This is a genomic window from Salinicoccus halodurans (assembly GCF_900114445.1).
Lineage (GTDB): Bacteria > Bacillota > Bacilli > Staphylococcales > Salinicoccaceae > Salinicoccus > Salinicoccus halodurans.
In genome coordinates, this window is the sequence record NZ_FOTB01000001.1 from 236,279 (window position 1) to 351,621 (window position 115,343).

General features: G+C 47.0%; 114 protein-coding genes (2 of these 114 running past the window's edge). 95 read left to right on the forward strand and 19 right to left on the reverse strand.

The window, feature by feature from the left end; translation table 11 throughout:
- From BM271_RS01160 to BM271_RS01175, 4 genes are all read left to right on the forward strand, one after another.
- Window positions 1-28, forward strand: partial view of a hypothetical protein gene (locus BM271_RS01160; RefSeq protein WP_046789812.1) — the end only. Its footprint begins 365 nt before the window's first position; the window shows 28 of its 393 coding nt (coding positions 366-393); its start codon lies off the left edge, out of view; its stop codon occupies window positions 26-28.
- Window positions 29-128: 100 nt separating this feature from the next.
- Window positions 129-1,085 (forward strand): calcium/sodium antiporter, encoded by a 957-nt coding sequence (locus BM271_RS01165; protein ID WP_046789813.1) that lies wholly within the window; start codon window positions 129-131, stop codon window positions 1,083-1,085.
- 139 nt (window positions 1,086-1,224) lie between these two features.
- Complete coding sequence (locus BM271_RS01170) at window positions 1,225-1,431, forward strand: hypothetical protein (protein WP_046789814.1); 207 nt, start codon at window positions 1,225-1,227, stop codon at window positions 1,429-1,431.
- A 32-nt stretch (window positions 1,432-1,463) separates the two neighbouring features.
- A complete protein-coding gene (locus tag BM271_RS01175; protein WP_234960363.1) occupies window positions 1,464-1,703 on the forward strand; it encodes a hypothetical protein in 240 nt (79 codons plus the stop codon).
- 142 nt (window positions 1,704-1,845) lie between these two features.
- Here BM271_RS01175 and folD read toward each other — a convergent pair whose 3' ends face one another.
- A complete protein-coding gene (folD, locus tag BM271_RS01180) occupies window positions 1,846-2,697 on the reverse strand; it encodes a bifunctional methylenetetrahydrofolate dehydrogenase/methenyltetrahydrofolate cyclohydrolase FolD (RefSeq protein WP_046789816.1) in 852 nt (283 codons plus the stop codon).
- A gap of 327 nt (window positions 2,698-3,024) precedes the next feature.
- On the opposite strand from folD, the gene purE reads away from it, so the two are divergent.
- The 11 genes from purE (at window position 3,025) to purD (ending at window position 14,208) form a co-directional block, all read left to right on the forward strand.
- Window positions 3,025-3,507, forward strand: a complete 483-nt coding sequence (gene purE / locus BM271_RS01185) for a 5-(carboxyamino)imidazole ribonucleotide mutase (RefSeq protein WP_046789817.1) — start codon at window positions 3,025-3,027, stop codon at window positions 3,505-3,507.
- The gene (gene purK, locus BM271_RS01190; RefSeq protein WP_046789818.1) at window positions 3,494-4,618 is read left to right on the forward strand and encodes a 5-(carboxyamino)imidazole ribonucleotide synthase; all 1,125 of its coding nucleotides are present in this window, start codon (window positions 3,494-3,496) and stop codon (window positions 4,616-4,618) included. Before purE ends, purK begins: the two co-directional genes overlap by 14 nt.
- Window positions 4,615-5,319 (forward strand): phosphoribosylaminoimidazolesuccinocarboxamide synthase, encoded by a 705-nt coding sequence (purC, locus tag BM271_RS01195; protein WP_046789819.1) that lies wholly within the window; start codon window positions 4,615-4,617, stop codon window positions 5,317-5,319. Before purK ends, purC begins: the two co-directional genes overlap by 4 nt.
- Entirely contained in the window at window positions 5,319-5,576 is a 258-nt protein-coding gene (gene purS, locus BM271_RS01200; RefSeq protein ID WP_046789820.1) for a phosphoribosylformylglycinamidine synthase subunit PurS, read from the forward strand. The genes purC and purS overlap by 1 nt, the downstream gene beginning before the upstream one ends.
- Entirely contained in the window at window positions 5,576-6,244 is a 669-nt protein-coding gene (purQ, locus tag BM271_RS01205) for a phosphoribosylformylglycinamidine synthase subunit PurQ (RefSeq protein WP_046789821.1), read from the forward strand. The genes purS and purQ overlap by 1 nt, the downstream gene beginning before the upstream one ends.
- The gene (purL, locus tag BM271_RS01210) at window positions 6,237-8,417 is read left to right on the forward strand and encodes a phosphoribosylformylglycinamidine synthase subunit PurL (RefSeq protein ID WP_046789822.1); all 2,181 of its coding nucleotides are present in this window, start codon (window positions 6,237-6,239) and stop codon (window positions 8,415-8,417) included. Before purQ ends, purL begins: the two co-directional genes overlap by 8 nt.
- Window positions 8,396-9,814, forward strand: coding sequence for an amidophosphoribosyltransferase (purF, locus tag BM271_RS01215; protein ID WP_046789823.1), 1,419 nt, complete (start codon window positions 8,396-8,398; stop codon window positions 9,812-9,814). Before purL ends, purF begins: the two co-directional genes overlap by 22 nt.
- A gap of 1 nt (window position 9,815) precedes the next feature.
- The gene (purM, locus tag BM271_RS01220) at window positions 9,816-10,838 is read left to right on the forward strand and encodes a phosphoribosylformylglycinamidine cyclo-ligase (protein ID WP_046789824.1); all 1,023 of its coding nucleotides are present in this window, start codon (window positions 9,816-9,818) and stop codon (window positions 10,836-10,838) included.
- Window positions 10,828-11,397 carry a phosphoribosylglycinamide formyltransferase gene (gene purN, locus BM271_RS01225; RefSeq protein ID WP_046789825.1) on the forward strand — a complete coding sequence of 190 codons (570 nt, stop codon included), beginning with the start codon at window positions 10,828-10,830 and terminating at the stop codon, window positions 11,395-11,397. The genes purM and purN overlap by 11 nt, the downstream gene beginning before the upstream one ends.
- Window positions 11,397-12,875, forward strand: a complete 1,479-nt coding sequence (gene purH, locus BM271_RS01230; protein WP_046789826.1) for a bifunctional phosphoribosylaminoimidazolecarboxamide formyltransferase/IMP cyclohydrolase — start codon at window positions 11,397-11,399, stop codon at window positions 12,873-12,875. Before purN ends, purH begins: the two co-directional genes overlap by 1 nt.
- Before the next feature lie 79 nt (window positions 12,876-12,954).
- A complete protein-coding gene (purD, locus tag BM271_RS01235) occupies window positions 12,955-14,208 on the forward strand; it encodes a phosphoribosylamine--glycine ligase (protein WP_046789827.1) in 1,254 nt (417 codons plus the stop codon).
- 216 nt (window positions 14,209-14,424) lie between these two features.
- Here purD and BM271_RS01240 read toward each other — a convergent pair whose 3' ends face one another.
- Window positions 14,425-14,607: a hypothetical protein gene (locus BM271_RS01240; protein WP_046789828.1), complete on the reverse strand. Its 183-nt coding sequence runs from the start codon at window positions 14,605-14,607 to the stop codon at window positions 14,425-14,427.
- Window positions 14,608-14,805: 198 nt separating this feature from the next.
- On the opposite strand from BM271_RS01240, the gene auxA reads away from it, so the two are divergent.
- From auxA to BM271_RS01290, 10 genes are all read left to right on the forward strand, one after another.
- Window positions 14,806-16,050 carry a lipoteichoic acid stability factor AuxA gene (gene auxA / locus BM271_RS01245; RefSeq protein ID WP_046789829.1) on the forward strand — a complete coding sequence of 415 codons (1,245 nt, stop codon included), beginning with the start codon at window positions 14,806-14,808 and terminating at the stop codon, window positions 16,048-16,050.
- Window positions 16,028-16,933 (forward strand): formimidoylglutamase, encoded by a 906-nt coding sequence (gene hutG, locus BM271_RS01250; protein ID WP_046789830.1) that lies wholly within the window; start codon window positions 16,028-16,030, stop codon window positions 16,931-16,933. Before auxA ends, hutG begins: the two co-directional genes overlap by 23 nt.
- Window positions 16,930-18,102 carry a class I SAM-dependent rRNA methyltransferase gene (locus BM271_RS01255; RefSeq protein ID WP_046789831.1) on the forward strand — a complete coding sequence of 391 codons (1,173 nt, stop codon included), beginning with the start codon at window positions 16,930-16,932 and terminating at the stop codon, window positions 18,100-18,102. Before hutG ends, BM271_RS01255 begins: the two co-directional genes overlap by 4 nt.
- Before the next feature lie 80 nt (window positions 18,103-18,182).
- Window positions 18,183-18,638 carry a hypothetical protein gene (locus tag BM271_RS01260; protein WP_046789832.1) on the forward strand — a complete coding sequence of 152 codons (456 nt, stop codon included), beginning with the start codon at window positions 18,183-18,185 and terminating at the stop codon, window positions 18,636-18,638.
- Between the two features lie 225 nt (window positions 18,639-18,863).
- Complete coding sequence (locus BM271_RS01265) at window positions 18,864-19,130, forward strand: phosphocarrier protein HPr (protein ID WP_046789833.1); 267 nt, start codon at window positions 18,864-18,866, stop codon at window positions 19,128-19,130.
- Window positions 19,130-20,857 (forward strand): phosphoenolpyruvate--protein phosphotransferase, encoded by a 1,728-nt coding sequence (gene ptsP / locus BM271_RS01270; protein ID WP_046789834.1) that lies wholly within the window; start codon window positions 19,130-19,132, stop codon window positions 20,855-20,857. The genes BM271_RS01265 and ptsP overlap by 1 nt, the downstream gene beginning before the upstream one ends.
- Window positions 20,858-21,085: 228 nt before the next feature.
- Window positions 21,086-22,390, forward strand: coding sequence for an MFS transporter (locus BM271_RS01275; protein WP_046791457.1), 1,305 nt, complete (start codon window positions 21,086-21,088; stop codon window positions 22,388-22,390).
- Window positions 22,391-22,616: 226 nt separating this feature from the next.
- Window positions 22,617-23,969, forward strand: coding sequence for a cytochrome ubiquinol oxidase subunit I (locus BM271_RS01280; protein WP_046789835.1), 1,353 nt, complete (start codon window positions 22,617-22,619; stop codon window positions 23,967-23,969).
- Window positions 23,969-24,994, forward strand: a complete 1,026-nt coding sequence (locus tag BM271_RS01285; protein WP_046789836.1) for a cytochrome d ubiquinol oxidase subunit II — start codon at window positions 23,969-23,971, stop codon at window positions 24,992-24,994. Before BM271_RS01280 ends, BM271_RS01285 begins: the two co-directional genes overlap by 1 nt.
- A 39-nt stretch (window positions 24,995-25,033) precedes the next feature.
- Complete coding sequence (locus tag BM271_RS01290) at window positions 25,034-25,696, forward strand: potassium channel family protein (RefSeq protein WP_046789837.1); 663 nt, start codon at window positions 25,034-25,036, stop codon at window positions 25,694-25,696.
- Window positions 25,697-25,767: 71 nt separating this feature from the next.
- Here the strand turns inward: BM271_RS01290 and rnjA are convergent, their stop codons facing one another.
- Together rnjA and BM271_RS01300 are read right to left on the reverse strand one after the other, a co-directional pair.
- Entirely contained in the window at window positions 25,768-27,462 is a 1,695-nt protein-coding gene (gene rnjA, locus BM271_RS01295) for a ribonuclease J1 (protein ID WP_046789838.1), read from the reverse strand.
- Entirely contained in the window at window positions 27,462-27,677 is a 216-nt protein-coding gene (locus BM271_RS01300) for a DNA-dependent RNA polymerase subunit epsilon (protein ID WP_046789839.1), read from the reverse strand. Before BM271_RS01300 ends, rnjA begins: the two co-directional genes overlap by 1 nt.
- A 261-nt stretch (window positions 27,678-27,938) precedes the next feature.
- Between BM271_RS01300 and BM271_RS01305 the strand changes: the two genes are divergently transcribed.
- A complete protein-coding gene (locus tag BM271_RS01305) occupies window positions 27,939-28,244 on the forward strand; it encodes a hypothetical protein (protein ID WP_234960365.1) in 306 nt (101 codons plus the stop codon).
- A 61-nt stretch (window positions 28,245-28,305) separates the two neighbouring features.
- Here the strand turns inward: BM271_RS01305 and def are convergent, their stop codons facing one another.
- Window positions 28,306-28,857 carry a peptide deformylase gene (def, locus tag BM271_RS01310; protein WP_046789841.1) on the reverse strand — a complete coding sequence of 184 codons (552 nt, stop codon included), beginning with the start codon at window positions 28,855-28,857 and terminating at the stop codon, window positions 28,306-28,308.
- 114 nt (window positions 28,858-28,971) lie between these two features.
- On the opposite strand from def, the gene BM271_RS01315 reads away from it, so the two are divergent.
- From BM271_RS01315 to BM271_RS01345, 7 genes are all read left to right on the forward strand, one after another.
- Window positions 28,972-29,598: a YkyA family protein gene (locus BM271_RS01315; protein ID WP_046789842.1), complete on the forward strand. Its 627-nt coding sequence runs from the start codon at window positions 28,972-28,974 to the stop codon at window positions 29,596-29,598.
- A 169-nt stretch (window positions 29,599-29,767) separates the two neighbouring features.
- Window positions 29,768-30,874, forward strand: a complete 1,107-nt coding sequence (gene pdhA, locus BM271_RS01320; RefSeq protein ID WP_046789843.1) for a pyruvate dehydrogenase (acetyl-transferring) E1 component subunit alpha — start codon at window positions 29,768-29,770, stop codon at window positions 30,872-30,874.
- Window positions 30,875-30,877: 3 nt separating this feature from the next.
- Complete coding sequence (locus BM271_RS01325) at window positions 30,878-31,855, forward strand: alpha-ketoacid dehydrogenase subunit beta (protein ID WP_046789844.1); 978 nt, start codon at window positions 30,878-30,880, stop codon at window positions 31,853-31,855.
- Between the two features lie 24 nt (window positions 31,856-31,879).
- The gene (locus BM271_RS01330) at window positions 31,880-33,193 is read left to right on the forward strand and encodes a dihydrolipoamide acetyltransferase family protein (RefSeq protein ID WP_046789845.1); all 1,314 of its coding nucleotides are present in this window, start codon (window positions 31,880-31,882) and stop codon (window positions 33,191-33,193) included.
- A gap of 6 nt (window positions 33,194-33,199) precedes the next feature.
- Window positions 33,200-34,606, forward strand: coding sequence for a dihydrolipoyl dehydrogenase (lpdA, locus tag BM271_RS01335; protein WP_046789846.1), 1,407 nt, complete (start codon window positions 33,200-33,202; stop codon window positions 34,604-34,606).
- A 69-nt stretch (window positions 34,607-34,675) separates the two neighbouring features.
- The gene (locus BM271_RS01340) at window positions 34,676-34,954 is read left to right on the forward strand and encodes a UPF0223 family protein (RefSeq protein WP_046789847.1); all 279 of its coding nucleotides are present in this window, start codon (window positions 34,676-34,678) and stop codon (window positions 34,952-34,954) included.
- Window positions 34,955-35,101: 147 nt separating this feature from the next.
- On the forward strand, window positions 35,102-36,181 hold the full coding sequence (locus BM271_RS01345; RefSeq protein ID WP_046789848.1) for a DUF4064 domain-containing protein: 1,080 nt from the start codon (window positions 35,102-35,104) through the stop codon (window positions 36,179-36,181).
- 56 nt (window positions 36,182-36,237) lie between these two features.
- Here the strand turns inward: BM271_RS01345 and BM271_RS01350 are convergent, their stop codons facing one another.
- Window positions 36,238-36,873, reverse strand: a complete 636-nt coding sequence (locus tag BM271_RS01350; RefSeq protein WP_046789849.1) for a TetR/AcrR family transcriptional regulator — start codon at window positions 36,871-36,873, stop codon at window positions 36,238-36,240.
- 313 nt (window positions 36,874-37,186) lie between these two features.
- Here BM271_RS01350 and BM271_RS01355 point away from each other — a divergent pair, with 313 nt between their 5' ends.
- The 10 genes from BM271_RS01355 (at window position 37,187) to ilvA (ending at window position 49,662) form a co-directional block, all read left to right on the forward strand.
- Window positions 37,187-38,167, forward strand: coding sequence for a bile acid:sodium symporter family protein (locus BM271_RS01355; RefSeq protein ID WP_046789850.1), 981 nt, complete (start codon window positions 37,187-37,189; stop codon window positions 38,165-38,167).
- Window positions 38,168-38,204: 37 nt separating this feature from the next.
- Window positions 38,205-39,908, forward strand: coding sequence for a dihydroxy-acid dehydratase (ilvD, locus tag BM271_RS01360; protein WP_046789851.1), 1,704 nt, complete (start codon window positions 38,205-38,207; stop codon window positions 39,906-39,908).
- A 628-nt stretch (window positions 39,909-40,536) separates the two neighbouring features.
- Entirely contained in the window at window positions 40,537-42,276 is a 1,740-nt protein-coding gene (gene ilvB / locus BM271_RS01365) for a biosynthetic-type acetolactate synthase large subunit (protein ID WP_046789852.1), read from the forward strand.
- On the forward strand, window positions 42,264-42,785 hold the full coding sequence (gene ilvN, locus BM271_RS01370; RefSeq protein WP_046789853.1) for an acetolactate synthase small subunit: 522 nt from the start codon (window positions 42,264-42,266) through the stop codon (window positions 42,783-42,785). Before ilvB ends, ilvN begins: the two co-directional genes overlap by 13 nt.
- A gap of 70 nt (window positions 42,786-42,855) precedes the next feature.
- Complete coding sequence (gene ilvC, locus BM271_RS01375) at window positions 42,856-43,890, forward strand: ketol-acid reductoisomerase (RefSeq protein WP_046789854.1); 1,035 nt, start codon at window positions 42,856-42,858, stop codon at window positions 43,888-43,890.
- Complete coding sequence (locus BM271_RS01380; RefSeq protein WP_046789855.1) at window positions 43,877-45,424, forward strand: 2-isopropylmalate synthase; 1,548 nt, start codon at window positions 43,877-43,879, stop codon at window positions 45,422-45,424. The genes ilvC and BM271_RS01380 overlap by 14 nt, the downstream gene beginning before the upstream one ends.
- A gap of 24 nt (window positions 45,425-45,448) precedes the next feature.
- The gene (gene leuB / locus BM271_RS01385; protein ID WP_046789856.1) at window positions 45,449-46,555 is read left to right on the forward strand and encodes a 3-isopropylmalate dehydrogenase; all 1,107 of its coding nucleotides are present in this window, start codon (window positions 45,449-45,451) and stop codon (window positions 46,553-46,555) included.
- Window positions 46,556-46,572: 17 nt separating this feature from the next.
- Complete coding sequence (gene leuC, locus BM271_RS01390; RefSeq protein ID WP_046789857.1) at window positions 46,573-47,976, forward strand: 3-isopropylmalate dehydratase large subunit; 1,404 nt, start codon at window positions 46,573-46,575, stop codon at window positions 47,974-47,976.
- An 11-nt stretch (window positions 47,977-47,987) separates the two neighbouring features.
- The gene (gene leuD / locus BM271_RS01395) at window positions 47,988-48,611 is read left to right on the forward strand and encodes a 3-isopropylmalate dehydratase small subunit (RefSeq protein ID WP_046789858.1); all 624 of its coding nucleotides are present in this window, start codon (window positions 47,988-47,990) and stop codon (window positions 48,609-48,611) included.
- Window positions 48,612-48,702: 91 nt separating this feature from the next.
- Window positions 48,703-49,662 carry a threonine ammonia-lyase gene (gene ilvA / locus BM271_RS01400; RefSeq protein ID WP_074924521.1) on the forward strand — a complete coding sequence of 320 codons (960 nt, stop codon included), beginning with the start codon at window positions 48,703-48,705 and terminating at the stop codon, window positions 49,660-49,662.
- A 115-nt stretch (window positions 49,663-49,777) separates the two neighbouring features.
- On the opposite strand, the gene BM271_RS01405 is transcribed toward ilvA, so the two are convergent.
- Window positions 49,778-50,386: a YktB family protein gene (locus BM271_RS01405; RefSeq protein WP_046789860.1), complete on the reverse strand. Its 609-nt coding sequence runs from the start codon at window positions 50,384-50,386 to the stop codon at window positions 49,778-49,780.
- A gap of 77 nt (window positions 50,387-50,463) precedes the next feature.
- Here BM271_RS01405 and BM271_RS01410 point away from each other — a divergent pair, with 77 nt between their 5' ends.
- Window positions 50,464-51,279, forward strand: a complete 816-nt coding sequence (locus BM271_RS01410) for an inositol monophosphatase family protein (protein ID WP_046789861.1) — start codon at window positions 50,464-50,466, stop codon at window positions 51,277-51,279.
- On the opposite strand, the gene BM271_RS01415 is transcribed toward BM271_RS01410, so the two are convergent.
- The 3 genes from BM271_RS01415 to BM271_RS01425 form a co-directional block, all read right to left on the reverse strand.
- Entirely contained in the window at window positions 51,264-51,557 is a 294-nt protein-coding gene (locus BM271_RS01415; RefSeq protein WP_158462225.1) for a hypothetical protein, read from the reverse strand. The genes BM271_RS01410 and BM271_RS01415 overlap by 16 nt on opposite strands.
- 26 nt (window positions 51,558-51,583) lie before the next feature.
- Window positions 51,584-52,147, reverse strand: coding sequence for a hypothetical protein (locus BM271_RS01420; protein ID WP_046789863.1), 564 nt, complete (start codon window positions 52,145-52,147; stop codon window positions 51,584-51,586).
- Between the two features lie 168 nt (window positions 52,148-52,315).
- Complete coding sequence (locus tag BM271_RS01425) at window positions 52,316-52,507, reverse strand: DUF5325 family protein (protein ID WP_046789864.1); 192 nt, start codon at window positions 52,505-52,507, stop codon at window positions 52,316-52,318.
- A gap of 160 nt (window positions 52,508-52,667) precedes the next feature.
- Here BM271_RS01425 and typA point away from each other — a divergent pair, with 160 nt between their 5' ends.
- Both typA and BM271_RS01435 read left to right on the forward strand, forming a co-directional pair.
- Window positions 52,668-54,512 carry a translational GTPase TypA gene (gene typA, locus BM271_RS01430; protein ID WP_046789865.1) on the forward strand — a complete coding sequence of 615 codons (1,845 nt, stop codon included), beginning with the start codon at window positions 52,668-52,670 and terminating at the stop codon, window positions 54,510-54,512.
- A gap of 24 nt (window positions 54,513-54,536) precedes the next feature.
- Window positions 54,537-54,866, forward strand: a complete 330-nt coding sequence (locus BM271_RS01435; protein ID WP_046789866.1) for a YlaH-like family protein — start codon at window positions 54,537-54,539, stop codon at window positions 54,864-54,866.
- A 158-nt stretch (window positions 54,867-55,024) separates the two neighbouring features.
- On the opposite strand, the gene BM271_RS01440 is transcribed toward BM271_RS01435, so the two are convergent.
- Window positions 55,025-55,507 (reverse strand): hypothetical protein, encoded by a 483-nt coding sequence (locus BM271_RS01440; protein ID WP_082103655.1) that lies wholly within the window; start codon window positions 55,505-55,507, stop codon window positions 55,025-55,027.
- A gap of 147 nt (window positions 55,508-55,654) precedes the next feature.
- Between BM271_RS01440 and BM271_RS01445 the strand changes: the two genes are divergently transcribed.
- From BM271_RS01445 to BM271_RS01460, 4 genes are all read left to right on the forward strand, one after another.
- Window positions 55,655-55,942 (forward strand): Fpa/YlaN family protein, encoded by a 288-nt coding sequence (locus tag BM271_RS01445; RefSeq protein WP_017548425.1) that lies wholly within the window; start codon window positions 55,655-55,657, stop codon window positions 55,940-55,942.
- Between the two features lie 42 nt (window positions 55,943-55,984).
- Entirely contained in the window at window positions 55,985-57,178 is a 1,194-nt protein-coding gene (locus BM271_RS01450) for an FtsW/RodA/SpoVE family cell cycle protein (RefSeq protein ID WP_046789867.1), read from the forward strand.
- A gap of 74 nt (window positions 57,179-57,252) precedes the next feature.
- Window positions 57,253-58,065, forward strand: coding sequence for a hypothetical protein (locus tag BM271_RS01455; RefSeq protein WP_046789868.1), 813 nt, complete (start codon window positions 57,253-57,255; stop codon window positions 58,063-58,065).
- Between the two features lie 169 nt (window positions 58,066-58,234).
- Complete coding sequence (locus BM271_RS01460) at window positions 58,235-61,669, forward strand: pyruvate carboxylase (RefSeq protein ID WP_046789869.1); 3,435 nt, start codon at window positions 58,235-58,237, stop codon at window positions 61,667-61,669.
- Between the two features lie 39 nt (window positions 61,670-61,708).
- On the opposite strand, the gene BM271_RS01465 is transcribed toward BM271_RS01460, so the two are convergent.
- Complete coding sequence (locus tag BM271_RS01465; RefSeq protein WP_046789870.1) at window positions 61,709-62,602, reverse strand: COX15/CtaA family protein; 894 nt, start codon at window positions 62,600-62,602, stop codon at window positions 61,709-61,711.
- Window positions 62,603-62,912: 310 nt separating this feature from the next.
- On the opposite strand from BM271_RS01465, the gene cyoE reads away from it, so the two are divergent.
- The 7 genes from cyoE (at window position 62,913) to BM271_RS01500 (ending at window position 69,465) form a co-directional block, all read left to right on the forward strand.
- Window positions 62,913-63,833, forward strand: coding sequence for a heme o synthase (gene cyoE / locus BM271_RS01470; RefSeq protein ID WP_046789871.1), 921 nt, complete (start codon window positions 62,913-62,915; stop codon window positions 63,831-63,833).
- 29 nt (window positions 63,834-63,862) lie between these two features.
- Window positions 63,863-65,008 (forward strand): cytochrome c oxidase subunit II, encoded by a 1,146-nt coding sequence (gene coxB / locus BM271_RS01475; protein ID WP_046789872.1) that lies wholly within the window; start codon window positions 63,863-63,865, stop codon window positions 65,006-65,008.
- Window positions 65,009-65,010: 2 nt separating this feature from the next.
- On the forward strand, window positions 65,011-66,927 hold the full coding sequence (locus tag BM271_RS01480; RefSeq protein WP_046789873.1) for a cytochrome c oxidase subunit I: 1,917 nt from the start codon (window positions 65,011-65,013) through the stop codon (window positions 66,925-66,927).
- Window positions 66,927-67,553, forward strand: a complete 627-nt coding sequence (locus BM271_RS01485; RefSeq protein ID WP_143544883.1) for a cytochrome c oxidase subunit 3 — start codon at window positions 66,927-66,929, stop codon at window positions 67,551-67,553. The genes BM271_RS01480 and BM271_RS01485 overlap by 1 nt, the downstream gene beginning before the upstream one ends.
- 1 nt (window position 67,554) lies before the next feature.
- Window positions 67,555-67,899 (forward strand): cytochrome C oxidase subunit IV family protein, encoded by a 345-nt coding sequence (locus tag BM271_RS01490; protein ID WP_046789875.1) that lies wholly within the window; start codon window positions 67,555-67,557, stop codon window positions 67,897-67,899.
- A gap of 128 nt (window positions 67,900-68,027) precedes the next feature.
- Window positions 68,028-68,981, forward strand: a complete 954-nt coding sequence (ctaG, locus tag BM271_RS01495; protein WP_052749838.1) for a cytochrome c oxidase assembly factor CtaG — start codon at window positions 68,028-68,030, stop codon at window positions 68,979-68,981.
- 25 nt (window positions 68,982-69,006) lie between these two features.
- The gene (locus BM271_RS01500; RefSeq protein ID WP_046789876.1) at window positions 69,007-69,465 is read left to right on the forward strand and encodes a DUF420 domain-containing protein; all 459 of its coding nucleotides are present in this window, start codon (window positions 69,007-69,009) and stop codon (window positions 69,463-69,465) included.
- A 90-nt stretch (window positions 69,466-69,555) separates the two neighbouring features.
- Here BM271_RS01500 and BM271_RS01505 read toward each other — a convergent pair whose 3' ends face one another.
- Complete coding sequence (locus tag BM271_RS01505; RefSeq protein WP_046789877.1) at window positions 69,556-69,912, reverse strand: YugN family protein; 357 nt, start codon at window positions 69,910-69,912, stop codon at window positions 69,556-69,558.
- A gap of 142 nt (window positions 69,913-70,054) precedes the next feature.
- Here BM271_RS01505 and BM271_RS01510 point away from each other — a divergent pair, with 142 nt between their 5' ends.
- The gene (locus BM271_RS01510; protein WP_046789878.1) at window positions 70,055-70,498 is read left to right on the forward strand and encodes a YlbF/YmcA family competence regulator; all 444 of its coding nucleotides are present in this window, start codon (window positions 70,055-70,057) and stop codon (window positions 70,496-70,498) included.
- A 96-nt stretch (window positions 70,499-70,594) separates the two neighbouring features.
- Here BM271_RS01510 and BM271_RS01515 read toward each other — a convergent pair whose 3' ends face one another.
- Window positions 70,595-71,515, reverse strand: coding sequence for a glycerophosphodiester phosphodiesterase family protein (locus tag BM271_RS01515; RefSeq protein WP_046789879.1), 921 nt, complete (start codon window positions 71,513-71,515; stop codon window positions 70,595-70,597).
- Window positions 71,516-71,603: 88 nt separating this feature from the next.
- Between BM271_RS01515 and BM271_RS01520 the strand changes: the two genes are divergently transcribed.
- A complete protein-coding gene (locus BM271_RS01520) occupies window positions 71,604-71,867 on the forward strand; it encodes a DUF2129 domain-containing protein (protein ID WP_046789880.1) in 264 nt (87 codons plus the stop codon).
- Window positions 71,868-71,871: 4 nt separating this feature from the next.
- Here the strand turns inward: BM271_RS01520 and BM271_RS01525 are convergent, their stop codons facing one another.
- Window positions 71,872-72,240: a DUF7147 family protein gene (locus BM271_RS01525; RefSeq protein ID WP_046789881.1), complete on the reverse strand. Its 369-nt coding sequence runs from the start codon at window positions 72,238-72,240 to the stop codon at window positions 71,872-71,874.
- A gap of 61 nt (window positions 72,241-72,301) precedes the next feature.
- Between BM271_RS01525 and rsmD the strand changes: the two genes are divergently transcribed.
- Both rsmD and coaD read left to right on the forward strand, forming a co-directional pair.
- Window positions 72,302-72,838 (forward strand): 16S rRNA (guanine(966)-N(2))-methyltransferase RsmD, encoded by a 537-nt coding sequence (rsmD, locus tag BM271_RS01530; protein ID WP_046791460.1) that lies wholly within the window; start codon window positions 72,302-72,304, stop codon window positions 72,836-72,838.
- A 2-nt stretch (window positions 72,839-72,840) separates the two neighbouring features.
- Entirely contained in the window at window positions 72,841-73,326 is a 486-nt protein-coding gene (gene coaD / locus BM271_RS01535) for a pantetheine-phosphate adenylyltransferase (RefSeq protein ID WP_046789882.1), read from the forward strand.
- Here the strand turns inward: coaD and BM271_RS01540 are convergent.
- Window positions 73,301-74,449 (reverse strand): nucleotidyltransferase, encoded by a 1,149-nt coding sequence (locus tag BM271_RS01540; RefSeq protein ID WP_046789883.1) that lies wholly within the window; start codon window positions 74,447-74,449, stop codon window positions 73,301-73,303. The genes coaD and BM271_RS01540 overlap by 26 nt on opposite strands.
- Before the next feature lie 138 nt (window positions 74,450-74,587).
- Between BM271_RS01540 and BM271_RS01545 the strand changes: the two genes are divergently transcribed.
- Both BM271_RS01545 and rpmF read left to right on the forward strand, forming a co-directional pair.
- Window positions 74,588-75,109: a YceD family protein gene (locus BM271_RS01545; RefSeq protein ID WP_046789884.1), complete on the forward strand. Its 522-nt coding sequence runs from the start codon at window positions 74,588-74,590 to the stop codon at window positions 75,107-75,109.
- Window positions 75,110-75,112: 3 nt separating this feature from the next.
- A complete protein-coding gene (rpmF, locus tag BM271_RS01550; protein WP_031548420.1) occupies window positions 75,113-75,286 on the forward strand; it encodes a 50S ribosomal protein L32 in 174 nt (57 codons plus the stop codon).
- 69 nt (window positions 75,287-75,355) lie between these two features.
- On the opposite strand, the gene BM271_RS01555 is transcribed toward rpmF, so the two are convergent.
- Window positions 75,356-75,823 carry an N-acetyltransferase gene (locus tag BM271_RS01555; RefSeq protein WP_046789885.1) on the reverse strand — a complete coding sequence of 156 codons (468 nt, stop codon included), beginning with the start codon at window positions 75,821-75,823 and terminating at the stop codon, window positions 75,356-75,358.
- Between the two features lie 113 nt (window positions 75,824-75,936).
- Between BM271_RS01555 and bshC the strand changes: the two genes are divergently transcribed.
- From bshC to pyrE, 29 genes are all read left to right on the forward strand, one after another.
- The gene (gene bshC, locus BM271_RS01560; RefSeq protein WP_046789886.1) at window positions 75,937-77,523 is read left to right on the forward strand and encodes a bacillithiol biosynthesis cysteine-adding enzyme BshC; all 1,587 of its coding nucleotides are present in this window, start codon (window positions 75,937-75,939) and stop codon (window positions 77,521-77,523) included.
- Window positions 77,524-77,666: 143 nt separating this feature from the next.
- Window positions 77,667-78,098, forward strand: a complete 432-nt coding sequence (gene mraZ / locus BM271_RS01565; protein ID WP_046789887.1) for a division/cell wall cluster transcriptional repressor MraZ — start codon at window positions 77,667-77,669, stop codon at window positions 78,096-78,098.
- 11 nt (window positions 78,099-78,109) lie between these two features.
- Window positions 78,110-79,039 (forward strand): 16S rRNA (cytosine(1402)-N(4))-methyltransferase RsmH, encoded by a 930-nt coding sequence (rsmH, locus tag BM271_RS01570; RefSeq protein ID WP_046789888.1) that lies wholly within the window; start codon window positions 78,110-78,112, stop codon window positions 79,037-79,039.
- An 11-nt stretch (window positions 79,040-79,050) separates the two neighbouring features.
- Window positions 79,051-79,431 (forward strand): cell division protein FtsL, encoded by a 381-nt coding sequence (gene ftsL, locus BM271_RS01575; RefSeq protein ID WP_046789889.1) that lies wholly within the window; start codon window positions 79,051-79,053, stop codon window positions 79,429-79,431.
- A 106-nt stretch (window positions 79,432-79,537) separates the two neighbouring features.
- A complete protein-coding gene (locus BM271_RS01580; protein ID WP_052749932.1) occupies window positions 79,538-81,568 on the forward strand; it encodes a penicillin-binding transpeptidase domain-containing protein in 2,031 nt (676 codons plus the stop codon).
- An 11-nt stretch (window positions 81,569-81,579) separates the two neighbouring features.
- Window positions 81,580-82,557: a phospho-N-acetylmuramoyl-pentapeptide-transferase gene (gene mraY / locus BM271_RS01585; protein WP_046789891.1), complete on the forward strand. Its 978-nt coding sequence runs from the start codon at window positions 81,580-81,582 to the stop codon at window positions 82,555-82,557.
- Window positions 82,558-83,898: a UDP-N-acetylmuramoyl-L-alanine--D-glutamate ligase gene (murD, locus tag BM271_RS01590; protein ID WP_046789892.1), complete on the forward strand. Its 1,341-nt coding sequence runs from the start codon at window positions 82,558-82,560 to the stop codon at window positions 83,896-83,898. It begins immediately after the preceding gene.
- 16 nt (window positions 83,899-83,914) lie between these two features.
- Entirely contained in the window at window positions 83,915-85,210 is a 1,296-nt protein-coding gene (locus BM271_RS01595; RefSeq protein ID WP_046789893.1) for a cell division protein FtsQ/DivIB, read from the forward strand.
- 113 nt (window positions 85,211-85,323) lie between these two features.
- Window positions 85,324-86,784 (forward strand): cell division protein FtsA, encoded by a 1,461-nt coding sequence (gene ftsA / locus BM271_RS01600; RefSeq protein WP_046789894.1) that lies wholly within the window; start codon window positions 85,324-85,326, stop codon window positions 86,782-86,784.
- A gap of 26 nt (window positions 86,785-86,810) precedes the next feature.
- Window positions 86,811-87,950, forward strand: coding sequence for a cell division protein FtsZ (gene ftsZ, locus BM271_RS01605; RefSeq protein WP_046789895.1), 1,140 nt, complete (start codon window positions 86,811-86,813; stop codon window positions 87,948-87,950).
- Between the two features lie 59 nt (window positions 87,951-88,009).
- On the forward strand, window positions 88,010-88,780 hold the full coding sequence (locus tag BM271_RS01610; protein WP_046789896.1) for a purine nucleoside phosphorylase YfiH/LACC1 family protein: 771 nt from the start codon (window positions 88,010-88,012) through the stop codon (window positions 88,778-88,780).
- Window positions 88,781-88,784: 4 nt separating this feature from the next.
- Window positions 88,785-89,426 (forward strand): YggS family pyridoxal phosphate-dependent enzyme, encoded by a 642-nt coding sequence (locus BM271_RS01615; protein ID WP_046789897.1) that lies wholly within the window; start codon window positions 88,785-88,787, stop codon window positions 89,424-89,426.
- 5 nt (window positions 89,427-89,431) lie between these two features.
- Window positions 89,432-90,037: a cell division protein SepF gene (locus BM271_RS14600; RefSeq protein ID WP_046789898.1), complete on the forward strand. Its 606-nt coding sequence runs from the start codon at window positions 89,432-89,434 to the stop codon at window positions 90,035-90,037.
- Between the two features lie 11 nt (window positions 90,038-90,048).
- A complete protein-coding gene (locus tag BM271_RS01625; protein WP_046789899.1) occupies window positions 90,049-90,354 on the forward strand; it encodes a YggT family protein in 306 nt (101 codons plus the stop codon).
- Between the two features lie 126 nt (window positions 90,355-90,480).
- Window positions 90,481-91,263, forward strand: coding sequence for a YlmH family RNA-binding protein (locus BM271_RS01630; protein ID WP_052749839.1), 783 nt, complete (start codon window positions 90,481-90,483; stop codon window positions 91,261-91,263).
- A 21-nt stretch (window positions 91,264-91,284) separates the two neighbouring features.
- Window positions 91,285-91,803 (forward strand): DivIVA domain-containing protein, encoded by a 519-nt coding sequence (locus tag BM271_RS01635; protein ID WP_046789901.1) that lies wholly within the window; start codon window positions 91,285-91,287, stop codon window positions 91,801-91,803.
- Window positions 91,804-92,071: 268 nt separating this feature from the next.
- Window positions 92,072-94,810, forward strand: coding sequence for an isoleucine--tRNA ligase (ileS, locus tag BM271_RS01640; protein WP_046789902.1), 2,739 nt, complete (start codon window positions 92,072-92,074; stop codon window positions 94,808-94,810).
- A gap of 9 nt (window positions 94,811-94,819) precedes the next feature.
- Window positions 94,820-95,308 (forward strand): signal peptidase II, encoded by a 489-nt coding sequence (gene lspA / locus BM271_RS01645; RefSeq protein WP_046789903.1) that lies wholly within the window; start codon window positions 94,820-94,822, stop codon window positions 95,306-95,308.
- Window positions 95,295-96,200 carry an RluA family pseudouridine synthase gene (locus BM271_RS01650; RefSeq protein WP_046789904.1) on the forward strand — a complete coding sequence of 302 codons (906 nt, stop codon included), beginning with the start codon at window positions 95,295-95,297 and terminating at the stop codon, window positions 96,198-96,200. The genes lspA and BM271_RS01650 overlap by 14 nt, the downstream gene beginning before the upstream one ends.
- A gap of 216 nt (window positions 96,201-96,416) precedes the next feature.
- The gene (gene pyrR, locus BM271_RS01655; protein WP_046789905.1) at window positions 96,417-96,944 is read left to right on the forward strand and encodes a bifunctional pyr operon transcriptional regulator/uracil phosphoribosyltransferase PyrR; all 528 of its coding nucleotides are present in this window, start codon (window positions 96,417-96,419) and stop codon (window positions 96,942-96,944) included.
- A gap of 15 nt (window positions 96,945-96,959) precedes the next feature.
- Window positions 96,960-98,279: a uracil-xanthine permease family protein gene (locus BM271_RS01660; RefSeq protein ID WP_046789906.1), complete on the forward strand. Its 1,320-nt coding sequence runs from the start codon at window positions 96,960-96,962 to the stop codon at window positions 98,277-98,279.
- Window positions 98,272-99,153 (forward strand): aspartate carbamoyltransferase catalytic subunit, encoded by an 882-nt coding sequence (locus BM271_RS01665; protein WP_046789907.1) that lies wholly within the window; start codon window positions 98,272-98,274, stop codon window positions 99,151-99,153. Before BM271_RS01660 ends, BM271_RS01665 begins: the two co-directional genes overlap by 8 nt.
- Complete coding sequence (locus BM271_RS01670) at window positions 99,153-100,427, forward strand: dihydroorotase (protein WP_046789908.1); 1,275 nt, start codon at window positions 99,153-99,155, stop codon at window positions 100,425-100,427. Before BM271_RS01665 ends, BM271_RS01670 begins: the two co-directional genes overlap by 1 nt.
- Entirely contained in the window at window positions 100,427-101,518 is a 1,092-nt protein-coding gene (gene carA, locus BM271_RS01675) for a glutamine-hydrolyzing carbamoyl-phosphate synthase small subunit (protein WP_046789909.1), read from the forward strand. Before BM271_RS01670 ends, carA begins: the two co-directional genes overlap by 1 nt.
- Window positions 101,511-104,687, forward strand: a complete 3,177-nt coding sequence (gene carB, locus BM271_RS01680) for a carbamoyl-phosphate synthase large subunit (RefSeq protein ID WP_046789910.1) — start codon at window positions 101,511-101,513, stop codon at window positions 104,685-104,687. The genes carA and carB overlap by 8 nt, the downstream gene beginning before the upstream one ends.
- A gap of 8 nt (window positions 104,688-104,695) precedes the next feature.
- A complete protein-coding gene (locus tag BM271_RS01685; RefSeq protein WP_046789911.1) occupies window positions 104,696-105,445 on the forward strand; it encodes a dihydroorotate dehydrogenase electron transfer subunit in 750 nt (249 codons plus the stop codon).
- A 53-nt stretch (window positions 105,446-105,498) separates the two neighbouring features.
- Window positions 105,499-106,377, forward strand: coding sequence for a dihydroorotate dehydrogenase (locus tag BM271_RS01690; protein WP_046791461.1), 879 nt, complete (start codon window positions 105,499-105,501; stop codon window positions 106,375-106,377).
- Window positions 106,377-107,081 (forward strand): orotidine-5'-phosphate decarboxylase, encoded by a 705-nt coding sequence (pyrF, locus tag BM271_RS01695; protein WP_046789912.1) that lies wholly within the window; start codon window positions 106,377-106,379, stop codon window positions 107,079-107,081. Before BM271_RS01690 ends, pyrF begins: the two co-directional genes overlap by 1 nt.
- On the forward strand, window positions 107,078-107,686 hold the full coding sequence (pyrE, locus tag BM271_RS01700; RefSeq protein WP_046789913.1) for an orotate phosphoribosyltransferase: 609 nt from the start codon (window positions 107,078-107,080) through the stop codon (window positions 107,684-107,686). Before pyrF ends, pyrE begins: the two co-directional genes overlap by 4 nt.
- Window positions 107,687-107,750: 64 nt before the next feature.
- On the opposite strand, the gene BM271_RS01705 is transcribed toward pyrE, so the two are convergent.
- Both BM271_RS01705 and pulA read right to left on the reverse strand, forming a co-directional pair.
- Window positions 107,751-109,394 carry a phospho-sugar mutase gene (locus BM271_RS01705; protein WP_046789914.1) on the reverse strand — a complete coding sequence of 548 codons (1,644 nt, stop codon included), beginning with the start codon at window positions 109,392-109,394 and terminating at the stop codon, window positions 107,751-107,753.
- Window positions 109,387-111,483: a type I pullulanase gene (pulA, locus tag BM271_RS01710; protein ID WP_052749840.1), complete on the reverse strand. Its 2,097-nt coding sequence runs from the start codon at window positions 111,481-111,483 to the stop codon at window positions 109,387-109,389. The genes BM271_RS01705 and pulA overlap by 8 nt, the downstream gene beginning before the upstream one ends.
- 166 nt (window positions 111,484-111,649) lie before the next feature.
- Between pulA and glgB the strand changes: the two genes are divergently transcribed.
- The 3 genes in view from glgB to glgD are tightly spaced (each overlapping or abutting the next) and all read left to right on the forward strand, a layout consistent with a single transcriptional unit that may run on beyond the window.
- Entirely contained in the window at window positions 111,650-113,593 is a 1,944-nt protein-coding gene (gene glgB, locus BM271_RS01715; protein ID WP_052749841.1) for a 1,4-alpha-glucan branching protein GlgB, read from the forward strand.
- Window positions 113,583-114,740: a glucose-1-phosphate adenylyltransferase gene (locus BM271_RS01720; RefSeq protein ID WP_046789916.1), complete on the forward strand. Its 1,158-nt coding sequence runs from the start codon at window positions 113,583-113,585 to the stop codon at window positions 114,738-114,740. The genes glgB and BM271_RS01720 overlap by 11 nt, the downstream gene beginning before the upstream one ends.
- A protein-coding gene (gene glgD, locus BM271_RS01725) for a glucose-1-phosphate adenylyltransferase subunit GlgD (protein ID WP_046789917.1) crosses the window boundary here: on the forward strand, window positions 114,733-115,343 show its 5' portion. It continues 496 nt past the right edge of the window; the window shows 611 of its 1,107 coding nt (coding positions 1-611); its start codon is at window positions 114,733-114,735; the stop codon falls past the right edge of the window. The genes BM271_RS01720 and glgD overlap by 8 nt, the downstream gene beginning before the upstream one ends.

Below are 115,343 nucleotides of genomic sequence, written 5' to 3' on the forward strand. Positions count from 1 at the left end.
GACGTTCTTTGTGAAAAAAGAAAATTAGGAATCTGACCCACTTTTTATATGAAAAGTGGGTTTTTTTGGTATTCTATGGGAATAGAGTAGGTAGCATCTGCAGTTTTTAAAAGGAGTGTGTCGATATTTTGTCTTATATTATTTTAATCATCGGATTTGTCCTGCTCATTAAAGGGGCGGATTATTTTGTGGAAGGTGCTTCTAATATCGCGGTCAAGCTGAGTGTCTCCCCACTGCTTGTCGGTCTCACGATTGTCGCTTTTGGTACAAGTTCCCCGGAGGCGACAGTCAGTATCCTTGCTGCGCTCGAGGACAATGCCGGTCTCGTACTTGGTAATATCATCGGCAGCAACATTTTTAACATTACAGTTGTACTTGGTGTGACAGCAATGATTGCCCCACTCACTGTCCAGAGTGAGACTGTCAGAAAAGAAATCCCGTTTTCACTGCTTGCCGGTGTTGTCCTGCTTGTAATGATGGGGGATGTGGCGCTCGAGGGAGCTGCAGAGAACCTCGTTTCGCGCGGGGATGGCCTGGTGATCCTGCTATTCTTCGCTGTATTCTTATATTATGTGTTTGACATGGCGCTGAAGAATCGTTCGGACGCAGCTGATGGCGTGGAGACGGATGTAGGATCCTCCTGGATGAGGAATATTGTGTTTACGCTCGGCGGGCTGGCGGCGATCATCTTCGGCGGCAGATTGGTAGTGGACAGTGCAACAGAGATCGCGCTTGCGCTTGGTATGAGTGAAACGCTTGTTGGGCTGACGATTGTGGCCATCGGAACATCATTGCCGGAATTGATCACTTCTGTCACTGCTGCGATTAAAAAGCAGGGGGATATCGCAATCGGAAACGCCGTGGGCAGCAGTATCTTCAATATATTCTTTGTTGCCGGGAGTGCTGCAACTGTTGCCCCGCTTGCACTGGATGCCAAAATATTTACAGATGCATGGGTTATGATTCTGCTGACAATCCTGCTGCTGATTTTTTCGAGGACCCGTTACAGTATCGGTCGGACTGAAGGATTTATCATGGTCGCAGCGTATGTCGTATACCTTGTGTACATCATTATCAGAAACTGACTGTGATTATCGGATTTGTAGATTGATGAGTTAATATATTTTCTTGAATTAAATAAAATATTTGAATGAACAAATAATCAAATCGGCCCTTTTCCCCTATATATAGGAAAAGGGCTTTTTATTTTGAGGAGGGAATCTATTGAGGAAGAAAACTTTGAAGCATCAATGGCTTGAAGTGATGGATGCACGCCGGGGATTGGACAAGCGGGGAGCAGATGAATTACAGCGTTTTGCACGAGGTTTTTCGGGGGAGCTTGAATTGGACAGATTTGTCGATATGCATGGCGGAAACGGGTGGCAGGTGTACCGGGATGTTTGGATAAGTGCGGGGGAGTCACCCAAATAGACACGATGATTGTTACTTCCGCCGGTATATATATGTGTGATGCAAAAAATTATGCGGGTGATTATGTGTATGAGGATGGAAAATGGTTTGCCGGCGGCCGGGAGCTGAAGCTGCGGGAGGTGTGTGATTTCATGGCCGGAGAGGTGGAGAAGAGGTATATAAAAACGATATTCGGCAAGTATTTTGAATTAATGAATTCCGGAAAATATGCAAAATACAAAAATCCAAGGAATATTTTCGAATATGAATTTGCCGGTTATGTTTTCAAGTAAAGAGATTTTAAAGAAAGATGAATGAATGGAAGAGTTAACGTACGTTCAAAGGAGTGTTCGATGTACGATAGGCTCTGAACCCCTCCACATAAAGCGAGAAAAAACCGCACCCTTCGCAAAAAAGGTGCGGCCGCAAATAAAATTATTCTATTCCGTTGTGCCATTTGGCGGCAAGGAGGGTATTGTTCAACACCATCGTGATTGTCAAAGGACCGACGCCGCCCGGGACGGGCGTGATCCAGCCTGCTTTTTCTTTGGCGGCGTCGAAGTCTACATCGCCGACGAGTTTGTCGCCGACCATTGTGTTGCCGACGTCAATCACGACGGCACCGTCTTTGATATGCTCAGCTTTGACGAGTCCCGGAGAACCGACGGCACTGACGATGACGTCAAATTCATGTAATTTCCCGGTCATGTCTTTTGTACGGGAGTGCATCAGTGTGACGGTTGCATTCTGATCAGTAAGAAGTTTCGCCACCGGCTGGCCGACGATGTGTGAACGGCCGATTACGGCAACGTCCTTTCCTTCAAGGGAGCCTGTATGTTTCAGCAGTTCCATGATGCCGAGTGGTGTGCATGGGACAAATGTACGCTGGCCTGTGTACAGGCGGCCGATGTTCACCGGGCTGAAACCGTCGACATCTTTATGAGGTGCGATGGATTCGAGAACTTTTTCTTCACTGACCTGATCAGGAAGCGGCACCTGTACCAGAATCCCACTCACACTATCGTCATTATTCAAACGATCGAGGACGTCCAGAACCTCGTCTTCAGTGACGTCTTCATCAAGATGTACAATATTTGACGTCATGCCGATTTTTTCGGCTGCTTTATTTTTTGAACGTACATAGCTGAGGGAAGCGCCGTCATTGCCGGCTATGACGACTGTCAGGTTCGGAGTGATTCCATTTTCTTTCAGTTTTTCAACTTCTGCTGCAAGTCCGGCGCGGTAATCTTTGGCGATTTCGCGTCCGTTTAACAATTCTGCTGTCATTTTCATTCTCCTATCTAATAGTTTGACTGTCTCTATTATCCATAACTTGCCTGAAAATTTCCACAGTGAATCAAATTATGTCCATAGGCCATACTGACAAATGCCAATGGCAATCAACACATAAAAAGATGTATTACACTTAATTTTGTAAAAATCATACAAAAGACGAACTTACAACACTTTTAAATACATGTAAAGTTCGTAAACACAAACAATGAAATATAATATATTTAAAATGTTCGTTTTTTAAGTTGAATAACCGCCGGGCAATTGTTAAACTAAGCATGAGTTGAAAACAAACACATTTCAAAGTGAGGTTATACTATTATGACTGTTGGAGTAATCATGGGCAGTTCTTCCGACTGGCCTTCGATGGAGCATGCATGCGATATGCTCGATCACTTCGGTGTAGCTTATGAGAAAAAAGTGGTGAGCGCCCATCGTACGCCTGAAATGATGGTGGACTACGCGAAGAACGCCAAGTCGAACGGCATCGACGTAATCATTGCAGGCGCAGGCGGGGCAGCACATCTGCCCGGCATGGTGGCATCTCTTACGAACGTCCCGGTAATCGGCATACCGATCGAGTCCAAAGCCCTGCAGGGTATGGATTCTTTATTATCCATCGCCCAGATGCCGGGCGGCATACCGGTCGCAACGATGGCGATCGGCAAGGCAGGCAGCAAGAATGCCGGCATACTGGCCGTGCGGATGCTGGCAATAAAGGACCCGGAACTCTACGGAAAACTCGGCAGCTATACAAAATCACTCGAAGATAAAGTGGAGGAGATGCAGAATGACCTCAGTTAAACTGGCACCCGGTGCAACAATTGGAATCATCGGCGGCGGACAGCTCGGCAAAATGATGGCGCAGTCCGCACTCAGAATGGGCTATAGGGTGGCAGTCCTTGATCCATCGGAGGATGCACCGGCCAAAGCGACGAGCCATCATTTCATCAATGCAGCATTCGGGGACCTCGAAGCATTGAAATCGTTGTGCGGGATGTCCGACGTCATCACATATGAGTTTGAAAATATCGATGCGGAGATTCTGCACACTCTGGTCGACGACTATTACGTGCCGCAAGGTGCAAAGACCGTGCTTACTCTGCAGAACCGCGAAACGGAAAAACAGGCGATTAAAGATTCCGGAGCAAGGATCGTCCCTTATGAAAAAGTGGAGACGCCTGATGCTATCCGCGCCTTCATGGAAACCCATGGCGCGCCTGTCATCGTCAAAACGGCCACCGGCGGCTATGACGGTAAGGGCCAGTATCTGATCGAATCGGGTGCAGACCTCGATTCTGCCGGAATCCCGTTCGATGAAACGGAATTCGTCGTTGAAAAATACATCACGCTTGAAAGGGAGGTTTCCCTTACGATCGCAAGAAGTGTGAGCGGCCAGGTCATCTATTTTCCGCTTCAGGAGAATCTGCACAAGGACCAGATCCTCTACCGTACGATCGTGCCTTCCCGTGTGGACTATGCGGAACAGGCACAGAAGGAAGCGGAAAGAATCATGAAGGCACTGCATTTTACCGGTGCATTCACCATCGAATTCTTCGTGGCGGAGGACGGTACCCTCTACGTCAATGAGATAGCACCGAGGCCGCACAATTCGGGGCATTACTCGATCGAGGCATGCAACATCAGCCAGTTCGATGCACACGTGCTCTCCATACTGGATCATCCGATGCCTGAGGTATATCTCCATCAGGATGCCGTGATGATGAATCTGCTGGGCGCGGACCTGGACCGTCTGGACGGGGAACTCTTCACACATCCGGAATGGAATGTGCATGTCTACGGCAAAACAGACCGCAAGCCGGCACGCAAGATGGGACATGTAACCGTACTTACCGATGATCTGGAACAGACGATAGACGCGCTTGACCGAGATTTTTTAAAGGAGACGGTGTGATGCTTTTATATGAAGGGAAAGCGAAAAAAGTCTTCAAGACTGAAGATCCTGAAGTGCTCCGCATTGAATATAAAGATGAAGTGACGGCCGGCAACGGCGCGAAACATGATTTCATGGAAGGCAAGGGACGCCTGAACAATCTGATTTCATCGGATATCTTCAAATACTTGAAGAAGAATGGCGTGGCGTCCCATTTCATCGAACGTACCAGCGAGACGGAACAGAAAGTGAAGGCGGTCCATATCATTCCGCTGGAAGTGGCCGTCCGCAACGTGGCGGCGGGGAGCATCGTCGAGAGGCTCGGCTTCAAAAACGGTGAGGAATTCACACCGCCCCTCGTAGAACTTTATTACAAAAAAGATGAACTTAATGATCCGATCCTGACGGACGACCATGTGCTGAGGCTGGACATAGCGACCGAAGACGAGATCAGGGCGCTGAAGGAAGCAGCGCTCAAAGTGAACGCGGCCCTCATAAAAATGATGAACATGATGGGGTTGAAGCTGATCGATTTCAAAATCGAATTCGGCAGGGATAAAAAAGGGAACATCCTGCTCGCGGACGAGATCTCACCGGATACATGCCGCATACGGGACCTTGAGACGGGTGAGAACTTTGATAAAGATGTCTACCGTAACGCGACAGGTTCCCTGATTGATACTTATACAAAATTTTATGAAAAGATGGAGGCAGTTAAATAATGAAAAAGGTAGAACTTATCGTAACTTTACAACCACAGGTGCTCGATACCCAAGGGGAGGCCCTGAACCGTGCGGTGCATGAACTCGGCCATGATGAAATCAGCAATATCCGTGTCGGGAAGGTCCTTTACTTTGATATTGATGAAACTGAGGAAAGCAGGATCGATGAAATCGTCAAATCCCTGTCAGACCGTCTTTTCACAAATACAGTGATTGAAACGTATGAGTATACAATCTTGGATGAGGTGTCGGAATAATGAAGTTTGCAGTGATCCAGTTCCCAGGCTCCAACTGTGACCGCGACTTGCTGAATGCAGCTTTGAAAGTGGGTGCGGAAGCGGAATTTGTCGACTACAGAACGACTTCGCTCGAAGACTTTGACGGCGTGCTCATTCCGGGCGGATTCTCATTCGGCGACTATTTGCGCAGCGGCGCAATGGCGGGAGTTGCACCGGTGACGAAAGCGATCAAAGAAGCAGCGGATGCAGGAAAGCCCGTCCTCGGAATCTGCAACGGCTTCCAGATTCTGACGGAAGTCGGTCTGCTTCCGGGCGCGCTCATCTTCAACGACCAGCATACATTCATTTCGAGAGACGAATCTTTGAAAGTCGTCAACAACGAAACGGCATTTACCCGCGGCTACGGACAGGGCGAAGATGTTGTGTACCCGGTCGCCCATGGTGAAGGCCATTACTACTGTGATGACGAAACATACGACAGGCTTGCAGCGAACAACCAGATTGTACTGACCTACAATGAGAATCCAAACGGCTCAAGAAACGATATCGCCGGCATCGTCAATGAAAAAGGAAATGTGCTCGGCATGATGCCGCATCCTGAACGTGCACTTGAAACGCTGCTCGGCAGTGACGATGGATTGAAATTATTCCGGGAAATGACTAAATGGGAGGCAAATCATGTCTAGATTCATTGAACCAACAGCAGATGACATCAGAAACCAGAAGCTCTATGCAGAAATGGGACTTACGGATGCGGAATACGATAAGGTGATCGATATTCTCGGCCGTCAGCCGAACTATACGGAAATCGGCATCTTTTCTGTAATGTGGAGTGAACACTGTTCCTATAAGCACTCCAAACCATTCCTCAAACAGTTCCCGACTTCCGGTGAACGTGTATTGATGGGGCCCGGTGAAGGTGCGGGCGTTGTGGACATCGGGGATAACCAGGCAGTCGTCTTCAAAGTCGAATCCCATAACCATCCTTCTGCAGTTGAACCGTATCAGGGGGCAGCGACGGGTGTCGGCGGTATCATCCGCGACATCGTTTCCATCGGTGCACGCCCGATCGGCCTGCTCAACTCGCTGCGTTTCGGTGAACTGACTGAAGCGAACAACCGCCGCCTCCTGCGTGGTGTCGTATCCGGCATCGGGGGATATGGAAACTGCATCGGCATTCCGACAGTCTCCGGAGAAGTGGAGTTCGATCCATCATATGACGGCAACCCGCTCGTCAACGCAATGTGCGTCGGCGTGATGGATCAGGGTAAGGTTCAAAAAGGGACAGCCAAAGGCGTCGGCAATAAAGTGATCTATGTCGGCCTGAAGACCGGCCGCGATGGCATCCACGGTGCAACATTCGCATCAGAGGAACTGAGCGATGAGTCCGAGTCGAAACGGCCATCCGTGCAGATCGGTGATCCGTTCACGGGCAAAAAGCTCATGGAAGCGACACTGGCAGCAATCGACCAGCCGGAACTTGTCGGCATCCAGGACATGGGTGCAGCAGGTCTTACATCTTCAAGTTCTGAAATGGCGGCCAAAGGTGAAGCAGGCATGAATCTCTACCTTGACCAGGTACCGGTCAGGGAAGAAGGGATCTCCCCTTATGAAATGATGCTTTCCGAAACACAGGAGCGCATGCTGCTTGTCGTAGAAGACGGTACAGAGCAGAAGTTTTTGGATATGTTCGAAGACTTCGAGCTCGATGCAGCTGTCATCGGTGAGGTTACGGATTCAGACAGGCTGAAACTTTATTATGAAGAAGAGCTCTATGCGGACATTCCGGTCCAGCCGCTCTCCGATGAAGCACCAGTTTATATTCTCGAAGGCAGAAAACCTGAATTGGATGAAAAAGCGTATGACTATTCCAAAAAAGATCTGAATAAAGTATTCGATCAGCTGATCGAACATCCGACACACGGTGCAAAAAACTATATTTATGAGCAGTATGACAATCAGGTCGGTTCGAATACGGTCCGGAAATCGGGCTTCGGTTCCGGTGTGGTCAGAGTCGAAGGGACTGATAAGGCGATTGCGATGGCAATCGACGGCAAGAGCCGCTACGTTTACGCAGACCCGTACAACGGAGGCAAGGAAGTGGTTGCGCAAGTCTTCAGGAGCATCATCTCGACAGGTGCAGTGCCGCTTGCGATGACAGACTGCCTGAACTACGGCAGCCCGGAAAATCCTGAAATCTACAATCAGCTGGAGGAATCGACAAAAGGGATGGCAGAGGCATGCCGTGCACTTGAGACACCTGTCGTTTCCGGCAACGTCAGCCTTTATAACGAAAACAGGACGGCATCAATTCTGCCGACCCCGGTCATCGGCATGGTCGGGCTGATTGAAGATGTGAATTTCATGGAAGGGATATCCATCGAAGCGGGCGACGCAGTATATCTTGTCGGTGAAACGGAAAAATCATTCGCCGGCAGCCAAATTGAAAAACTGCTCGATAATGAAGTTTCGAAAGCAGTGCGCAATATCGACCTTGAGCTCGAGTACAGCCGCGGCATGACTCTGCGCGGCATGCTGGAAGGCGGCGACATCAAAAAAATCTCTCCGGTTGGACGCGGCGGCATCGCTGTGAAACTTGCACAGCTCGCTTCGTTCCATGGTCTCGGCCTTGATGCAGAGATCGAACTCGACGGAGAAGATCTTTTCGCAGAAAATGCTTCAAGATATATTGTCACGGCGAAACCGGGACAGGACATAAAAGATGCAGTGGAAATCGGCAGACTGACTGAAGATGGATTTAGAATCAAAACACGCGATGTGACGATTGAAAGAGATCTTGCAGAAGTTGCAGGCGCGTGGGAAGGGGCAATCCCGAAATGTATGACATCCGTGGATTGAACGAAGAATGTGGAATTTTTGGAGTATGGGATCACGAACGTGCAAGTGAACTGACATATATCGCGCTGCACAGCCTGCAGCACAGAGGACAGGAGGGCGCGGGCATCGTATGTTCGAACAATGAATATCTGTTCGGCGCCCGCGGCATGGGACTTCTGACTGAAGCTTTGACAAAAGATCAGCTGGCTTCCCTCCGAGAGTTTCCCCACGCCATCGGTCATGTCCGTTATGCGACGACCGGCGGCAGCGAACTCTCAAATGTTCAGCCGTTTCTATTCAAAAATCATAGAGGCGACCTCGCCCTTGCACATAACGGCAACCTCGTAAATGCGATGAGCATCCGGGAGGCGCTTGAAGACGACGGGGCAATCTTCCAGACATCTTCCGATACGGAAGTCCTGGCTCATCTTCTCAGGAAAAATAAAAGCACTGACAGAAAAACGCGTATCAAATCGGCACTCAAGCAGCTGAAAGGCGCCTTTGCATTCGTTATCCTGGATGAAGATTCATTGACGATTGCGCTTGATGACCACGGGGTCCGTCCGCTGATGCTCGGTGAAATCGACGGTTCCTACTGCGTGGCGAGTGAAACCTGTGCGTTCACAGCCATCGGGGCGGAGTATATCCGGGACATTGAGCCGGGCGAACTCATCACGCTGAGTGAGGACGGCATCGATTTCGACCGGTATACAGATGTCGAAAAACCGAATATGTGCTCGATGGAATATATTTATTTCGCACGGGCGGATTCCGAATTCCGCCACACTTCGACTTATACGATCCGCAAAGAGCTCGGCAGGGAACTTGCGAAAGAGATGCCGGTGGAGGCAGATATCGTCATCGGTGTGCCGGACTCGAGCCTCGCTGCAGCCAAAGGGTTTTCGGAGGAATCCGGGATCAAGCAGGAACAGGGTCTCCTTAAAAATCGCTATGTCGGCAGGACGTTCATCTCGCCGGGTCAGGAAGCGCGCGAACGTGCCGTACGCATGAAGCTCTCCCCGGTACGGGATGTTGTGGAAGGGAAGCGCATTATCGTCATCGACGATTCCATCGTCCGGGGCACGACGAGCCGCTTCATCGTCAAGGCACTCAGGAAAGCGGGCGCAAAAGAGGTGCACATGGGTGTCTCCTCGCCGCCGCTTAAGAATCCGTGTTTCTACGGCATCGATGTGTCCACACATGCCGAAATCATCGCCAGCCAAAAATCGAATGAGGAGATCCGCAGGGAAATCGATGCGGACTCACTGACCTACCTTTCAGTGGATGCGATGCATGACGTCTATCATTCATACGGTTCAAGAGGCCAGTGTGATGCCTGCTTTACAGGGAACTACCCGATTGAAATCATCGATCAGGTCCTGCCCCAGGAGAAAGACCTGAAGACGAAAGGAGTTTAACATGTCAGAACAATATAAGAAGGCCGGCGTCGATATCGAAGCCGGCTATGAAGCAGTCGATAGAATGGAAACCCACGTAAAACGCACGATGCGTAAAGAAGTCATCGGAGGTCTTGGAGGCTTCGGGGCGGCATTTGATCTGTCGGGTCTCAATATGAAGGCACCGGTCCTCGTTTCAGGGACGGACGGTGTGGGCACAAAGCTGAAACTTGCGATTGACCACAACCGCCATAATACGATCGGCATCGATGCCGTCGCGATGTGTGTGAATGATATTCTGACGACCGGTGCAGAACCCCTTTACTTTCTGGATTATATCGCCGTCAATAAAGTGATTCCGGAAATGGTTGCGGGCATTGTCGACGGTGTGTCGGAAGGCTGTGTCCAGGCCGGCTGTGCACTGATTGGCGGGGAGACCGCCGAGATGGGCGAAATGTACGGCAAGGGTGAATATGACATTGCCGGATTTGCCGTCGGTGCAGTCGAAAAGACCGCATATATCGACGGGTCGGATGTCAAAGCGGGTGACAGGATCATCGGTCTGCCCTCAAGCGGCATCCATTCCAACGGCTACAGCCTGGTAAGGAAACTGCTCCTCGATAATGCGGTTGATGTGAATAAAGATCTCGACGGCCGTCCGATCATCGACCAGCTGCTTGAACCGACACGGATTTATGTGAAAAGTGTCCGGTCACTGATGGAAAAAGTGGATGTCAAAGCGATGAGCCATATTACGGGCGGGGGGTTCATAGAGAATATCCCGCGTACACTCCCTGATCACCTCGGAGCTGATATTGAAGCTGGCGGCATTGAAGTTCCGCGGATCATCTCATGGCTTATGGAACTGGGGAATATTGACCCGCAGGAAGCATATAATGTCTTTAATATGGGTATCGGTTTTATAATCGCTGTCGATGAGGCTGACGTGGAGGCTGCTGTCCGTGCACTCGAGGATGCGGGGGAAGCACCGGAAGTCATCGGTACGGTGACGGAAGAAAGCGGGCTCCGGATCCATGGCCGTTAAAGTGGCGGTACTCGCATCCGGCGGCGGCTCGAATTTTGAGAATCTCGTGGATCATTCAGATGAGATCGGCATCGCTGTCCAAGTACTGATCACCGATCACAGTGATGCCTATGCAGTCAAAAGGGCAGAGAAATTTGGTATTCCCGCGCATGCTTTTGAACGCCGTAAATTTGATTCCAAAATGGCGCACGAGCAAGCGATACTTGAAATTTTATATGAATATGAAGTGGAATATGTACTGCTTGCAGGCTACATGCGGATACTCTCACGTAACTTCATCCATGCATTCGAGCATCACATCATCAACCTGCATCCTTCTCTGCTCCCTTCATTCAAAGGCAGGAACGGCATTGAAGATGCATTCAATTATGGTGTGAAAGTGACAGGCGTGACGATCCACTTTGTGGATGCGGGTATAGATACGGGTGAAATAATTGCCCAGGAGCCGATTATCATTGGTGAAAATGATACACTTGAAATGTTGGAAACGAAAATCCACAGATTGGAATATGAGCTTTATCCAAAAGCGTTAAAAAAAGTGATTGAAGGTGTGGAATGATGAAAAAAGCATTGATCAGTGTTTCTGATAAAAGCAGTCTTGAACCATTCGTCCGCGGACTTGTGCGCAACGACTACGAAATCTATTCGACAGGGGGTACACTTGCGGCCATTGAATCATTCGGCGTGGAAGTTAAAGGTGTCAACGAACTGACAGGTTTTGATGAAATCATGGACGGGCGTGTCAAGACACTGCACCCGGCTGTACATGGCGGGATCCTTGCCGACCGTGACAACCCGGAACATATGGAAGACCTTAAAAAGAACGGCATCGAAACGATCGATCTCGTTGCCGTAAATCTCTATCCTTTTAAGGAGACGGTGAAAAAGGATGGTGTCACAGAAAATGAAGCGGTCGAAAATATCGATATCGGCGGGCCGACTATGCTGCGCGCCGCCGCGAAAAACTTCAAGCATGTGACGACCATCGTGGATCCGGAAGACTATGGTGAAGTGATTCAGAAGATAGAGGAGGATACACTGGACATTACATACCGGCGGGGTCTGATGATCAAAGTGTTCAGTCACACGAATGATTACGACCAGGCGATTGTGAATCATTTCAGCCAGGCGGAAGAAGCATTGCGCTATGGTGAAAATCCGCATCAGTCTGCGCGTCTTGTGCGTACGACTGAAAAGCACAATACAATCCTGAATGCGGATGTCCTCCACGGCAAAGCACTGTCCTACAATAATCTGCGCGATGCGGATGCGGCATTTGCGCTCGCAAAAAAATTCGATATGCCGGCAGCGATAGCGGTCAAGCATATGAATCCGTGCGGAGTGGGGACGGGCGACACGATTGCGGAAGCGTTCAAAAATGCGCATGAAGCGGATTCCCAGTCCATCTTCGGCGGCATCGTTGCCCTGAATAAGACAGTGGATAAAGAGACCGCGGAACAGCTCCATGGAATTTTCCTCGAAGTGATCATCGCACCTGACTTTGATGAAGCGGCACTTGAGGTTCTGACACAGAAGAAGAATCTCCGCCTGCTCGAAGTTGATTTCCATGAGGATGAACACGCTGAAGAGTTTGTCAGCGTCTCCGGCGGCTATCTTGTGCAGTCCCGGGATACCGGGTCGCTCAAAGAAGATGAGATCAAGGTCGTCACAAAAGCCCAGCCGACACGTGACCAGATGAAAGCGATGGCGCTTGCCTGGGAAGTGGCAAAACACGTCAAGAGCAACGCGATCGTTCTTGCGAACGATAAGCAGACTGTGGGCATCGGTGCCGGGCAGATGAACCGAGTCGGGGCACTTAAGATTGCCATCGACCGCGCGCTTGAACTGGGGGACAATGTCGTCATGGCAAGTGACGGTTTCTTCCCGATGCCGGATACGGTGCAGCTGGCACACGAACACGGAATAAAATCCATCATCCAGCCGGGCGGATCAAAACGGGATCAGGAATCCATCGATTACTGTGATGAAAATGATATGGCAATGGTCGTTACAGGAATGCGTCACTTCAAACACTAGAGTAAAAGCAGGAGCAGTATAGAGAGCAGGGCGGACGGCCTGACGGTGCGTCCGCTCTCATACTGAAAGGAGCAGATTTATGAATATAGCGGTGATCGGCGGCGGAGGCCGCGAACACGCTTTAGTAAGAAAATTTGCAGAGTCTGAGAAAGTGGACAGGATCTTTGCGATACCTGGTAACGCGGGGATGTCGGATGTTGCAGAAGTGATTCACGGCGTATCAGAGAAAGATTTTGAGGCCATTGCCGGCGTCTGTCTTGAAAATGAAGTGGAGTGGGTGGTCGTTGGACCGGAAGCCCCTCTTACCGAAGGCATCGTGGATTACCTGGAAGATGAACATGGGATCAAAGTGTTCGGTCCAAGAAAAAAAGAAGCGCAGATGGAATCCTCCAAAGCATTCACTAAAGAGCTGATGGAGAAATATGACATACCGACGGCAAAGTTTGCCAAATTCAATGATTATGATGAAGCATATAAATACATCGAAGAACAGGGCGCTCCGATCGTCCTGAAAAAAGATGGCCTGGCAGCCGGGAAAGGTGTCGTCGTTGCAACGGACATGGATGAAGCCCTGGCCGGTCTCGATGAATTGACGGCTGGGGGAACGGATGATGCCCAGATCGTCATCGAGGAATATCTGGAAGGGGAAGAGTTCTCCCTGATGGTACTGGTCAATGGCGAGTACACCCATTCATTCGAAATGATCGCCCAGGACCATAAACGTGCCTTCGACGGGGACACCGGTCCCAATACAGGCGGCATGGGTGCCTATGCGCCGGTCAGTCATATCGGTGAATCCCACCGTACAGAAGCCATTGAGAAAATCATCAAGCCTGTGGCACGTGGAATGGTGGAGGAAGGCCTCGATTATTTCGGCATTCTTTATCTGGGTGCGATGGTGACCGCCGACGGCGTCAAAGTAATAGAATTCAATGCGAGGTTCGGTGATCCGGAAGCCCAGATTCTGCTGTCGATGATGGATGACGATTTCGCCGACGTAATCGAAAAAGTCCACCGGAAAGAACCGTTCGAACTTAGTTTTAAACCCGGCTGCATGGTCGGTGTGATGCTCGCAAGCACCGGATATCCGAAAGCATATGAAAAAGAAAAATATGTAGAATTCGAAAGTGTCCGCGACAATTGCTACATCAGCGGGCTGGGCCAGGACATGGATGGCCGCTTCGTCACTTCCGGCGGCCGGGTGCTGCTCGTGACCGGACACGGTGAATCTGTGGATCAGGCGGTAAAATCGGTGTACGAAAACGTGGCGCAGGTGAAGTATGAAGACGGCGATCTGTTCTTCAGGAAAGATATCGCCCACCGTGCACTGTAGAGCCTTTTAAATTCAACTTGAAGCCAAAAATACCCCGGATGAAATGCGTCCGGGGTATTGCTTATTAAACAGGTATTCACAGCGACCTTTTTAAACCATTTAAACTGCCTCTTGCCATTCAAACTTCTGCAAATTCAACCTGCCTGTAAATCAACCTGCGTCCTGCAAAAACAAAGGTCTGAATACCTGGTAGTACTTCTGATTTTTAGTGATTGATTACTCGAATGAATCCTGGATTTCCTCTTCGGTTTTGTCCGTGCCCTCTTTGTCACTTTCGATATCCTTGCCTTTGGGCACTTTCCTGTCTTCATTCTTTTCCAGCTCTTCAGCCGGATTTTCCTCTTCGCGCGCCTCTTCAGCGGCGTCTTTCAGCTCATCTTTTTTATCTTTGAAACTCATCTGTATCATCACTCCTAATTGAGATTCGATATCATATAATATTATTTCTTATCTGTGTTATTAGATAGATACCCAGTGCTTTTATAGGATAAACATGAATTATCATCCATCGGAATATTTTTCTGTATACGTGTGTTATGATTCAATGCATTGTGGGGGATAATCCTCTATAATGGGAATGGATTGAGGTGAAACTGAATGAAAAAGCTCAAACAGCAGAGCGAAGTCTATATCAGTATATTATTAGGTATATTCTTTGTTGTGCTTGGTATATTCGTATTATTCAACACGGGGCACATCCGCGGCGAAGCTCCGGATGTGGATGATTCCCAGATTGAGACGGTCTTTGATCTGATCACTGCATTCTTTTTAGAAGGGACGACTGTCCTGAGCATTCTGATCGGCGAGTTTCCGATTATCGCCGGCATTCTGATTGTGCTTTTCGGAGTGCTCATGCTGAAGATTTCACAGATGATCCGGCGGACAACGGAATTTGACACCGGGCTGTCCTTCTTCTTCATAGGCCTGTCCTTCTTCCTGTTCATCATAACGACAGTATTGATGCATCAGGTATACGGCTGGTTCGCACTGCTCTACCTGCTGGCGTTCATAGTGCATATGCTCTATAACATATTCAATGAGTATCTGGATCCCGCGCACAGGAAAGAACATTATATGATCATCCTTTTCGTATACGGAATCGCCTATTTCTTCACACAGAATGCAGTGTATTCCAATATCGAAACAGCGACGACACCGACTGATGTACTGGCGATCAATACATTCTTCACTATAATCTGGGTGCTGTCACTGCTCGCGCTCGGAGTGGGTGTCTTCCTGTCTAAGTCGAAAAACCTGCTGAAGAAACCGAGGAAAGAGGAGAATGCGGCATTATCCCGCAAAAGTAAACACCAGAAACTGGATCCGAACCAGTATTTCGGATTCTCCGGCAGGCTCTATGATTTCCGGAACAGACTGCTTGAAAAGACAAAAAGATTTTTGGAAGTCGAATTTCCATCCTGGCTGAAAGCAAACTACGTCGAACTGCTTCTGGGTACGATCGTTCTGTTTTTCATTCTGATAGAGTTCAACAACCGTCACGGTGTATTTACCGAAGGATATTTCAGGATCTCCCAGATGAAGTATATTTATGAGTGGGTGAACTTGTTCCTGGCGCTCGCCCTTGCGGTCGCCTATCTGTTCTTTACTTTTTTCAACATGACACAGAATAAATTCTATCACCGCCAGATGATCATCATTACACTGCTGTGGCTGAAACTGACGACAAGTCTCTTCATCACATTGTTCAAGGATGTCGAGCTCTCGCTCTTCATCCTGCCATTCAACATATTGCTTGTACTGGTTTCGACACCATTGCTCCTGATCAGCATATTCAAGGAATTCGAAGGAGGTAAAAATAATGAAAAAAATAAAGCAGCATGATTATTCGGGCCGTATCGATGATGAAAATAAAGCAGAACGGTTCCATCAAGTCGTAAAACCATGGTCGGAACATGCCGAATCCGGGAAACCTGTGTTCATCGGATTCTCTTCCGAAGAAGGTGTCCACCGCAACAAAGGCCGGCTGGGTGCCAAAGAAGGGCCGTTCAAAGTCCGTGAAAAGATGGCTTCCCTCCCTTATACAGATACGGTCTATGATTACGGCAGCGTCATCGGCGACCAGGACCTCGAAGGGGGGCAGGCGGCCCTCGGAGAGGAGGTCGGTAAAGTGTTCGACCATGGCCAGTTCCCGCTGATCATCGGCGGCGGTCATGAAACACTGTATGGACACTATCTCGGGGTGCGCAGAAAATATCCGGATCAGAAAATCGCAGTCGTGAATCTGGATGCACACTTCGACATCCGTGACGAAGCACCGTCTTCGGGTACGATGTTCCACCAGATTCTGTCTGAAGATAAGAACATCGACTATTTCGTGTTCGGCATCCAGCCCGCGGGGAATACGAAAACTTTATTCGACACTGCCGACGCTTTCGGTGTGAAGTACGCATTGATGGAAGACGTGAGAAATACCGGCATATTTGAAGAGACGCTTGGAACTCTGGACGAATATGATGTCGTGTTCGCCACACTGTGCATGGACTCCATTCAGCAGGGGACAGCCCCGGGAACAAGTGCACCGTCACCAAACGGATTTACAGCATCAGAGATCCACAGCATGATCGCAAGCCTCGCCAAACTTCCAAATATCGTCAGTTTCGATATAAGTGAAGTAGCACCAAGACTCGATATAGACGACCGGACAAGCGGCCTCGCGGCAAGCCTGTTCCACCGGTTCATGATAGAAAAGGAGACTTTCAGATGAATACAGTCCAGCTGAAGCGCGGCCAGGAAAGAGCATATGCCAATGGGCAGCTCAACATCGAACGGGATGATCTGAGTGACGATACATTTTTAAAAGATGGAGAAATAGTAAGGGTGACCGATCATTTCGGCACACTGATCGGCATCGCCATGATCAGTTTCGAACAGAAGACGATCGGCTGGATCCTTTCAGATAAAGAGGAAGCCATCGACCGTGAATTCGTAGCCGGGAAAATAGCAGCAGCCATAGAGGAACGCACGCCTTTATTCAACCAGGAGGACACAAATGCATTCCGCCTGTTCAACGAAATCGGAGACGGCCTCGGCGGGCTCGCCGTCGATTATTACGACAACCATCTGCTCGTGACATTTTACAGCCGGGGCATATACAAAATCAGAGATCTGATCATCAAGGAATTGATGGTCCAATTAAAACCGGACTCCGTTACAGAGCAGACCCGGTTCAGTGCGGACGGTCGGATGAAGATAGAAAACCGCCGAGTGAGCGGCAATGTGGAATTCCCGATCACGGTGCTGGAGTCGGGGCAGCGTTTTTCGGTCCATCTGGATGATGGTCCGATGACTCGGCTGTTTCTGGATCAGAGGGAAACGCGCAGGGCCCTGATGAAAAATGCGAAAGGTGCTCACACATTCCTGAACCTTTTTGCATACAGCGGTACATTCTCGATTTCTGCGGCGATCGGCGGCATGTCGACGACCAGCGTGGATCTTGCGAACCGGACGAAGGAACTCATCACAGACAACTTCAACAATAATAGTCTGCCGGTCGAAGCCCATAAGATCTATATTATGGAAACATCCGAATTTCTGAAATATGCCGCAAGGAATAATCATGCTTATGATTCGATACTGATCGATCCGCCGAGCTTCTCACGCTATAAGAAAAAGGTGTTCAAGGTGGACCGTGATTACCCGAAACTCATACTGGAAGCGGTCAAAGTGCTGAACCGGGGCGGAACGCTGATCCTGAGCCAGAATCTGGAATCGTTCACTTTGAACCAGTTCAAAAAGCAGATCGGCAATACTCTGGAAAAAGCAGGATATTCATATACTCTCGAAGATGTAAAAGGACTGCCCAAAGACTTTGTGACGGTCAAAGGATATAAAAAAGGGAAGTATCTGAAAGTCGTGAGCGTGACGGTCGACTGAACCCCGCAGGTTTAACATTAATATGGACGCGGGTATATATACACATGTAATAAGAATTTGAAAAAGAAGGAGTTTTGTTCATGAGTGCATACCCGCTGACAACAGAACAGATATCAGAACGTGAAAAAGAGGCGCGCGAATTGGTGAAAAGGAAAGCGAGATTTTCTTCCATTGCCGCTGCGCTGCCGATTCCTTTCCTTGATATCGGCACCGATATGAAACTGATGAATGACATTACAGGTGAAATAGAAGAGGTTTTCGAACTGGATCACAAGCAGGTAAGTGATACATCGGATGATATGAAGAACCGGGCGGCGGTCATGGCTACCAGCATGGGCAGTGAGTTCGTCGGACGCCAGACAACGAAGTTCCTGGTGAAGCGGATCGTCAAAGGTTCGGGCAGAAGAATGTTCAAATTTGTACCTATCATAGGTCAGGCGGTCGGCGCCGTCGTCAGCTATATGATGATGAAAAAGCTTGGGAATGATCATGTCGAAAAGTGTGCTGCCGCGGCGAGACAGCAGACACTGGCTTAAATACGAAGGCACTCTTTAGAGGGGTGTCTTTTATTATTTAATATGATATAAATGGCATGAGTCAAAATGTGTCCCGCCAGGGACACAAATTGTAAAGTTTACACATGCAATGTTAGTGGTATATTGGCAATATCAGAATGAAACGTGGTAGAATGTAGGTAATCATGTTTAACAATCATGAACAACCTAAATTAAATTATAAGTAAGCAAAAGGAGACTGGCATAATGGAACAAAAATCTTATCTAATTACAGACGAAACAGGAATTCACGCTAGACCGGCGACTATATTGGTGCAGACAGCATCTAAATTCGATTCTGACATTCAATTGGAGTACAATGCTAAAAAAGTGAACTTGAAATCCATCATGGGTGTAATGTCACTGGGCGTTGGAAAAGATTCTGAAGTGACTGTATATGCTGAAGGAAAAGACGAAGAAGAAGCGCTGGAAGCAATTACTGAAACTCTTTCTAAAGAAGGACTGACTGAATAATGTCTAAAATTCTCAAAGGGATTGGAGCAAGTGATGGCGTAGCAATCGCTGCGGCATATTCACTTGAGGAACCGGATCTTACGATCGGTCAAACTTCCGTCGAAGAAGGCCAGGAAGACCGGGAAGTGGAAAACTTCAAAGGTGCTTTCAACCAATCCAAAGTTGAAATTACAAAAATAAGGAATCATGCAGAGGAAGCTGTCGGACCGGAGCATGCTGCGATATTTGACGCGCACCTGCTTGTTCTGGACGATCCTGAGTTCCTGGGGCCGATCGAAGACGGCATCCGCAACGATAAAAAAAGTGCAGCGCAGTCACTCGTGGATACGAGAGACCAGTTTGTAGCGATTTTCGAAGGTATGGATAATGAGTACATGAAGGAAAGGGCAGCGGATATCAAAGACGTATCCAAACGCGTCCTTGCACATATCCTCGGCAAAGAACTGCCGGATCCAAGCAATATCGACAAGCCGGTCGTCATCGTGGCTGAAGACCTTACGCCATCCGATACGGCGCAGCTGGATAAGAAATTCGTCAAAGGGTTCGTAACGAACATCGGCGGACGCACATCGCATTCGGCAATCATGTCCCGTTCCCTCGAGATTCCTGCTGTAGTGGGCACAAAGGAAATCACGGAAGTTGTCAAAGTGGGCGATCAGATTATCGTGGACGGCAGCGCAGGCGATGTCATCGTGGAACCATCTGATAAAGAAATCAAGGCCTACGAAGAGAAGGCGGCTAAAGTAGAAGAAGAAAAAGCTGAACTTCAAAAACTTGTCGATGAACCATCCAAATCAATGGACGGAATTGAAGTTGAACTTGCGGCCAATATCGGTACACCGGATGATCTTGAAGGTGTCACTTCCAATGGTGCAGAAGGTATAGGACTGTACCGTACAGAATTCCTGTACATGGGCAGAAATGAGATACCAAGTGAGGAAGAACAGTACGAAGCCTATAAAAAAGTGCTTGAAGGCATGGACGGTAAACCCGTTGTTGTCCGCACACTCGACGTAGGCGGAGACAAAGAACTGCCTTATCTGGATCTGCCTAAGGAAATGAATCCGTTCCTCGGATTCCGTGCAGTACGCATGACACTGGATAATGAAGAATTATTCAGAACACAGCTCAGAGCACTGCTCCGTGCGAGTGCACATGGCAATCTGAAAATCATGTTCCCGATGATTGCGACAATCGATGAGTTCAACCGTGCAAAAGCATTGCTTATTGATGAAAAGGAAAAATTGGTTGAAAAAGGCACAGATGTAAAAGAAGATATCGAAGTTGGAATCATGATCGAGATTCCTTCCGCTGCGATTATTGCAGACCAGTTTGCGAAAGTTGTAGACTTCTTCTCCATCGGTACAAACGACCTGATTCAATATACAATGGCAGCCGACCGCATGAACGAAGCAGTCAGCTACCTGTATCAGCCGTACCACCCGGCACTTCTGCGTCTGATCCAACTCGTGATCAATGCGGCACACAAAGAAGGCAAATGGGCAGGCATGTGCGGGGAAATGGCAGGAGACGAAAAAGCCATTCCGTTACTGCTCGGCCTCGGCCTGGATGAATTCTCCATGAGTGCATCCTCTGTCCTCAAAGCCCGCAAGCAGATTTCCGGTCTGAAGAAAACAGACATGGAAAAACTTGCATTGTCAGCAGTGGATTGTGCAGAAACAGAAGAAGTGCTCGCTCTTGTGGAAGAGTATACAAACAGAGCATAGAGAATATATGATTTATTGAGAGTCTCCCGCACCTTTTGGTACGGGAGATTTTTGATTGAAGTTTATCTGGGTCCGCATTATCTTTTCGGCTGAATTGATGTGAGCCGCTTCTTGCTCCGAAAAAAATCTACAACTCCTGTCGCTGATTTTGATTTAAAGATAAGAAAGGACTAATGCATACGCTCAAACGCCAATCTGATATAATGAAGAAAAAAGTGGGTGGCCGGTGTGAAAGAGCAGTCTCGCAGCCCAATCCAGCTGTATCTTACGCTGCCGATTTTGGCATGGTCGTTGTTTGATTTTGCGAATACGATTTTCAGTGCGAACATAGTGACGTTGTTTTTTCCTCAATACATAACGGAGATGGTGGGGACTGATCCGCGTCTGGAACAGATTGCATCAACAATTATCGCTTATGCGAATGCGGTGTCCGCAATGCTCCTCATCTTATTTTCCCCGCTGTACGGGGTGACGATGGACCGGACGGGCAGGCGTAAAAAATATGTGATGGTGTTTACCCTCATGTGCGTTGCGGCAACGATCATGATGGGAATCTTCGGCGGCACGGACTCCGAAACCTGGCTCGGTCTGCCGAACGGCTTGATCCTGACGATCATTTTATTCGTTTTTGCGAAGTTCTGTTTCAGTTCGGGGAATGTTTTCTATGATGGTATGCTGTCCGGTCTCGGCAACAGAAGGGAGATTCCGCTCATTTCCGGTTTTGGTGTGGCACTCGGTTATCTGGGAACGCTATTCGGCATCTTTTCCGTGATTCTGCTAATCGGCGATGCGCCGACGCATCACACGTTCTGGCTGTCCGGAATTCTTTTCCTGATTTTTGCACTGCCGATCTTCTTTATCAATAAAGACCGGCGTGTGCCTCCGAAACCAAAGCAGCCTTTTATAAAGGGGTACAGGGATATTTACCGTACATTCAAAGAGGCACGGCAGTACCCGTCAATTTTCTTCTTTATGATTGCATACTTTTTCGTCAATGATGCACTGGCGACCGCGATTGCGATGATGCAGCCGTATGCGACGACAGTCGTCGGTTTTGAAGCGGGTGCTTTCCTTGTCATTTTCATGGTCGCGACTGCATTCAGTATCATCGGCGCCATCGTCTTCAGTTTCATCAATCGGACGATCGGTTCTAAAAAGACATTCCTTTCCATTGCCATTCTGCTGGCAGTCGCGATTGTGATTGCAGCGGTACCGCTGCCGATGTGGACATTCTGGATTGCCGCATGCCTCTTCGGCATTGCGATGGGGTCCACCTGGGTGGTCAGCCGCACGATGATCATCGAACTTGCGCCGCCCGGCAGGGAAGGACAATTTTTCGGTCTGTTTGCATTCAGTGCAAAGATGAGTGCAATCATTGGTCCCTTCGTCTATGGCTCGATCACTTTACTGCTTGCGGATTATGGAACCATCGCATCAAGAATCGCGATTACAAGTCTGATCGTCATGATACTGATCGGGATCTTTTTCCATATGAAAGTGAAAGAGGAACCGCCTGAAGCGGTCCGGCAATAAAATGCTGCTCTCTTCTGTGTATGATATGCACCCTCAAAATTGAAATCCAAATTCAATTTTAATGGCACATCACAGTATGGAGACAGGAGTTTTATCATGCAGGATCATCCAAAAATCAATTTGATAATAATTTCACAAAATTGTCATGGAAAATGCATAGTTCTTATTATCATTGGAGCGGCTTACAGTCTATAATTAGGGGTAAGTTATTAAAGAGGTGATCTTGATGGATGACGTTATACTTGGCCGTGTACTGACAGCGACAACGCTTGGATTCCATATCATATTTGCAACTATTGGAGTCGGTATGCCAATCGTCTTCATGGTGCTCGAATTTTTAGGAATCAGGAAGAAAGACACTGATTACCTGACCATGGCACGCCGTATCGCAAAAGGTTATACGGTAACTGTGGCAGTGGGGGTAGTGACCGGTACGATCATTGGTCTGCAGCTCTCGCTCATATGGCCTGATTTCATGAGGCTTGGCGGACAGATTATTGCTCTGCCGCTGTTTATGGAAACATTCGCATTCTTCTTTGAAGCGATTTTCCTGGGGATTTTCCTGTATACATGGGACCGTTTTAAAAACCCGTGGCACCACTGGCTTTTAAATATCCCGATTGTCATCGGGTCGTCTTTATCCGCAGTGTTCATTACGACAGTGAACTCATTCATGAACACACCCGCAGGATTTGATATGGTGGACGGCGAACTGATCAACATCGATCCACTCGCCGCGATGTTCAACCCGTCAACCTGGGTGAGGGTGTTCCACGTTGTGGCGACTGCATATACAACAGCAATATTCCTGATCGCATCTATCGGGGCATTCAAACTGCTCCGTTCCAAATTCAATGAGGACCGGGAGTATCACAAAAAAGGTCTGAAAGTGATGATGGTCGTCGGTCTTATTGCGGCTTCCATGACGGCGCTTGCAGGGGACCTGTCTGCTAAATTCCTTCATGAACATCAGCCGGAAAAACTCGCTGCACTCGAATGGCACTTCGAGACTGAAGATAATGCAGATCTGATACTGTTCGGCATGCTCGATGAGGAGAACCAGGAAGTTAAATATGAACTCAGAATCCCAAGCTTCCTGAGTTTCCTGGCAGGCAGTTCCTTCGATACGGAAGTGACGGGGCTGAACGATATACCGGAAGATGAACATCCGCCTCTGGTGATCCACTACTTCTTTGATATCATGGTATTCTTCGGCTTCTATGCACTCGGGATTTCAATTCTTTACTTCATAGCGAAATTCACGAGACTGGACGAACACCATCCAGCTCTGCTGTATGCCTATGTATTGACCGGGCCGCTCACGATGGCAGCCATCGAGGCAGGGTGGTTCCTTGCAGAAATGGGCCGCCAGCCGTGGATATTGAGAGGTTACATGAGGGTTTCCGAAGCCGTCACCAATGCAGACGGTCTGGGTGTCACACTGGTTGCATTCGTCATCCTCTATGCGCTGCTCGGCTTTACATGCAGCTACGTGCTTCTGAGGATGTTCAAAGGAAAAAGTGCACAGCAGGACCGCTTTGACCTGTATGGTGAGCGTTATAAAGGAGGTCAGCTGTAATGAGCTACGAAATTATAGGTATCACAGTGCTCTGGACGTTCCTCTACGGTTATATCATCATTGCCTCGATCGACTTCGGGGCGGGATTCTTCAACTTCTACAGCAAGGTGACCGGAACAGATAATATCATCAGTCCGATCATCGGGCGCTATCTTAATCCGGTCTGGGAAGTGACGAACGTCTTTTTCGTCTTCTTCTTCGTCGGAATTGTCGGTTTCTATCCGGACACGGCGTACTATTACGGGACAGCGCTCCTGATTCCGGCAAGCATCGCGCTGATCCTGCTCTCCATCCGGGGAAGCTACTACGCATTCAACTCATATAATAAAGAATCTAAAATGTCATGGGCCTTCCTTTACGGTGTGACTGGACTGCTCATTCCGGCGTCACTGTCGGTCGCGCTCGTCATTTCAGAAGGAGGATATATCATCCAGGACGACAGCGGCATCCAGCTGAACCTGGAGGAGCTGCTGTTCAGCACCTATTCCTGGTCGGTCGTTTTCCTGGCTATCATTACGGTGCTTTACGTATCCAGTGCCTTCCTGACTTTCTATGCCAACCGGGCCCGGGCGAAAGAGGCGACAGAGCTGACACGCCGCTGGTTTTTGATTTGGACGCTGCCGATGCTGGTCATTACCCAGTTCGTGTTCCTGGGGCTCCGTGACCACAACTACGAACACTTCACGAATGCGCAGAACGTCTGGTATTTATTCGGGTTGAGTCTCCTCTTCATGGGAATCGCAGTGTATCTGGTCTGGAGGCGCATCAACTACGGGCTGGCGTTCATCATGATCATGATGCAGTACGGTTTTGCATTTTTCGGATACGGCATAAGTAAGATGCCGTACATCCTGTATCCTTATGTCGAGATCAATACGTCTGTTGTCAACGATGCAATGGCGCTGGCTTTGACGGTTGTGTTCGTACTCGGACTGTTCATGCTCATACCAAGCCTCGGGCTGCTGCTCAGGCTGTTCCTGTTCGATAAGGATTATGTGCAGGGTAAAGACAATAGTAAATATTAGGCTGAATTAATTTTCTGATTGATGAAGGGGAAATGAACGATGAATAAAGAATTTGCAGTAATCGGTCTGGGCCGCTTCGGCGGCAGCATTGTCAAAGAACTGAGAGAGATGGAAACTGACGTCCTGGCCATAGACATAGACGAGGAACGTGTGAATGAGTTTGCCGATATTGCGACGCAGTCCGTCATCGGAAACACCACAGACGAAACAGTGCTCAAGAATCTCGGATTGCGCAATTTCGACAATGTCATCGTTGCAATCGGGGATAACATCCAGTCGAGCATCCTGACGACATTGCTGCTGAAGGATCTTGGTGTAAAAAAAGTGACGGTAAAAGCCCAGAGCGATTATCATGCACGAGTGCTTGATAAGATTGGCGCGGACGTCGTGGTACATCCGGAACGGGATATGGGCCGGCGTATTGCCCACCGGCTCGTGTCCTCCTCTGTATTGGATTATCTGGAACTCTCCGATGAACATTCCATCGTCGAAATATATGCCACAGAAAAACTCGCGGAGCAGACGCTCCTGGACCTGGATATCAGGGCGGAGTACGGTGTGAGCGTGATTGCAATCAAGCGGGGATCGGACATCATCGTCAGTCCTGATCCGACGGTCAATATCAAGGAGACCGACGTACTCATCGTCATCGGTACCGATGACGACCTGAACAAGTTTGAAAAATTATTGAATAAAGAATAATTGAGCGGACAGAACGAAAACATCCCCCGGATGCACCAGATGGTGAAGCCCGGGGGATGTTTTTTATCATTTTATTTTTGTGCTGCGCCTGTTTCCTGATCGACTCTCATGATCATTGGAAGGATCATAGGTCTTCTGCGTGTCTTTCTGTAGAGATGATTGCTGAGCTCTTCGATTATGAGCTGCTTCACGTGATACCACTGTGCATCATCTTTAGTATTGAGAAGATTGATCACATCGCCTTTGATTTTCTTTTCAGCGCTGCGGATCAGTCCGTAGGATTCCCTCATATAGACGAAACCACGTGAAATGATATCCGGTCCGCTCAGCAGTTCGCCTGTTTTAAAGTCGATGGAGACAACGACGATTGCGAGTCCTTCTTCAGACAGATCTTTTCTGTCACGAAGCACGATATTACCGATGTCGCCAATGCCGATGCCGTCGACGAATACAGTGCCTGCCTGTACGCGCTGCGAAAGTCGTGCACTGTCGCTTTTAAGTGCAAGGACGTCACCGATTTCCATCAGGAAGATGTTCTCAGGATCCATCCCTGTGTTGACGGCAAGCTCTTTATGAAGATGGAGCATGCGGTATTCGCCGTGGATCGGCATGAAGTACTTCGGTCTTATGAGCCTCAGCATGAGTTTCTGCTCTTCCTGCGAACCGTGTCCTGAAGTATGGATGTTGGAAAGTTTACCGTGAATCACATCCGCCCCGGCTTTATACAATGCGTTGATTGTACGGTTTACGCTGAGCGTATTACCGGGAATCGGTGATGAACTGAAGACGACAGTATCATCCGGTATGATACTGATCTGGCGGTGTGTGCCGTTCGCGATCCTGGAGAGCGCAGCCATCGGCTCGCCCTGGGAACCTGTACACAGTATCATCACTTTATGCTTTTCGACCTTGTTTATCATCTTCGGTTCAATGAATGTTTCCGGCGGTGCTTTGATGTAGCCGAGCTCCGTACCGATGCGGATATTGTTTTCCATGCTGCGGCCGAATATGCAGATCTTGCGATCAAACTTCACGGCTGCATCGATTGCCTGCTGAACACGGTAGATGTTGGATGCGAATGTTGCGAAGATGATCCTTCCGGCACATTTCCTGAAAATATCCTCTACATTCTGTCCGACTGCTTTTTCACTGATTGTGAAATTCGGTACTGTCGCATTTGTAGAGTCGGAGAGAAGGCACAGGACGCCTTCTTCACCAAGCTGAGCCATCTTGGCAATGTTTGCCGGCTCACCGACAGGTGTGAAATCGAATTTGAAATCCCCTGTGTGAACAATATTGCCTTCAGGTGTCTTTACCACGACACCGTAGGCTTCCGGAATGGAATGGGTCGTAAGGTAGAATTCAACAGACATGTGTTTGAATTTCAGCACCGTATCCTCTTCAATAGGGTTGAGTTCCGCGGTCCTCAGGAGATGGTGTTCCTCCAGTTTGTTGCGGATCAGCCCGAGTGCAAGCGGTCCGGAATAGATCGGCACATTGATTTCTTTCAGTAAAAATGGAATCCCGCCGATGTGATCCTCGTGACCGTGTGTAATGATCAGCGCACTGATGCGCTCCTGATTCTCTTTCAGGTATGTGTAGTCCGGGATGACGTAATCGATGCCGAGCTGCTCGTCGTCCGGGAATTTGATCCCGGCGTCAATCACTATGATTTCATCTTTATATTCAATGCAGTAAGTGTTTTTTCCGATTTCCCCGAGTCCCCCGAGGGCGAATACACCTACTTCACCTTTTTCAAGTCCCATCAGACGTTCTCCACGTTGAAATCTGTGTTGTTCTCTTTTTCGTACTCCAGGTGTTCGGGACTCAATTCCTGTACGAATTCGATGTTGTAGCTTTCGTCTTTCAGAGCGCGTCTGACCTGTGTTTCAGACTCTGCTTCAAAATAACGTGTGTGTGTATCCTCACGAATGATTCTTGTATCCAGTGTTTCCTGGAAAAATACTTTAAAAACTGCCATTTGTCATTAACTCCTTCATATATCTGTATAGTATTTTAAAAATGATTGTTGAAATGCTTACAATAAAAAAATGTGTGCTGCTTTAGACAGCACAATAAAGGAAGGGGCTTATTTGTCCCCCTTCATATATTCGTTGTTCAGCAACCCTTTTCTACCGAGAATGCGTCTAAGCTTCTGCTTCAGCTTCTTACGTAAACGTCTAAGCATACAGACCACATCCCTCATTCAGCTTAAGTTTATTTTACATTATAGACGTATGACATGCAAAGACTTTATAATAAGAAGAAAGTGGAGGGATCGAATATGAAAGAAAAGCGGATTATTGAAACAATCCTTTTGGAGCGTGAAAGACAGGATCGGAACATGGTAAGGCTGGAGTTCAATGTACATCCTGATATTGTCGTCATGAATTTTATCTACGAAGAGCCGGCAGGGGATGAGGATGTGCATAAACAGCGCCATAACCATGATCCGGAACTTATGGACGAGGAAACTTTTGAAGCCTTGAAGAAAGAATTGTACGACAGGAATATCCCATTTAAACAAAGGCGCGACGAGTTCATGTAATGAACCCGTCGTTTTTTTGTCAGGAAATGAAAAAAGCCAGCCGAAGCTGGCGGGGGAACGGTCATTCAACCGGACGCGCACCGATTTTAGGTTCCATCGGCATATCTTCATCGATGCGGTCATAGAACATGATACCGTCAAGATGATCAAGTTCGTGCTGCAGGACGACGGCAAGCATGCCTTTCGCCTTGATTTCAACCGGGTTGCCTTCAATGTCGACGGCATTCACTTTAATCCTCTGATAGCGGTGTACCAGCCCGGCGATATCTTCATCGACACTCAGGCATCCTTCGCCTCCCGGAAGGTAGGTTTCTGTCACAGAATGACTTTTCACTTTCGGATTGATCAGCATGAAGTCATGGTCAATATCCCCTTCCCCATCCTCTATATATACCGCGAGCATTCTTTTATCCAGACCGATCTGCGGAGCCGCCAGTCCGACCCCGGGCCTGAGGCCGTATTTTTCAGCCGTCTCCTCGTTTTGGGAGTTCACGAGATATTCCCGCATCTCCTTGAGCTGATCGACTGTTTCTTTGTCTATTTCCTTTATCTCCGCAACTTTCTTCCGCAGCATCGGATCCGGATCGCGGATGATATCTTTTGTCGTGAGCATGATAAAACCCTCCTGTTTCATAAATACATTTATTTATTATACTATAATATACGAGGGATTGTGATATTCTCAAACTATAATATTTATCGAAATATGACTTTTGGAGGTTGGAGTATGAAAAAAATGATTGCGGGTCTGGTACTGGCAATGATGGTGACAGCCGGATGTTCATCTGATGAAGACGAGCTTCTGGATTTTTATAATGCGTTTCAAAAGACCGTTGAAGTGGAAAAGGAGATTGAGACAGTTTCCGAGGAGTTCGATTCCCTGGAGAGTGAGAAAGGTGAACTGCAGGAGTCTCTGGAAAATGCATCAAGGGAAGAGCTTCCTGAGATCAGCGCTCAGCTCGTGGAAAACACCGATGCCCGCATTGAGCAGCTGGATGCAGAAGTTGCAGTGATGGGGGACAGCAGAAGCCGCATGGAAACGTCCAGGCAGTATATAGAAGAAATATCCAATGGGTCCAACAGGGAAAAAGCAGAATCCCTGGTGGAAGCGATGGATGTAAGGTACAAGGCTCACGGGGATATGATCGGCAGTTATAAAGCTGTCCTCGAGAGCGAAAGAGAAATTTTTGAATATCTTGGAGAGGAGGACGTATCCCAGGATGAGGTGGATGAACGGCTGAACAGTCTGAGTGAGGAATACCAGCAGGTCGAAGAGAATGCCGCTGCTTTTGGAGAAGAGACTGAAAAAGTGAATGAAATCAAAAAAGAGATTGAAGATGTGATACAGGGATAGAGAATGGAAGCGCTGTATTATACAACAGATTTTACTGTTATAGTACAGAGAACCCTTTCAAACCAACGTTTCAGAGGATCTGTTATAGTCCCGTTTATTTTACTAATATAACAGCATATGATAAAATATAGTTAATCAATGAAAATTTGAAAGGTATGGTGAACAGTTTATGGCACCGAAGAAAAAATTCGATCCTGTAAAAGTTTTGCAAGAGATCGAAAGTAAGTTTGAAATGTTCCAGATTTTAGATATGGACGGCAAAATTGTCAACGAACAGGAAATGCCGGACTTGTCTGATGAAGATCTTGTTGAAATGATGGAACGGATGGTATGGACGCGTGTACTTGACCAGCGTTCAATTTCCCTGAACCGTCAGGGACGCCTCGGTTTCTATGCACCGACTGCAGGGCAGGAAGCTTCACAATTGGCGAGTCAGTATGCACTGGAAAAAGGAGACTACATCCTTCCGGGCTACCGTGATGTGCCGCAGCTCATATGGCACGGTCTTCCATTGACTCAGGCCTTCCTTTTCTCAAGAGGACACTTCAAAGGAAACCAGTTCCCTGAAGGCGTGAATGCACTCAGCCCGCAGATCATCATCGGCGCACAGTATGTACAGACTGCAGGTGTTGCATTGGGCATCAAGAAACGTGAAAAAGATGCTGTGGCGATCACTTATACAGGTGACGGCGGTACTTCCCAGGGTGACTTCTATGAAGGAATCAACTTTGCAAGTGCCTATGCTGCACCTGCAATCTTCGTAATCCAGAACAACAACTATGCAATCTCCACGCCGCGTGAACTGCAGACCGCTGCAAAAACACTTGCTCAAAAAGCAGTGGCTTCAGGTGTGCCGGGCGTTCTTGTAGACGGCATGGATCCGCTCGCAGTCTACAAAGTGACTAAAGATGCACGTGACCGTGCTGTTGCCGGCGAAGGACCGACTGTAATCGAAACATTGTGCTACCGTTACGGGCCGCACACGATGGCAGGCGACGACCCGACCCGCTACAGAACTTCAGACGAGGATTCTGACTGGGAGAAAAAAGACCCGCTCGTCCGTTTCCGCAAGTTCCTTGAAGAAAAAGGCCTGTGGAGTGAAGAGAAAGAGAACGAAGTGATGGAAAAAGCCAAAGAAGATGTTAAAGCTGCGATCAAAGAAGCGGACGGCACTGAAAAACAGACTGTCACGCAGCTCATGGAAAATATGTATGACGAAATGCCTGCCAATTTGAAAGAGCAGTATGAAGTATACAAAGAAAAGGAGTCGAAATAATCAATGGCACAGATGACAATGATTCAGGCAATCACTGATGCGATGGCCACTGAATTGAAAAATGACGAGAATGTCCTCGTCTTCGGTGAAGACGTCGGTGTAAACGGTGGTGTATTCCGTGCCACTGAAGGCCTTCAAAAAGAATTCGGTGAAGACCGTGTATTCGATACGCCGCTTGCCGAGAGCGGACTGACTTCCCTTGGACTCGGACTTACACTTGAAGATTACCGTCCGGTTGTCGAAATACAGTTCTTCGGCTTCCTTTTCGAAGCGATGGACGGTGTGGCCGGCCAGATTGCCCGTCACAGAGCACGTTCAGGTGCATCAAAAGAGATGCCGATTGTAATCCGTGCGCCATTCGGCGGCGGTGTACACACACCGGAACTGCACGCGGATTCACTCGAAGGTCTGATGGCTCAGACGCCGGGACTTAAAGTGATCATCCCTTCTAACCCGGTGGATGCAAAAGGTCTTCTGATCGAAGCAATCCGTTCCAATGATCCGGTTGTATTCCTGGAGCACATGAAACTCTACCGTTCATTCCGTGAAGATGTACCTGAGGAAGAGTACACAGTGGAAATCGGCAAAGCGAATGTCAAGCAGGAAGGCGACGATATTACGCTGATCGCATACGGGGCGATGGTACAGGAAGCGATGAAAGCAGCAGAGGCTCTTGCAGAAGAGGATATCTCAGCTGAAGTCATCGATCTCAGAACTGTATCACCAATTGATTATGAAACACTCGTTAAATCTGTCGAGAAAACAAACCGTGCGGTTGTCATTCAGGAAGCGCAGCGCCAGGCGGGAGTTGCAGCAAATGTTGCTTCAGAACTGTCCGAACGTGCAATCCTGAGCTTAGAGGCACCTATCATGCGTGTTACGGCACCTGATACTGTCTATCCTTTCACTCAGGCCGAGAGTATCTGGCTTCCAAACAAGGATGACATTATAGAACGTGCAAAACAGGTAATGGATTTTTAATCACCATTAAAGGAGGAAGTAACTATGGCATTTGAATTTAAGCTGCCGGATATCGGAGAAGGTATCCACGAAGGTGAAATCGTCAAATGGTTCATCGCGGAAGGCGAAGAAATCAAAGAAGATGATGTACTCGCAGAAGTACAGAACGACAAGGCTGTCGTAGAAATTCCGTCTCCGGTTGACGGTACAGTGAAGAAACTTCATGTTGAAGAAGGGACTGTGACTACTGTCGGGGAAACGATCGTAACAATCGATGACGGTTCCGAAGACAGCGGTGAGTCAGAATCATCCGAATCCAAGGATAAACCGGATGACTCCAAGAAAGAAGAAAAAACTGAAGAGAAATCTGAATCCAAGGAAGAAACAAAAGAGGATTCTTCCGAAGATAAAGAAACGGCGAAGAAAGAAACTTCAGGAGAGCGTGTTATCGCAATGCCGTCTGTACGCAAATTTGCCCGCGACAATGATGTAGATATCAATGAAGTGTCCGGCAGCGGTAAAAACGGCCGTGTACTGAAAGAAGATATCGAAGCATTCCAGGACGGTGGACAGACTTCTGAATCCACTGAAACTGAAGAGCAGACTTCTGAAGCACCTGCTTCCAAAGAGACAAAACAGGCAGCGCCTGAAGGTCAATATCCGGAAACCCGTGAGAAAATGAGCGGCATGAGAAAAGCGATTGCGAAAGCAATGGTCAATTCCAAACAGACATCCCCTCACGTTACACACCTGGATGAAGTTGAAGTTGAAGCACTTTGGAACCACAGGAAGAAATTCAAAGATGTGGCTGCAGAGCAGGGTGTCAAACTGACATTCCTTCCGTATGTCGTAAAAGCGCTCGTATCTATGCTTAAAAAATTCCCTGAAATGAACTCTTCAATTGATAATGAAACATTTGAAGTAATTCAGAAACATTACTATAATGTAGGTATTGCTGCCGATACAGAGAGAGGTCTTGTTGTACCTGTAGTTAAAGAAGCGGACAAGAAATCAATGTTCGAAATTTCTGATGAAATCAACCAGCTTGCCGGCAAAGCGCGTGATGGCAAGTTGTCTGGTGAGGAAATGAAGGGCGGATCCATGACGATTTCCAATCTTGGGTCAGCTGGCGGACAATGGTTCACACCGGTTATCAACCAGCCGGAAGTCGCTATCCTCGGAATCGGCCGTATTGAGCAGAAACCTATGGTGGTGGATGGTGAGATCGTTGCGAAACCAGTGCTTGCACTTTCTATGAGCTACGACCACAGACAGATTGATGGAATGACAGCACAGAATGCATTGAACCACGTTAAGCGTCTGCTTAACAACCCAGAACTATTACTAATGGAGGGATAAGAGCATATGGTAGTTGGAGATTTTCCTATTGAAACTGATACTATAGTAGTTGGCGCCGGACCGGGCGGATATGTTGCAGCAATCCGTGCTGCACAGCTCGGTCAGAAAGTGACAATCGTTGAGAAGGGCGACCTTGGCGGTGTATGTCTGAACGTTGGATGTATTCCATCCAAAGCAATGATTTCCTCTTCACACCGTTTTCATCAGGCGCAGCACTCAGAAGACATGGGTGTAGTGACTGAGGGCGTCAAACTCGACTTTTCAAAAGTACAATCTTTCAAAGAGAGCGTAGTCAAGAAACTTGTTGGCGGCGTTGAAGGATTGCTTAAAGGCAACAAAGTGGAAATCGTTAAAGGCGAAGCTTATTTCGTCGACTCTAACAAAATGAAAGTCATGGATGAAAAACAATCCCAGACTTATGAATTCAAAAATGCAATTATCGCTACAGGTTCACGTCCGATTGAAATCCCAGGATTCAAATTCGGGAAACGTGTACTGGATTCCACAGGAGCACTTGCTCTTGAAGAAAAACCTGAAAAACTTGTTGTAATCGGCGGGGGCTATATCGGTTCCGAGCTTGGAACTGCTTATGCCAACTTCGGTACAGAAGTCACTATTTTGGAAGGTACCAAAGACATCCTCGGCGGATTCGAAAAACAGATGACGCAGGTAGTCAAAAAGAACCTTAAGAAAAAAGGCGTTACAATCGAAACCGAAGCGATGGCACAATCTGCCGAGGAAACAGACAATGGCGTCAAAGTCACTTATGAAGTCAAAGGCGAAACGAAAGAACTCGAAGCGGACTATGTACTAGTTACAGTCGGCCGCCGTCCTAACACTGACGAACTCGGACTTGAAGAAGTCGGGATCAAGATGAGTGACAAAGGTCTTGTTGAAGTGGACAAGCAATCCAGAACTTCTGTAGATAACATTTTTGCGATTGGTGACATTGTTCCCGGTCTCCCGCTTGCTCACAAAGCAAGCTATGAAGCTAAAGTTGCAGCGGAAGCAATCTCTGGTGAGAAATCAGAAGTGGATTACCTCGGTATCCCTGCTGTATGTTTCACTGAACCGGAACTGGCGACTGTCGGATACAATGAAGCAGATGCAAAAGAAGCCGGATTCGAAGTTAAGACAGGTAAATTCCCGTTCGCAGCAAATGGACGTGCACTCGGTCTTAACGAAACTGAAGGTTTTGTCAAACTTGTTTCCCGTAAAGAAGATGGGCTTCTTCTCGGTGCACAGGTAGCAGGTACAGGAGCTTCAGACATAATTGCTGAACTTGGTCTTGCGGTTGAAACAGGCATGACTGCTGAAGATATCGCTCTGACAATCCATGCACATCCGACACTCGGTGAAATTCCGATGGAAGCGGCAGACGTCGTTCTTGGCAAACCAATCCACACTATGTAATGATCCAAATTATAAATCAGGCGTCCTTAAACAGGGCGCCTTTTTTCATACAGGAGGTGACTCTGATCCATGACTGAAGAATATAATTACCCGATTGATGTCGACTGGACAACAGAAGAAGTCATCGATGTCGTGCAATTTTTTGAAGCAGTTGAAATGGCATTTGATAAAGGGGTGGCATCCGGGGTTCTGAAAGAGAATTACAACAGATTCAAACAAGTCGTCCCTTCCAAAGCTGAAGAGAAAACACTATTCAGAGAGTTTAAGCAAAATAGCGGAATGGAAGCGTATCAGGCTGTAAAACAGCTGAAAGATACAGAAGAAGACGGACAGATGATAAAAGCATGACACAAACAGGCTGTGACTTTCACAGCCTGTTTGTGTCTACATATTATATTGAGGAAAAAATTCCACCATTCGTGATAGGTATGTTTGATTAAAATATGCTGTGTAGGGTAATATTCTATATAAAGACATAAACTTTTGGAGGAGAATATGGCTAAAAAACAATACACACAAACAGTAGAACCGGTCAGCCGGATAGCCGAAAAGATTTTTGGCTGGCTGGCATGGCTGGCATTGCTCGCGGTTACAGGTTTTATTTTATTCTTTGCTCTGGTTATGGTAAATGACCCTGCATTCATCGAGTCGTTCAGACAGCAGATGCAGAATTCATTGTCCCAGATGGATACAGGCGGTGTTTCGACAGAACAGATGACTGATCAGATGCTCAGTATGTTGAACAGTTCATGGATGATTGCACTTTACCTCGCAGTGCCGCTGATTCTGGGAATCTTCGGACTTCTCACGATGAGACGCAGAATACTGGCAGGTTTCCTGCTGCTCATAGCAGGTATTCTGACGGCTCCGATGGTGATTTTCGTCATTACAGGTCTTATCCCGCTCTTCTTCGTCATTGCAGCTATTCTGCTCTTTGTTAGAAAAGACCGTGTCATCACTCATGACGACAGCTACTCTGCCGGAGAAGAGAGAAGACGGGATGACAGACTCGAGGATCTCCGCGGCTCTGAAGATGACAGAGCGGGCAGAAACACTGCTGCCGGTACAGCCGGTGCGGCATACGGAAGACAGAACGATGATATGGACAAAGATGATGTGAAGACTTATGACCGTCCGGCACAATCCCGGAATCGCAGCTACGAGGAAAACGATCTTGAGTCGACCCGTCAGTATCGTGCGATAGATGACGAAACTGAGCGTGATTACAGAGCCCGGAAAGAAGGAAATGCTGATTCCGGCATTGTCACTTACGATGATGAGCGTTTTGAACGCGGGGATGACCGTTATGTTGATAATGACAGCATCAGAGGGGACTCCGACAGGTATGTTGACGGAAATATCGATTCAGCAGAAACAACCGAGCCCGTGACGGAAGAAGAGTACGAAAGACGCGGCGGAACAACCGGTTTTAATGATGAAGTTTCAGAGGATGACGGTGAAACTCTGAATGATACAGATGATAAACGTCGTAATTCAATGAGAAACAATGAATATGATTATGATGCTTCACGTGAGAGAAGGAATAATCTGGACCGTCGCAATAACGATGAATAACCGTGATGACAAAAGCACCCCCGATCCTGATTCAGGATCGGGGGTGCTTTATGGTCCTATTGGGGTTTTAAATAATCAAGATAGATTTCACTTACGGTTTCCAACTGGCATGAAGGAGTTATATCACCGCTTATATTCAAAACTGAGTGGCTCATTGTCAGTTTCTGTGTGTAGATGCCGAAGTTGTTGAGTATCGGCAGTATCTTTTCCCGGGTGCATCTTTCAGGATGAAGCGTGCCATCAAGTTTTCCCTGTTCTATAATCTGCAGGAAATGATCGACGATTTTTCTGCGGGCTTCAAAGTAGGGGAGAAGGTTTTCCACCGGTTCTGTTGTGTTATCTATATAGACCTGGAATGCATCATTGAATTTTGCGGTATTTGCTGATGGACTGATGTGGATGCCTTTCATGTAATCGAAACAATCTTCAATCTTTTCATAGGCCGTCTTATCCGGGTGGTTCAATATATTTTTAAAAGCGTCTGCTTCAGATTCCATTATTGAAATTGCTGCTGCTAAAATCAGTTGTTCTTTTTTCGGAAAGTACCGGAACAGTGTTGCGATCCCAATACCTTCTGCATCAGCGATTTCCTGCATGTGCACAGCATTAAACCCTTTTTCCACAAAAAAGGCTTTTGCCGTTTTGATAATGCTGGAACGCCGGCGTTCTTTATTAGTTTCGCGTAACCCCATTTTGCTGTCTCCTTTATATAATCTATAATCATTATAATATAAAACCCGCAATTTATATATCAAAATCATATACTTTTTCAGACTGGATTAAAAATTTACGGTCTGATCTCCATTTATTTTTCAAACCATATATGTAAGCGATGCCAGTACCTGCCCGACGATTGAAAGAAGGCGGAGATCTAAATGATTATATTTAAAAGATTCAAAAGATTTTAAATAAATACCTAGGATAATTTTGAATTATCTGCTAATATACTCTTTATAGTTTCAAACGAAACTGAATAAGTTGCGGTCCATTTAAGGAGGGTGTGTTATGAATGCTGTAGCCAGGTTCAGCCAGTTTGTGGGGAACACTTTCGCAGTCTGGGTGATTTTATTTGCAGTAATGTCGTTTTTATTCCCCGGAGGGTTTACGTGGATTGGTGCCTATATCAATCTGCTGCTGGGAATAATCATGTTCGGCATGGGTCTCACTCTGAAGCCCGAAGATTTCAAAAGAGTACTGAAAGCACCAAAAATAGTATTTATAGTGGTGGCTGCCCAATATACAATCATGCCGCTCATTGCTCTGGGACTCGTATTCCTGTTCCAGCTGCCGCCTGAAATTGCAGTGGGTGTGATTCTGGTCGGGTGCGCACCGGGAGGAACGTCCTCCAATGTCATGACATTCCTTGCAAAAGGGAATACGGCGCTGTCTGTTACAGCGACAGCGGTTTCCACTGTGCTCGCTCCGATACTGACGCCGGCACTGACACTGCTGCTTGCCAGCGCATGGCTGCCTGTGTCATTCATGGACTTATTTGTATCGATCTTACAGATTGTTCTTGTTCCTGTCATTCTGGGAATTGTAGTGAGATACTTGGCGGGTGACCGTATAGAAAAAGGTATTGCAGTATTGCCGCTTGTATCAGTGATCGGCATAGTTGGAGTTGTTACGGCGGTTGTTTCGGGGAACACTGAGGCAATTGTCCAATCCGGGCTGCTGATATTCCTTGTCGTCATTCTCCATAATATGATTGGCTATACTGTCGGTTTCCTGGCAGCTAAAATGTTTGGCTTAAAACTTGCAGATCAGAAAGCGACTTCAATAGAAGTCGGAATGCAAAACTCGGGGCTTGCTGCAGCGCTGTCTGCAGCACACTTCTCACCATTGTCCGCAGTACCTGCGGCATTGTTCAGTGTCTGGCACAATATTTCCGGTTCACTGATTGCCACATGGATGAGTAAAAAGACCGATGGCAGTGAAATGCCGGAAGTTGATGAAAAGGCAGATGCCGACGGAGTACGTGTATAATAAAAGAATCAAATGATACTGAAAGGTGGTCCACAGTATGTCTACTGAGGGAAAAACAAAAAAAGATCTTCGCATCAAAAGTCATGTTTATACTGAAAGCAATGTAAAAGCACCGAACCGGGCGATGCTCCGGGCGGTCGGATTGACCGATGAAAGCTTTACAAAACCTCAAATCGGGATTGCAAGCACATGGGCTGAAGTTACGCCGTGTAACATGCATCTGAACGATCTTGCACTGGAGGCTAAAAAGGGGGCGCAGGAAGCCGGTGGTGTACCGCTGCAATTTAACACGATCACAGTATCCGATGGTATTTCCATGGGAACCCAGGGTATGCGCTACTCCCTGCCATCCCGTGACCTGATTGCTGATTCAATCGAAACGGTCGTCGGTGCTGAAAACCTTGACGGTCTGGTTGCAATCGGTGCGTGTGACAAAAACATCCCGGGCTGCGCCATTGCGATTGCAAACGCTGAAGTGCCGGCTGTCTTTGCATACGGAGGTACCATCGCACCGGGCAACCTGCGCGGTGCAGATATCGATCTGGTATCTGTTTTCGAAGGTGTGGGTAAACATAACAACGGCGATATCGATGATAAAGAACTGAATGCCATCGAGTGCAGTGCATGTCCGGGTGCGGGTGCATGCGGCGGCATGTATACAGCAAATACTATGGCTTCTGCAATGGAGGCGATGGGTCTGAGCCTGCCGGGCAGTGCATCGAACCCTGCTGAATCCAAAGCGAAAGCAGAAGATATTAAAGCAGCCGGTGAAGCGGTGTACAACCTGCTGGAAAAAGGTATTTATCCGAAAGATATCATGACACGGGATGCATTTGAAAATGCAATCACCGTGGTCATGGCGCTGGGTGGTTCAACAAACGCAATACTTCATATCCTTGCAATCGCACATGCCGCAGAGGTGGATATCACAATCGACGACTTCAACCGCATGCAGGAAAAAGTGCCGCATCTTGCGGACTTGAAACCAAGCGGCCGCTACGTGATGCAGGACCTCTATAAAGCGGGCGGTGTACAAGGCGTCATGAAGATGCTTCACAGAGAAGGATTCATCCATGGGGACTGCATGACAGTAACAGGGAAGACTGTTGCTGAAAACCTGGCAGAAGTGGATGATCTTAAAGACGGACAGGATGTCATCATGCCGCTTGATAATCCAAAGCGTGCAGACGGACCGTTGATTGTACTTAAAGGGAATCTTTCACCGACAGGTGCAGTCGCAAAAGTTTCCGGTGTCAAAGTGAAACACCACGAAGGCCCTGCCCGTGTATTCGATACAGAAAAAGAAGCGATGGATGCTGTGCTTAATGACGAGATTAAGGAAGGCGATGTGCTTGTCATCCGCTACGTCGGTCCGAAAGGCGGACCGGGTATGCCTGAAATGCTGTCTGTATCCAGCCTCCTCGTCGGCAAAGGAATGGGAGAGAAAGTTGCATTGCTCACAGATGGACGCTTCTCGGGCGGAACACATGGACTTGTAGTCGGACACATTTCACCCGAGGCGCAGGCGGGCGGACCGATTGCATTCCTGCGGGAAGGAGATGTTGTCACAATCGATTCCGATAAAAAGGAAATTTCATTCGCTGTATCCGATGAAGAAATCGAGCAGCGTAAAGCGGAATGGACCGCACCGGCGCTTTATAAAAAAGGCGTGCTCGGTAAATATGCACATAACGTGACATGTTCATCCCAGGGTGCTGTAACGGACTTTCTGACTAAATAAATCTGAATTCAACCCCCCTCTCCGGTTCTTGCCGGAGAGGGGGTTTTAACATAAAAAACGAAAAAATTATAAAAATATCGTTTTTTGTCTAAACCTTGATATGAAAGGAATGTAAGCGATATCATTATCAGAAATATTAGACAATTTAAAATAATTTATCATTTAGGTGTTGATTTCTTTTCCTAAACGTTATAAGATTACTTTCAATATCACATATCAGAAATGTCTGATAAATGTTTTATCGGGCATGGATATAGAAAAACGACGAAGGGACCTTATGACAAGGGCGACAATTACCAGAGACCCGGGAAGTGCTGGAAACCGGGATTTGTCAAAGTCATAACTCTCGACCCTGAGTGCCGGACTGAAAGATGACTTCATCGAATAGGCTGAGCCGGGTGCTACACCACCCGTTACCAAAACGAACTGCAGACTGCAGTTCACGAGGCATCCGCCGCAAGGCGCATGCAGACGTGGGTGGTACCGTGAAAGGTGACTCTTTTCTCCCCATACTGATACTTATTTCAAAATAAGTATCTTTAGGGAGGAAAGAGTCTTTTTTATTCCGACAAGCTTTCCGCAGGCCGTACACAAAGGAGCCGCGTGAACCATAAGGAGGTAAGTGGTAATGAAAACTCAAACACAAAATGAAATGAAAATTGAAGAACAGGAACAAAAGCTGAGAACAGGAGCAGATTTGTTTATCGAGTCACTGGTTGAACAGAATGTCGATACAGTGTTCGGTTACCCGGGTGGTGCTGTACTTCCGATCTACGATGCACTGCACCGCGCCGAAGCTCCGTTCCAGCATATCCTCTGCAGACATGAGCAGGGGCTCATCCATGCAGCCGAAGGCTATGCAAGAGTGACAGGAAAGCCGGGTGTCGTCATTGCCACTTCTGGCCCGGGAGCGACCAATCTGGTAACGGGTATCACAGATGCAATGATGGATTCACTTCCGGTAGTCGTATTCACCGGTCAGGTATCGACTGCAGTGATCGGCACGGACGCTTTCCAGGAAGCGGACGTCATCGGAATCACGACACCGATCACGAAGCACAACTATCAGGTGACAGACCTTAAAGAGTTGCCGAAAGTCATAAATGCAGCATTCCATATCGCTACAACAGGACGGCCGGGGCCGGTTGTTGTAGATATCCCGAAAAACATCGCACAGGAAATTTCCGATGAGAGTTTCAGCAGAGACTTCCATCTTCCGGGCTACCAGCCGACGGTAAAGCCGAATCCGCTTCAAATCAGAAGGCTGGCTGAAGCACTCGCGACAGCGAAGCGGCCAGTACTGCTGGCCGGAGCCGGCATCCATTTTGCAGATGCGGATAAAGAGCTGCTTGAATTTGCAGAAAAATATAATCTGCCGGTAACGACGACCTTGCTTGGACTGGGAAGCTTCCCGGGAGGACATGAACAGGCACTCGGAATGGCCGGCATGCACGGGTCATATGCGGCCAACATGGCAATCTACGAAGCGGACCTGCTCATCAATATCGGAGCAAGGTTCGATGACAGGCTGACCGGGGCACTTCAGCATTTCGCCCCGAACGCCAAAGTGGCCCATGTTGATATCGATCCGGCTGAAATCGGTAAAAATGTTGAAACGAACATACCGGTCGTCGGAGACGCGAAAGAAGCGCTGCAGGGATTGCTTAAAATTGATATTGAAAAAGAAGACTGCACCGAATGGTACAAGAGTGTACTGGATAATAAAAGCAGCAGCCCCTTCTGGTTCGAACGTTCAGATGATCTGATCTCGCCTCAATGGCTGATCGAGGAACTACATCGTGAAACATCCGGAGAAGCGATCATCACAACAGACGTGGGACAGCATCAGATGTGGGCAGCACAGTTCTATCAGTTCAATGAACCGCACAAATGGGTAACCTCAGGCGGGCTTGGAACGATGGGGTTCGGAGTTCCTGCAGCGATCGGCGCCCAGCTGGGCCGGCCGGGGGAGACGGTCGTATCGATTGTCGGTGACGGCGGTTTCCAGATGACGATGCAGGAACTGGCGGTCATCAAACAGCATCAGCTGCCAATCAAGCTGATCATCGTCAATAACGAAGCCCTTGGCATGGTCAGACAGTGGCAGGAGGACTTTTATGAAGAAAGGTATTCCTCATCCCTGATGACGGAAAACCCGGATTTTGTAAAACTGGCTGAGGGATTCGGCATCAAGGGTGTCAGAGTTGCAAATGAAGCGGATGTCCCCGGAGTGATGAAAGAAGTATTTTCCTACGATGGTCCGGTACTGGTGGATGCAAGAGTCCAGAAACTGGACAAAGTGTTCCCGATGGTTGCACCAGGCAAGGGAAATCATGAAATGTTAGGGGTGAGAAGATGCAGCGAATAATCACTGCCACCGTTCAGAATTCAAGCGGTGTGCTGAACAGGATTACAGGGATGCTCTCCAAGCGGGCATTCAACATCGAAAGCATCACCGTCGGAACTTCTGAGATTGAAGGCATTTCAAAAATGACTTTTGTTGTGGATGTTTCAGATGAGAGCAAGATTGAACAGCTGACAAAACAGCTGAACAAACAGATAGATGTACTGAAAGTCAACGACATCACCGACTATTCGATCGTTGCGAGGGAACTTGCGCTGATCAAGGTAGGGAGTACAAGTGCCACACGTTCTGAAATCCAGGGCATCATCGAGCCATTCAGAGCCAGGGTGCTCGATATCTCACGCGACAGCATGATTATTGAAGTGACAGGCAAGCCCGATAAGGTGGAAGCATTGGCAGACCTGCTCCAGCCGTACGGAATCATAGAGCTCAAGCGGACAGGGGTGACGGCTTTCCGACGTGGAAAGCAGCCCAGGCAACAGGTCCAGGACTTCGGCTCGATAAGCATCTGATACAGTGACAATTGAATTAACATATAGAAGAAACTAAAAAACAAACTCAAATATTGGAAGGAAGATTATAATGACAAAAGTATTTTATGACAAAGACATCAACAAAGCGGCGCTCGAAGGTAAAAAAGTTGCAATCGTAGGTTATGGATCACAGGGCCATGCCCATGCACAGAACCTTCGGGACAGCGGATATGAAGTAGTAGTCGGCCTCCGCCCGGGAAAATCCCAGGATAAGGCGAAAGAAGATGGCTTTGAAACAAAATCAGTGGCTGACGCAGTGGCACAGGCGGATGTTACAATGGTCCTCCTTCCAGACGAGAACCAGCCGAAAGTCTACGAAGAAAGCATCAAAGATAACTTGAAATCAGGCAGTGCACTTGCATTCGCGCATGGTTTCAACATCCATTTCAACCAGGTTGTTCCAAGGGAGGATGTCGACGTATTCCTCGTTGCTCCAAAAGGACCGGGACATCTGGTGCGCAGAACATATGAAGAGGAAGCGGGTGTTCCTGCACTGTATGGTGTATTCCAGGATGTGACAGGAAATGCAACAGATGTGGCAATGGCGTATGCAGCCGGAATCGGTGCTGCAAGAGCCGGCGTTCTTGAGACTTCATTCCAGGAAGAGACTGAAACGGATCTCTTCGGTGAACAGGCAGTACTCTGCGGCGGGCTGACAAGCCTTGTGAAAGCAGGATTCGAAACGTTGACGGAAGCGGGTTACCAGCCGGAAGTCGCATACTTCGAATGTCTTCATGAGATGAAACTCATCGTTGATCTCATGTACGAAGGCGGAATGGAAAACATGCGCTACTCCATCTCTGATACAGCCCAGTGGGGTGACTTCGTATCCGGACCGCGCGTGGTCAATGACGAAACGAAAGCACGCATGAAAGATGTGCTTACAGAAATCCAGAATGGTGAATTTGCCAAAGGATGGATCCTTGAGAACCAGGCGGGCCGTCCACAATATAACGCAATCAACAATAAAGAATATCAGCATCCAATCACTAAAGTGGGTCAGGACCTGCGCGAGTTGATGCCTTTTGTCAAGCAGCCGGTCAGTGACAAAAAGAAAGAAGGGAATGTTCATGTCACGAATTAGAATCTTTGATACCACACTTCGGGATGGTGAACAGTCCCCGGGGGTCAACCTTAACAAGATGGAAAAACTAGAAATCGCAAAACAGCTGGAAAAGCTCGGTGTTGATGTGATGGAAGCCGGTTTCCCGGCCTCTTCGGAAGGTGACTTCCAGGCGGTAAAGCTGATTGCTGATACGATTAAAGACGTATCAGTGACAGCACTTGCCCGTACGCGGAAAGAGGATATCGACAGGGCGTGGGAAGCATTGAAAAATACGCCGACACCGAGAATCCATATCTTTTTGGCGACGTCTCCGATCCACATGGAATATAAACTGAAAATGACACCTGAGCAGGTGATCCAGCAGTCCGTGGATATGGTTAAATACGCCAAAGAGAGATTCAAGGAAGTGGAATGGTCCGCTGAAGATGCAACCCGTTCCGACTGGGAATTCATGGCTAAGATTATCGAGCAGGTCATCGATGTCGGTGCAACGGTGATCAACCTGCCGGATACGGTTGGATACACCACGCCGGATGAATACGGCCGTATGTTCAAATATATGAAGGAAAATGTACCGAATATCAACAAAGCCGATCTTTCATGCCATTGCCATAATGATCTCGGTCTTGCAGCGGCAAACACAATGGCAGCGATTGAAAATGGTGCAACACAGGTCGAGGGGACGATAAACGGCATCGGTGAACGTGCAGGTAACGTTGCTTTGGAAGAAGTGGCGGTCGCCCTCCATATCCGTTCCGACCGGTACAGCTATGAAACAGGGCTTAAATTGAATGAAATCAAACGTACAAGCGATCTGATTGCAAAACTTTCAGGTATGTACGTACAGGCGAACAAAGCAATCATCGGCCGGAACGCCTATGCACACGAAGCCGGTATCCACCAGGATGGCGTATTGAAAAATGCAGAAACATACGAAATCATTACACCGGAACTTGTCGGCGTATCTTCCAATACACTGTTCATGGGAAAACATTCAGGAAAGCATGCATTTAAAGACAAGATTAAAGAGTTCGGTGTGGAAATGACAGATGATGAAATCAAAGCCACATTCAAACGTTTCAAAGAACTGACGGATCATAAACGAGAAGTGACCGATGATGATATATACACCTTAATCATGGAAACAAAAACCGAACATTCAGCGGTGGACAAATATACACTGGATAATTTCCAGGTGAACTACGGCACCGCGAATATTACTACGGCTACAGTTTCGCTTAAGACACCTGAAGGCAGCACGATCCAGACTGCAGCGACGGGTAACGGAAGTGTCGAAGCATTGTACAAGACAATTCAGGAACTTATAGATGCAGAACTCAAACTTCTGGATTACCAGCTCAACTCGGTAGGCGGCGGAAAAGATGCACTCGCAGAATCCCACGTCCAGCTCGTGGTCAATGGAGAAACAGTCAATGGCCGCGGTACAGCCCAGGATGTCATCGAGGCATCGGCAAATGCTTATATCAATGCAGTTAACAGATATCTTATAAAAACACAGGCAGTAAAAGAGGCAGAAATAGTCAACGGATAAAAATTTTTGGATGGAGGGGTTCAGATGAGAAAGCAAATTATTATGTTGCCTGGCGACGGAGTTGGACGAGAAATTATGGAAGGTGCCAAAGCAGTGCTTAATGCAGTGGCCGGCGAGTACCATCACGAATTCATTTTCCATGAGCATGCAATCGGCGGCGATGCAATCGACCGTTACGGCATACCATTGCCTGAGGAAACTGTGAAAGCCTGCGGCAGTGCGGATGCAGTATTGCTCGGAGCAGTCGGCGGACCGAAATGGGACGATGTGGAAGCTGCAAAAAGACCTGAAAGAGGGCTTCTTGGCATCCGCAAGTCACTTGGCCTGTTTGCGAATCTGCGTCCCGTAACAGGATTCAGTTCTCTTGTGCATTCCTCCCCTCTGAAAACGGAAATCGTTGACGGTTGTGATATTCTGATTGTCCGTGAACTGACCGGCGGCCTTTATTTCGGTACTCCGAGTGAGAGAAGGGACGGCGGCAACTCGGTTGTCGATACATTGAGGTACACACGTCTGGAAATAGAGCGGATCGTAGAAAAAGGATTTGAATCGGCCATGATGAGAAACGGCCGTCTGACCTCCGTGGATAAGGCGAATGTTCTTGAATCCAGCAGAATGTGGAGAGAAGTGGTCAATGAAAAAGCACAGCACTATCCCGATGTGGAAGTAGAGCATCTGCTCGTAGATGCTGCAGCGATGAAATTGATCACGAATCCAAAACAGTTCGATGTCATTGTTACCGAAAATCTGTTCGGCGATATTTTAAGCGATGAAGCATCAGTATTGACAGGATCGCTCGGAATGCTGCCTTCCGCCAGTGTCCGTACAGATGGAGTGGGTCTTTATGAACCGGTCCATGGTTCCGCGCCGGATATCGCGGGTCAGGATATTGCAAACCCGCTCGGAATGATCCTTTCATCAGCAATGATGCTCCGCCATTCATTCGGAATGGAAGATGAAGCGGAGGAAATAGAGCGTGCTGTGAATGACACGCTTGAAGCCGGGTTCCACACAGCGGATCTTGATCTTAAAAAAGGCAGGATTGTCGGTACGCAGGAAATGGCGAAAAAAGTGATTGAAAATCTTTCGACAAAGAGCATTTCAAATGCAATTTGCAGCTCGTATATGTAGGGAAAAGGTGTATTGATATGGGAAAAACTATTATTGAAAAAATTTGGGAAAATCATATAGTGCATTCGGAAGCGGATAAGCCGGATCTGATTTATATCGATCAGCATCTTGTCCATGAAGTGACTTCACCGCAGGCCTTTGAAGGGCTGCGGCTGAATAACCGCAGGGTGAGGCGGCCGGACCTGACATATGCAACGATGGACCACAACGTGCCGACGAAGGACAGAGAGGTCATCAAAGACGAGATATCAAAGAAGCAGATGGAGACGCTGCGTAAAAACTGTGCAGACTTCGGTGTGAAACTTGCGGATATGTATCACCCGGACCAGGGTATCGTCCATGTAATCGGACCGCAGCTCGGCCTGACTCAGCCGGGTAAGACAATCGTCTGTGGTGACAGTCATACTTCCACCCACGGTGCTTTCGGTGCACTTGCATTCGGTATAGGGACAAGTGAAGTGGAACATGTGCTCGCAACCCAGACACTGATGCAGTCGGAACCGAAGACGATGAACGTCAAAGTGAATGGCCGACTTGAACCCGGTGTCACTGCAAAAGACCTCATTTTGGCAATCATTGCGAAGTTCGGTGTGAAATTCGGCACGGGACACGTCATCGAATATACAGGAGAAGCAATCAGGAACCTGTCGATGGAAGGGCGCATGACAGTATGTAATATGTCCATCGAAGGCGGTGCGCGTGCCGGACTGATCAGTCCGGACGACACGACGGTGGAGTTCCTGCGCGGCCGTGAATATGTGCCGAAGGGTGAAGCATTCGACGCGCGTGCGGAAGAATGGCTGCGCCTTGCGACAGATGAGGATGCGGTTTATGACATCACGCTTGAGATCGATGCTGCAGAAGTAGAACCCCAGGTATCATGGGGAACGAACCCAAGCATGGTCGTACCTATCAGTGCCGCAACACCATCTGTCTCCAATGTTGAGAACAAGGATGAAGTCAAAAGGGCGCTCGAATACATGGGACTTGAAGAGAATCAGCCGATTTCTTCCATAGAGATCGACCATGTATTCATCGGTTCCTGTACAAACTCAAGGCTTCCCGATCTGCAGAATGCAGCAGATATCGTCAAAGGCCACAGAGTCAAGGATGGTGTCAGGGCAATCGTTGTTCCGGGATCATTCAGCGTCAAGATGCAGGCGGAAGAGCTTGGTATCGACCGGGTATTCAAAGAGGCGGGATTCGAATGGAGAGAATCCGGATGCAGCATGTGCCTTGCGATGAACGATGATATCGTTCCGGCAGGCGGCCGCTGTGCATCCACGTCAAACCGCAACTTTGAGGGTCGCCAGGGCTCCGGTGCACGGACGCACCTTGTAAGCCCTGAAATGGCAGCTGTCGCTGCAATCGAAGGGACATTTACAGATGTAAGGAAATTCAAAGCCGGAGTGCCGAGTTAGGAGGAGAGAAGATGGAAGCGATCAGTGAACATAAAGGAAAGGTATTTCCACTGGATAGAAGTAATGTGGATACCGACCAGATCATTCCCAAGCAATTCCTGAAACGTGTCGAACGCACAGGCTTCGGCCAGTTTGTATTCCATAACTGGCGGTTCGATGATGATGGAAACAGACGTGAAGGATTCGAGATGGACGACAGTAAGTTTGAAGATGCATCTATTCTCCTGGCAGGTGAAAACTTCGGCTGTGGATCCTCCCGGGAGCATGCTCCATGGGCACTCCTGGATTACGGATTCAAAGTGATCATTGCACCAAGCTATGCGGATATTTTCTATAATAATGCATTCAAAAATGGCATCATCCTCATCAAAGCGGATGAAACCCAGATCAAAGAATGGATGAAGAAATCCGAAGACGGGAAATATGAACTGCATGTGGATTTGAAAAAGCAGGAGATTGTGGATGCAGACGGCAACGTCGTCACTTTCGATATTCCCGGCTACCACAAAGAGAAACTTCTGAATGGCTGGGATGATATCGCATTGACTTTATTGCTCGACGAGAAAATCAAGGAATACGAGGATAAGCAGCCAGAGGCTGTGACGCCCCTCGCCAACGATGGGATTTTTAAATAATATAAATTTTAAATCCAAATAATTAATCAAGGAGTGTGACTTATATGGGGATTTCCTGACTGGTGGATTAGTCCATGACGCCTGGAAGCGTTTGGATCATGTTGTCCATCAAACACCGATACGAACATCAGCTACAACGAATCTGCGCACTGGCAAAAACATTTATTTTAAAATGGAGAACCAGCAAAAAACCGGGGCTTTCAAATTCAGGGGTGCAAGTTACAAACTGATGCGTCTCTCCCGCAGTGAACTTGACCGCGGGGTGATCACTGCATCTGCAGGCAATCATGCCCAGGGGCTGGCACTGGCTGCCTATAAACTTGGAGTCAAAGCGACGATATATATGGCAGAGGCAACACCTGAAGCGAAAGTTCAGGCGACGAGAGGGTACGGCGCGGAAGTTATACTCACTGGAGAAAGCTTCCAGGAAGCTTATGAGGCTTCGCTTAAGCAACAGGAGAGATGCGGTGCCACATATGTCCATCCATTCGATGACTATGACATCATGGCAGGACAGGGGACAGTGGCGCTGGAGTTGCTTCAGCAGGAAAACAGGATTGATACAATCGTCGTTCCGATTGGCGGAGGCGGTCTCATCAGCGGCATCGCTGTTGCAGCTAAATCAGTGAACCCGGATATAAAAGTCATCGGTGTGCAGGCGGCAGCCGCCCCTGCAATGCATACTGCATACCACCGCGGCGTCATCCAGAAGCTGGACAAAGTCTCTACAATTGCTGAGGGCATCGCTGTAAAACAGCCTGGTGAAAAAACGTTACCATTCATCAAAAACTACGTTGATGATGTAATAACAGTCAGCGAGGAAGAAATCGCAGACGCCATGGTGAATATGCTCGAACGCGGCAAGTCACTGGTTGAAGGCGCAGGAGCATCTGCATTCGCGGGATTATTGTCACATAATGATCAGATCAGTTCCAGGCATTGTGGAGTAATCGTCAGCGGCGGCAATTTTGATATCAGCCGGATGGCTGATATCCAGTCGCTTGCAAATCAGTTGAAACCCGAACAGTCCCACGCAACCCTTGCATTTTAAAATTCAAATGCTCTGGGGATTGACCGAGATTCATGCCCGTCACTTGTATGGTGGCGGGTTATTTTTCATATAAAGAAGCCGGAGTCAGATTGATCCGGCTCCGGTTCCATTATCATTAATACAGTTTGACGAGTTCATCCATGACCGCTTCAAGATCTCTGAGGAAGATGTCATCGCTTTTGAATGCTTCATCATCCGGCTGATATACTTTGCCGACAAGGAATTCACCTTTTTTAACATTTTTCAGGCGGATGAGCCCGGCTTCAAGATCTTCATCACTCATCCCGGACAGCGGTGTCTTCGCCGGTTTCATATGATCGAGCGACACCTGGTAATTTTGAGGGAATTCACGGAACAGCTCAAAATTATCCAGCCATCTGTCTGCAGCTGCTTTTTTGTCAGGTGATTCATAGATTACTCCGTACATGCAGAATGCATGGTCGCCGAACAGACCGATCTGGAAATGCGGCATCATTTTATATCCGCGAGGGTTTGTGCTGAAGCTTACCCATGTATCATCCGGTGGATTGGTCTTTCTGCGGGCATGTTTTGCAACATGTGCAAATTGTTCTTCCCCTGTGAGCTCGGTCAGGTACTCACTGAAGTGTGCACCAAGGTTCTCGAGCTTGGGGCGGATGTTCGATTTGAGTGCTTCCATCCGGGGTTCCAGCCCTTCGATATCGAATATTTTAAAATCTTTATTGGTAAAATGATAGTCTGGCATTTTACGGCTCCTTTCAAAACATTACTTATATGATAAAATAACGAGTGACGGCAATCAAACATTTGAGGTGGACATTTATGGAAATTTACGAGTTTGGAAAACACCTGATCAACGACGCGGGTGTTTTTATCAGGAAAAGGATGCTGCAGGACTTCAAGGTCGATGCAAAACTGAACCCGAATGACCTGGTGACTGACGTTGACCATGAAACGGAAGCATTCATCTATGAACGGATTCTGGAGCGTTATCCGGATCACAGAATCATCGGTGAAGAGGGGCACGGAACTGACATTGAGGATACAGAAGGTGTCCTGTGGATTGTCGACCCGATTGACGGCACATTGAATTTCGTACATCAGCTCCAGAACTTTGCTGTTTCAATCGGTGTATATATCGATGGTGAACCCTATTGCGGCATGATCCTGGATGTCATGAATGATAATCTCTTCCATGCCAGGGCGGGAGAAGGTGCCTATAAGAATGATGTCCGTCTCAAACATGTTGCGGATACAAAACTGGCACAATCCCTGGTATGTGTAAATGCAAACTGGGTAGTCAAAGACCATATCGGACAAACATTTACAAAAGTGGTCAAAGATGCCCGAAGTACGCGTTCCTACGGTTCTGCCGCCCTCGATCTGGCAAATACAGCCCAGGGCATCGTCAACGGGGCACTGTTCTTCCGGCTGCATCCATGGGATTATGCCGCGGGCATGATCATTTTAGCTGAAGCGGGAGGCCTCACAACAAATCTGCTCGGAGAGGAAATCGATATTCTCAAAAAAGACAGTGTGCTTGCAGGGAACCCCAGCATTCACAAGGAACTGCAGCAATACTTCATCAATGATGATAAATTCGTCCGCAGTCACAGAAAAGCTCACGGTGAAAAATAATATATGCGTTCTTTATTGTCCAGCTTCCTGAAGTTGGACTTTATTATCTTCTGCAGCGTATATTCGCTGAGGTCGGTATTGATATGATCTTTGATGTCCCGTCTGGTGTAGACTTCATCGGGTATGATCCTGCTGTACAGGGAGAAATATTCTTTAATCTGATTTTCAAGACCCACCACGGCTCCGCAGGAGCTGCACATGAAAAGCCGGTTGCTCAGCATCTGCATGTCAAACGCGTGACAGTCGGCGCATTTCATACCTTTTTTCAGGCCGTCCATATTCACAGTGTAATCCCTGTGTCTGTTCAAAATTTTGTAGAAGCCGGGTGATGGTTCTTTTTTTTAATGACAGCGGAATGTTCGATGGCCTTTAAATAATAGGGCAGGTTTTTGGCGGCGAGGAACAGCTCCGATTGCCTGCCGTTCATTTTGAAGCCGCTGTTCATCATTACATATTTTAAAATGATCGGCCGCTGGAATTTACCTTCATCGATGAGCTGTTCGCGGAACATCTCATATATACGCCCGCTCCTGTTCAAATCAAGCGCCGCCTCATGGTTTTCATGGCAGAGGATATTGAATGGGTTGATATAATATTCGCCTTCCAGGTCATGCAGGACAAAGAGGTAATAGCAGTAATCTGTCACGATGAGCACGTTGACTATTTCATAATCGCTGTCGACCAGAATTTCGGTATGCCAGTGTATTTTCATGTTATGTGTTTTTATTTTGGCCAGTTCAATTTCGAATCTGGCTTCCAGTTTTTCCATGCGCTGCATTGCTTTGAATTCCTGTTTTTCGGTATCTGAGAAGGGGAGGCGGTTATAGAGGAATTCATATACTTTCAACTTTTCATCTTTATCTCTCATTGCAATCACTCCTGTAAATTTGGTTACAGACATTGTTGACCGGAAGTGAATTTTGTGCAAAATGCAAAAGTTTGAAAATGGGTATAAAAAAAGAAGGATTACCCGGAAACAGCACACTGTTTCCCGTAATCCTACCCATCTGCGTCCAACTAATCAATATTTGTAATTTTACAGCCAGCCGTTCTCCCTGTACTTTTTCTTCAAAGTGAAACCGGCCCCGAATATGGCGATGAAGACAACAACCGATAATACGGCCATCAGCGGCATACTTTCCGCGATGAATACAGAAAAAGCGATCATCATCAGAACAGCGAGTGTTGCAAGAACTGCAAAAATTGCTTTTGATTTCTTTTCAGCCATGGATACACATCCTTTTCGAACTGCTTTCAGGCGATATTATACCATAATTCTGCCGTCTTTAATATGGTATTTACTTCCTTTGCAGGGGTGTAAATATAGTGTGGATTATGATATAATAGTTAAGTTATGAAAGAGTTATTCTAAAAACGAAGGGAAAGTCCTGATGAATTCCAGAAATGATATCCGTAATATTGCAATTATCGCACACGTAGACCATGGTAAAACGACCCTTGTAGACGAGCTGCTCAAGCAGTCCGGTATGTTCCGTGAAAACGAGCATGTTGAAGACCGTGCAATGGACTCGAATGATATTGAGCGTGAGCGTGGTATTACAATCCTCGCAAAAAATACAGCAATCAACTATAAAGATACGAGAATAAACATCCTGGATACGCCGGGACACGCGGACTTCGGCGGTGAAGTGGAGCGTATCATGAAAATGGTTGACGGTGTCATCCTCGTCGTTGATGCATATGAAGGTACTATGCCACAGACGCGTTTCGTACTGAAAAAAGCACTCGAGCAGAATTTGAAACCGCTTGTTGTACTGAACAAGATCGATAAGCCTTCTGCCCGTCCGGAAGAGGTCGTTGATGAAGTACTGGAACTCTTCATCGAGCTCGATGCCAATGACGACCAGCTTGAATTCCCTGTTGCTTATGCTTCAGCTATCAGCGGCACTGCAAGCCTTGAGGCAGATAAACAAGATGAAAACATGGAGTCCATCTATGATATGATCATCGAGCATGTACCGGCGCCTGTCGATAACAGTGACGAACCGCTGCAATTCCAGATTGCGCTTCTCGACTATAATGATTATGTAGGCCGTATCGGAATCGGACGTGTATTCCGCGGAGAAATCAAAGTCGGACAGCAGGTAGCACTCATGAAGAAGGACGGATCGGTCAAAAACTTCAGAGTGACGAAATTATTCGGTTTCTTCGGTCTGAACAGACTGGAAATCGAAAGCGCCAAAGCCGGGGATCTGATTGCCGTCAGCGGCATGGAAGACATCAATGTCGGTGAAACGGTCACGCCGGTCGATCATCAGGAGGCACTGCCGGTGCTCCATATCGATGAACCGACATTGCAGATGACGTTCTCAGTCAACAACTCACCGTTTGCCGGCCGTGAAGGTAAATATGTTACAGCACGGCAAATAGAAGAGCGTCTTGCACAGCAGCTTGAAACAGACGTGTCATTACGCGTTGATGAGACGGACCGTCCAGATGCATGGAAAGTATCCGGACGCGGTGAACTCCACCTTTCCATCCTTGTCGAGAATATGAGACGTGAAGGCTTCGAACTACAGGTTTCAAAACCGGAAGTTATCATTAAAGAAATTGACGGTGTCAAATGTGAACCTTATGAACGCGTACAAGTCGATGTGCCTGAAGAGCACACAGGAAGTGTCATCGAGTCCTTGGGACAGAGAAAAGGCGAAATGATCGACATGGTGAACACGGGGAACGGACAGACCCGTATCCAGTTCGACATCCCTGCCAGAGGCCTCATCGGCTATCGTACAGAGTTCATGTCCATGACACGCGGCTATGGTATAATGAACCATACATTCGAAGATTACCGTCCACTGTTCAAAGGACGCATCGGCAGCCGTCACAACGGTGTACTGGTTTCCATGGACAAAGGTGTCGCATCCACTTATGCGATCCTTCAGCTTGAAGACCGCGGTGAAAACTTCATGGAGCCGGGCACAGAAGTTTACGAAGGCATGATTGTCGGACAGAACACACGTGATAACGACCTTACAGTCAACATTACAAAAGTGAAAGCTGCCAACAACATCCGTTCTGCAACAAAAGAGCAGACGTCGACGATGAAAAAACCGAGAATACTGACACTTGAAGAAGCGCTTGAATTCATCAATGATGACGAATTGGTGGAAGTTACACCGGAAACTGTGCGCCTGAGGAAACAGATTCTTGGAAAAAGCGAACGTGAAAAAGCGCAAAAGCAAAATAAGTTCAAACTTGAAGCGGAGTGAGTATAATTGTTTCTCCCAATCTTGATGAATGTCAACGTTACAGAACGCCTGACATTTTTCGGCCGGATATATGGTCTTGATACCAATCCCCAGACAGGTATGTGGTATCTGTTCATCACAATTTTTCTGTTATGTATACTTGTGTATGTTCTGGGATTTGCCAGGAAGATAAAGCTCTGGCAAAACGTAGTGATATACATTGTCATGTTCGTCGGCTGCATCATGCTGACATTCTTTGGAGCATTCCTGCCGGTGGCTGAAAGTCTGGCTGTTGCGGCTCTCTTCCTTGGACTTTACCGTTTCAGGCTTCATCAGGAGAGAAAAGCGGGAAACGTCAAAACCTCCAAAAAGTGATGCATTGATATGAAAAGGCACCCTGTCAAAACGACAGGGTGCCTTGTTTCGTTCAGGTGACTGATTCACAGGGGCAGCGCCTGCTGCAGAATTTGACCGGATGAAAAAAGGGCAGTATCCAATCAGGATACTGCCCCAAGATTCCGGACCGATATGTATCAGTCGAATTTGATGCCTGTTGCATGGATAAGCTTTTCACGGATTTCCCCGTTTTCTATAACAAGGATATCCACCATGCCGTCATCATAAAGACGTTTGCCTTCCCGGCTGAACTGGGCATAGATATTGCCGCGCTCACTGTATGGAAGGATGGTTGCGCCTTCGTCATGGGTGAAGGTGATCATTGCGTCTTCGCCGCGTTCCGGCTCTGTATATTCTAAAAATGGTTCCAGACAGATGATGAATGTGCCTTCAAGCAGATCTTTGTTCTTGAATTTCTTCTCTGTCTTGAGTGTCGGCGGCTTTGAGGAGCCTTCGATGATCTGACGGTTCCATTCTTTGGAGTCTTCAAACCGGATTTCTTCATCGTCAGCTACTTTGGCAAGGACTTTCTCAAGGTCTTCTTTGCGGTCATCGAATATCCATGCGGAAGGGTCGAGTGTAATCTGGTATCGTACTTTCCCTAATATTTGTATAATCATTATCTTCTCTCCTTACGCTATAATTATAACAGACTTGCAGATTGAAAATAAATGACATTTACACTTTTCCGGGTTCTGTATTTACTTGCTTTTTTAGCTTCTGTGATATAGAATTTTATAGAGAGTTCCAGGAAAGGGGATATTTTCGTGTCCAGTAAAGAAGAATTAAGTAAACAGGCATATGAGCAGCTCGAGAAGGACGCGGAGAAGATTGTCCAGCTCATCGAGGTTCAGATGGACAATTTGACAATGCCCCAGTGTCCTGTCTATGAAGAGGTTCTAGACACACAGATGTTCGGCCTGTCCAAAGAGGTACACTTCGCATCCAGGCTCGGATTGATCGACCCAGTAGTTGGCCATGAGCTTTTGGAGCGTCTTGAACAAGAAGTTTCGAAAGTACATGATGCATATATGAGAGATGAGAATAGAGTCTAAAGAGATTTTGATCTTTAGACTTTTTTTAAATGAGGGATTAGTTTGACAATCATTAAGGACTTCTTCAATTACGTTAAAGTGTATTCTAAATATGTCGATTTCACAATTGTTATTACATATGTTCTGCTCAGTCTGATCGGCCTGACGATGATATACAGCGCCAGTATGGTCGTCGCCTCGAAAAGTGAAATAACCGGAGGGAATCCAAGCCATTATTACGTCAGGCAGATGGTGTCAATGATCCTCGGATATGCCATCGTCTTCATCATGGCATATTTCATGTCCGGTGAATTTTTGAGGAATAAATACTTTCAGATGCTTGCGACTGTGGCGATTCTTCTGCTGCTGATCATTACAGTGATTTTCGGTACGGAAGTGAATGGTGAGAAAAACTGGATCAGACTCGCCGGCTTCAATTTTCAGACGTCCGAATTTTTCAAGATAGTGACGATACTTTATCTGTCCTATATATATGACCGCAAAAAAGACCGGCTGAAACGGCTGGAGTGGGGACATCTTGCGCCGATCGGCTTTATCGGAATGTGTACGATGCTTGTCATCTCGAATGACTTCGGCACGGGTCTGGTAATCGTCGGAATTATTGCGGGTATCTTCATCTATTCAGGTATCCCGCTGCGTTTCCTGCTGAAGGTCGGCACAGCACTTTCACTTGCTGCCGGCGCAGTGGGTGTGATCATCTATATGATCAAAGGGAGCATCCTCTCCCCACACCAGTCAGCGCGCATCGACACCTTCCTGCATCCTTTCAATGACCCGACAGGCACGGGGTATCAGCTTACCAATGCGCTGGTTTCCATTTCGCACGGAGGAATTTTCGGAACCGGTCTCGGCAATGGTGTCATGAAACTCGGCTACCTTCCCGAACCGCACACAGACTTCATCTTTGCTGTCATCGCCGAAGAACTTGGCCTGATAGGAGTCGTTGCCATACTCATCCTGTATCTGGTCATTGTGATAAAAGCGCTGAGATATGCTGCGATTTCAAAGGATAAGTTTTACAGCCTGATCTGCATGGGTGTGGCAATATATATTACTTTCCAGCTGTTTATAAATCTTGGCGGCATTTCAAAACTAATTCCGCTGACCGGTGTGCCGCTCCCGCTCCTAAGCTATGGCGGTTCGTCATTCCTGAGTATTTCCATCGCGATCGGATTGCTGATCATATCAGCGAAACACGTCAAAAAGGAAAAGCTGGCAGAAAAGAAAAATGCATAGACTCATATAATTGATAATTGAACGGACAGTCCATGTAATATGGGCTGTCTTTTATCAGGAAGGGAAGTTTTACAGTGGGAATTAGTGTACAGAATAAAAAACTCCTCGTTGATGATAAAGTGAAAGAAACGAATCTGGAGGCATTTGAAAGCATTTTTGTATACCGGAACAATGAGCATGCATTCCGCTTCATCAATATGAAAGATGCCGCAGGGCAGGTGGTGAATGTGGCTGTTGTTTCAAATGACAGACTTGTAGACGGGAAGTTTGCGAGGACCGCACTTGCCCGGAAAATAATTCTGGACGAGGTCCAAAACCTGCTGAAGGAAGAATTTCATTTGAGGGATCGTTACCGGACAGATAAAAACACATTCAAATTGACGGATACCTTTGATAAAGTGGCATCACAGGACAGCAGTTACGCCCCTCTGAAAACCCATGTTGAAATGATATCTTCTCTTGAAGGTGCGCTTGAGGATGCCTTCGGTATCTTGAAAAGCATGATGGACAAAATCAGTGAAGCCCGATCATTCGGTGACGGGGAGATATCGGAATTGCTCAAAGCCTACATACATTCCTATGTATTCCCCCTTGAATATGAACTTCAGGTAAAAGGGTATCTCCTGGGCTCACTGTACTCGGAACTCCAGTCCGATCTCCATTCAAAGAAATTCAAATTAGGGCTGTTTGAAAAGAAACGTCTGAAAAAACATGTGGACATGATGGCGGGGCTGGATATGAAAAACACACCGTGGATATCCATTCTGGAGGAAAATCTGAAAAAGCCGCTGTCCCGTCATACGGATGATGAAAAAATGAAATCCACGCTGGAATCCCATTTACGTACACAGTCAAAAAAGAAAGCACACAGTATAATATGCAATTGACCCGCCTGTCCCTGAACAGGCGGTTTTTTATTCACAAATGATCTTGAGCAGTGATACCGGACTTTTGGAAAACGTTTTCATTGGTAATAAGTAAAGAAAAGGCTGAATATTATTGTATATATTCTGAATATTTATTATAATAAGCTATTATGTGGAAAGGGGATTTTATATGAATAAGATAAACAAACTGATGGTGGCTAACCGCGGGGAAATCGCAATTCGTATATTCCGTGCGTGTACCGAGTTGGATATCACGACGGTTGCCATCTATAGTAATGAAGATAAAGGGGCTTTACATAGATATAAGGCAGACGAAGCATATCTTGTCGGGGAAGATCTTTCGCCTACTGAAAGTTACCTGAACATCGAAGCGATCATCAAAGTGGCCAAAGATGCCGAAGTGGATGCAATCCATCCCGGTTACGGCTTTTTAAGTGAAAATAAAGAATTTGCAAAACGCTGTGAAGAGGAAGGCATCATTTTCGTCGGGCCTGAACTGCGCCATCTGGATATGTTCGGAGATAAGGTGAAGGCGCGAGAAACTGCATTGAATACAGGCCTTCCTGTCATTCCGGGGACGGACAGTGCTGTGGGTTCATATGAAGAGGTCGAGGCATTCATCGAAAATCACGGCTATCCGATCATCATCAAGGCAATTTCAGGCGGCGGCGGAAAAGGCATGCGCATCGTCACCGAGGATGACAACCTGAAGGACAGCTATGAACGGGCAAAGAGTGAAGCGGACAAGTCATTCGGCAACAGCGATGTATATCTTGAAAAATACATCGACCGTCCGAAGCATATTGAAGTTCAGATCCTCGGGGATAATGACGGCAACGTTGTCCACCTGTATGAAAGGGACTGTTCCGTCCAGCGCCGTCATCAGAAGGTCGTCGAAGTGGCACCGTCTGTCGGACTGACAGAAGAGATGCGTGAACAGATCTGTGAAGCGGCCAAAGACATGTCGCAGAAAGTCGGATATGTAAATGCCGGTACTGTCGAGTTCCTCGTATCAGGTGATTCGTTTTATTTCATCGAAGTGAACCCGAGGGTTCAGGTGGAACATACGATTACTGAGATGGTGACGGGTGTTGATATCGTGAGGACTCAGATTCAGATTGCGGATGGCAACAGCCTGTTCGGTGAAGTCATCAATATGCCGAAGCAGGAAGATATTCCACTTATGGGATACGCAGTACAGTGCCGTATCACAACAGAAGATCCACTCAATGATTTCATGCCGGATACCGGTGAAATCATGGCATATCGTTCCGCCGGCGGATTCGGTGTACGTGTCGATGCAGGGGACGGATTCCAGGGGGCAGTCATTTCACCATACTATGATTCTCTGCTCGTGAAACTGTCGACGCATGGTCTGACTTACAAAGACGCCAATGATAAAATGAACCGCAGCCTGAAAGAGATGAGGATCCGCGGAATAAAAACGAATCTGCAGTTCCTGACGAACGTCATCAGCGATGAAAGTTTCCGAAAAGGGGATTACTCCACGAAGTTCATCGATACGACACCGTCTCTGTTTGTGTTTGAGAAACCGAAAGACAGGGGTACGAAAACTCTTGAATACATTTCTACGATCACAGTGAATGGCTTCCCGGGAGTGGATAAGCGGGATAAGCCGGTGTTTGAAAAACCGAGAATTCCGGACTATACCCCTGATATCCAGGATGGAACAAAGCAGATCCTTGATAAGGAAGGACCGGAAGGGCTGGCGAAATGGCTGAAAGCACAGGACGATGCATTGATTACGGATACGACGATGCGGGATGCACACCAGTCTCTGCTTACTACCCGCATGCGTACGTACGATATGAAGAAGATTGCACCGTACACTGCCCATGATCTTAAAGATGCATTCTCATTGGAGATGTGGGGCGGGGCAACGTTTGATGTTGCATATAACTTCCTGAAGGAAGATCCATGGAGACGTCTTGCAGCGCTGAGGAAAGAGATTCCGAATGTTCTGTTCCAGATGCTGCTCCGTGCTTCAAATGCGGTGGGCTATAAAAACTATCCGGACAATGTCGTGGAGAAGTTCGTACAGGAGAGTGCCGAATCCGGAATCGATGTATTCAGAATATTCGATTCACTGAACTGGCTTGAAGCGATGAAGCATCCGATCGAAGCGGTGTTGAAAACCGGCAAAGTGGCTGAAGGGACCATCTGTTACACAGGGGATATACTGGATCCGAAACGATCCGACATCTATACACTGGATTACTATAAAAAGATGGCGAAGGAACTTGAGGCGCAGGGTGTCCATATTCTGGCAATCAAGGATATGGCCGGACTGCTCAAGCCTGAGGCGGCATATGAATTGATCGGAGAACTTAAGTCCACCGTGGACATTCCGATCCACCTCCATTCTCATGATACGAGCGGCAACGGTATCATGATGTATTCGAAAGCGATCGAAGCGGGTGTGGATGTCGTGGATACGGCACTTGGTGCATTGAGCGGACTGACGTCACAGCCGAGTGCAAACAGCCTGTACTATGCCCAGGCGGGCAACGGCAGACAGATCCGTGCAGATATCGAAGGTCTGGAAAGACTCAGTGAGTACTGGGAAGATGTGAGGAAGTACTATGCTGACTTCGAAAGTGACATCAAGAGCCCGCATACAGAAATCTACAAGCATGAAATGCCAGGCGGACAGTATTCCAATCTGCTCAGCCAGGCGAAATCACTCGGTCTGGGAGAACGTTACGGCGAAGTCAAAAAAATGTACCAGAGGGTAAACATGATGTTCGGCGACATCGTTAAAGTAACACCTTCATCCAAAGTAGTGGGTGATATGGCGTTGTTCATGGTACAGAATGAACTGGACGAAGAGAGTGTCATTTCACGCGGTGCACATCTCGACTTCCCGGATTCCGTTGTCAGCTTCTTCAAAGGTGAGATTGGAGTGCCGGTCACCGGCTTTGATGAAGAACTGCAGAAAACAGTTCTGAAGGGAACAGAGCCTTTGTCGGAACGTGCAGGAAAGGTGCTTGAACCTGTCGACTTCCTCGAGTTGAAAGAGGAGATGTCCGAGTTCTGTGAGCATGAAGTTTCCGATAAGGATCTGTTGTCCTATGCACTCTATCCTAAAGTATATAAAGAATTCCTCGCGACAAATCAGAGGTACGGAAACGTTGAAGTTCTGGATACACCGACATTCCTGTTCGGTATGAGGAAGAATGAAATTCTCGAAATCGAAATTGATAAAGGGAAGACGCTTATCGTCAATCTGCTTTCCATCGGCCATGTTCACGAAGATGGCTACCGTTGGATGTATTTCGAGCTGAACGGTTTCCCGAGGAAAGTATATATCAAAGATGATAATGTCGAATCAAAAGTAGCCAGATTGAAAAAAGCGGATCCGACTGATATTGGGCATATTGGTGCACAGATGCCGGGAACTGTCAGTGCACTTAAATTCAAAGCGGGTGATTCATTCAAGAAGGGTGATATTATCATTATTACGGAAGCGATGAAAATGGAGAGTTCTGTAAAAGCACCTTTTGACGGTAAAGTAAGTGAAGTGTTCGTTGAACCTGGGGATTCTGTGGCCTCCATGGACCTGATGATGGTTGTCGAAAAATAAATGAAAATAAAAAATAACGGTCAATTTGACCGTTATTTTTTATTTTGTCCTTGAGAGCAGCATTATGAAATAACATAATAAGCCGAACAATAGGGTGATGAACAGTGCATGAAGCAGTGCAATAAATATATTTACAAGGGTAAGTACGCTCAGCATGCCTGTTGTTGCCTGTAATAATACGAGTACGAAGGCAATGATCCAGCCATTTTTTATGACACGGTACTGACTGTAATGTTTCACTGCGTGAATCATGATGATCAAAATCCAGATGACGATTAAACCTGCAAGGGCACGGTGTCCCATCTGTACCCACTGGTAGAAGTCGGCTGCCCAGATCTGACCGGGCTGACAATGCGGCCAGCTCAGGCAGGCAAGGGACGACTCGGTGTGTCTGACGAGTGCTCCGCTGTAGACGACCAGATATATATATATCGTCAGAAAAATCGTGTTGTATCTCAGGAATGGTCCGAAGACCAGGCTCTGTGCTTCAAATTTCGTATCAACTTCAAAAATGAGCAGTGTAAGAAGGAACACTGATGCGAAGCTGATGAGTGATATTCCAAAATGTGCTGCGAGGATGAAGTCATTCTGTCCCCACATTACTGCTGCCGCGCCAATTAAAGCCTGCGCGAGAATAAAGCCGATGCTTAGTCCGACGAGGAATTTTGTTTCCCTCTTATGCGGAATCAATTTCAAAACCATATAACTCAATACGCCGACTAAAATGATTGCGAAGCCTGAAAAGCCTCTGTGCGCCAGCTCTATGATGGTTTCGATTGGCCAGTCGCTCGGTACAAGCTTACCGTGGCACAGCGGCCAGGATTGTCCGCATCCGTCGGCCGAACCTGTCTTGGTGACCAGGGCGCCGCCGATTTGAACGAAGACCATCATAAGCGTAGTTACCGCAGCCACAATCTTTAGGTTTCTATACAATGGTAACACCTCAATAATCCTAATGCTGTTAGTGGTCTCAGATTTATAATATATATGAAAGAACTGGTCAGTGCAATTGTGAATCTTCCGAAATGCCCTTAACAATTCTGGAATATATGGTAAAATCGATATGTACGAGAAGCTCTCTTCCAAGTATAAATCAGATTGCTGTTTATCATGTGGCACATTCATGAACAATTTTTGAACAATATAAAATGTAACGATTTTATTTCAGAAATGTATAGTAAATGTGACCTTTTTAATTTATTATTAAATATAAATGTGTTTATTGGTGGAAGGAGGCGTATAGATGCAAAGTGATGTATATGGAAATGATGTGCATCATATTGACAAGGGAATAACGTTTAAAGCTGTAAAGACCCTGGTTAAAGACGGAATTATCAAAGCGAACCTGATGCCCGCTTTTGCTGCCGGTTTTTTGGCAGTGATGTATTACGGCCAGTCATTTTTTGCCAATATTCCAGTTCTTCTGCTCATGGTCCTTGCCACTGCAATGGTCATCGGCGGCGTTGCTGCTCTCAATAACTTCTATGACCGGGATATCGATTCCGTCATGGTTTCGAAGCAGAATAGACCGAGTGTCGATGGTACTTTCAGTGGCAGACAGATACTTACGGTCGGCTTTTCTATGCTGGTTGCCGGGGAGATCATTCTTTTCACGATCAACTCTACAGCTGGAACGCTGGGACTGATTGCCGCTTTCGGATATGCGGTCGTTTATTCAATTTATGCTAAACGGCATCTGGTATCCAATACAGTGATTGGTGCAATTCCCGGAGCGATGCCGCCTTTGATCGGCTGGGCCGTGATCGACCCGAACCTGCATTTGCTGGCCTGGGCGATGTTTATCGTGATGTTTATATGGCAGCCGCCGCACTTTTATGCGCTGGCCATCAGACGGAGCGATGAGTACAGTGAGGCGGGCGTGCCAATGCTTCCTTCCGTAAAAGGAAATCACCGAACACGGGTGTCCATTGTTTTTTGGGTGGCACTTCTCTTGTTCACACCGTTGTTGATGACGGAGCTGGGACTTTGGTTTGTCGGTCTTGCAACGGCACTTAATCTTGCCTGGCTGATGATTTCGCTTAACAAGTTCCGTCAGGTTGAAGACTATAACCGCTATGCCGGTCGGGTATTTGTCTTCTCATTGAACTACATTATTATTTTCTTCGTAATGATAATCATTGCCGGCCTATTATTGAATTTCTAAAGCTTAAGTATGAAAGAGGGGCTATTTACATGAAAAATCGTTGGATGAATGCCAAATGGATAGGTCTCATATCTGTCCTTATGGTATTTCTGTCGGGCTGTGGTAAGAATCATCTTAGTACATTAAGGCCTGCTGGTGAGGTTGGACAGGAACAATTTAACCTGATGCTGCTTTCCATCATCATCATGATATTGGTAATTCTGGTAGTTGTTGTACTCTTTACATTTGCTCTGACTAAGAGTCGCAGAAGTAAAGTGGGCGAGGATTTCGAACCGAAAGATGTTGCAGGTAACCATACACTTGAAGTGATCTGGACAAGCATTCCTATCCTGCTGCTCATCATTCTTGCCATCCCTACAATCTACTTCACGTTCAAGCAGGCAGATACGCAAGCCATGGAAACTGAAGATGGCGAACTTAACAGTGAAGAAGTTATTGTCAATGTAACAGCGCATCAGTACTGGTGGGAATTCGAGTATCCTAACCAGGAAGTGGTCACTTCCCAGGAACTTGTCGTACCTACTGATACGAAAGTATACTTCAACCTTCATGGTGCAGATGTAAAACACTCATTCTGGGTACCTGCAGCCGGAGGTAAGATGGATACGAACATAGACGGGATCAACAGTTTTTACTTAGTATTTGATGATGAAAAAGCACAAGATTCTGAGCGCCTCTTCTATGGTAAGTGTGCGGAACTGTGCGGACCTTCACACGCATTGATGGATTTCAAGGTCAAAGCGCTTCCTCAGGAAGAATATGATCAGTGGCTTGCTGACATGAAAGCTGTAGAGGAACCTGCACAGGCTTCAGCCGATGATGCGGCAGAAGGCCAGGAAATCTTCAACAACTCATGTATTGGATGTCACGCTGTAACACCTCAGGGTGCCGGTGCACAAGGACCAAACCTTGCAAACTTTGGAGACCGTGACCTGATTGCAGGTTACCTTGAGCATAATAAAGAGAACCTGGTAGACTGGATTTCCGATCCTGAAAGCCTGAAACCGGGAAATAAAATGACAGGCGCTTATGACCTGTCTGAAGAGGAAATCGATAAAGTGGCTGAATATCTGATGGAGCTGAAGGTTGAAGAAGGTTCCGGAGATGTAAGCGCACTTGAAGAAGACGCTGAAGAATCTTCAGAGGAAGACTCTTCAGAAGAGGGGGGTAACTGATAATGGCATCCGCAACTAAAAAGAGAGGGGTCGGCTCTGTAATCTGGGATTACATGACAACGGTCGACCACAAAAAGATTGCAATCCTTTACTTGATTGCAGGCGGCTTCTTCTTCGCTCTGGGCGGTATAGAAGCAATGCTGATCCGTATTCAGCTCGCCGTTCCGAACAATGATTTCCTGTCTGCAGGATTGTTCAACGAAGTAATCACGATGCATGGTACTACAATGATTTTCCTTGCCGCCATGCCGTTGCTGTTTGCGTTTATGAACGCGACAGTACCTTTACAAATTGGAGCACGTGACGTAGCCTTCCCGTTCCTAAATTCACTGGGTGTATGGCTGTTCATCTTCGGTGGTATCTTCCTGAACCTTTCATGGTTCATGGGCGGAGCGCCGGATGCAGGCTGGACAAGCTACGCGTCACTTTCGATCAATTCACCTGGGCATGGTATCGACTTCTATGCACTCGGTCTGCAAATTGCCGGTGCGGGTACTTTGATTTCAGGTATCAACTTTGTCACTACAATTATTTCGATGAGAGCACCGGGTATGACTTACATGAGAATGCCGCTGATGACTTGGACAACACTTGTCGCTTCAGTGCTTATCGTATTCGCATTCCCACCGCTTACAATTGGTATATTCCTGCTGACTTTTGACCGTATGTTCGGTTCCAGTTTCTTCCTTGTAGAAACCGGGGGTAACACAATTATCTGGGAGCATCTGTTCTGGATCTTTGGTCACCCGGAAGTTTATATCCTGATCCTGCCGGCGTTCGGTATTTTCTCTGAAATATTCGCAACGTTCGCACGTAAGAGACTGTTCGGCTACTCAGCAATGGTATTTGCGACTGTATTGATCGGTTTCTTCGGATTCATGGTATGGGCACACCACATGTTCACAGTTGGTCTTGGACCGACAGCAAACGCAATCTTTGCGGTAGCCACTATGGCAATCGCCGTACCTACGGGTATTAAGATCTTCAACTGGATATTTACAATCTGGGGCGGGTCGATTGAGTTTACAACACCGATGCTGTATGCACTTGCGTTCATCCCATCATTCGTCATGGGCGGTGTTACAGGTATCATGCAGGCAGCAGCACCGGCTGACTACCAGTATCATGATTCCTATTTCATCGTTGCACACTTCCATTACGTCATCGTGGGCGGTGTGGTTTTCGGACTCCTTGCTGGTCTGCACTACTATTGGCCGCTGATGTTTGGTACAATGCTCAGCGAAAAACTCGGCAAGATTTCATTCGTATTATTCGTTGCAGGCTTCCATGTGACATTCCTGATCCAGCACTTCCTTGGACTGTGGGGAATGCCGCGCCGTGTATTCACTTATCTGGACGGTCAAGGGTATAACACCTCGAACATGATATCCACCGTGGGCGCCCTGATGATGGCAGTGGCTGTGATAATACTCTTGATTAACATCATCATTACTGTTGCTAAAAACCAAAAAGTGGGCCGCGATCCTTGGGGCGACGGACGTACACTTGAATGGTCACTTCCAATTCCAGTTCCGTATTACAACTTTGCCCAGACGCCGCTGATCCGCGGACTGGATGCTTACTGGATCGAGAAGAAAGAAAATGACGGTAAGATGATGCCGGCAGAATCTCTTGATGATTTCCATATGCCGAACAATTCAATCATTCCATTCGTGATATCCCTCGGGCTTTTCGTCGCTGCATTCGGCGCACTGCACTTTGCATCAGGCAAAGAGTGGGCGATCGACGCTGTATCGGATCTTCCGCAGCATCCTTGGGCCCTGTGGGTACTCATTCTTGGACTGGCAATTGTATTCATTTCAATGGGTGTCCGTTCCTGGAAGGATGACCTTGGGTATTACGTAACTAAAGAAGAAGTGCTGAAAGACCTTGAAGAACAAGAAAGGGGTGCGAAATAATGGCTAACATGGAATATAATGTGCCGTCGGAAAGATGGCCGGCACACCCGGAAACGGCAACGCTCGAAGGTAAAAACAAATTTATCGGTTTCTGGACTTTCCTTGCTGGTGAGACTGCTCTATTCGCATCTCTCTTTGCAACATATCTTGCGCTGAAAGACTCTGTACCAAGTGATGATCATCTGCTTGCGGCAGACCTTTTCCACCTGGAACTGGCATTTGTCATGACGATGTTCCTTTTGACTTCTTCGCTGACAAGCGTGTACGCTGTCTATCATATGAGAAACAACAATTTCTCAAAAATGCAGCTGTGGCTTGGAATCACTGTACTGCTGGGACTCGGGTTCCTTGCACTTGAGATTTACGAGTTCATCGAATACACTCATCTCGGACATACTTTCCGATCCAGTGCATTCGGCAGTGCATTCTACTTCCTGATCGGTACACATGGTTTCCACGTCTGTATCGGACTGGTCTGGATTACACTTCTGATACTGCGCAATGCAAAACGCGGACTATCAGTTTACACTGCAGCGAAAGTAAACACTGCAGCACTGTACTGGCACTTCATTGACGTTGTGTGGGTTTTCATCTTCACAATAGTTTACCTGCTGGGAGTGATGTAACATGGCAGAAATCAAACAAGAACCGATTTCAAAAACAAAGTTGAACTACATCAGACGTGAGCGTACGAAAGAAATGCGTCAGCAGATGGTCTCATTCGGACTTATGATCTTCCTTACTTTTGTAGCATTTGGTCTGGTAGCGATGGATATGGACCCGTCATTCGTAATCCCTATCGTTATCGGAATGGCATTCCTGCAGGTCATCCTGCAGTTCTACTACTTCATGCATATGAAAGACAAAGGTCATGAATACATCAAGCTGATGATGCTGACCGGCATGTTCTTTGCACTTGCTTTTGTAACAACATTCATCTATATCGTATGGATTGGCGCCCCAATCCAATAAGTCATCAAAGAGGCTGGCACAACACTGTGCCAGCCTCTTTTGTCATTATATTGTCACGCGGAAGAACTTGATGTGGCGAGGTTTTGATTCTATACTTGAAATAAGCGAATTTTTAAAGGATGATTGCAATGGAAAATATATTGTCTATATCCATATTCGGCTTCATAGCAAACTGGAGCCCGTATTTCTTCATATTCACTGTTTTTCTGACAGTACTCTATTTCTTAATCACAAAGAAATGGTACCGGAACTTTGAAGACGGCAGACCGCTCAGGACGAAAGAGGGTGTTGTCTTTATAACCAGCATGGTGCTGCTCTACGCAATGTACGGCGCACCTGTCGACATACTCAGTCATATTCTGTTCAGCTTCCATATGCTGCAGATGGCAGTCGTATTCCTGCTTATTGCACCGCTGATGTTCTATGCAATACCGGGATATGTATGGAAGTATTTTGTGAACCTGCCTGTCATTAAACAGGTATTCAGCATAACAAGAAAGCCTTTGATAACACTTATCCTGTTCAACGGTGTCTTCTCGGTGTACCATCTGCCGGTTGTACTTGATTTTCTGAAACAGAGCGGTCCGCTGCACTCTGCATTCAACGCCCTGCTTTTCCTGCTGGCCATTCTGATGTTCTATCCGGTATTCAATAAAGTGGAACCGAAAGAGAATCATATGGGTGGGTTATTCAAGATGCTGTATGTATTCAGTATAGGCGCACTTTTAACGCCTGCCTGCGGCCTGATTATCTTTGCGGGTACGCCGCTGTATGAAACGTACACAGATGGAGATGCCTGGCTGTCAGCAATGGAACTCTGCGTGCCGTCCGGCGTGCTTGATGGTCTGAAAGGCCAGGGCCTGATCTCAGGACCGGAGTACTTTACAAATACAACACCGGTTATGGATCAGCAGACTGGCGGCATCATTATGAAAGTACTCCAGGAAGTTTTCTTCGGCTTCATGCTGGGCTTCATATTCTTCAGCTGGTTCAGGGATGAACGCAAGGATGAAGAAGAGACGACGAGACGCTCATTGGAAAATGCGCGAATCCAAAAAGAGCTATTCAATCAATATAGATAAGATAATCAGTTAGGAGAAATACACCGTGCATCTATTACCAACAATCAGTACTTTTTTTATCGTACTCAGTGCAATCTTCATGGGGATTGGCATCCATAAGATCAGAAAACACAGGGATATTGAAGGGCATCAGAAAATGATGACCTACGCTGCAGTCAGTGCGGTTATTTTCTTCATAATTTATGTATCAAGAACGATATTCATCGGCAACACTGCTTTCGGCGGGCCGGATTATCTGGTGCCGTTCTATACAGTGTTCCTGGTTTTCCATATTATACTGGCAACTACAGGTGCCTTCCTCGGCGGTACACAGATTTATTTCGGAGCTAAAAGAAAACTGTCAAAACACAGAAAACTTGCACCATGGGCTTCTGTAATCTGGTTCGGTACGGCAATCACAGGCGTTATGGTTTATGTACTTCTGTACATGCTGTATCCGGGAGGAGAAACAACTTCTCTGTTCAGAGCAATCATTCAGGGTTAATTAAAGACCGGATCCAATCGGATCCAGTCTTTAATATGCATGGGTATACAAAAAAGGAACACATCCGTGTTCCTTTTTTATAATTAAGTATTAGACAAGCGCTTTTAGATCTTTTGCTACAGCTCTTATTTTTTCTACTGCGTTGTCGACAATCCTCTCAGGGAAATGCTCGTCGCTGCCGTATTCTATACCTGTCGGATAGTAGTGTTTACCCATATAAGGATCCATCAGCTGGAGGACTGCGCTGTTTGCGCCTACATCTCCTTCCAAGGCATAGCCTGGCACACGTAAGTAGTAGATTCCTTCCGGCACTTCATATTTATAGTCGAAAGTCATGCGTTCGTAGTCCCAGGAACCTCCAAGAACGAGCCCATTTTTGTTCATTGTGTCTTGCAGTATATCTTGAGAAACAACCATTGTCTCAAGACCAGAGTTTTCAAATACCATGAAATTTCCTCCCTAAGCATTTTGCATTACTTTAATTTTAATCCATATCCATGAGACTTGCAAATGGAATTTATGTATTTTGTAAAAACGGATGTGGAAGGTATGTCCCTGGATATGGTACTATTGGGGAGAGGTGATGTAAATGATAACTGAAAAAGAATTGGAAATCATGGATCAGCTCGATGCCTTGAACAAAAAGGTTATGGAGACTACGGAATATAAGCACTACTGCAAATACAGGGAGCTTCTGGACACAGATCCGGTCGCATCCGATCTGATAGATCGTTTCACCAAAATGAAGGAAGCGTTTGAAGAAGTGCAGAGGTTCGGGAAATACCATCCTGACTTCAGCACAAAGAGAAGGGAAATCAACCAGTTCAAAAAAGAACTGGATATGAACCCTGTCATAATGGAGTACAGGAGGGCTGAGTATCAGATACAGTCACTTCTCGATGAAATCCTCTACCATGTGAGCATTGGCGTCAGCAGCAACGTAAACGTCGTCAGCAGCAATCCGTTCTTCTCTGTCGGAGGAGAATCCGGATGTTCGACCGGTGGGAGCTGCGGATGTCAAACGGCAATCTAATATGGAAATCAGGACAGTCTGTCAGTGGCTGTCCTTTTTTTATTCATGAATATAATAAAAATCTCCCGCTCCATGAGGAGGGGAGATGGAACGTTTTTAATATCTTTCATTCAGAAGGTGGTGGCTGATATCCGGGAAATCCGTAACGATTGTGTGGGCACCTTTTTGAATCAGTGCATCCATTTCATCCATTTCATTGATGACCCAGTACCCAACTGCGATGTTAAGACTCTGCAGGTAATCTATGAAGCCTTCACGATCAAGCGGGATATTATTGTATTTCGGCGGAATCTGGAAGGTATCCGCTTTTGGAGTATACAGATGCTTGAAGCATGAAGAATATGCAAGGTATGCGTTCCTTACCTGATCTTCTCCGGCACCGAGTGCCACATCTTCACCTGAATACAGGCGGAAGCGCTCAATCTGTTCATCATGGAAGCTTGTGACGAGCACACGATCATGGACCTCAAGCTCATCGATCAATCTATACAGCAGGCTTGGCATCAGACTGCCTTCATAGGATTCAGGCGCATCCTTGATATCGATATTGAGGAGTTTGTCCGGATATTTTTGGATGAGCTCTCTCAAAGTGACGATTTTCACGTCTTCAGCCTCTCTGAATGGATGATTGCCCTCGACATCTCTGAAATGATAGCCGAAATCAAGTGCACGCAGCTCATCGAGCGTCATGTTGCTGATACGGCCTGCACCGTTGGAAGTACGGTCGACATAAGCATCATGGAAGACGACGATTTCTTCATCTTTGGTCATGCGAACATCAACTTCAAAACCATCTACATTGAATTCTGAAGCTTTGTCAAACGCCGCGATAGTATGTTCAGGCGCAAGCCCCATTCCTCCGCGATGCGCGAAAATATAAGGAGAACGGTGTCTGAAGTAAGGTTTGATGTCCCGGATCTTAGTCTCGCTCATCAGCTTCGTGCTGACCCACAGACCTCCTATGACTCCGCCGGCAACACCCACAGCTGTTAAAAATCCTTTGAAACACTTGTTCATAATTCATTGCCTCCAGTAATAGATTCATTTTAAAACTGTTCATTAACATGGTATCATATCTTTATATAAATTTATAAGGTGGGGTATAATGCTTGAAAAGCGTATTGGCATATATATATATTTTAAACAAAATAAGTTCATACGACAATTGAAACGGCACGGCCACCTCATATACGTGAATAAAGATAAGAAGTACTTACTATTATATATATACGAATCCGAGCTTTCTCAAACAATAAAAATGCTGGAACAGCTTAAATATGTCAGAGAAGTGATCGTATCCGAATATCCGAATATCAGGCGGGAGTACAGTACTGAGAACTATGAGGCCAGGGATTACCGTGTAATATGATTTATTACATCGGTGGAATCAGGTGGTTCAGCCTCAGCACGCCGGTGATGTACTGGTAGAATTGTTCACGTTCATAAAAATCTTCAGGGTCTCTTGCGGAAAATTCAATGACCGGGATGTTTTTCCCTTCACACCATCCGCGGATGAGTGTGTATTTCTGTCCCTGTCCCTGATTGTACCGGATGCCGTTATAGATGGTGTAGATCGCCTGGAAATTGCCTCGGACCGGCTGCATGACGAGCAGAAAAGTGGAATGGCTATCCCCTGTATGTAAGAATATTGCTTTGTCGATGCGTGTATGATTGTGGCTGATGAGCGATTCCAATTCGAAAATGTCGCCATAGCCTTCACCGAGTGTGATGAATTTTTGCATGCTTATCAACTCCCATTATCATTTTAAACCAACCCCGGGAGGAAAGAAAGAGGATTTGACAGTGAGAATCATCAGTGGAAAATATAAAGCGAGAAAGATTGAAACTTTGAATTCGAATGATACACGCCCGACGACTGACAAAGTCAGGGAGAACATCTTTAATATTCTGGGAAGGACCGACGGCGATGTACTGGACTTGTTTGCGGGAAGCGGGGCGCTGGGTATTGAAGCAATCAGCCGCGGTGCGGACTCCGCAGTGTTCATCGACGGGGCGCGTGATGCTGTCGGGATTCTGAAGAAGAACACAAAAGGCATGGAAGAAAGTGTGGAAATCTTCAGGAACGATTACCGTCGTGCCTTAAAAGCGCTTGCGAAGCGAGGGAGGCAGTTCGACCTGATTTTCCTGGATCCGCCATATCACAAAGATATTGTGACGGATGCCCTTGCCATGATTGATGAACTCGGTATACTGAAAGCAGACGGACGGATCATAGCGGAGACGCATAAGGATGAAGGCTGTCAGACGACAGCCTTCATGAGTGTCAAAGAAGCCGTCTATGGTACGATTAAAGTAAATGTACTTGTAAAGGAAGGGTAGAAATGGGAAGAATTGCAGTATGTCCCGGGAGCTTTGATCCCATTACATATGGACATTTGGATATTATTGAAAGAACGAGCAAAGTATTCGACACAGTGTATGTTTCAGTACTTAAGAATTCATCAAAGCAGGGTCTGTTTACGCCTGCGGAACGGGTTGAGCTGATCAGGAAGGTGACAAAAGATCTGCCGAACGTAGAAGTCCGGGAATTCAACGGACTTCTCATCGATTTCTGCCAGGAAGTCGGGGCAGGTTCAATAGTGAGAGGCCTCCGTGCGGTCAGCGACTTCGAATATGAGATGCAGCTGACTTCAATGAACAGAAAGCTCGACAGCAGCATAGAGACGATCTATATGATGACAAACAACAACTATTCTTTCATCTCTTCATCAATCGTCAAAGAAGTTGCAAAATACGGCGGAAAGACTGAAGATGTCGTCCCGCCGCTTGTGGAAGAGGCGCTTAAGGAGAAGTTCGCCCGGCAATGATTACCGGTGTATTGAAATCATGCCTGTCTGATTTTGCAAATACATTATAGATGTCAGTCGCCGCAATCTCCGCCTGGATGGAGTTGCGGTTTTTACTGTTCACGTTTGTTATCACTTCAAGATCCCGGGGGAGCTGTTTCAAATACTTCTGTCCGGTTTCATTCATTGCGAGCACCCGGATGGTATCGGGCAGCGTATATGCTCTCATCCTGTCCTCTGTGATATTGAGGAGTATTGAAATCATCAGACGGTTGAGCCGAGTCCTGGTATAGCGCTTAGTCTTTACGCTGTTGATAAAAGAATCATAGGAATCATGCTGTCTGATCCTGTCTTTGATCCGGTACTCGAGCCCCTCTGTCATCATATATATATTACGGAGCTCAGAATGGCTGCAGCGGCTGATGATGATTTTCAGTGTATCAAAGATATTCTCGTTGGATAAAACAGTACCGGCCATTATATTCCTTGCGAGTAATTCCGGCATATAGCGCATGGCTTCTTCCAGGCGGTTTTCATTCAGGGCCCTCCTCAGGCTCGTTGCACTGGAGAACCTTGACTCCGACAGTGCTTCATCGTTGAACCGGTTGCCGAGCCGGGGGATGGTCAGCGGTTCAATCCGTGCACCCAGAGTATCAATCGCCCGGATGTAGGAGAGTCCAAGCGTGTTGTTGGCGCCCTTGAACACATTGCCGCCAATCGATTCATTCACGGCCCGCGGATAGCTGAAGCCTTCTTTCATCAATGCATTCATCCTATCCTGTATATCGGTTTCCTTAAGTTCCCGATATACATGCTTTAAATCTTCGATATCTCCGGATTCGCTGCCGAATACGATATTGGTGCTGCCGAGCAGCTTTGCAATATGGACGCCGCCAAGAGCAAAATCATCGGCAAAGCTCACAGCATTATACAGAGGAAGCTCCACAACCAGATCGACATGCCTGACCGCAGCTTCTGCCCGCGTGAATTTATCCGTAATGGCTATTTCACCGCGCTGGGTAAAATTGCCTGACATGATGGCAATCACAACATCCGCGCCGGTCAGTCTGCGTGACGCTTCAATATGATGGATGTGCCCATTATGAAACGGGTTGTATTCGGTGATTAAAGATGTGATAATCATCTATGAAACTCCTTTCCTGTGCAGTATAATTGTAACAGAAAATGAAAGGGTTATAATATTGTTGTGTTAAGAAAATAACTTGACAGAAGACCTTGTTAACTGTACAATGTTTTTTGTGCTCATAAGAGGTGAAACTATATGAGATGGTCATTGACACAGCTGAAAAAGTTCAGTAATGAAAGTATCGCTGTGAATGAAAAAATCCAGTTCAAAGAGATAACAGATCGAAAAGATGTCGTCAGCATCAACGAGACATCAGTCGAAGGTGAAATGCATGTCGGGTCAAGGCGGATCGGCATAGATCTCACCATCGATACGGTGGTTAATATGCTCGATAGCCGAACATCAGAAAATATCGAGGTTCCGCTCCATATCGAATCCTATGAAGAATTTGATGAAGATGCGGAAGAAACCGACGAATTGGATGAAAATGTTCATCCAGTGACCCACACTTTGGATTTGGAACCCGTAGTTCGTGAACTTATCGTTGTCAACCTCCCTCTGGTCGTAACTGAGAGTGACGAAGTGCCTGCCGGCGGCAGCACCTGGTCTGTTATGACAGAAGAGGAACTGGAAGATGAGGAAGAACAAAAAGTGGATCCGAGATTATCAAAGCTACAGTCACTGCTGGAAAGTGACAATGAGAATAAGGAGGATTAAGACATGGCAGTACCTAAGAGAAGAACCTCAATTACACGTAAAAGAAAACGCCGTACGCACTTGAAACTTTCAGTGCCTGGTATGGTGGAATGCCCTAACTGCGGAGAGATGAAACTTTCTCACCGTGTATGTAAAGAATGCGGCAGCTATAAAGGTGAAGATGTTGCAGCCAACTAATTGGCAGCGATAAAGAGAGCCGCTGATGATCAGTCATCAGCGGCTCTCTTTTTTTAATTATCAGAAGGATTACTGGTTGAGCACGTAACCTTTCGGATACCAGACGAGCGGATCATCCGCCATATCGCGTTCGATATCATATTTCAGTGTTTCAAATCCGTGCTTTTCAAAAAATGGTCTCGCGTTCTGACGGCTGATCGCCTTTATGGGCATATCAAAACTTTTAGCGTATTCGATCAGCTCGCTGCCAAAACCTTTACCATGGTATTTCTCAAGGACTTCAAGTTTCCAGATCACCATGTAATCATGCGGCGGGTCGAAAATCGGCTGATGCTTATCCTCTTTTGTATACAGGCACATGCGGGCTGCCAGATTGTCGCCCACATAGATACCATAGAAAGGGGAATTGATGTCGGCATCGATCATGTTTCCCTCAAGCTCTTTGGTCATTTGAAGTTCCTGTGCGCCATATTCCCTGAATTTTTTGAAATCTTCAACTGTTTTGTAGTTTATTGCCAAGTTTTTTACTTCTGCCATTTTTATTCTCTCCTTTGCCATCATTATAGTATAGTTCTCTGAAATCATTCAATTGTTTTATATGCGTATAATATTTATAATTAGATTAGCATATTTGATGAAGGAGATAAGTTATGGAAATCGAATGTATAGACTTCCAGCAGGATTGCTTCACACAGCGGTTCAGCCGGAAGGATAAAACGCTTTATAAATATTACCAAAACCTATCCTATGATAAAGAAAGTATCGAGACTGTACTTAAAAGACCTGTACATAAGCATACTGGACAACTCGCGGATATTATCGAAGAGGAAATGTCCGGGTTCGGTTTGAGCGGGCCGCAGATGGATAATATAAACAAATTGAGGGAAGGCCGCCGTGTAGTCATCGGCGGACAGCAGGCGGGACTTTTTATGAGCCCGGCATATATCATGCACAAGATTGTGACACTTCTGGTACTGGTGGATGAAATCAGGGAAAATCATGGTTATGAAGCGGTGCCCGTTTTTTGGATCGCCGGGGAAGATCATGATTTCGAAGAAGTGAACCATACCTATATATATGACAGGAACCACAGGAGAAGGCGTAAAATCTCATACAAACCCAACCTGAGCGTACCGATAAGTCTCGGCTTTTATAAATATGACAAGGCAGAAATGAAAAAGGTATTGCAGAAGATTATCGATGGATGTGGAGATTCCGGCTTCCTGCATGGGAAGAAGGACCAGATCATCAGAATGATAGATTCAAATGAATACTGGACAGAGCTTTTCCATGCACTTGTCCATGATGCGTTCAAAGAAGAAGGGCTGATCATTTTCAATGCGCATTCCAGAAAAGTCCGTCAACTGGAAATCCCGATGTTTGAAGAGATGATCGACCGGCATGGGGAAATAGACGCGGCCTTCAGAGAAGGGCAGGAAGCATTTGATGCTGAAGCGGACATCGGCAGGATGATAGAAACGGATACGAATGTCCATCTGTTTTCCGGATCGGAATATAACCGTACACTGCTCTCCTTCGAGGATGGCGAATTTATATCAGATGAGTCACCGGTGGACCGGCAGGGGCTTGTGGAGCGTCTCGCCGCAACACCTGAAACTTTCAGCAATAACGTTGTGACAAGGCCGCTCATGCAGGAAATGGTTTTTAATACGCTCATTTTTGCAGGCGGCGGTGCTGAAGTCAAATACTGGGGCGAACTTCATAAAGTATTTGAAGTGCTTAATGTGCCCATGCCAATCGTTCTGAAACGCATGGAGATCATCCACGAAGACATGCGGATTCGTAAGCTGATGGACGAGCATAACCTCACACTTTCCAAAGATATGCTGGAAAAAGTTGATGAAACTAAAAATCATCTTCTGCAAACTCATACCGACGCATCACTCCTCGCTGAAGTGGATGAAATAGGCGGCCGGATCGAGAAGGATTACAACGACATGAAAAACAGTACAGGCAGGGAACAGTACAGACAGTTGATAGAAGCAAACATGAAGATGCATCAAAAACAGCTGGATTACCTGAAAAGAAGATATAAACTGGAAGTGAAACGCAGTCTGCGGCACCAGCTGAATGATCTTGATGAGGTGGCGGAGAAATTGATGCCGAATGGCGAACTTCAGGAGCGTGTCTATCATCCGTGGATGTTCAAGGGCGCCCCCCCCACTTATCCAAAACTCTCTTACACGACAGAACTTACAGTTATAAAAACCTTATGATATCAGTATTTACAGACAGTTTTCCCATAGTGGGGAGAACTGTCTTTTTATTGTCTGAAAATAAAATATGTTGAATAGCATAGAAATTGTGGTATGAAGTGGGGAGATGTGGTAGATTATTCATAGAGGCGGAGGTGATGGATATGTTCATGGGAGAATTCAAGCACCAGCTCGATGCGAAAGGAAGAATGATCGTTCCGAGCAGGTTTCGTGAAGAATTGAATGAACAGTTCATCATCACTCGGGGTCTGGACAAATGTCTGTTTGGTTATACGATGGATGAATGGGCGAAGATCGAAGAGAAAATGAAAGCATTGCCGCTGACTAAAAAAGACGCAAGGAAATTCATGAGGCTGTTCTTTTCAGGTGCAACAGCCGTGGAGCTGGATAAGCAGGGAAGGATCAACATCCCTCAGAATTTGCGTGATTATGCAGGGTTGACCAAGGAATGTACAGTCATCGGTGTTTCCGGACGTATTGAAATATGGGACACGATGGAATGGGATACTTTCTACTCGGAATCCGAAGAAAACTTTGAAGATATTGCAGAAGATTTAATCGACTTTGATTTATAGGGTGTGAAGGAATGTTCAGACACGAGACCGTTCTATTGGAAGAAACAGTGGATGGACTAAATGTACATCCGGAAGGTATTTATGTGGATGCCACCCTGGGTGGGGGCGGTCACACTGCTTACCTTCTCGATCAGCTGACAACAGGAAGGCTCATCGCTTTTGATCAGGACGCGACAGCCATCAGGAATGCTGAAGAGAAATTCAAGGATAGGGAAAACCTGACGTTGATCCGTGCCAACTTTGAAAACTTGCAGGAAGAACTTGAAAACATAAATGTACATAAGATTGACGGTATTTTATACGACCTGGGTGTGTCGAGCCCGCAGCTCGATGTAACGGAACGCGGTTTCAGCCATTCCAGGGAAGCAAGGCTCGATATGAGAATGGATCAGAGCCGCGACCTCGATGCACATGAAATAGTCAATGATTATTCATATGAGCAGCTCGTAAGCATCTTTTTCAGATACGGGGAAGAAAAATTCTCCAAAAAGATTGCGCGGGAGATAGAGCGGCGCAGGGCTGACGCTCCAATTGAGACGACCACAGAACTGACTGAAATCATCAAATCCCAGATTCCGCACAAGTTCAGAAGGACGGGCGGCCACCCGGCCAAACGTGTTTTTCAGGCCTTGCGGATTGCAGTGAATGACGAATTGGGTGTATTTGAACGTTCACTCGAACAGGCAATCAAACTTCTGGATAAAGGTGGAAGAGTGTCAGTCATCACTTTCCATTCACTGGAAGATAGAATATGTAAACAGATGTTTGTGGAATATGAAAAAGGACCTGAGCTGCCAAGGAATATGCCGGTGGTTCCCGAAGCATACCAGCCGATTTTAAAACGCGTAAACAGAAAACCGATCATTGCAGATGAAGATGCACTGGAGAATAATCCTCGGGCAAGAAGTGCCAAATTACGAATTGCAGAGAAGCAGAAGTAGGGAGTGTTATTATGGCAGTAGAGAGTTACACCCGGAATGTTCTTCCTGAAACGCAGGTTGAACCGAAGGTAGAGAAGAAATCCCGGACGAGAACCAGAACACGCTTTGTCAGTCTGAAAAAAGCAGAGACCCTTGTTTATCTGACGTTACTGGTTTTGATTGCGGCTGCAGCGATTTATGTGCTATCTTTAAAAATGGATGCTTACGAACTGCAGACGGAAAAGACGCAGATTGAAAATGAAATTGCAATCAAGGAAGGCGAGATCAGCGAGCTCAAGACGGAAGTGACGCATCTTGCATCCTATGACAGAATATATGAAAAGGCAAATGAACTCGGACTTGATCTGGACAATGGAAATGTAAAGGTTGCTGAGAAGTATGGCAAGGATTAGATTTAAGCTTGGCGATAAAACAAAAAGACTATCAGTCGGTGCGCTCCTAATTTATCTTGGTATAGGAGTGCTTTTTGTTTGCATATTTTGGCAATTCAGTTATTTAATGATTGCCAAAACGCTGGATGATGAAGATCTCGTGGCACATGGCCATGATAAATTTACACGCTCGGCGGTCACCGAAGCGGAACGCGGAGAAATAACGGACAGGGACGGTAATGTCCTGGCCAGTGATATGGAGTCCTACCGCCTGGCTTTGATAACCGATTCTGATTACCCGAATCATGTCACAGATCCCAAAAAAGCGGCAGAGACGCTTGCCGGTGTGATTGACATGGACCAGGAAGATATAGAAGCGCGCATAAAAGAAGGCGTTGAGAAGAAACAGTTCCAGGTTGAATTCGGTAAGGAAGGCAGAGACCTTTCATATAATCAGAAGAAGACCTTGGAGGAGTCCGGAGTCTCGGGTCTTGTATTCGTCGCGGAAACCAAGCGGTTCTATCCGAACGGGGACTTTGCCTCACATCTCATCGGATATGCAGAAGAGTCGGAAGGCAGTGATGAGCTGTCCGGACAGATGGGGCTGGAGCGTGCCTATAATGATGTCCTGAGCGGTCAGGACGGAAAAATAAACTATACGCAGGACCTGTGGGGGTATATCGTTCCAAATACCGATACGGTGAAACCGCCGCAGGACGGAGCGAATATGAAATTGACGATCGATTCGAACATCCAGCTTTATCTGGAGGATTCTCTTGATACCATGGAGGAACATTTTGAGCCGGAAGAACTTTTTGCCGTGGTCGCTGATGCAAAAACAGGTGAAATCCTGGCAAGTGGCCAGAGACCTTCATTCAATCCGAGGACACGGGAAGGATTCGGCAACAGCTGGCTGAATATGCTCTATCAATATTCCTTTGAACCGGGCTCCACATTCAAGGTGTTCGGTCTGGCTGCCGCAATCGCGGAAGGTGAGTATGATCCGAATGCAACATATGAATCAGGTTCCTATGATGTCAATGGACATACGATTTACGATTGGCAGAAAGAAGGATGGGGAGAAATCACCTACAATCAGGGCATGCAGTATTCATCCAATGCACTGATGATGCTCCTGCAGGATAAAGTCGGGGAAGACAAGATGCTCGAGTATTACAAAAAATTCGGGTTTGGTGAACCGACGGGCTCTGAATTCCCGAATGAGCCATCAGGCATTCTGGCATGGGATAATGAACTGCAGCGGAAAACAACTTCATTCGGCCAGACATCCACTGTTACACCAATACAGATGATCCAGGGTATGACAGCGATCCTCAACGGCGGCAAGATGAAAAAACCGTATGTCGTCGATGAGATTACGGACCCGGAGACAGGTGAAGTGATACATGACGGAAAAGAGACCGTCGTACGCCAGGTCATCCCGGAAGAAGCCGCGAATAAGACGCAGGAAGAGATCAATACTCTGGTCGGCGGTTCCGAAGATCACAACTCGCAGTATCTGCTGGAGGATTATGAAGTCGCCGGAAAATCCGGTACGGCACAGATCATCGATCCTGAGGGCGGGGGATATATGGACGGCGATTATGAATTCCTGACATCATTCCTCGGCTATGCACCGGAAGACGATCCTGAAGTCATCATCTACTACGGTATCAAGCTGGCAAGTAAAAATAAATCGGATACATGGGACTACGGCGTTATGCATGGGTTTAATCCTTTGATGGAACGCACATTGAAATACCTGGAAGTCGAAGGTGGAGATGACGGTACAGGCGGGGAAGCGGTTGAAGTCGGCGACTATACCGGGCAGACACTTTCTGAAGCAGAACCGGCAGCCAAAGACACGATACAGACGATCATCACCGGTGACGGGGAAGAAATTGTAGATCATTATCCAAAAAATGATACACTATTGCCATATGATACATTCTTTGTAAAAACGGATGGTGAACAGCTGATGCCTGATCTTACAGGACTGTCGAAAAGAGAAACCCTGATGTTTGGTGAGTTCATGGGAATCGATGTCTCTGTAGAAGGCGAAGGCTTTGTTCAGGAACAATCTGTAGCACCGGAAACACCGATAACTGAAGATACGGCTCTGGAGTTGACACTGTCATCGAATGATCCGAATGATTAGAGGAGGACAAAATGTTTACACTATTACCATTATCAATTTTAGGGCTGGCTGCCTTTATACTCACTGCGGTATTTGTACCGGTCTCCATCCCGATTTTAAAACGCATGAAATTTGGCCAGTCGATCAGAAAAGAAGGGCCCGAAAGCCATCAGGTGAAGACAGGCACGCCGACAATGGGCGGTCTGACTTATCTGGTCCCGATTCTGGTGCTCGCTCTCATATCACTGCTGTTTGTTGATGACCCATACAAAATGCTCGTCCTGATCATAGTCACAGTCGGCTTTGGACTGATCGGCTTCATTGATGATTACATCATTGTCGTAAAGAAAGACAATACGGGGCTGACGTCAAAACAGAAGTTTCTGGCGCAGATACTCGTCTCGGTCATCGTTTATTTCATCATGACTTTTGCGATTCCTGATATTTCATCTGCTGTACATATTCCGGGAACTGGTTTTAATATTCCCCTCGGGATTTTATTCATCGTGTGGATCGTCTTCTGGCAGGTGGGCTTTTCCAATGCTGTAAACCTGACGGACGGACTGGATGGTCTGGCCACCGGTCTTTCAATCATTGCATTCGGCAGTTTCCTTGCCATTGCACTGATGCGCGGAGAGATGGCAGTGGCGCTTTTCCTGGTCATCATGATAGGAGCCCTTGCCGGATTTCTGGTCTACAATAAATATCCTGCAAAGCTGTTCATGGGTGACACCGGATCGCTTGCGCTCGGCGGGATCATCGCGACAGTTTCAATCATGCTGAATGACAGCCTCCTGCTGCTCATCATCGGCATTGTGTTCGTCATAGAGACAGCGTCGGTCATGCTGCAGGTCGCCTCATTCAAACTGACCGGCAGACGTATTTTTAAAATGACACCGATCCACCATCATTTTGAACTCATCGGCTGGAGCGAATGGAAAATTGTCATCGTCTTTTGGGCGACCGGAGCAGCAGCCGGTGCTCTCGGCGTATTGTTGGGGGCAATATAAATGGAAAAATATGATGGATTCAAAAATAAAAGAGTCATCGTCCTGGGTTATGGGCGAAGCGGCAGAAGCGCTGTTTCTGCACTGGTCTCACTCGGCGCCCACGTAGTTCTGACGACGAACGAAATTTTAGCGGACGAGCGTGTCAGACAGACAATGAAAGGGTGGGGCGTTGAAATTGTTGACGGCCACCATCCATCGAGCCTTTTGAACGATGCAGAGATTATCGTTAAAAATCCGGGGATCCCCTATGAAATAGAATTTCTGAAGGAAGCAGTAAAAAGGGGGATTCCGATCATCACTGAAGTGGAGATTGCAGGTCATATCTCAGAGGCACCGATTATCGGCATTACCGGGACGAACGGCAAGACTACCGTGACCCATCTGATCGGTGAGATGCTGAACCAGTCCGGACTGGATTCGATTCTATGCGGTAATATCGGATATCCGGCCAGCAGTGCGGCAAAGGAGGCAACCGGGGACACCATTCTCGTAATGGAGCTGTCATCTTTCCAGCTTATGGGCATCAGAGATTTTAAACCGGATACAGCAGTGATCACGAATATTTATGAAGCACATATTGACTATCATGGTTCAGTGGAAGCATATGAAGCCGCGAAACTGAATCTTCTCAGAAATATGGGACGGCAGGATAAGCTGATCTTCAATGGTATGCAAAAAGAAAAACTTGAAAAATTGGATCACACGATCGATACGGAGTATTTTTCCGTCGGAGGCGAAGCAAGTGCCTGCATCAGAGAAGGGATGATCACTTATAAAGATACTCCGCTTATCCATGTGGATGAAGTGAAGCTGATGGGGGCGCATAACCACGAGAATATTCTTGCTGCCGTCATCGCCGCCAAGACAAATGGTGCAACGGACGAAGGGATCATCAGGACATTGAAAGAGTTCGGAGGCATCCCGCACCGTATGGAATATCTGGGAACACACGGTGGCACCGCCTACTATAATGATTCGAAGGCGACGAATAATCTGGCAACATCCTTTGCTCTGAAAACGTTCAAAACACCGGTGATCTGGATTGCCGGCGGTCTTGACAGGGGGCAATCGGTTGACGATCTTATTCCCCGGATGGACCGTATAAGGACGATCATCACTTTTGGTGAGACAAAATATAAGTTTCTGGAATTGGCGGAAAAGACACACAAGGAAGCTCTGACCGCACAAAATCCCTATGATGCGATCCGGCTTGCAGCGGAAATAAGCGAACAGGGAGATACGGTACTGTTTTCACCTGCCTGTGCAAGCTGGGACCAGTACAAGGATTACGAAGCACGGGGCGATCATTTTAAAGAAGGTTTCAGCAGTTTAGAAGACTGAATCAGGAGGTGAGCCGATGGAAGAACGTCCGGATATTGACAATCTCAAAAAGAAACTGAAAGATGAAAATCAAAGCGGGAATGACGGCAGGGAAAAAGATGATATGCTCAGGGCGCGTCTTGAAGGCGAACCGGAATGGGAATCCCGTAAGCAAACCCTGCCGGAAAGCAAGCCGTCTGTAAATCCTGATGATTCATTGCACCGACCATCGTCTGAGGAAAACATCCCCTCCGCAGCGAAACCGGCCGGGGGGTCTTCCTCCGAACATGCCGCCGGAAATTACGGGGGAGAGGATGATGAAGACACCGGTGAGATAGAAACCTTCACCAGGGACGGCAAACCGATTTCCGTCGATACTTTCAACAGTTCCAGGAAAACATCCGGCAAAGAGAAGCGGAATGGGGCCGGGAAAGATGACTCTTCCGTCAAAAAGAGAGCGGCGGAAGATAAAGCGAAAGCAAAACCGAAAAAAGAAAGAAAGCCGTTAAAGGCATATTTAAAAAAACCGAGACGTGTGCATGTCTATACAAGTCTTGTCCTGCTGGCCATCCTGATGTTCGGCGTCCTTGTCTGGTATGTTTTTTCCAGTGCAAGTGCTGTAAAAGAGATCAGCATATCGGGGAACAGTCTGATCAGTGATGACGAAATTGCCGAACGTCTCCAATTTGCAGAAGGGGATAAGATGTTCAGTATCGATACAGGCCGGGCGGAAGAGAACATTTCATTGTTGCCGGCGATTGAGGAAGTGCAGGTGGAACGATCTTGGTGGAACGGTGTGGATGTCAATATTTCCGAATATCGTGCACTTGGTTACGTCACCAACAGTGGGAGCTATTATCCGGTTCTGGAAAATGCAAGAGTACTGCGCGGTTCTCCCGCAGCACCTAAAGAAGCACCGATACTCCATTACTTTGAGGGAGAAGAGTTTGATGCTCTGGTTTCCAGTCTGAGCAAAATAGAACCTTCTATATTGGACGGGATATCCGAAATATATTACCGTCCGTCAGAACAATCATCAACAAGAATCCATATGTTCATGAATGACGGACAGGAAATTGTAGCAGATTACCGTACAATCGACAGCAAGATGAACTACTACATCGGAATGCGCAATGAAATCGGAGACAGTACAGCAGGTGTAATTGATCTTGAAATCGGCAGCAGTTTCCTGCCTTATGACAGTGCAGAGGCTGAGGATATCAAGCAGGGCATTTACGAAACACCTGTACAGGCGCAGTATATAGAAGATGTAAGTGGCTCGCTTGGAAATGTAAAAGAAGTATTATCTGGTTTCGGGGACGGGGAAGAGTGATTCCCCGTCCATTTTTTTACTGGACTATTCTTCCTAAATAGTTCACAATATGAAAGGTATAATGTAAACTATATATAGAGAAAACTGAAAAAGCTTGCTAGGAGGCAAACGAGTTGAAGGAACATTACTATGTTGCCCTTGATATCGGTTCCACCAGTGTCAAAGCGGTGGTTGGCGAAAAGTTCCATGATGGTGTAAACGTCATCGGTACCGGTCAGACCTTCACTGAAGGGATATCCAAAGGGATGATCAGAGATTTTGAACTGGCAAGAAATGCTATAAAAGATACAATAAAAAAAGCCAAGATTTCATCAGGGATTGAAATTGATGAAGTCTTTCTTAAAATGCCGATAACTGATACAGATTTCAGAACGGGTGAAGAGGAACTCCGTTTTGGAGGACAATCAACGGAAATCAACGGAGAACATATTGAAGAGCTTCTCGAAACAATCAGGGAGAAGGAGATGCACAGTGACAAAGAGGTTATCACTGTATTTCCGAATTACTTCAAAGTGGATGACCTGCATGAGGTGGCGGATCCGAAAGAGATGATGGCAACGCAGTCACTTTCAGTCAATGCAGGACTCATCCTCATAAACCGTTCATTGCTGATGAATGCTGTCAAATGTGTAGAGGACGCAGGTCTGACTGTGCTCGATGTCTATTCAGACGCTGTTAACTATCAGCATGTCCTCAGCGAATCCGAAGTCGAGCTCGGCGGAGTCGTAATCGACATCGGTGCGGACCTGACACAATTCGGATATTATGAGCGCGGTGCATTGAAATATGCAGGGAGTCTGCCTGTCGGCGGCAACCATATTACGAATGATCTGTCGGAAGCATTCAATACACCATTCGAAGTCGCAGAGAAGGTGAAACACCAATACGGCCATGCGTTTTTCGACCTCGCATCGGACGAAGATATCGTCAAACTGCCTCAGAGGGACGGAGAACCCGATATTGAAGTGACGCCGAAAGATCTGGCGGATATCATCGAGCTGAGACTTGAGGAGATGCTGCTTGATGTATTCACTGAGCTCCAGGAGGCCGGCATTACAAGGGTGAGCGGCGGTTTTGTCGTTACAGGCGGCACCGTCAACCTGCTGGGAGTAAAAGAATTGCTGCAGGACCTCGTAAGTGAAAAGATCAGGATTCATATCCCTAAACAGATGGGGGCAAGGAAGCCTGAATACTCCAGTGCCATTTCTACTATATCCAGTGGAATAATGTTTGATGAACTACTTGAATATGTTACAATTAATAATTATGAGACGGAGCCTGAAGAAGCGGTGGAAGAAACTCCTGCAGAGGACTCTGGAAGCTTCTTTACGGGACTTTTCAATAAACGTAAAGAGAATAACGCACGGCAGATGGAAGAGGAAAAGACTCAGTACTCCTATGATGACGGAAGTGCGGAACCTTCTCAAAACGATGAAGAATACTCCGACTATGCTTATGATGAGGAACGTTCGGATGAACCGGTCACAAAAAGTGATGAAGAAGCAAAACGCCCGAACGAACCTAAGGACTACCGTGGATATATGAAGAAGCTATTTAAAAATTTGTTTGAGTAAGATGAATGACTGGGAGGAAAAATAAAATGTTAGAATTTGAGCAAGGTTTCAACCATATGGCTTCACTGAAAGTCATCGGTGTCGGCGGCGGCGGTAATAATGCTGTCAACCGCATGATAGACGATGGAATACAGAATGTAGAGTTCATCGCGATTAATACAGATGGACAGGCATTGAATCTTTCAAAAGCTGAATCTAAAATCCAAATCGGTGAAAAACTGACACGCGGACTCGGTGCAGGCGCCAACCCTGACATCGGTAAAAAAGCCGCTGAAGAGTCCCGTGAGCAGATCGAAGATGCAATCCAGGGTGCGGACATGGTATTCGTCACTGCCGGAATGGGCGGCGGCACCGGTACCGGAGCCGCCCCTGTAGTCGCCAAAATTGCTAAAGAGATGGGGGCCCTGACAGTAGGTGTCGTTACAAGACCATTCTCATTTGAAGGCAGAAAGCGTCAGACTCAGGCAGCAGCCGGCGTAGACGCAATGAAGGCGGCTGTAGATACACTTATCGTCATCCCTAACGACAGACTTCTTGATATCGTGGATAAATCCACTCCGATGATGGAAGCTTTCAAAGAAGCGGATAACGTACTCCGTCAGGGTGTTCAGGGTATTTCTGACCTGATTGCTGTAAGCGGTGAAGTAAACCTTGACTTTGCAGACATTAAGACAATCATGACAAACCAGGGTTCTGCACTCATGGGTATCGGCGTATCCAGCGGCGAAAACCGGGCGATAGAAGCGGCTAAAAAAGCCATTTCAAGCCCATTGCTCGAAACATCGATCGTAGGTGCGCAGGGCGTCCTCATGAACATTACAGGCGGAGAATCCCTTTCACTGTTCGAAGCGCAGGAAGCTGCGGATATCGTACAGGATGCAGCTGACGAAGATGTGAATATGATCTTCGGTACAGTAATCAACCCTGAACTTGAAGATGAAATCGTCGTTACTGTAATTGCGACCGGCTTCAATGAAAAATCTGTGAACAGAACTCCTGAAAGAGAAGAGAAAAGAGATTCCGTTTCCTATCCGACTTCACAGAGAGCCGAGGAGACACCACCGTCACGCCCGGCACGCGAACCGGAAAGAAACACTGCAGAAACGAAAGATGATGATTACGAAGTGCCGACATTCCTTAGAAACCGTTCAAGGCGCAGACGATAGAATAGGACTTAAGTCAGAAGGGCGTGCCTTTCTGACTTATTTTTTGAGGTGTGTTCATTATGAATCTTGAAAATCATCAGCATTACATGGGTTTTAAAAATCGTGATATACTTCTCGGGTACACTAAACGGACTGCCGGCAGGAGTAATTATCCAAGCGAAAGCTTCAACATGGCGCTTTATATTGGGGATGATTCTGCGAATGTCCATGCGCATCAGGATGCCCTTGCTGCAGAAATCGGCATTGACCCGGACAAATGGGTACTGCCTGTGCAGAAACACGGAGGAAATATCCGTGAAGTATCAGAACAGGATGCAGGTATAAATGTACGGCAATTGACAGATGCTCTTTATGATGTGGACGGAATCTATACATATAATCGTGATTTACTGCTCACCATGAATTTTGCTGACTGTGTTCCGGTCTATATGTGGAGCAGGAAAAACAGTTTCACTGCACTGGCGCATGCCGGATGGCGGGGGACATCACATAACATCACAGGCCGGATGGCTGAGACGTATGACGGAAATCCGGAAGATCTTGAAGTTGTCATCGGTGTGGCCATCAACAGTTCCTGTTATACTGTTGATGACAGGGTGATCAGCGCACTGGAAGCAGCTGGACTGCCGCAGGAGGCTGTAACGAGGCACGATGAAGGGTATGATCTTGACCTTAAAGCCGTCAACCGCCATCAGGCAGTCAGGGCCGGTGTAGAACCGGATTCAGTCCATGTCACGGAAGTCGGAACCGAAGACTTGGAAAGGTTCTTCTCCTATCGTCTGGAATCAGGCGGTACGGGCCGTGCCCTTGCATTCATCGGGAGGAAATAGATAAATGATCAAAGATAATTACACAAATATCAGGCAGGAAATCGGTGATGAGGCGACAATCATTGCCGTGACAAAGTACCATACGGTCGAAGAGACTCTGGAAGCATACGAAGCCGGTGTCCGGGATTTTGGTGAAAACCGTCCGGAAGGTTTCCTCGAGAAGAGAAAGGCACTTCCAGCAGATGCTAACGTACATTTCATAGGTACACTGCAGTCACGCAAAGTGAAACAGATTGCAGATGACCTTTATTATCTGCATTCACTGGATCGTGAATCGATTGCCAAAAAAATTGAACAATACAGCAATCATACGGTAAAATGTTTTATACAGGTAAATGTCTCCGGTGAAGATTCCAAACACGGTCTCATACCGGAAGAGGTTCCGGAATTTCTGGAAACCTTGAGTGAGTATGAAAAGATCGAGGTCATCGGACTGATGACCATGGCACCGCATACTGAAGACAGGTCACTTATTTCTGAAGTGTTCAAAAGATTATCCGAGCTTAAACAAAAGCTTGCAGAAGACAATCGTGCTAACATACAGATAAAAGAGCTCAGCATGGGAATGAGCAATGATTATGATATTGCGCTCCAAAATGGGGCGACTTTCGTCCGGATCGGCAGCAAAATTATGGGAAGCAGGTGAATGCCATGGCCATCAAAAAGTTTTTCAAAGATATATTCGTCGTAGAATATGAAGAGGACGTCCCCGCAGAAACTTCAGAACCGCAGAAGAAACAGTCAGAGCAGAATCCAAAGGTTACAAGCTTTGAACAGTCTGCCAGAAGACGCCCTGAACCGGTAAAAGCAGATAAACCGACAGATAAAAAACAGCCGAAAGACCAGAATCAGAATGTCCGGGGAAAAAAGATGGCGGAAGGCATTCGGGGTCCTGAAAGAAGGAAATCAGCTGCAAAACGCCAGGAGAAAGATAGAAGCACAAACAGGAACGAGAAGGAGACGAAGCTGATGACGGCAGAAACGAGCAATACGAAAGTTTGTCTTTTCGAACCCAGGGTATTTTCAGAAACGCAGGATATTGCTGATGAATTGAAACATGAACGCGCAGCATTGGTTAATCTATCCAAAGTAGATCATGGTCCGAAGAAGCGTATTGTTGATTTTCTGAGCGGAACTGTTTATGCACTCGACGGCGATATCCAGAAAGTCGGCAGTGACATCTTCCTGTGCACGCCCAACAGCGTAGGCGTAGAAGGGGAAATCAGCGGACAGAAAGACCACTCAGATGAAATTTAAGGAGAGTTATTTTGGATAATCAATTAATCATTGAAATACTGTTGTTCATACGGAATTTTATCAATACAGTCTTCCCCATATTCACATGGGGTCTGATCATATATATTTTAAGTTCATGGCTGCCGGCCCTCCGGGAGTCGTCTTTCGGACAAATACTCGGTAAAATCTACGAGCCGATTCTGGAGCCGGTCAGAAAGCTGATTCCGCCGCTTGGCGGGATGCTTGATCTGTCTCCGATCATTCTGATCATCGGTCTAAACCTGTTCCTGAGAGGATTGAATTCCATCTTCCAGGCAATCATTACGGCACTGGTTTAAATTGAATATATAATGATACGGGGCGTCTGGCGGAAATCACATCCTTAATGTGCATTCTGCCATGGGCGTCCATTCTTTTTTTTATGGTAATATAAGTATATAAAGCAAGATGGCGGAGGATGAATGATGAAAGAGATCTATCAGCATTTCAGAAAAGAAGAGCATGAGAAGATTACGATGCTGAATGGCAAATTTGAAATTGCAGACAGGGATTACTATCCGGTGCTCCTGGATTTTCTGGACCCGAGGGAACGGCGGATTGTGGAAAGTATTGCCGGATCATACCCTGGGCTGAGAGTGGAATTTTATGGCGGCGGGGGCCGGGACCGTGAGAGAAGGCGGGCAATGATCATTCCCGAACTTCTTGAAGTGGAGAAAGATGATTTTGAAGTGCTTGTCTATGAAATAGACTACCCGGAAAAATTTGTCACATTGAATCACCGTAATGTGCTCGGAGCAGTCATGAACGTGGGCGTCGACCGTTCTCTCATAGGTGATATCGTAGTAGGTCAACGGATCCAGCTCGCGATTGCCAGGCCATACGCACCACTGTTCAAGCAGTCCCTCGAGAGAATCAGGAATGCACCGGTCACTCTGAATGAAATCCCCCATGAAGCATTCATGGATGCGGCTGATGACGGGAAACAGGCTGATATTCTTTCTTCCTCTTTCAGGCTGGATACAATCATATCCGAAGTCATTAATGAAGGAAGATCCAAATCCAAAACCCGTGTTGAAAAAGGTAAAGTGAAGGTAAATCATTCGATTGTTACCGAACCATCCTTTATAATGGAAACCGGCGATATCATATCGGTGAGGCACTTCGGACGGTTCCGCATCGATTCATTGATCGCGGAAACTAGAAAAGGGAAATACCGGCTCGCGGTTAGACTGTACAGAGACGGGTAAACACAAGTTGAGGTGAAAGATATGGATAGAGAAGAAGCGGTGAATAGGAAATTCGCAACAGTGTACCGCGGTCTGGACGAAAAAGAGGTGCGCGATCATCTGAAGAGACTTCAGGAGGAAGTGGAGTCCCGCGACGCGAAAATAAGACAGCTTGAAGGCCTGCTGGAAGACAGGGAAGAGAATCTGAACAGTTTCAGGAATGTGGAGACGAGCATCAATGAAGCGATACTGACTGCGCAGCGTGCAGGAGATGAAACAAAGCGCGTTGCCAAGGATAGAGCGGATGAAATAGTAACGGGAGCCGGGGCTGAACGTGAACGCATCATAGAAGATGCACTGGCCCGCGCCCGTCACATTGCATCACAGACTGAAGATATGAAACGTCAATCCAAAATATTCAGGGCGAGATTCAAGATGCTGGTGGAGGCACAGCTCGATCTGCTGAAATCCGAAGACTGGGATTATCTCCTCGATTTCGAACAGAATCAGGAACATCGTGTGGATGACCTGGAAGACAGGGAATCAAAATCAAACGAATGACATATTGACGGATTGGCATATATTTAGCATAATAATAGTATTGTTAGACATGCAGGCGTCATCGAGTGATACCAGCGACCGGAGGATGGTGAAAGCTCCGGCTTAGAGTGACGGTGCTGATATCACTAATGATGTATTTGATATATATTGGACAAGTGGACTCATGACCTGAGTCAATAAGGGTGGTACCGCGGATATAGATTCGCCCCTGTTGACCTCTGGCCGGAGTCTTTTTTATTATCACACATTAAAAAAGGAGTTAACGGAAATGGACTACAAAGAGACATTGCTGATGCCCAAAACAAAATTTAAAATGCGGGGCGGGCTTGTGAATAAAGAACCGCAGATGCAGGAAGAGTGGCGCAAAAACAACCTGTATGAAAAGAAATTGAAATTGAACGAAGGCAATACGCCGTATGTTCTTCATGACGGTCCGCCGTATGCCAATGGATCGCTTCATATGGGGCATGCGCTGAATAAGATCATCAAGGATATCATCATTAGAAACAAACAGATGCGCGGTTACTATTCACCTTATGTGCCGGGCTGGGATACACACGGACTGCCGATCGAGCAGGCGCTGACCAATAAGGGCGTGGACCGCAAGAGCATGTCCATCGAGGAATTCAGGAACAAATGCATCGAATTTGCCAATACCCAGATCGACCAGCAGCGTGAAGGATTCAAGCGCATGGGAATCGACGGCGAATGGGATAACCCGTACCTCACATATAAGCCGGAGTTTGAAGCGGCACAGGTCCGTGTACTGAAAGATATGGTGGCGAAAGGACTGATCTACAAAGGGAAAAAGCCGATATACTGGTCTCCTGTAAGTGAATCTTCCCTTGCTGAAGCGGAGCTTGAATATAAAGACAAGCGCTCCCCGTCCATATATGTCGGATTTGACGTAGCAGACGGCAAAGGCGTCATCGAGCCGGGAGTACAGATCGTCATCTGGACAACGACACCATGGACGATTCCTTCAAACCTCGCTGTTGCGGTCAATCCTGAACTGAATTATGTGCAGTTCAATTATGAGGGCAAAGAATATATCGTAGCGGAAGGGCTGCTTGATTCCTACTGTGAAGATGCCGAGCTCGATAAGGAGAAGGTGATGCGCACTAAGGAATTCCAAGGTTCGGAACTCGAATATGTAACGACAAAGCATCCGTTGTTCGACCGTACAAGCCTTGTCGTCCTTGGGGACCATGTCACTCTTGACGGCGGTACGGGCTGTGTTCATACCGCACCCGGTCACGGGGACGATGACTTCGTCGTCGGCCAGAAATACGACCTGGGAGTCCTCAGTCCGGTAGATGACAAAGGAGTCTTCACCGAAGAGGCGGGAAAATATGAAGGACTTTTCTATGACAAAGCGAATAAAGTGATCACTGAAGATCTCGATGCAAACGGAGCACTCATAAAAATGAACTTCATCACACACTCCTATCCACATGACTGGAGATCGAAGACACCTGTCATCTTCCGTGCGACACCGCAGTGGTTTGCTTCAATCCGCAATGTACGCCAGGATATCATTGATGCACTGGATGATACTAAATTCCAGGTGGAGTGGAACCGTAAACGCATGTCAAACATGATCAAGAACCGCGGTGACTGGGTCATCTCCCGCCAGCGTGTATGGGGCGTGCCTCTGCCGTTCTTCTATGCTGAAAACGGTGAGGAAATCGTTGATACCGATGTGATAGAACATGTTGCCGGGCTGTTTGAAGAACATGGATCAAATATATGGTTCGAATGGGACGCAAAAGATCTGCTGCCTGAAGGCTATTCACATGAGGGCTCTCCAAACGGAGTGTTCACCAAAGAAACGGATATCATGGATGTCTGGTTCGATTCCGGATCGACGCATCGCGGTGTACTTGCGACACGGGATTACCTGACTTATCCTGCAGATCTTTATTTTGAAGGTTCCGACCAGTACAGAGGATGGTTCAACTCCTCCATCATCACAAGTGTGGCGACAAAAGGGATTGCACCATATAAAGAGCTGCTCAGCCACGGATTCGTCATGGACGGCCAGGGCAAGAAGATGTCCAAATCCGTCGGCAACGTCATCCTGCCTGAAAAAGTGATGAAACAGATGGGCGCGGACATCATCCGTCTGTGGGTAATGTCTTCCGATTTCGAAGAAGATGTAAGGATTTCTGATGATATTCTTAAACAGGTTTCAGAAGTGTACCGTAAAATCAGGAATACATTCAGATTCCTGCTTGGTAACATAGCAGATTTCAAGCCGTCGGAAGATTCGGTAGCATATGAAGATATGATGGAAGTGGATCAGTTCATGTTCCAAAGATTCAATGAGATGATCAATCTGATGCGCGACTGCTATGACAGGTACGACTATGTGTCAATGTACCAGGCGCTCCAGAATTATATCAATGTCGATCTGTCTAACTTCTATTTGGATTACGGTAAGGACATCCTTTACATCGAGCAGGAAAATGCACATATCAGACGCAGCATGCAGACGGTGCTCTATAAAATCGTGACGGAGCTGAACAGGCTTCTTGCGCCTGTACTCGTGCACACAGCCGAAGAAATCCACCAGCATACACCATATGTGGAAAAAGAAAGTGTCCATTTGGAATACCTGCCTGAAGAAGCGGAAGTGGATGCTGGACTCGTCAAGAAATGGAAGCATTTCATGGCTGTCCGGGACGATGTATTCAAGGCACTCGAAGTGGCAAGGAATGAAAAGGTAATCGGTAAATCACTCGAAGCCAAAGTCTATGTGACACAGCCGGAAGGTTTGAATTTCGATGACATCAACGGCAAACTGGAACAGCTGTTCATCGTTTCGCAGGTTGAAGTTGAAGACATGCTGGAAGATGGTATTCAATATGACCATGTCACTGTGAAAGTGGAGCACGCGGAAGGTACGCGCTGTGAACGCTGCTGGAATTACTCTACAGCTGAGTCCATCAATGAAGGCGACGATGATATCTGTCCAAGATGTCGTGAAGTTGTCGATGCACTGTAGGAGGTATTCATGAAAACCTCCTACAGAATCATTCCCATGGCGATACTCGCCATATTCCTGCTCGGACTGGATCAGCTGACCAAGTTCCTTGTTGTAACAGGGATGGAGGAAGGTGAATCCATTCCGGTGCTGGGTAAATACCTTGCCATCACTTCTCACAGGAACAGTGGTGCCGCGTGGGGTATGCTCCAGGGGCAGATGATCTTCTTCTATATCATTACGGTGATTGTGCTGGTCATCCTGGTCTACGTATATTTTAAAGAAGCAAAGAACAACTTATTATTACAGATTGCGATTGTGATGCTCGTTGCGGGATCCCTCGGCAACTTCATCGATCGCATACTATTTCAGGAAGTAGTGGATTTTGTCGATGTACTCCTAATCTTCTATGATTTTCCGATCTTCAATGTGGCCGACAGTGCACTCACTGTTGGTGTAGTGTTGATGCTCGTTGAATTCTTCTTTATGGGAAAAGGTGAAAAAGATGCAGGAAATTAAAGTATCTGCTGAAGAGAACGGTCTCAGAATCGACCGTTTTCTTGCAGAAATCATTCCAGATACGTCACGCAGTGATATGCAGGGGCGTATCAAAGAGGGCATAGTCCTGGTAAACGGAAATGCAGTCAAACCGAATTACAAAGTCAAAACAGAAGATCTGGTCACAGTGAACGAAAGGGAACTTGTCGAAAGTGATATTGTTCCTGAGGACCTTAACCTTGATATCATTTATGAAGATGAGCACGTTGCAGTTGTCTATAAACCCCGCGGGATGGTGGTCCATCCGGCTGCGGGACACACATCGGGAACACTTGTCAATGGTCTCATGCACCAGCTGGATAACCTCTCGGGCATCAACGGTGAACTTCGTCCCGGCATCGTGCACAGAATCGACAAAGATACGAGCGGGCTGCTCATGGTTGCAAAAGATGATGTGACACACAGGGGGCTTGTCGACCAGCTCGTGGACAAGTCCGTCACCCGGAAATATACTGCACTGGTTCATGGTGTGATTCCTCATGATAAGGGGACGATTGAAGCACCGATCGGAAGAAATCCCAAAGAGCGCCAGGCGATGGCCGTGGTGGACGATGGCAAAGAAGCGGTCACACATTTCAATGTAATCGAACGATATGAAGATTTTACTCTGGTTGAATGCATTCTTGAGACTGGCCGTACCCACCAGATCCGCGTCCATATGAAATATATCGGTTACCCGCTTGCGGGCGATCCAAAATATGGTCAGCGGAAAACATTGGATACAGAAGGTCAGATGCTTCACGCAGGAACAATCGGATTCATCCACCCGGCTAACGGTGAATATATGGAATTCACATCACCGCTTCCGGATGAATTCGAAGAAGTGATTTCAGAACTTAACCGTAAATCCTGATAAACCCTTGACTTTATAAATTATAAAGACTAGACTGTTATAGAAAAGTGAATATGAAATGTCTTTAAAAGAAGTCCCGTGAGGCTTCAAAGACATGATATGGACGGATGCAGCAGGCTTTAGGGCCGGACTGTAAAGTTTTTGGGATACGTGTATACTCATGTCTTTGGACATGAGTATTTTTTTATACAAAAATTCAAATGGGAGTAGAGAAATATGAAAAAAAGAACAATTCTGGATGAAGCACAGATTTCCAGGTCACTGACACGCATGTCCCATGAAATACTGGAACGGAATAAAGGCACGGAAGGTCTTGTGTTTTTGGGTGTCAGGACAAGAGGTGAGTTTTTAGCGGACCGGCTGCAGCAGAAAGTGGAAGAGATAGACGGTGTGACGATTCCCACAGGCACGATTGATATCACAGCCTACCGGGATGACAAAGTGACGGATACAGAAGCTCTTGAAGAGGCGATCGACATAGATATCCCGCTCGACGACCGCCATGTCATCATTGTCGATGACGTGCTTTATACAGGACGCACGATCCGTGCGGCAATGGATGCGATATTGAATCACGTGCGGCCGTCGAAAATTTCACTCGCTGTTCTGATAGACAGGGGTCACAGGGAACTGCCGATCCGTGCGGATTATGTCGGGAAGAATATCCCGACGGCCCGGGAAGAAAAAATCAACGTCTATCTTGAAGAACATGATAATGCGAATGAAGTGGTCATCAGCGAATAACAGGAGGAATCATCCATGGAAGAAAATGAAGAGATTTATACGAGGTCGACAGAACCTGTCCTCGATGTAAATGAAAAGCCGAAGCCGAGCCAATGGCTGCTGCTTAGTTCACAGCATCTGTTCGCGATGTTCGGGGCAACAGTACTTGTTCCATTCTTAACAGGATTGCCTGTTTCGGCGGCGCTCATCGCAAGCGGTGTCGGCACATTGCTGTATATACTGATCACCAAAGGACAAATCCCGGCATACCTCGGATCCAGCTTCGCCTTCATCCTGCCGATTACGATTGCACTCGGTGCGAACAGTCTGGGAGAAGTATTGACCGCCCTGTTCTTCAGCGGTGTCCTGTATGTACTCATCGGTCTGGTAATTAAAATGTTCGGGGTCCGTTGGCTGATGCATCTTTTGCCTCCGGTAGTCGTGGGGCCGGTCATAATGGTTATCGGACTCGGCCTTGCACCGGTTGCAGTTGACATGGCAATGTACACGGACTCGGGCAACCAGGAAGGTTACAGCATGACCTACATATTCGTCGCTTTCGTCACGTTGACAATTACGATACTCGCATCCGTGTTTCTGCGCGGTGTGCTCGGACTGATTCCGATTCTGATCGGCATCGCCGGCGGATATATTACATCGGTGCTTCTCGGCATCGTCGATTTTTCACAGATCAGAGGCACGGGATGGTTTCATCTTCCGGATGTACATATGCCATTCCTTTCGTACGAACCTTCAATCAATGTTGGCCTGTTGATTGTAATGCTGCCGATAGTATTTGTAACAGTCAGTGAACATATCGGTCATCAGGTCGTCATCAACAAGGTTGTCGGCAGGAACTTCTTCAAAAAGCCGGGGCTGCACCGTTCGCTGATCGGCGACGGGGTGGCAACAATGTTCGCCGGCATCATCGGCGGGCCGCCGACAACGACTTACGGTGAAAACATCGGTGTGCTCGCCATTACAAGAATCTTCAGCGTCTGGGTCATCGGCGGAGCGGCGGTACTTGCAGTCATACTCGGTTTCGTCGGCAAGTTCACTGCTGTGGTGCAGAGCATACCATCACCCGTGATGGGCGGTGTTTCCATACTGCTGTTCGGAATCATTGCAGCAAGCGGACTCAGAATGCTCATTGACGCACAGATTGATCTGGATTCCAAAAGAAACTTGAGCATAGTATCTGTCATATTGGTCATAGGCATCGGTAAAGCACATCTGGACTTCACAATCGGGGAAATACCGTTCAACCTGGAAGGCATGGCACTCGCAGCACTTGCCGGCATTATTTTGAATGCAATTCTGCCGGACGATAAGGAGGAACCGGTAAACCATGGATAATTTACTTTCGATGGATCATTTATCAAAAGAAGATATCATGCGCATCATCAAGAGAGCATTGCAAATGAAGGCGGGAAATTTCAGGCCTTTTCAGGAGCGGAAATATATCGCCAACCTGTTTTTCGAAAATTCGACACGGACGAAGACAAGTTTTGAGATGGCAGAATCGAAGCTGAACATTACATCGATTCCATTTGATGTCAATTACAGTTCGGTTTCAAAAGGCGAGACTTTGTACGATACATGCAAGACAATCGAAGCCCTCGGAGCAGATGCGCTGGTCATCCGGCATGCCGAAACGGAATACTACGGACAGCTGGTCGGTCTCGGCATCCCGGTAATCAATGCCGGTGACGGGAGTGGATCGCATCCAACACAATCACTGCTCGACCTGATGACAATCTATGATAAATTCGGCACTTTCAAAAATCTCAATATTGTCATCGCCGGGGATATCGTCCACAGCAGAGTAGCGCACAGCAACCAGCAGGCGCTCGAGAGACTCGGAGCAAATGTCCGTTTCTCTGCGCCCCCTGAATGGATTGATCACGGCATGGGTGTCCCCTATGTAAACCTGGACGAGGCACTCGGGGAAGCAGATGTCATCATGTTGCTGAGAGTACAGCATGAACGGCATGATGTCGCTGCCAGATTTACCAGGGAGGCCTATAATAGAGATTATGGTATGAACCGGGAACGGTACGGGCGGATGAAAGAGAGCGCGATCATGATGCATCCTGCACCTGTGAACCGCGGGGTGGAAATATCCGAGGAACTGGTTGAAAGTGAAAAGTCAGTGATTTTTGAACAGATGAAAAACGGAGTGTTTGCACGAATGAGTGTACTACAAGAAATTCTGGGGAGTGTTGAATAATGAGTTTGCTTTTGAAAAATGGAATGGTTCTGGAACAAGGCGAAAAGATAAAGAAGGATATCCTTATCAGTGACGGCAGAATCAGCCGGATTGCACCCGGTATTGAAACTGCGGCGGATGAAACGATCGAGCTTGATGGCAGACTCGTCACACCGGGGTTTGTGGACGTCCATGTCCATCTGAGGGAACCGGGCGGTGAGCATAAAGAAACGATAGAAACCGGAACGCTTGCAGCAGCAAGAGGCGGATTCACTGCCGTCTGCCCGATGCCGAATACGCGGCCTGTGCCGGATAGTGTGGAAACGATGAATAAAATTCAGGAACGTATCAAAGAGACCGCCCATGTCAAAGTGCTGCCGTACGCTTCAATAACCACACGCCAGCTTGGACGTGAACTGACAGACTTTGAAGGATTGAAGGAAGCAGGCGCATTCGCATTCACGGATGACGGTGTCGGCGTCCAGAGTGCAGATATGATGCTCCAGGCGATGTATGCAGGCGCAAAGACGGGAATGACGATTGTTGCACACACTGAGGAAAATACACTGATCCACGGAGGTGCCATCCACGAGGGCAGAACAAGTGAAAAGCTCGGCATTCCGGGTATTCCCGCAGTGACGGAATCAGTACATATTGCGCGGGATATACTCCTCGCAGAAGCCGCGGGCTGCCACTACCATGTATGTCATGTAAGCACAAAGGAAAGCGTCCGGGTAATCCGTGATGCCAAACGTGCAGGTATACATGTGACTGCAGAAGTAACACCGCACCACCTGGTTCTTGATGAAGATGATATCACAGAAAAGGATCCGGACTTCAAGATGAATCCGCCGCTCAGAGCATCAGAAGACCGTGTGGCACTGATCGAAGGGCTGATCGATGGTACAATCGACTGTATCGCAACAGATCATGCACCGCATGCCGAAGATGAAAAGGCAGTGGGAATAGAGACAGCGCCATTCGGTATTACAGGAAGTGAAAATGCATTCCAGCTCCTCTATACACGACTTGTAAAAAGTGGAGTGTTCACACTGCAGCAGCTGGTTGACTGGATGACAGTCAAACCGTCTGAAGTGTTCGGACTGGATATGGGTGTACTCGCAGAAGGACATAATGCTGATATCACTGTGATTGACCTTGAGAAACAGTATACGTTGGACAAGAATGATTTTTACAGTAAGGCACGGAACACTCCATTTCATGGCGAACAGCTTGAATCGGACATCCATATGACAATCGTGGACGGCAGAATTGCATACAAGGAGGAAAAATAATGCTTACAGAGAAAAGATATCTAGTACTGGAAGATGGAACAGTTTATGAAGGATACAGGTTTGGCGGCGATCGTACTGCAGAAGGCGAACTTGTATTCAATACGTCGATGACGGGTGCACAGGAAATCATTACAGATCTGTCCTATACCGATCAGATCATCACATTCAGCTATCCGCTGATTGGCAACACGGGTGTGAATACTGAGGATAATGAAACGCTGCTGCCCTCGGCAAGAGGTGTGGTCGTAAGGGAAGCGTGCAGCGAACCTTCAAATTTTCGTGCCTCAGAGTCGCTGGATTCTTTTCTTAAGAGACATGATATACCTGGCATCAGCGGTGTAGATACGAGAAGCATTACGAGAAAAATCAGAAGCGGCGGTGTCATGAAAGCAGTCATGACGGATGAGGAGAATCACGAAGAACTGGTGGAACTGCTTCAGACAGCAAGCTTCAGGACAGATCAGGTGAAACGTGTCTCTACGAAATCACCTTATATATCAACAGGACCTGGAAATCGTGTGGTACTCATCGACTACGGTAAAAAAGAAAATATCGTAAGATCACTCAACGCTCTTGGTTGTGATGTGACGGTTGTGCCCTACAACACTTCTGCTGCTGATATTTTAAGGATGAGGCCGGACGGTGTCATGCTTTCCAACGGACCGGGTAATCCGGAAGATGTGGAAGCAGGGATCAAAACAGTGAAAAATCTCATTGGAAAAGTACCTTTATTCGGCATCTGCCTCGGTCATCAGCTTATCGGACTTGCATGTGGAGCAAAAACATTCAAGATGAAATTCGGTCACAGGGGAAGCAACCATCCGGTCATGAACCTCAAAACCACAAAAGTGGAAATCACTGCACAGAACCATGGGTTTGCGATTGACGGCGACTCACTGGCCAGTACCGGCCTTGAAATCACACATACGGCGCTCAATGATAAGACTGTGGAAGGCATCAGGCATGTGAAGCATCCGGTATTTTCCGTCCAGTATCATCCCGAAGCATCTGCAGGTCCGCACGATTCAGAATATCTATTCGGTGAATTTGTAAAAATGATGGAGATTGAAAAGGAGGCTAACAATGCCTAAACGTACAGATATCAAAACGATCATGGTAATAGGCAGCGGTCCGATCATCATCGGCCAGGCAGCAGAATTCGACTATGCAGGAACACAGGCGTGTCTTGCCCTGAGGGAAGAAGGATACCGTGTAATACTGGTAAACTCCAACCCTGCAACAATCATGACCGACAAGGAAATCGCGGATGTAGTCTACATAGAGCCGCTGACTACTGATTTCCTGTCCAGGATCATCCGCAAGGAACAGCCAGACGCCCTCCTTCCGACACTCGGCGGCCAGGTGGGTCTGAATATGGCTGTTGAGCTGGATGGCCTCGGTGTCCTGGAGGAAAACGGAGTCGAACTGCTGGGGACGAAACTCGATTCAATCAAACAGGCGGAAGACCGCGACCTTTTCAGGCAGCTGATGAATCAGATGGAAGTGCCTGTACCAGAATCGGATATTGTCAACACGATCGATCAGGCATACGACTTCAAGGAGAAGGTCGGCTATCCGTTCATCGTCCGTCCGGCATTCACCATGGGTGGTACCGGGGGCGGAATCTGCTACAATGATGACGATCTGAAAGAGATTGTTGCGAACGGTCTGAAGTATTCCCCGGTCAACCAGTGCCTGCTTGAGAAATCCATCGCCGGCTTCAAAGAAATCGAATATGAAGTGATGAGAGACTCGAATGACAATGCCATCGTCGTATGTAACATGGAAAACATCGATCCGGTGGGAATCCATACGGGTGACTCGATTGTCGTTGCACCGACACAGACTCTGACGGACAAAGAACACCAGATGCTCCGTGACGTTTCACTCAACGTCATTCGTGAACTTGGCATAGAAGGCGGATGTAACGTTCAGCTTGCACTCGATCCGAACTCCTTCGATTACTACATCATTGAAGTTAACCCGAGAGTATCCCGTTCTTCCGCACTTGCATCAAAGGCTACCGGATATCCAATCGCAAAGCTTGCAGCAAAAATTGCAGTCGGCCTGACACTTGATGAAATGATCAATCCTGTAACAGAAACGAGCTACGCTGCGTTCGAACCGACAATCGACTATGTCGTATCAAAAATACCGCGTTTCCCGTTCGACAAGTTTGCAAAAGGGGAGCGCAGGCTCGGTACACAGATGAAAGCGACAGGAGAAGTCATGGCCATCGGCCGTACTTATGAGGAATCACTGCTGAAGGCGATCCGGTCACTGGAATATGATGTCCATCATCTCGGGCTCCCGAATGGTGACGAATTCGAACTTGATTTCATCGTCCAGATGATCAAAGCGCAGAGTGATGAAAGATTGTTCTACATCGGTGAAGCATTGAGACGCGGAGTTTCCATGGATGAAATCCATGAATGGACCATGATTGATATGTTCTTCCTGAGAAAGTTCCAACATATCATTGATATCGAACATGAATTGAAAGAGAATGCCGGCTCGGCGGATCATCTGAAATGGGCAAAGACATACGGTTTCAGCGACAGGGTCATTGCGCACCGATGGAATATGGAAAAATCTGAAGTATTCCAGATGCGTAAAGAACATAACATCATGCCGGTCTATAAAATGGTGGACACATGCGCTGCGGAATTTGAATCGGCGACTCCTTATTTCTATGGAACTTATGAATTCGAAAATGAATCCGTAAGAAGTGACAGGAAGAAGATTCTGGTACTCGGCAGTGGTCCGATCCGGATCGGTCAGGGTGTGGAATTCGACTATGCGACTGTCCATGCGGTCTGGGCCATTCAGGAAGCGGGCTATGAAGCAATCATCGTCAACAACAACCCTGAGACAGTATCCACGGATTTCTCGATATCCGACAAACTTTATTTCGAACCGCTGACGCATGAAGATGTGATGAACATCATCGAACACGAGCAGCCTGAAGGGGTGGTCGTACAGTTCGGCGGGCAGACAGCGATCAACCTGGCGGATAAGCTGGAGCATGATGGTGTGAAGATACTGGGGACGACGCTTGATGACCTCGACAGAGCGGAAAACAGAAAACGCTTTGAGCAGCTTCTGCGCGACATCGATGTACCGCAGCCGCTTGGTAAAACTGCTACTAATGAAGAAGAAGCACTTGCGAATGCAGAATACATCGGCTATCCGGTGCTTGTGCGTCCAAGCTATGTACTGGGCGGGCGTGCAATGGAAATCGTCTATAACGAGGCTGAACTCAAAAATTATATGAGGGATGCAGTCAAGGCCTCTCCTGAACATCCAGTACTGATCGACCGGTATCTGACAGGAAAGGAGATTGAAGTGGATGCCATCAGCGACGGTGAAAAAGTGATTATCCCGGGCATCATGGAACATATCGAACGCGCTGGTGTACACTCAGGCGACTCAATTGCAGTCTACCCGCCTGTAACACTGTCCGACAGTGAGATTGATACATTGAGGGAATACACCGAAAGGCTGGCGCTGGGATTGAATACAATCGGGTTGATCAATATCCAGTTTGTCCTGTCGCATGGCGAAGTCTATGTACTTGAAGTGAATCCTAGGGCAAGCCGGACAGTTCCATTCATGAGTAAGATCACTGAAATTCCAATGGCAAATCTTGCGATGAAGGCGATTCTGGGTGTAAAACTTGAAGAAACAGGCTATCCGCTCGGACTGGCACCATTCAAGGAAGGCTATCACGTAAAAGCACCTGTGTTCAGTTTCAGCAAACTTAAAAATGTCGATATCACCCTCGGACCTGAAATGAAGTCGACCGGCGAAGTAATGGGGAAAGACCTGAGCCTGAACAAGGCACTGTTCAAAGGCCTCGTAGCAAGCGGTCTTGAAGTGAAGGACCACGGTACAGTACTCATTACAGTCGCCGATAAAGACAAGGAAGAAGCTGTGGAACTTGCATCCAGGTTATCCCAGTGCGGCTACAGACTGATGGCAACAGAGGGAACCGGCAAGATGTTAAAAGCGCATGATATTCCAGTTGTTACTGTTGATAAGGTGGGGGCGGGCCAAACGAGTCTGCTGCGTGCCATCCAGAGCGGTAATGTCCAGATCGTCGTCAACACGATGACAAAAGGAAAACAGGTGGAACGCGACGGCTTCCGCATCAGAAGAGAATCTGTAGAAAATGGCATCCCATGTCTGACATCTCTTGATACAGCGCGTACACTTGTTGAAGTGATTGAAAGCATGACATTCAATATGGAAAATATGTAGGTGACAAGATGAAAAATCTGATGAACATTAAAAGTCAAAAGCAGATTGCGGATCACATCTATGAAATGGTGCTTGAGGGAGACATTACTTCCAGCATGAAAACGCCCGGCCAGTTTGTACATGTCAGAGTGTCGGATTCAACCGAGCATGTGCTGAGAAGACCAATATCGATTGCGGATATCAATCATGAACAGTCACAGTTTACTATTGTCTACCGTGCAGAAGGGGCGGGAACAAGGAAGATGTCCGCCCTTAGGACGGGAGACAGTCTCGATATTCTGTCCCCTCTCGGCAACGGTTATCCGCTGGAAAAAAATGAACATGTACTGATCGTAGGCGGAGGAATCGGTGTGCCCCCTTTGTATGAACTCTCAAAACAGTTGAACAGATTGGGAGTCAAAACGACCCATGTGCTTGGTTTCAATTCGAAAAAAGATGTTTTCTACGAAGAGAAATTCAGGACGCTCGGGGAAACACATGTTGCGACTGCTGATGGGTCCTGCGGCACAGAAGGCTTCGTCACTGATGTCATCGGAGATTTAAAAGATGATTTCGATTTATTCTATGCCTGCGGCCCGAAGGTCATGCTGAAAGTGTTGAGTGAAACGATGGATCTCGACGGGTACATTTCTCTTGAGGAACGCATGGGGTGCGGTTTCGGGGTTTGTTATGCATGCGTATGTGAAACTGCCCGCGGTGATTATATCAAGCTGTGTACAGAAGGGCCAGTATTCAGGAAAGGGGAGATTGTCCTGTGAACAGTGAAAGACTCAAAATAAGCCTGCCGGGACTCGATTTGAAGAATCCTGTGATGCCGGCATCCGGCTGCTTCAGCTTTGGCGAGGAATTTTCAAATCTTTATGATCTCACGCAGCTCGGTGCCATCATGATCAAGGCGGCGACACATGAACCGCGGATTGGAAATCCCACTCCGCGTGTCGCCGAAACTTCAAGCGGGATGCTCAATGCAATCGGACTTCAAAACCCGGGTGTCGATCATATCATCCGTCATGAACTTAAATATCTTGAAAGTTATGATGTGCCGGTCATTGCCAATGTTGCAGGAACGGCAATCGAAGATTATAAGATCGTTGCGGATAAAATTTCCAAAGCAGGTAATGTCAAAGCATTGGAACTCAATATCTCATGTCCGAACGTCAAGGAAGGCGGCATCCAGTTCGGTACTGACCCTGATACTGCGAGACGCCTGACATCGGAAGTGAAAGAAGTTTCAGAGGTGCCGGTCTATGTAAAACTATCCCCGAATGTAACGGACATTACAGCCATGGCCAAAAGCGTGGCGGATGTTGCTGACGGCCTGACCATGATCAATACTCTGGTCGGGATGAGGCTGGGGAGAGACGGCAGACCGGTCATCTCCAATATTACAGGCGGTCTCAGCGGTCCGGCCATAAAACCTGTCAGTCTGAACATGATCTACCAGGTAAGGCAGCACCTTCCGGATATACCGATTATCGGTATGGGCGGTGTAGCAGATGTCGATGATATCCTGGATTATATTTCAGTTGGTGCGGATGCAGTCGCAGTTGGTACAATGAATTTCACAAATCCTTACATCTGTCCGGAGTTGATACAGGAACTTGATGAAAGAGTGGAGGAGATGGGCCTTAACCATCTGCATGATATAAAAGGCCGGGCATATAAAACACTGCAGGGGAGTGGTTTCTGATGAGCAGACCGATCATTGCGCTTGATTTTGGCACGATGGCACAGGTGAAGCGATTTTTGAAGCAGTTCAATGAGCCACTGTTCGTCAAAGTCGGTATGGAACTTTATCTTCAAAACGGACCCGGTATAATAAAAGAAATCCGCTCGATGGGACATGACATTTTTCTGGACCTGAAACTGTATGATATTCCAAATACGGTAGCCAGAGCCATGGCAGGGCTCGGGAAGCTGGATGTTCAGATGACGAACGTGCACGCCCAGGGCGGGAAGACAATGATGAATCATGCTAACGAAGCATTCAAGTCCGGCAATCCGGAGGGCACACTCATTGCCGTCACTCAGCTGACTTCCATGAATGACAGCAACGTAAAAGACGAACAAAAGTCCATCCTCACTTTGCAGGAGAGTGTAAAGAATTATGCAATGCTTGCAAAACAGGCAGGACTTGACGGTGTCGTATCCTCACCGCTTGAATCAGAAATGATCCATGAACACTGCGGCAGTGACTTTTTGACGATCACACCCGGAATCAGATTAAATGAAGATTCCAAGGATGATCAGGTCCGTGTGGTCACACCGGCAGCAGCACACCGACTCGGCACAGATTTTATTGTGGTAGGGCGGTCGGTGACTCAGGCAGCGGAGCCTGTTGAAAAATACAGAATGGTAAAAGAAATGTGGGAAAGCGGGGACGAATTGTCATGAAAGAAAGGATTGCAGAAATACTTCTGGATATAAATGCGGTGGAATTGAGACCGGATGAGCCGTTCACCTGGTCAAGCGGAATAATTTCTCCGATTTACTGTGATAACAGGAAAGTCATCGGAGATGTAGATGCACGGGCCGTGATAGCGGACGCATTCACAGAAATGATCAGGATGTATGCTCCGGAAGCAGAGGTCATTGCAGGCACTTCCACTGCGGGCATCCCTCATGCGGCGTATATCAGTGAACGGATGAATCTGCCGATGTGCTATGTACGCGGTTCAAAGAAAAAGCACGGCAAAGGAAATCAGATTGAGGGTGCGGACGTCGCGGGTAAAAAAGTGGTTGTGATAGAAGACCTCATCTCGACGGGCGGTTCCAGCCTGGAAGCGGCGGAAACACTGTCGGAAAATGGAGCGGAAGTATTAAATATCATTGCGATCTTCACCTACGGTATTGAGAAGGCGGATCAGGCATTTGACAGAGCAGGACTGACTTATCATACTTTAAGCGATCTCGATGCACTTCTTGATGTCAGCACCAAAAAAAGAAAGCTGAATGATGCGCAGAGAGAAACCGTCATCAATTTCAAAAACAACCTGTAAACAAAAAACGACTCATTCGAGTCGCTTTTTTTATTCAGGTGATTTTAATTTTTTAATCGCATGCCTATACGCCGAAAATCATATCGTTGATGATTTTTGCTTCCTGTTCAATCTGACTGCTCTCCAATGATACATACAGTTTTATCTTTGGCTCTGTGCCGGAAGGTCTGAGCGCAATCCAGCCATCTTTGAAATGAAGTTTAATCACGTTCGCTTTTGGAAGATCTATGTCCTCACTGCTGCCTGCATGATCCGTCCTCTTCTGTGTCAGAAAATCTTCTATGAGAACGACTTCTCTTCTGCCAATTTCTTCTGGTGCATTCCTTCGGAACTGGCTCATTATTTCATCGATGTTATCTTTGCCTGAAGTTCCCTCGAATGTGTGACTGTAGAGGACTTCCATGATGCGTCCGTGCTCATCGTATATTTCTTCGAGTGCATCCACGAGTGTCTGGTTTTTATTTTTGAGTTCCGCTGCCATTGAAACGATATACGGGACGACCTGGACGGCATCTTTATCCCTGACAAACGGTTCGAGCAGATAACCGTAGCTTTCTTCATATCCAAGGACGAATTTTTTCCTTTCCTCATTTTCCATTTCTTTTATCTGCTCGCCGATATACTTGAAACCTGTCAGCACCTCGATCATCTCTCCGCCGGCAGCTTCTGTAATCTTACGGCCGAGGTCACTTGTTACGATGGATTTGATGATTACAGGCGTTTTGTCTCTTTTTTCGTGAATACGGTGGTTCAATAATAAAATTCCGATCTGGTTGCCGTTCAGATGTACATATTCGTTTTCATGCCGTACGACGACACCCATTCTGTCCGCATCGGGATCGGTGGCAATCAGCAGATCTGCACCGGTTTCATTGCCGAGTGCTTTTGAATGGTCAAAGGCCTCCGGACTCTCGGGGTTGGGTGAAGCTGTAGTGGGGAAGTCCCCGTCCGGTCTGCACTGGTCTTCGACGAGGGAATAATTTTTGAAACCGAGTGTGTCAAGCAGTTCCGGAACAATCGGTACACTTGTGCCGTGGAGACTCGAGAACACGATGGACAGATCCGACTCCGGAATGTTTCCGATGAAGTCTATGACATGGTCCTTGTAGCTTTGTTCCATGTCACTGCTGACGTATTGGATAATCCCTTCTTCGAGTCCTGCGTCGAATGATTTGCTGTCGATGGAGAAGATATCTTCAATCGCATTGATCTTCTCACTGAGATCGGCGGCCGGTGCATCGATCAGCTGGGCACCGTCCGGGCCGTACACTTTGATGCCGTTATACTCGGGTGGATTATGGCTTGCTGTAATCATCACCCCGATGGAAGCACTGTGTTCACGGACGAAAAATGAAAGTTCGGGCGTTGAAGTATATTGTTTTGTCACTTTCACAGAAACACCGTTCTGAGCGAGGACGGAAGCCATCGTCTGCGAAAATTCAATCGAGAAATGCCTGGTGTCATATCCGATTACAACAAGCGGATCCTCTTCATTTTTTAATGAATGTGCAAGGCCAAGTGCCACTTTTTCGACAGTGTAACGGTTCAACCTGTTGGGACCGAGTCCTATTTTCCCCCTGATTCCGGCTGTACCGAAGGAAAGTGTTGCTGAAAATGCATCCTCCTTTTCACTGTCACTTAATGTATTATAATCTTCAGGTTTTATAAAACTGTTCTCAATATGTGCTTCCCACTGTTTTCTATCCATTCATTCCACGCTCCTCGATATTAGTAGTTTCACTGTCTGTTTTTACAAGTATTGCAACTTCATAACCTTTGATATAAAAGCTTTTCCGATATATGGCTTTGTCAACGTTCCTTTGATTGGAAATTCTGATCTTATAAGAAGCGTCACTTCCAAATGAGAGCTCCGCCGAAGTCTCCGTCGGGTTGATCATAATGATGAAATCACTCTCTTCATAGCTGATTCTGACACCAAATACATTGGAGAGATGATCAAAAGTCAAAGTGGATACCGCATTTTCTATGTCATCCTTATCTTTCAGCCTGAACACTGGTTCACTTTTCCTGAATTCGATGAGGGATTTCACAAATTCGATATTATCCTGATATTTGGCCCGGCGATTCCAATCCATCCTGTTCAGCATGTCACTCAGGTTATAAGTATTGCCGTGGCCGAATTTGGTCCTGAAAAACTCCTGGCCTGCATGGAGGAACGGAGTGCCGAATGAAAGCAGCACCAGGGCGGTTGCGAGCTGATGCTGGCTTTCAAGTACATACTGCCGCTTCCCGGAGGAATATCTTAACCGGTCATACAGCGTATGATTGTCATGGACTTCAACATAGTTGATGCTCATATCCGCTGAGTACTCTTCATAAAACCCAGTGAACATTTTACGGATTTTATCTATGCCGGTGCCATCACCATTTACATACCCTTTCGCCATCAATTCAAAATTATTCCCTTTGATTGCATCCCTGAAATGATCGTTGAAAAAGCGGAGTGAAGGGACACGGTCCCCGAATACAGGCAGTGTTTTTTTAGAATGATCGAGGGCTGTCGGAAGGTCCCAGCCTTCGCCGAGCAGCAGGATTTCCCGATTTCTTTCTTTTACCAGGTTCAGGATGCCCTGCATCGTTTCTATATCAATTGCACCCATCAGATCGAACCGGTACCCGTCTACCCGGTAATAATCCAGCCAAAAAGAAATAGTGTCGTGTATAAAGCGCCGTCCCATCAGTTTTTCCGAGGCAAAATCATTTCCGACACCTGTGCCGTTTGACAGGGACAGGTCATCGTTGTGCCTGAAATAATAGCCGGGCACGAGTTTTTCAAAACTTGAATTTTCCACTTCATAGACATGATTGAGAACGACATCAAATATGACCTTCATACCATTTTCATGCAGCTTTTTTATCAGCTTCTGCAGTTCCAGAATCCGGATGATCGGGTTTTTTGGATCGGTTGAGTAGCTCCCTTCCGGAACCATGAAAAACTTCGGGTCATATCCCCAGTTGTAGCTTTTGTTTGTATTCAGTTCATCGACGGTGAGGAAATCGTTCACAGGCATGAGTTCAATATGCGTGACACCAAGCTCTTTTACGTAATTGAGTCCGCTGGATAACCCGTGTTTTGTAAAGGCATGTTCGGCCATCCCGAGATATTTTCCCTGCCACTCTTTTTTAACACCGCTGTTGGGGTGGATGGTCATATCACGGATATGTGCTTCATAAATAATTGCATCCTTGTTGGGAGTATTGGGGACGGCATGCGTCCTGTATCCGGGGTTGATCCGTTCGAAATCAATCACCATTGCTTCTTTGGAGTTTGCAGAAACGCCTTTGACATAAGGATCGATGACGAAATGGGTCACATCATTATGGCTCACCTCATAATGATAATGTCTGCCGTGACAGTCTTCGTCTACTGTGGCTTCGAAGTATCCGTTTATCTTCACCATTTCATGGTAGTCGTGATCGATCAGAAGCCGGCAATCCACTGCAGTCGGTGCAAAGACCCTGAAAACTGTCTGCGTACTGCTGTAAACCGCGCCCATTTGAACATCGGTCGAATACTTCAGGTCAAACGCGATGGATTGTATATATCTACCCATGAGGAGCGGGTACAGTCTTCCACAGTATTCAATGAAAGCGGAAGCGTTCAGATTAATATCTTCCGAAAATTTCAGATGGATGCATCCATTTGAAATGACTGTATTCTTGCGTTCCAGACGGTTTTTTTGCTGAATCACGCTGATTTCTTCATGATTCAATTCATAACCCCGGAAGGGCTTCACTGTAACTTCATTTGCTGAATCAAGATAGGCTCTAAGCATGGGTTCCCTCCATTTTCGTGTTTGGAATGGCATATCTAAAACATAATAAAATTAAATATTTTAGAAAATTTTGATAAAATAAACATTTATTGATAAATTTATAATAATACGTAGTATACTGATGAATGAGGGTACAACCATAGTATAACCGAAAGGGGTGGATTTTTTGAGCAAAAAAGATAATTTTGACCTGGATAAATATTTGTTCCATCAGGGAAATCATTTCAAAGCCTACGAATTTTTAGGTGCTCATCCTGAAGCGGACGGGAACATCCGTTTCATTACATGGGCGCCAAAGGCGGATCATGTTCAGCTGGCCTGTAACCACAATGATTTTACAGGCAGAGACATGGATTTTGAACCGCTCGGTGAAAACGGTCTCTGGATCTACAGAACTGCTCAGTTATCCAAAGGCGATACTTACAAGTATCGGATCCATTTCGACGGAGTCTCCCATCTGAAGGCTGATCCCTACGGTTTTTATCATGAAAAGCGGCCGAATACCGCGAGCATCGTCTACCTTGATGATTTTAAATTCACAGATGATGCCTGGCTCGAAAAACGCCGGAAGTCAAATGTATATCAGTCTCCGATCAGCATATATGAAATGCACCTCGGAACCTGGATGAAGCATCCGGTGAGTGACACCGGAGGTCTGACGGATGATGAATTGACTGACCTGGCCCATTATTCCTACAGGGAAGCGGCAAAGGCACTCATCCCTTATTTGACAGAAATGAATTATACCCATGTAGAATTCCTTCCGCTTACGGAATATCCTTTTGATCTGTCCTGGGGTTACCAGGTGACGGGATATTTTTCCGCAACAAGCCGTTACGGCAATCCGGAAGGTCTTAAATTTCTTATCAATGAACTGCATAAGGCGGAAATTGGAGTGATCATGGACTATGTTCCCGCCCACTTCTGCCGGGACGACCATGGACTCCGCCTGTTCGACGGTACACCGGCATATGAGCATCCGGACGAAAGGATTGCGGATAAAAGGCAGTGGGGGACGCTGACATTCGACTTCGGCAGACCGGAAATTCAGTCTTTCCTTGTATCCGCAGCGATGTACTGGTTCAGGGAGTTCCATGTCGACGGGCTCAGGATAGATGCAGTGCACAGTATGATAGATCTGAATTTTGAGAACCACGAACCTCATGAAAAAATCTATAACAGTGATGGTTCCGAGACGAATGAAGGGGGAGTTGAATTCCTGAAAAAGCTGAATACGGCTGTGTTCGATTACGACCAGTCCCTGCTGATGATGGCGGAAGATTCTTCGGACACACCGATGGTGACTTCCCCGGTGGATAAGGGCGGACTCGGATTCAACTTCAAATGGGATCTCGGCTGGATGCATGACCGGCTGTCCTATATGGATAAAGATTTCAGCCACAGAGATTATTTCCACAACCGGATGACGTTCTCCCTCGCTTACAAATACAACGAAAATTACGTATTGCCGCTGTCTCATGACGAAGTTGTCCATGGGAAGAAATCCATAGTGGGGAAGATGTATGGTGATCAGTGGCAGCAGTTTGCCCAGGCGAGGCTGCTATACGGCAGCCAGATGTCAGAGCCCGGGAAGCAGCTTTTATTCATGGGCCAGGAAATCGGCATGTACCATGAATGGAAAGACAGGGAACAAGTGGATTGGCACCTGCTGGACTATCCCGATCATCAGAATTTAAAAAAGTATGTCCGTGATCTGAACCGTTTTTACAGGACACACGAGGAGTTCTACAGAGCGGATTATGAACCGGAAGGTTTCAGGTGGCTTGTGGTCGATGATGCAGAACACTCCATATTCAGCTACACAAGAAATGCAGGGAAAAAATTCAAAATCTGCATTTTGAACTACCGGCCGGATGTCTATCATGATTTTAAAATCCCGGTGCCGTACCCCGGCACATACAGGGAAATCTTCAACAGTGACAGTACAGAGTATTCCGGGTCCGGTGTCGTCAATGACGGACGGCACTTCAGTTTTGCCGAAAGGCATATCAGAGAAGATCAGCATATAAAAGTGACAGTGGCACCTTTGGCATTCCATGTATTTGAGATTGAAACCAATTCCGATGGGGGTATGAAAAATGACGTCTAAAGTTGTAGCTATGCTGTTAGCAGGAGGTAAAGGAACCAGGCTGGGGGAACTTACTAAAGATTTGGCAAAACCGGCAGTCCCCTTTGGCGGTAAATACAGAATTATCGATTTTACAATGAGTAACATAGCCAATTCAGAAATTTCGACTGTGGGTGTGGTGGTGCAGTATTCACCACTCATGTTGAATAAACATATCGGTATCGGAAAACCGTGGGGGCTGGACAGACAACACGGCGGAGTCAGCGTCCTCGCCCCGTTTTCCGACAGGGAGGGAGGATCCTGGTTCTCGGGTACAGCGGATGCGATCGTCAAGAACCTGAATTATGTTGAACAATACGAACCGGATGAATTACTCGTTTTAAGCGGCGACCATGTATATCAGATGGACTATACGAAAATGCTTGCGTTCCACAGGTCACAGGATGCGGACGCAACAATATCTGTCATCGAGGTGCCAATGGATGAAGCAAGCCGTTTTGGGATTTTGAATACGAATGAAGACCTGAGCATTTATGAGTTTGATGAGAAACCCGAAAACCCTAAAAATAACCTGGCTTCCATGGGCATTTATATATTCAAGTGGGATGTAATCAAACCATATTTGCTGGAAGACGAAAAAGACAAATCCAGCGACCATGATTTCGGCAAGGATATCATTCCGAAACTGCTGGCGGACGAGAAGCGTTTATTCGCCTACAAATTCGATGGATATTGGAAAGACGTCGGTACAGTCACGAGTTACTGGGAAACTAACATGGATCTGCTGAAAGAGGATTTCCAGACATTGCTGATGTCGAAAGAATGGGCGACGTATCCGAATGAGGAAAACAGGCCTCCTGAATACATAGGGGCCACTGCCGAGATTACAAATTCTCTTATTTCCTCAGGTTCATTCATAGAAGGCAGAATTGAGGATTCGATCCTGTTCATCGGCGTGGAAACGAAGACGGGCTCTGAAGTGTCTTCTTCCATCATCCTGCCGGATGCCGTGATAGGTGAAAACGTAATTCTGGATCGTGTAATTGTAACATCCGGAATCGAGATTCCGGACCATGCTGTCATCAGATCGCAGGGAGACGAACCTGTTGTGCTGAGCAAAGATACTTTGGAAGATTATCTGAATGAAGGAGGCGGACAAAATGAATAGTGATGTTCTAGGACTGGTGAACCTGCAGGCGGAACAAGATGATCTGGAAGCATTGACATTTTTCAGAAGCGGAGGATCCTTGCCGTTCATGGGACGGTATCGTCTCATCGATTTTACTTTGACGAATATGTCCTATTCAGGCATAAAAACAGTAGGCGTGTTCGCCGGCAATAAATTCAGGTCTCTGCTTGACCATCTGAGCCGCAAGGAAGATTTTGGGTTTGAAGGCAGAAACTCGAGAGTTTTCGTCCTGCCCCCGGATTGGAATGATCCTTCTGATATTTCCGAGGGAGATTTGAAGCATTTCCACAACCATTCGGATCTTTTTGCGCGTTTTAAAGGCAAGCATGTCCTCGTGGCCGGCTCCCAGTTCATTACCAATACAAACTATAAAAAAGCGATCGCTCATCATAAAGCGCAGAACAACGACATCACATTCATCTCCGAAAGACGTCCTGAGTACAACATACCGAGCGCCCCGATGCTGAAACTGCTGACGGAAGGTGATGAGATTACCGGTTTTACTAATGACCGGGAAAACAACCACGTCTATACTGATGTGTATATCATTAAAAAAGATGTACTGCTCGACATTGTGCGTAC

Coding starts and splice junctions, on each gene's coding strand:
- BM271_RS01665 (WP_046789907.1), top strand. CDS start 98,272: ATGGATAATTTACTTTCGATGGATCATTTATCAAAAGAAGATATCATG.
- BM271_RS01290 (WP_046789837.1), top strand. CDS start 25,034: ATGAATAAAGAATTTGCAGTAATCGGTCTGGGCCGCTTCGGCGGCAGC.
- ftsZ (WP_046789895.1), top strand. CDS start 86,811: ATGTTAGAATTTGAGCAAGGTTTCAACCATATGGCTTCACTGAAAGTC.
- ilvB (WP_046789852.1), top strand. CDS start 40,537: ATGAAAACTCAAACACAAAATGAAATGAAAATTGAAGAACAGGAACAA.
- BM271_RS01670 (WP_046789908.1), top strand. CDS start 99,153: ATGAGTTTGCTTTTGAAAAATGGAATGGTTCTGGAACAAGGCGAAAAG.
- leuB (WP_046789856.1), top strand. CDS start 45,449: ATGAGAAAGCAAATTATTATGTTGCCTGGCGACGGAGTTGGACGAGAA.
- mraZ (WP_046789887.1), top strand. CDS start 77,667: ATGTTCATGGGAGAATTCAAGCACCAGCTCGATGCGAAAGGAAGAATG.
- BM271_RS01490 (WP_046789875.1), top strand. CDS start 67,555: ATGGCAGAAATCAAACAAGAACCGATTTCAAAAACAAAGTTGAACTAC.
- BM271_RS01340 (WP_046789847.1), top strand. CDS start 34,676: ATGACTGAAGAATATAATTACCCGATTGATGTCGACTGGACAACAGAA.
- BM271_RS01540 (WP_046789883.1), bottom strand. CDS start 74,449: ATGATTATCACATCTTTAATCACCGAATACAACCCGTTTCATAATGGG.
- BM271_RS01300 (WP_046789839.1), bottom strand. CDS start 27,677: ATGGCAGTTTTTAAAGTATTTTTCCAGGAAACACTGGATACAAGAATC.
- BM271_RS01355 (WP_046789850.1), top strand. CDS start 37,187: ATGAATGCTGTAGCCAGGTTCAGCCAGTTTGTGGGGAACACTTTCGCA.
- purD (WP_046789827.1), top strand. CDS start 12,955: ATGAATATAGCGGTGATCGGCGGCGGAGGCCGCGAACACGCTTTAGTA.
- BM271_RS01435 (WP_046789866.1), top strand. CDS start 54,537: ATGAATGTCAACGTTACAGAACGCCTGACATTTTTCGGCCGGATATAT.
- BM271_RS01515 (WP_046789879.1), bottom strand. CDS start 71,515: ATGAACAAGTGTTTCAAAGGATTTTTAACAGCTGTGGGTGTTGCCGGC.
- lspA (WP_046789903.1), top strand. CDS start 94,820: ATGAAAACCTCCTACAGAATCATTCCCATGGCGATACTCGCCATATTC.
- pyrR (WP_046789905.1), top strand. CDS start 96,417: ATGAAAAAAAGAACAATTCTGGATGAAGCACAGATTTCCAGGTCACTG.
- BM271_RS01315 (WP_046789842.1), top strand. CDS start 28,972: ATGAAAAAAATGATTGCGGGTCTGGTACTGGCAATGATGGTGACAGCC.
- BM271_RS01425 (WP_046789864.1), bottom strand. CDS start 52,507: ATGGCTGAAAAGAAATCAAAAGCAATTTTTGCAGTTCTTGCAACACTC.
- BM271_RS01720 (WP_046789916.1), top strand. CDS start 113,583: ATGACGTCTAAAGTTGTAGCTATGCTGTTAGCAGGAGGTAAAGGAACC.
- ctaG (WP_052749838.1), top strand. CDS start 68,028: ATGGAAAATATATTGTCTATATCCATATTCGGCTTCATAGCAAACTGG.
- rpmF (WP_031548420.1), top strand. CDS start 75,113: ATGGCAGTACCTAAGAGAAGAACCTCAATTACACGTAAAAGAAAACGC.
- ilvC (WP_046789854.1), top strand. CDS start 42,856: ATGACAAAAGTATTTTATGACAAAGACATCAACAAAGCGGCGCTCGAA.
- cyoE (WP_046789871.1), top strand. CDS start 62,913: ATGCAAAGTGATGTATATGGAAATGATGTGCATCATATTGACAAGGGA.
- purS (WP_046789820.1), top strand. CDS start 5,319: ATGAAAAAGGTAGAACTTATCGTAACTTTACAACCACAGGTGCTCGAT.
- BM271_RS01510 (WP_046789878.1), top strand. CDS start 70,055: ATGATAACTGAAAAAGAATTGGAAATCATGGATCAGCTCGATGCCTTG.
- murD (WP_046789892.1), top strand. CDS start 82,558: ATGGAAAAATATGATGGATTCAAAAATAAAAGAGTCATCGTCCTGGGT.
- BM271_RS01485 (WP_143544883.1), top strand. CDS start 66,927: ATGGCTAACATGGAATATAATGTGCCGTCGGAAAGATGGCCGGCACAC.
- purM (WP_046789824.1), top strand. CDS start 9,816: ATGTCAGAACAATATAAGAAGGCCGGCGTCGATATCGAAGCCGGCTAT.
- auxA (WP_046789829.1), top strand. CDS start 14,806: ATGAAAAAGCTCAAACAGCAGAGCGAAGTCTATATCAGTATATTATTA.
- purH (WP_046789826.1), top strand. CDS start 11,397: ATGAAAAAAGCATTGATCAGTGTTTCTGATAAAAGCAGTCTTGAACCA.
- BM271_RS01635 (WP_046789901.1), top strand. CDS start 91,285: ATGGATAGAGAAGAAGCGGTGAATAGGAAATTCGCAACAGTGTACCGC.
- BM271_RS01420 (WP_046789863.1), bottom strand. CDS start 52,147: ATGAGAGATAAAGATGAAAAGTTGAAAGTATATGAATTCCTCTATAAC.
- carB (WP_046789910.1), top strand. CDS start 101,511: ATGCCTAAACGTACAGATATCAAAACGATCATGGTAATAGGCAGCGGT.
- BM271_RS01525 (WP_046789881.1), bottom strand. CDS start 72,240: ATGCAAAAATTCATCACACTCGGTGAAGGCTATGGCGACATTTTCGAA.
- BM271_RS01175 (WP_234960363.1), top strand. CDS start 1,464: ATGTGTGATGCAAAAAATTATGCGGGTGATTATGTGTATGAGGATGGA.
- BM271_RS01610 (WP_046789896.1), top strand. CDS start 88,010: ATGAATCTTGAAAATCATCAGCATTACATGGGTTTTAAAAATCGTGAT.
- purK (WP_046789818.1), top strand. CDS start 3,494: ATGACCTCAGTTAAACTGGCACCCGGTGCAACAATTGGAATCATCGGC.
- pyrE (WP_046789913.1), top strand. CDS start 107,078: ATGAAAGAAAGGATTGCAGAAATACTTCTGGATATAAATGCGGTGGAA.
- ilvD (WP_046789851.1), top strand. CDS start 38,205: ATGTCTACTGAGGGAAAAACAAAAAAAGATCTTCGCATCAAAAGTCAT.
- ftsL (WP_046789889.1), top strand. CDS start 79,051: ATGGCAGTAGAGAGTTACACCCGGAATGTTCTTCCTGAAACGCAGGTT.
- BM271_RS01480 (WP_046789873.1), top strand. CDS start 65,011: ATGGCATCCGCAACTAAAAAGAGAGGGGTCGGCTCTGTAATCTGGGAT.
- ilvN (WP_046789853.1), top strand. CDS start 42,264: ATGCAGCGAATAATCACTGCCACCGTTCAGAATTCAAGCGGTGTGCTG.
- BM271_RS01380 (WP_046789855.1), top strand. CDS start 43,877: ATGTCACGAATTAGAATCTTTGATACCACACTTCGGGATGGTGAACAG.
- BM271_RS01630 (WP_052749839.1), top strand. CDS start 90,481: ATGAAAGAGATCTATCAGCATTTCAGAAAAGAAGAGCATGAGAAGATT.
- BM271_RS01505 (WP_046789877.1), bottom strand. CDS start 69,912: ATGGTATTTGAAAACTCTGGTCTTGAGACAATGGTTGTTTCTCAAGAT.
- BM271_RS01555 (WP_046789885.1), bottom strand. CDS start 75,823: ATGGCAGAAGTAAAAAACTTGGCAATAAACTACAAAACAGTTGAAGAT.
- ileS (WP_046789902.1), top strand. CDS start 92,072: ATGGACTACAAAGAGACATTGCTGATGCCCAAAACAAAATTTAAAATG.
- ptsP (WP_046789834.1), top strand. CDS start 19,130: ATGTCTAAAATTCTCAAAGGGATTGGAGCAAGTGATGGCGTAGCAATC.
- BM271_RS01690 (WP_046791461.1), top strand. CDS start 105,499: ATGCCGGCATCCGGCTGCTTCAGCTTTGGCGAGGAATTTTCAAATCTT.
- BM271_RS01410 (WP_046789861.1), top strand. CDS start 50,464: ATGGAAATTTACGAGTTTGGAAAACACCTGATCAACGACGCGGGTGTT.
- BM271_RS01440 (WP_082103655.1), bottom strand. CDS start 55,507: ATGATTATACAAATATTAGGGAAAGTACGATACCAGATTACACTCGAC.
- BM271_RS01460 (WP_046789869.1), top strand. CDS start 58,235: ATGAATAAGATAAACAAACTGATGGTGGCTAACCGCGGGGAAATCGCA.
- coxB (WP_046789872.1), top strand. CDS start 63,863: ATGAAAAATCGTTGGATGAATGCCAAATGGATAGGTCTCATATCTGTC.
- purE (WP_046789817.1), top strand. CDS start 3,025: ATGACTGTTGGAGTAATCATGGGCAGTTCTTCCGACTGGCCTTCGATG.
- purQ (WP_046789821.1), top strand. CDS start 5,576: ATGAAGTTTGCAGTGATCCAGTTCCCAGGCTCCAACTGTGACCGCGAC.
- pyrF (WP_046789912.1), top strand. CDS start 106,377: ATGAGCAGACCGATCATTGCGCTTGATTTTGGCACGATGGCACAGGTG.
- BM271_RS01325 (WP_046789844.1), top strand. CDS start 30,878: ATGGCACAGATGACAATGATTCAGGCAATCACTGATGCGATGGCCACT.
- leuD (WP_046789858.1), top strand. CDS start 47,988: ATGGAAGCGATCAGTGAACATAAAGGAAAGGTATTTCCACTGGATAGA.
- BM271_RS01255 (WP_046789831.1), top strand. CDS start 16,930: ATGAATACAGTCCAGCTGAAGCGCGGCCAGGAAAGAGCATATGCCAAT.
- BM271_RS01330 (WP_046789845.1), top strand. CDS start 31,880: ATGGCATTTGAATTTAAGCTGCCGGATATCGGAGAAGGTATCCACGAA.
- BM271_RS01405 (WP_046789860.1), bottom strand. CDS start 50,386: ATGCCAGACTATCATTTTACCAATAAAGATTTTAAAATATTCGATATC.
- folD (WP_046789816.1), bottom strand. CDS start 2,697: ATGACAGCAGAATTGTTAAACGGACGCGAAATCGCCAAAGATTACCGC.
- BM271_RS01660 (WP_046789906.1), top strand. CDS start 96,960: ATGGAAGAAAATGAAGAGATTTATACGAGGTCGACAGAACCTGTCCTC.
- purL (WP_046789822.1), top strand. CDS start 6,237: ATGTCTAGATTCATTGAACCAACAGCAGATGACATCAGAAACCAGAAG.
- BM271_RS01265 (WP_046789833.1), top strand. CDS start 18,864: ATGGAACAAAAATCTTATCTAATTACAGACGAAACAGGAATTCACGCT.
- leuC (WP_046789857.1), top strand. CDS start 46,573: ATGGGAAAAACTATTATTGAAAAAATTTGGGAAAATCATATAGTGCAT.
- BM271_RS01520 (WP_046789880.1), top strand. CDS start 71,604: ATGCTTGAAAAGCGTATTGGCATATATATATATTTTAAACAAAATAAG.
- lpdA (WP_046789846.1), top strand. CDS start 33,200: ATGGTAGTTGGAGATTTTCCTATTGAAACTGATACTATAGTAGTTGGC.
- BM271_RS14600 (WP_046789898.1), top strand. CDS start 89,432: ATGGCCATCAAAAAGTTTTTCAAAGATATATTCGTCGTAGAATATGAA.
- BM271_RS01580 (WP_052749932.1), top strand. CDS start 79,538: ATGATTGCCAAAACGCTGGATGATGAAGATCTCGTGGCACATGGCCAT.
- BM271_RS01350 (WP_046789849.1), bottom strand. CDS start 36,873: ATGGGGTTACGCGAAACTAATAAAGAACGCCGGCGTTCCAGCATTATC.
- BM271_RS01260 (WP_046789832.1), top strand. CDS start 18,183: ATGAGTGCATACCCGCTGACAACAGAACAGATATCAGAACGTGAAAAA.
- coaD (WP_046789882.1), top strand. CDS start 72,841: ATGGGAAGAATTGCAGTATGTCCCGGGAGCTTTGATCCCATTACATAT.
- BM271_RS01285 (WP_046789836.1), top strand. CDS start 23,969: ATGAGCTACGAAATTATAGGTATCACAGTGCTCTGGACGTTCCTCTAC.
- BM271_RS01305 (WP_234960365.1), top strand. CDS start 27,939: ATGCAAAGACTTTATAATAAGAAGAAAGTGGAGGGATCGAATATGAAA.
- BM271_RS01415 (WP_158462225.1), bottom strand. CDS start 51,557: ATGGACGGCCTGAAAAAAGGTATGAAATGCGCCGACTGTCACGCGTTT.
- BM271_RS01650 (WP_046789904.1), top strand. CDS start 95,295: ATGCAGGAAATTAAAGTATCTGCTGAAGAGAACGGTCTCAGAATCGAC.
- carA (WP_046789909.1), top strand. CDS start 100,427: ATGCTTACAGAGAAAAGATATCTAGTACTGGAAGATGGAACAGTTTAT.
- BM271_RS01615 (WP_046789897.1), top strand. CDS start 88,785: ATGATCAAAGATAATTACACAAATATCAGGCAGGAAATCGGTGATGAG.
- def (WP_046789841.1), bottom strand. CDS start 28,857: ATGCTCACGACAAAAGATATCATCCGCGATCCGGATCCGATGCTGCGG.
- pulA (WP_052749840.1), bottom strand. CDS start 111,483: ATGCTTAGAGCCTATCTTGATTCAGCAAATGAAGTTACAGTGAAGCCC.
- BM271_RS01345 (WP_046789848.1), top strand. CDS start 35,102: ATGGCTAAAAAACAATACACACAAACAGTAGAACCGGTCAGCCGGATA.
- BM271_RS01240 (WP_046789828.1), bottom strand. CDS start 14,607: ATGAGTTTCAAAGATAAAAAAGATGAGCTGAAAGACGCCGCTGAAGAG.
- BM271_RS01280 (WP_046789835.1), top strand. CDS start 22,617: ATGGATGACGTTATACTTGGCCGTGTACTGACAGCGACAACGCTTGGA.
- BM271_RS01685 (WP_046789911.1), top strand. CDS start 104,696: ATGAAAAATCTGATGAACATTAAAAGTCAAAAGCAGATTGCGGATCAC.
- pdhA (WP_046789843.1), top strand. CDS start 29,768: ATGGCACCGAAGAAAAAATTCGATCCTGTAAAAGTTTTGCAAGAGATC.
- rnjA (WP_046789838.1), bottom strand. CDS start 27,462: ATGGGACTTGAAAAAGGTGAAGTAGGTGTATTCGCCCTCGGGGGACTC.
- bshC (WP_046789886.1), top strand. CDS start 75,937: ATGGAAATCGAATGTATAGACTTCCAGCAGGATTGCTTCACACAGCGG.
- BM271_RS01545 (WP_046789884.1), top strand. CDS start 74,588: ATGAGATGGTCATTGACACAGCTGAAAAAGTTCAGTAATGAAAGTATC.
- rsmH (WP_046789888.1), top strand. CDS start 78,110: ATGTTCAGACACGAGACCGTTCTATTGGAAGAAACAGTGGATGGACTA.
- BM271_RS01595 (WP_046789893.1), top strand. CDS start 83,915: ATGGAAGAACGTCCGGATATTGACAATCTCAAAAAGAAACTGAAAGAT.
- purF (WP_046789823.1), top strand. CDS start 8,396: ATGTATGACATCCGTGGATTGAACGAAGAATGTGGAATTTTTGGAGTA.
- hutG (WP_046789830.1), top strand. CDS start 16,028: ATGAAAAAAATAAAGCAGCATGATTATTCGGGCCGTATCGATGATGAA.
- purN (WP_046789825.1), top strand. CDS start 10,828: ATGGCCGTTAAAGTGGCGGTACTCGCATCCGGCGGCGGCTCGAATTTT.
- mraY (WP_046789891.1), top strand. CDS start 81,580: ATGTTTACACTATTACCATTATCAATTTTAGGGCTGGCTGCCTTTATA.
- BM271_RS01705 (WP_046789914.1), bottom strand. CDS start 109,394: ATGGATAGAAAACAGTGGGAAGCACATATTGAGAACAGTTTTATAAAA.